Here is a 114,781-nt window from a genome sequence, read left to right as displayed (position 1 = left end):
CCGCGTACACCGGCGCGGCGGCCACCGGGGGCATGTTCTTCCTGGGCGGCGACCGCTATCTGCTGGGCGCGTTCCTGCTGATCGTGGCGAACGCCTCGCTGGCCGTCTCGATGGTGCTCTACAACGCCTATCTGCCGCAGATAGCCGAGCCGGACGAGCGGGACGCGGTCTCCTCACGCGGCTGGGCGTTCGGCTACACCTCGGGGGCCCTGGTCCTCGTGTTCAATCTCGTCCTGTACTCGGGCCACGAGTCCTTCGGGCTCACCGAGGGGACGGCGGTGCGGATCTGCCTGGCGTCGGCCGGCCTGTGGTGGGGCGCCTTCACGCTCGTACCGCTGCGGCGGCTGCGCGACCGGCACGTCGAACCGCGGGGCGAGGGGACGGTCGGCGGCGGCTGGCGGCAGCTGGTGGCGACGCTCAAGGACATGCGCCGCTATCCGCTGACCCTGTCGTTCCTGCTGGCGTACCTCGTCTACAACGACGGTGTGCAGACCGTGATCTCCCAGGCGTCGATCTACGGCTCCAAGGAACTGGGACTCGACCAGACGACGCTGATCACCGCGGTGCTCCTGGTCCAGGTGCTGGCGATCGCGGGCGCCCTCGGCATGGGACGGCTGGCACGTTCGTACGGCGCCAAGCGCACGATCCTGGGATCGCTGGCGATCTGGACGCTGATCCTGGGCGCGGGGTACTTCCTGCCGGCCGGCGCGCCGGTGGCGTTCTACTGTCTCGCGGCGGCGATCGGGCTCGTCCTCGGCGGGAGCCAGGCGCTGTCGCGCTCGCTCTTCTCCCATCTGGTGCCGCGCGGCAAGGAGGCGGAGTACTTCTCGGCCTACGAGATGAGCGACCGGGGTCTGAGCTGGCTGGGCCCGCTGGTCTTCGGGCTCGCGTACCAGGTGACCGGAAGCTATCGGGATGCCATCATCTCCCTGGTGATCTTCTTCGCGGCCGGTTTTCTGCTCCTCGCGCGGGTACCGGTACGGCGTGCCGTAGCCGCCGCGGGGAACCCGGTTCCCGAACGGATTTAGACGCGGCCGTCAAAGGCCGGTAGTGTACGCCTTTGGCCTGCCAGGCGGACCGTTACTGCGTGCTGCTTTGGTGAAGACGCTGGGTGACATCTGTTGTCAGATGTGACAAACCGGGCACTGGTGGGTAGAACAAGGGGCGGCACGACGGGCGACGCATGACCCGGAACGGGAATCTTTACCGCCGACCGGACGTTGACCGGATGACGACGACAGCGACACCTGTCCTGTGGGCGACAAGCCCGGGAGGCACGATTCATGAGTGAGCGAGCTCTTCGCGGCACGCGCCTCGTGGTGACCAGCTACGAGACCGACCGCGGCATCGATCTGGCCCCGCGCCAGGCCGTGGAGTACGCATGCGAGAAGGGCCATCGTTTTGAGATGCCCTTCTCGGTGGAAGCGGAAATTCCGCCGGAGTGGGAGTGCAAGGTCTGCGGAAGCCAGGCACTTCTGGTGGACGGGGACGGCCCCGAGGAGAAGAAGGGCAAGCCGGCGCGAACGCACTGGGACATGCTGATGGAACGACGGACGCGTGAGGAGCTGGAGGAGGTGCTGGCCGAGAGGCTGGCGGTCCTGCGGTCCGGCGCGATGAACATCGCCGTCCATCCGCGAGACAGCCGCAAGTCCGCCTGAGCGGGGACGGCACGGCCGAAGCAACGCCGCGGGGCCCGGTACACGAACTGTGTACCGGGCCCCGCGGCGTTGTGCCGTCTCCTGGTCCCCCACCATCGAGGACGGGTCGGGTCAGGGGGTCAGGGGCGGGCGGGGCGCCTGGGAGTCGCGCGGACCGGCCTGCGGCGCGTCGTCCCGGATGACCTCGCCCTGGACGACCTTGCCGTCCGGGCGGCGCATGCGCGCCTGCTGGAAGGCGTCCTGGAGGCTGCCTGCGGGCGCGGCGTTCATCCGGCGCTCCACGGCCGACTCGGCGTACCGCCCGAGCAGCGACCGGACCGGGGGGACGAGCAGCAGAAGGCCGGCCACGTCGGAGATCAGGCCCGGCAGCATCAGCAGCAGGCCGCCCAGCATCAGGAAGCCGTTGCGGTCCTCCGCGCCCACGCGGTCCTGCTCGGTGGGCGCCGCACCGGACCGCGCCGCCGCCTGCGCCCGCTCGAAGGTCTCCGTCAGGTTCTTGAAGGCGCGCCGGCCCGCCCTCTTGATGACCACGGCGCCGAGGACGGCGCCACCGACCAGCAGGGCGAGGACGGTCAGCCCGCCGGCCGCGCCGGCCACCACCGTGAGCAGCCAGATCTCCAGGGCCAGCCAGGCGGCGAGGGCCAGCGGGAGGAACGTACGCGCGCGTGAGCGCTTGGGGGCGAGAGGGGGCTGTGCGCCTGTCGTCATGGTCCCCAGTGTGCCTGGCGGGCCGCAGGAACGTCGTAAGGACGGATCAGTGCGCGGACTTGCGGCCGAGCAGTTTGCCGACCTTGTTCGCGCGGGCCGTCAGGCCCCAGCCGGTGACCCGCCACAACGCCTCGACCAGGATGTCCTTGCTCATCTTGGAGTCCCCGACCTCGCGCTCCACGAAGGTGATCGGCACCTCGACGACGTGGTAGCCGGCGGCGACGGCACGGCGGGCCAGGTCGACCTGGAAGCAGTAACCGGCCGAGGCTACGTCCTCGAGGCCCAGACCCTCCAGGGTCTCCTTGCGGAAGGCGCGGTAGCCGCCGGTGACGTCGCGGATCGGGACGTCGAGCATGACGCGGGAGTAGAGGCTGCCGCCGCGCGAGATGAACTCGCGGGACTTCGGCCAGTTCACGATCCGGCCGCCGGGCACCCAGCGGGAGCCGAGGACCAGGTCGGCGCCCTTCAGCGCGGTCAGCAGCCGGGGCAGCTCCTCGGGCTGGTGGGAGCCGTCGGCGTCCATCTCGACGAGGACGTCGAAGCCGTTCTCGATGCCCCAGCGGAAGCCGGCGAGATAGGCCGCGCCGAGCCCCTCCTTGCCCTTGCGGTGCAGGACATGGACGTGCTCGTCCTCCGCCGCGATCTCGTCGGCGAACTTGCCGGTGCCGTCGGGGCTGTTGTCGTCGGCGACGAGGACGTGCGCCTCGGGCACGGCCTCCCGCACCCGCGCAACGATGGGCTTGACGTTCTCCGCCTCGTTGTACGTCGGGATGATCACCAAGGCTCTGCCGAGCGGGCCGTAACGCCTCTGGCCACCGTCGTTCACTGCTGCCCCTTCGGATACATACGCGAACCCCCACCTTAGCGAGCCGCGGGCGCGGCTCCGCGCCGGCGGGGCTGCGAGGAGGGAAGCATCACGCGGCGGACCCCGGAAAGCGCCGGGGGCGCGGGCCGCGGTGAGCGCCGCGGCGGGCCTCCCCACCGGCACGGACGGACGTCCGGGCGCGCCGCGCGGGGTGCTGCGGATCGGGGCCCGGCGTCCTTCGGGCCGACCTGGTCCCCGCTGGCTGCGGGTCGACCGAAAGCCGTTGTCTACTGAACGTCCGGGCCCCACCCGGGTCCCACCCTCCGCCGGAAAAAACCTTCCCTCGCCCCCGAGGCGCGGGCGCTGAACCTGGTTCGCGGTGCTGGTGCGCCGGTGCGGCACACCATCCCCTCTGACCCAGCGGCGTTCGACGACTGCGTGGAGGTTCGAAACCGGTCGGACGTCCTGTGGTGGACTTGCCGAACCTACCGGCCGGTGGCGGCTCGCTGTCAACACTCGTGCGACCTGCGGAGATGACGGATACCTCCTGGTCAGTGGGGAGGGCCCGCAGGTCGTGCGGGAAGCCCGCGAACATCGATCGGCGGTACGAAATGTCCCGAAGTCACTCGTTCGGGCGCTCGTAGACCGTTTGCCCGGAGACCACCGTGCGCAGGCACACGGGGAGGTCGCCGCCGGGGGTGAGATCGGGCAGTCCGGGGGTGCCGGAGCGGGGGTCGGTGGACCAGCGGGCCACCCGGTCGTCGGGGGCCTGCACCACGAGTGCGCCGGTGCGCCAGACCGCGTAGTCGGCGGGTGCGCCGGGGACGAGCGTGCCGGCGTCGTCGCGGCCGACGGCCCGCCAGCCGCCACGGGTGTGGGCGGCGAAGGCGGCCCGGACGGAGATCCGGTGCTCCGGGGTGCGGTGGAAGGCGGCGGCGCGGACCGTGCCCCAGGGGTCGAGCGGGGTGACCGGACTGTCCGAGCCGAAAGCGAGCGGCACCCCGGCGCGCAGAAGGGCGGCGTACGGGTTGAGGGTGCGGGCCCGCTCGGCGCCGAGGCGTTCGGCGTACATGCCCTCCTCGCCGCCCCAGGCCGCGTCGAAGGCGGGCTGTACGGAGGCGGTGAGGCCGAGTTCGGCGAAGGCGGCGATCGTCTCCGGGGTGAGCATCTCGGCGTGCTCGACGCGGTGCCGCGCGGCGCGGAGGCGGGCGAGGCCGAGCTTCTCCGAGGCGGCGCGCACACCGTCGACCACGGCGGTCAGGGCGGCGTCGCCGATGGCGTGGAAGCCGGCCTGGAGGCCCGCCTCGGTGCAGGCCACGACATGGGTGGCGACGGTGGCGGCGTCCAGGTGGGCGGCCCCGGTGTGCGCGTCGGCGGTGTCGGCGTACGGCTCGTGGAGGCAGGCGGTGTGGGAGCCGAGGGAGCCGTCGGCGAAGAGGTCGCCGGCCGCGCCGACGGCGCCGAGGGCGCGGGCCCGCTCGATGTCGAGGTCGGCCCAGTAGCCGACGACCCGCGGGCCGGGTTCCTCGCGTGCGAGGTCGAGCAGCCCGGTGAAGTCGTCCTCGGAGGAGATCCGGGGGCCGCCGCACTCGTGGAGGGTGCCGATGCCGAGCGAGGCGGCGTGGGCGCGGGCGGCGCGCTGGGCCTCGGTGCGCTGCCGCGGGGCGAGCGCGGCGTAGGCGGCGGCGCGGACGGCGTGGTGGGCGTCGCCGGTGAGCGGTTCGCCGTCGCGGTAGCCGTCGTGGGCGCGGATGCCCGGCACGAGGTCGAGCAGCGCGGTGGTGACGACGGCCGAGTGGACGTCGACGCGGGTGAGGTAGAGCGGGCGGCCACCGGTCAGTTCGTCCAGTTCGTCGCGGCGCGGCGCCCGGCGCTCGGGCCAGCGGGAGGCGTCCCAGCCGTGCCCGATCAGGATCCGGTCGCCGGGGCGGGCAGCGGCGTGGGCGCGGATGCGTTCCGCCGCCTCGGCCAGCGAGGCGGCGGAGGAGAGGTCGAGGCCGGTCAGCGCGAGACCGGTGGCGGTGGTGTGCACATGGGCGTCGACGAACGCGGGCGTGACCAGGGCGCCTTCGAGGTCGACCACCTCGTCCACGCCGGACGCGAAGGCGTCGGCGGCGCCCTCCGAACCCACCCAGGCGACGTGCCCGCGCTCCACCACCATGGCGGTGGCGAAGGGGTCGGCGGGGCTGTGCACCTCGCCGCCGCGCAGCAGCACGGTGGGGTGGTCGGTCTTCGTCAGGCTGTCGCTCATGTGACCAGGTTAGATACGCGGCGGCCTGGCTTCGTACGGGGTGGACAGGACGACGGTGGTGCGGCTGGAGACGCCGGCCTGGGAGCGGATGCGGCTGAGCAGGTGCTCCAGCTCCAACGGCGTGGCGACGCGCACCTTGAGGATGTAGTTCTCCTCGCCGGCGACGCTGTGACAGGCCTCGATCTCGGGGATGTCGGCGAGCCGGTCGGGGGTGTCGTCGGGGGCGCTGGGATCGAAGGGTTTGACCGAGATGAACGCGGTCAGGGGCAGCCCGACGGCCTCCGGGTCCACGACGGCGGCATAGCCGCGGATGACCCCGCGCTGCTCCAGACGGCGGACGCGCTGATGTACGGCCGAGGTGGACAGGCCCGTGGCCTTGCCCAGGTCGGTGTAGCTCATGCGCCCGTCCTTGACGAGCAACTCGACGATCTGACGATCCAGCTCCTCCATGCGGTCAACCTATTGCCCCGGGGGGTGATCGGCACAGTCGGCCGTGGCCGGAATGCACGGCTATGGCCATCCGCGCGGCACCTGCGACGGGCATGTGACGAACGCCACAGGTTGAACGGCGGGTCGACGGCCGTCCTCACGATTATGCGGTGGACCGTATGGGAATTGCTTGATGTGGTCGAGGCCACACGTCTTTGGTCGACCCACCCAAGGGGGAGATTCTCCATGCAGGAGCCTGTTGATTCGATCGAGCCGGCCGACGAGCTCGATGCGTACGACACCTTCGAGATGTACCGGGTCGTCTGCCCGGACTGCGTGCAGCCGATCGCGCTGCTCGCGGACGAGGACGTGCTGCCGGAGCACGCGCTCTGCCCGACGCCGTGGAACCCGTTCGTGCTGACGGTCTGCCCCGGCACCGGCCGCGCCGCGTCCGAGGCCCGTCCCGCCGACGAGACCCTCGAGGTCCTGGAGCAGGACACCGCGCTCCTGCTGACGCTGCCTCAGGGGCTCGACTGGCGGACGCAGCCCTTCTCGCACGTCGGCGGTCCGGGCTCGCGTCCCCTCAAGGTGCCGCAGATGCGACGGGCGGCCTGACGCCGCGCCGGCGCTCTCGACCCCGTGTCCTCCGTGGCCGTGCGCGCGCCGGTGCGCGCGCCCGCGCCCGTGAGACCGGGCGTTCACCAGTAGCTTCCGCGCACCATCGCCGCGAGGGTGGCGTGGTGCAGGATCAAGGTGTCCGGGTTCTCCGGCACCCGCGTCTCACCGAAGCGCACCTGGCGGTACGCGACCCTGAGCATCACGATCGCGTGCCGCAGCGCCGCGTAGAGCGTGTGGAACTCCATGTCCCGCGGCGTGTGCCCGGTCAGCCCCGCGTAGCGCCGCTCGACCGCGTCGCGGCGGAGGAACCGGGGCAGGCCGGGCTGGCCGAAACTCACTGTCAAGTCCTGGAAGAAACGGTGCAGATAGACCGTCCAGCCGAGGTCGACCTCGCGCGGCGCGCAGGCCGCCATCTCCCAGTCGAGGACGGCGGCGGGGACGAAGCCGTCGTAGACGATGTTGCCGATCCGCGCGTCGCCCCAGGTGAGCACCGCCGGCCCCTCGTCCGCCGGCCAGAGCGCCTCCAGCCGGTCGAAGGCGGACTCGATCAGGGGTGAGGGCGCCAGGCCCTCCACCACCCAGGCGTAGTAGGCGCGCTGGGCGTCGACGTGTCGCCGCAGGGGGCTGCCCGTCCCGTCCGGGAGCAGGAACTCCGCCTCCTTCGCCGGGAACTGGTCGTGCAGCCGGGCGAGGATCGCGACCGATTCGGCCTCCAGACGGGCGCGTTCGGCGTCGGTGGCGGCGTGCAGCCAGTTCCCCTCGTAGGTGTACGGCATGACGTCCGGCGGGACGCGGCCCTCGGCGCGGGCCATGACGAAGAAGGGCGCCCCGAGCGGGCGAGGATCGGTTTCCAGCCAGAGCACGCGCGGTACGGGGAGGTCCGTGTACTCGCCGACCAGACGCATCACCCGGTGCTGCCGCTCCATGTCGTAGACGGGGAAGATCGTGTACGCGGCGGGGTCGGCGGCCAGCCGCAGGGCGCAGCCCCGGACCGGCGCGTCGGGGTGGTCGAGGTCGAAGAGCAGGGTCTCGCTGGACATCCCGTTGGACGCGGGGACGGTGAGCCCGCTGACGCGGGCGCCCGGCAGGCGGGCGTCGAGCCAGCCGGCGAGGCGACGGCCCAGCTCCTCGGGGTCGCGGGTGGAGGTGCGGGGTCTCGGTGCCGTGGCCATGTACTGCCCCTTTCCGGGTGGGTCCTGCCGGTTCCCATGCGGCGCGGACGCCGTCCGGGCCCGTGGGGGCCGCCGGGCGCTCGGCGGTCGGCCCGGCGCCGGGCGGCGGCGGTGCGTAGGGCCGTGCGGGTGTCTACGGAGCGACGGAGGTGTGGTCGGCGAAGCCGCTGGGGTCGTGCCGGCCGAAGGAGCCGTGCTCGAAGATGCCGTAGCCGGTGCGCCCTTCCAGGGTGAAGCGGGCCGCGTGGTCGGTGACGCCGTAGGCCGCCAGGGGGTGCGCGGCCGGGTCGGAGAGGTCGTAGACCCGGCGGTCGGTCCAGCCCCGGCCCTGCCAGGTGCCGTGCTGCCAGTCGGCGGCCGGCGGGTAGCCCGCGCCGACGGCGAGCGGTGAGGAGGCGAGGATCTCGACGCCGACCTCGAGCGGCTTCCCGGCCGGGTCGGCGAGGTGCACGACGGCGCGCTCGGGGTGACGGGTGCCGGGGCGGTACGTGATGTCGGTGCGGGGCCAGCCGAGTTGGATGTCGCGCCGCCCTTCGCGCACGAGCAGGGCCTCGTTGAGGGTGCGGTAGCCGTCGGCGTCCTCCTGGGTGACGACCATCAGGAACCGGTCGTCGAAGCGCATCGGCATCCAGAGCCAGTGGAAGCCCTCCGGGCGGAACTCCTCGGCGCGCCCCGGGTCTTCGCCGGGCAGGGGACGCACGCCCCAGCTGCGGTCGCGGGTGCCGGTCCACTCCCCCGCGGTGACCGTGAACTCCTCGCCGCCGGCCCGGATCGTGCCGGTGCAGCGGCCGGCCTGGACGAACCGGCGCCCTTCGAGGGTGAGGCGGTCGCCCCGGCGCTGGGTGTGGTGCGGTTCCCAGACGGCGGGGAAGTCGCCGGTCCAGGTGAGGTCGAAGGAGAGCCCGTCGGGGTCGTCCGGGTCGGGGTCGCCGTGCAGCCGGAGGGTCTTCAGCGGCTCGTCGACGGTGATGCGCAGCGGGCCGACGGCGAGGTCGGTCCGGTCCTCGCCCAGCGCGTCCGAGGCGCGCACGGCGTGGAGCCGGTCGCCGGTGCGGAGGGTGGCGTAGGCGTCGATGATCCCGGCGTTGGGGTAGACACCGAGCCCGGCGATGAGCAGGGCGCGCCCGTGGTGGTCGAAGACGTGGAAGATGCACCGGTCGTAGACGTTCCGGTCGCCGCTGACGTGGTGCTTCATCGAGAGCGGCGCCTGGTGCACGGGGTACTCGTCGAGCGCGACGGGCCGGTCGTCGGCGTGCCGGTCCGTGGCGTGCGGGTCGGTGGCGTGCCGGTCCTCGGGCATGACTGGCCTCCTGACGGCGAAGAGGAATTGACGGTACGTCAGAAACAGCGCCCGGGGCCAGAGCCGTGCGCGCCCGGACCGGTGCCCGGACCGGCGGGTAGCCCTCGAACTGTCGCGCGCATGGGTCCGGCGGTGTCCCCGGCCCGGCGGGGCGCGTTGGGCCGGTCATGACCACGCTGTACACCGCTCCGAGCGGCTACGGACGACGGCGGCTCGTGGAGCCGCACGTTGAAGAATCGGTTCCCCATCCGGCTCCGCAGTTCACCGATCCGCCCATCTACAAGGCGCTGCTCCACCAGTGGGCCAGCCACGGCCGGACCCTGCCGGGCCGTAGCGACCAGGAGTGGAACCGGCTGGCCGCGGCGCCCGTCTGGGTGGACCGCACCGTGCGCACGAGCGGGTTCAGCGGGACTCTGGTCCGACGAGGTGACGGGCGATGACCATGCGCTGGATCTGATTGGTCCCTTCGACGATCTGCAGCATCTTCGCCTCGCGCATGTAGCGCTCCACCGGGAAGTCCGCGGTGTAGCCATAGCCGCCGAGGACCTGGACGGCGTCGGTGGTGACCTCCATCGCCGCGTCCGTGCAGAACAGTTTGGCCATCGCGGCCTGCCGCCCGAAGGGCCGGCCCTCGTCGCGCAGCCGTGCCGCCTCCAGGTACAGCGCCCGGCCCGCCTCGACGCGGGTCGCCATGTCCGCGAGCAGAAAGCGCAGGCCCTGGAAGTCGGCGATCGGCCTGCCGAACTGCCGGCGTTCGCGGGCGTAGGCGACGGCCTCGTCGAGCGCCGCCTGCGCGAGACCCACCGCACAGGCCGCGATCCCGAGACGGCCGGAGTCCAGGGCCGCCAGGGCGATGGCGAAGCCCTGACCCTCCTCGCCGATCCGGCGCGCGTCGGAGACCCGTACACCGTCGAAGTGCAGCTGGGCGGTGGGCGAGCCCTTCATGCCCATCTTCCGCTCGGGCGCGGCCGCGCTCAGCCCCTCGGCGTCGCCCGGCACCAGGAACGCCGTGATCCCCTTGGGCCCCTCGCCGCCGGTACGGGCCATGACCGTGCAGAAGTCGGCGATCCCGCCATGGGTGATCCACGCCTTCGTACCGGTGAGCACCCAGTCGCCGCCGTCCCGGACCGCCTTCGTCCGCAACGAGGCCGCGTCGGAACCGGAGGCCGGTTCCGAGAGGCAGTACGCGCCGAGGAGTCCGCCTCCGAGCATCGCGGGCAGATGGGCGGCGCGCTGCTCCTTGCCGCCGAAGCCGGCGAGGGCGTGGCAGGAGAGCGTGTGGACGCTGACGCCGAGTCCGACGGTGAGCCGGGCGGCGGCGAGCTCTTCGAGAACCTGGAGATAGACGGCGTAGGGCTGGTCCCCGCCGCCGTCCTCGGAGGCGTACGGGAGTCCGAGGAGCCCGGACGTGGAGAGCAGCGAGAAGAGCTCGCGGGGGAAGCGGCCGGCCGCCTCCTCCTCGGCGGCGCGGGGCGCGATCTCCCGGTCGGCGATGTCGCGGACCAGGGTGAGCAGCTCCCGGGCCTCCTCGGTGGGCAGCCGGCGTTCCACGGTCTGCGGGGCGCGGTCGGGCATGGCGGCGCACTCCTCCCTGTCGGGGGCTGCGGCGGCGCGCGCGAGGGTCGGGCGGCACGCTGCCGTGGGGCGATCTGCGCCGATGCTCCCCCGTGCGGGTCACGCGACGGGGCGCCCGGCGCCCGTGGCGGAGGGAGTATGCCCATTCGGCGGGCGCCGGTCACACGACCGGGCCGCGTCCGCGCGCCGCGACACCCCGCACCGGGTCAGGTGCCGAGAAGGCACGTGCCCGGGCCAGCCGGCCGCGCCGCGAGCGAACGGGCGCCGCGAGCCGGCCGGCGGTGCGCGCTCAGCTCACATCAGACCGAGCTGGGTGACGAACATGGCGACGACGACGACGAGGGTCCAGCCGAGTACGTGCTCGAGGATCTTCGGGCCGTCGTCCTTGGGGCCGCCGGTGCGGACCCGGGCGGCGGAGTGGGTGGTGGCGGTCATGGCCACCACAGTGCCAGCGAAGGGAGGCCGTGTGTAGAGACGTACCTCACGCCCCCGGGACCGCGGCCCGCCGCCGCCGGACACCGGCGGCGGCCAAGGCCTTGCGCCACGCGGGCACCGGCGTCCCGGGAGGAGGGGCGGCAGACCTCTCCTGTGCCGCAGACCACGTTCCCGGCCGCACCGGGTCGCCGTGGCCTCAAGCCTGTACCTGGTGAGCGCGTCGCCACGAGCGCGCGGGCGCACGTCCGGCGTGGGGGGTGGGGCGGGGCGGTACGGAGGCGGTGCGCACTCACCCCAGGCCGAGCGACCGCAGTGCGCGGTGCTGGGCTCCTGTCGGCCGGGCGGGCCAGTAGACGTAACAGACGCCGCCGGTGGCACTTCTGACCTTGCCGTTCGCGTCGTGGCGCTTGGTGCGGAGCCAGATGTTCTCCCACTCGCGTCGGCGGTAGACGCGGCGCACGGCGGGGTTGTCCGGTGACGCCGGGTCGTTGGCGATCACGTCGCCCTCCGCGGTGAAGCCGACGACGGTCATGAGGTGGCCGGCGGTGCCGTAGCCGGCGCCGGTCAGTTCCTCCTCGCGGAAGGACTGGGAGGTGATCACGGGAATGCCCGCGCGGATCAGGGTCTCCAGGTCGGTGAGCGAGCCCAGCCGGGTCACCACGGCGCTCAGGTCCGGGTAGGTGGCGGCGTAGGCGGCGTTGAAGGGCCAGTTGCCGCAGCCCTCGTACTGGTGGTCGAAGGTGAAGCGAGCGGCGTGGCAGACCTGCGGGTCCGTGTAGGCCGGGTCCACCCAGGCCAGGTCATCGGCCGTCGGCCGCCTGCCCCAGTACTCGACGATCATCTGCGAGGAGGTCGGGCTGCACCAGGCCTCGCCGCCGTTGTCGTACTCCGGGTACCGGCCGGCGTGGATGTTCTGGGAGTAGCGGGGGACGACCAGCTCGCAGGCGAGACCGGGCACGGAGGCGGGGACGGTGAACCGGTCCGGGACGTCGGACGCCATCGCGCCGACCCGCCACACCGTGGGCGTGAGGTCGGTACCGGGCCTCCGGTGGAGGGTGAGCCTGAGGGCGTACGCGACCACCCGCAGCCCGCTCGCGGCGTCGTCGAGGGAGAAGGTGTCCGTCCAGACGGAGCCCTTGCCATCGGTCTGGTCGTCGACCGAGGTGCGCTTGATGTCGCCGTCCCCGGCGGCCCAGCGGCCCATCACGAACCAGGGCGTGGTTGTCGCGTCGCCGTAGGTGGCCCGCAGTTCGATCTGGATCCAGGTGCCGGGCGGGGTGTCGGCGTTCCAGGAGGCGATCACCTCCGTGGCGGGAACGGCGGAGACGTGCACCGGGGAGGTCCAGCTCGCGTACTCCCAGGTCGAGGTGGATCCGGTGTGCGGATCGGTGTAGTCGGTCTGTCCGGCGGGGGTGGCGATCACCAGGCCCGGGCGGCGGCCGGCGACCGCCCGGGTGCCCGCGGCGGTGCCGCCGCGCCAGTCGGCGTACGAGGCCCAGAAGCGGTTGTCCACCAGGGCGGGCGCGGCGGCGCGGTCCGCGCCCCGGCTCTCCCGGACGAGCGCCCCCGCCGGAGCGGCGGAGGCCACGGCCGTGCCCGCGGCGGCGGCGAGGGCCGCGGCGAGGACGGTTCTGCGCGGGGTGGCGTCGGTCATGGGCGGTGACCCCCAGTCGAGGACGGCGGTGGCGGACGGACGGGCCCACCCGCCCGAGCGGTGCGGGGACCACTATCGCGGCTCGCGGAACGCTTCTGCCAGAGATTCGCCCCGCGTCGGCCGACCAACATGGGTCGAGACCGGTGGCGGTGCTCCGACCAGCGGCTGGAGGCCTGCCTTACCGCCGCCGGACGGGCCGGCACCCGGGCCCGCGAGAGCCCGGCAAGATCGGCAAGACACCCCCTAGGCTGGTCCCATGGACTCCCTCGACCGCGCGGCCGCCGCGCTGCGCCGGCTGCCGCCGTCCTGCGGGCCGGTCCGGCTGGTCGCGGTCGACGGGCACGCGGGCTCCGGGAAGTCGACGTTCGCCGGTCGCCTCGCCGCCCGGCTTGCGGCGCCCGTCCTGCGCCTGGACGACCTCGCCACCCATGAGGAGCTGTTCGCCTGGACGGACCGGATCCGCGAGCAGGTGCTCCTCCCCCTCTCCCGGGGCGAGGTCGCGCGGTACCACCCGTACGACTGGAACTTGCGGGCCTTCGGCCCCCCGCGCGAGCTGCCGCCGGCGCCGGTCGTCCTCGTCGAAGGCGTCGGGGCCGGCCGGCGGGCCCTCCGCCCCGTCCTCGCCGCGCTGCTGTGGATGGACCGGGGCGCCGAGGAGTCCTGGTCCCGGGGACGGCGCCGGGACGGAGCGGCCCAGTCCACGTTCTGGGACGGATGGATCGTGGCGGAGACTCGCCATTTCGCCGAGGACCCCTCCCGCCCCTTCGCCGACACCCTGATACGCGAGTGTCAGGAGGGATACGAGTGCCTTCCCGGGCCGTCAGTGACAGCAAACCCGAACCAGATCATCACGCAACGTGAGCAGGCCGAGTCGGCGAACTGAGCAATCGTTCGGCCACGTACTCAAGGGCCTCAACTCGGCTTGACCGAGCGGGCGTACAGGTCTTACGTTTCCCATGTGCGGCTTTTCGGAGCCGCCGCGGACGCGAAGCCCCCGGTTGTTCCCCCGTGATCGGGGGCTTCGTTCTGCCCCGATCGTCCCATTCCCCGGCCCGCCGCCGACCCCCGCGATCACCGAGGGTCACCGCCGCCGGATCGTGTACTTCTCCTTCGTCGCGCACGCTCTGCGCAGGTACGATGCCCCTCGGTGCGGTCATATCCCGTCCGCGAGAAGGCGGTTCTGTACGGCTTCCGGCGGGCGACCGCCCGCCGGGACGGCAACGGGGGCACGTTTTGTGGGGGACCCGATGGACATCGGCACGCGGGGCGGACAGGCCCCTGCCGAGCTCGCCTGGCTGCGGGGAGTCGACGCCTACACGATGGGCGCCTACCCCCAGGCGGAGGAAGAGTTCCGGACAGCGGTACGCGTCGATCCGGGCATGGCGGACGGCTGGCTCGGGTTACACGCGCTGCGGGTGGACACCACCACCGCGCTGCTGCGGATGTACCGCAACCGCGACCGGTTCGGCGAACAGCGCGCCCGCCACCGCCGGACGCTGAACTCCTGGTACTGGCTGGGCTGGTGGGTCCAGCCCGTCCTGGAGACCCCGCGCGATCTGCTGCTCGCCCACGCCTCGCACTGGCTGGACGGACGCCATGTGCCGGAGCTGGACCGGGCGCTCGCGGGGCTGCCGCCCGTCGACACCGACCCGCAGGTCCGCTTCCTGCACGCCTGCCGCTCGTACCTCGTCAAGGACTGGGACCAGCTGGTCCGGCACACCGAGCCGCTGGTGGACGACCCCCTGCTCGGGATCGAGGCGGGGCTCTTCGGCGGGATGGCCCGCGTCCGGCTCGAGATGTTCGGCCAGGCGGAGCCGCTGCTCTCGGCGGCCCTCATGCGCTGCCGCAGCGAGCAGCCCCAGCGCAAGGAACTGCGCTACTGGCTGGCCAGGGCCCACGAGGGCACCGGCCGCAGCGCCGCCGCCCTCCCCCTCTACCGCGCCGTGCACCGCATCGACCCGGCCTTCATGGACACGGCCGCCCGGCTGGCCGCGATCGCGGAGTACGACGGCTTCGACGGGACCGAGGACCCCTCCGGGCTCGCCTCGGTCGCCCTCGGCGGGCTCGGCCAGGACGCGGCGGACGCCGCGCAGACCACCGACCCCGACGGGCCGGCCGCCGACGGCCTCCGGCTGGGGACGGAGCCCCCGGCCCCCTCCGCCCCGGCCCCGCCCGCCGGACCCGCCGGACCGCCGGAACCCGCGCACGGCAGGCGGCAGAAGACGTCCCTCCCGCCGCAGCCGATGCCCCCACGCTTCCCCGCCAGCCCCACCGACCCCGCCCTGCTCGCCGAAGCGCTCGCGGAGCTGGAGCGCATGGTCGGCATGGAGCCGGTGAAACGCCAGGTCAAAGCGTTGTCGGCGCAGCTGGAGATGGCCCGGCTGCGCGCCGGGCAGGGCCTGCCCGTCCAGCCGCCGAAACGTCACTTTGTCTTCTCGGGCCCCTCGGGCACCGGGAAGACGACGGTCGCCCGGATCCTGGGACGGGTCTTCTACGCACTGGGGCTGCTGGGCGGCGACCATCTGGTGGAGGCCCAGCGGGCGGACCTCGTGGGCGAGTTCCTGGGCCAGACGGCGGTCAAGGCGAACGAACTCATCGACTCGGCGGTGGGCGGCGTCCTCTTCGTCGACGAGGCGTACTCCCTCTCCAACACCGGCTACAGCAAGGGCGACGCGTACGGCGACGAGGCCCTGCAAGTCCTGCTCAAGCGGGCGGAGGACAACCGCGACCACCTGGTGGTGATCCTGGCCGGCTACCCCGAGGGCATGGACCGGCTGCTCGCCACCAACCCCGGACTCTCCTCGCGCTTCACCACCCGGGTCGACTTCCCCTCGTACCGGCCGCTGGAACTCACCGCGATCGGCGAGGTCCTGGCGGCGTCGAACGGCGACGGCTGGGACGAGGAGGCGCTGGACGAGCTGCGGTCGATCAGCGGGCACGTCGTCGACCAGGGCTGGATCGACGAACTCGGCAACGGCCGGTTCCTGCGCACGCTGTACGAGAAGTCCTGCGCCTACCGCGACCTCCGCCTCGCGGGCTATCCGGGAAACCCGACCCGCGCGGACCTGGCCACGCTCCGGCTGGCCGACCTGATGCAGGCCTACGGCGAGGTCCTGTCGGGCCGCGGCCCGTCGGCCCGGGGCTCCCAGGAGCCGCCGGGCTTCTGACGGCGACGGGGGCGCCGCCGGCCGGGAACCTCGCCAGGCGCCCGGCCGGACGGCCCCGCCCCCGTCGGCTCGTCACCCGGTCAGAACCCCCGCCGGGCGCTCCGGACGGCTCTCCGGGCGGGGCTCGGTCAGGCGGGGAGCCGTCGGCGCGGGAGTGCGGTGGGCCGGGTCGCGGACCTCGCCGACCAGCATCTCCAGGACGTCCTCCAGGGCCACCAGGCCCAGGATCCGGCCCGAGCCGTCGGAGACCTGGGCGAGATGGGTGGCCGCCCGGCGCATCACGGTCAGCGCGTCGTCCAGCGGCAGCTCGGCGCGGACCGTCGCCATCGGGCGCCAGACGTGCTGCGGCACCGCCCGCTCGCGCTCCTCCAGGTCGAGGACGTCCTTGACGTGCACGAAGCCCATGTACGTCCCGCGGCCCTCCGCGCACACCGGGAAACGGGAGAAGCCGGTGCGGACGGTCAGCTCCTCGATCTCGCGCGGGGTGACCGCGGGGGTGACCGTCACCAGCCCCGCCGGGGCGATGAGGACGTCCGTCACCGGGCGGCTGCCCAGTTCGAGGGCGTCCTCCAGGCGCTCCTGCTCGGCCGGTTCGAGGAGTCCGGCCAGACCGGCGTCCTCCACCAGGCGTCCGAGCTGGGCGCTGGTGAAGACGGCCTCCACCTCGTCCTTCGGCTCCACCTTGAAGGCGCGCAGCACCAGCCGGGAGCAGGCGCCCAGCGCGCGGGTCACCGGACGGCAGAGCCGGGCGAAGCCGACCAGGGCGGGCGCGAGCCAGAGCGCCGTCCGTTCGGGGGCCGCCATCGCGAGGTTCTTGGGCACCATCTCGCCGATGACGAGGTGGAGGAAGACGACCGCGGCCAGCGCCAGGACGTACCCCAGCGGATGGATCAGGCCCTCCGGCACCCGCAGGAGGTGGAAGACGGGTTCGAGCAGCCGGGCCACGGTCGGTTCGGCGACCGCGCCGAGCGTCAACGAGCAGACGGTGATGCCGAACTGGGCCGCCGCCATCATCTGGGGCAGGTTCTCCAGGCCGTACAGCACCTGACGGGCCCGCTTGCCGCCGAGCGGCTCGATCTGGCTGCGGCGTACGGAGACGAGCGCGAACTCGGCGCCGACGAAGAAGCCGTTGGCCACCACGAGGAGGACGGCGAACAGCAGGGGGAGCAGGCTCATCGGACCGCCTCCGCGGCGAGGGGCAGCTCCGCGGTGCGCACGATCCGTACGCGCTCGGCCCGATAGCGGTCGACCTGCCGTACGGAGAGCCGCCAGCCGGGCAGCTCCGCACGGTCGCCGGGGGCCGGGATCCGGCCGAGGAGATCGGCGACGAGCCCGGCGACCGTCTCGTACGGTCCGTCGGGCACGTCGAGGCCTATCCGGTGCAGGGTGTGGACCCGGCAGGAGCCGTCGGCGTCCCAGGCGGGCCGGCCGTCCTCGGCGGGGGCGGTGGCCAGCTCGGGCCGCTCGTCGGCGGCGAGGTCGTGCTCGTCGCGGACCTCGCCGACCAGCTCTTCCACGATGTCCTCCAGGGTGACGACGCCGGCGGTGCCGCCGTACTCGTCGACGACGACGGCGATCGGCTGCTCGCGCCGCAGCCGCTCCAGGAGCGTCTGGGCCTGGAGGGTCTCGGGGACGAGCAGCGGCGGGACCGCGATCCGGGCGACGGGGGTGCGCGGCCGGTCGTCCGGGGGGACGCCGAGCGCGTCCTTGAGGTGGACCATGCCGACGATCTCGTCGATCCGTTCGCGGTAGACCGGGAAGCGGGAGAGACCGGTGGCGCGGGTGAGGTTGAGGACGTCCGCCGCGGTGGCGTCGGTCCGGAGGGCGCTCATCTTCACCCGGGGGGTCATGACGTGCTGCGCGGTGAGCCCGCCCAGGGTCAGGGTCCGGACGAAGAGGTCGGCCGTGTCCTGTTCCAGCGCGCCCGCGCGGGCGGAGTGCCGGGCCAGCGAGACCAGCTCGCCGGGGGTGCGCGCGGAGTCCAGCTCGTCGGTGGGCTCGACGCCCAGGAGCCGTACCAGCCGGTTGGCGACCCTGTTGAGCAGGGAGATCACCGGGCGGAAGACGGTCGAGAAGAGGTGCTGCGGGCCGGCCACGAACCGGGCCACCTGGAGCGGCCGCGAGACCGCCCAGTTCTTGGGCACCAGCTCGCCGAGCACCATCTGGACGGCGGAGGCGAGCAGCATGCCGATGCCGACGGCGATGCCGGGGACGGCGCCCTCGGGCAGGCCGGTCCAGGTCAGGGGCGCGTCGAGGAGCCGGGCGAGCGCGGGCTCGGCGAGCATGCCGACGACGAGCGAGGTGAGGGTGATGCCGAGCTGGGTGCCGGAGAGCTGGAAGGACAGCTCGCGCAGGGCCTTGACGACCGTGCGGGCGCGTCGGTCACCGGCGGCCGCGGCCCGTTCGGCGTCGGGGCGTTCGACGGTGACGAGGCCGAACTCGGCCGCCACGAAGAAGCCGTTGGCGAGGATCAGAAGGAATGCCGCGGTGAGCAGCAGAAGCGGGATGATCATGCCGCCGCCTCCGTGGAGGTGGCGGCGCGGGTACTACCGGACGATCCGTCCATTGCTGGAGGGAGTCACTCCTCGGGTCGCAGGGAGGCCTCGCGGCCGCCGATGGCGGCCGTGCACGTGCGAGGCGGCGGTGCCGCTCGGCACCACCGCCTCCAGAGTAATCACGCCGGCCGGGCGCGGGGCAGGGGGTCTGCCCCCGTTTGGGCGACTCAGGCCGTCTCCGGGCCGGCGCCGCGGGCGTCCGCCAGGGCCCGCAGCGCGCGGGCGTCGCGGATGGCCTGCTGCTTGGCGATGCCGGGCTGGATGCCGAGCGCCGGCATGCTCGTGCCGTCGCTCAGGTCCAGGAAGACCCAGGGGTCGCCGGGCCGCAGATTGACCCGCAGGATCTCGGCCCACGCCAGTCGGCGCGTCCGGGTGATGTTGACGACGGTGACGCCGTTCTTGTCGGCGACGACCTTGGGCCGGCTGAGCAGCATGAGGACGCCGAGGAAGAGCGCCGCCGTGAAGACGAAGCTGATCCGCTCCCCCGGGCCGAGCTTCTCCAGCATCAGCGCGACGGCGGTGATCACGGCGAACATCACCGTGCCCACGGTCAGCAGCACCGCGCGGGTGCGGCCCGGCCGGAAGGTGACCGGGAGGGAGGGCGTCGCCGGCTCGGACATCACGCTGTTCCTTCGTACCTGGGTGCGGTGGGGTGCGGTGCCGGGCCGTCAGAGGCGGCAGGCGTGGATGGCCGTCGTCAGGATGGCGCGGGCACCCAGTTCGTACAGGTCGTCCATGATCCGCTGCGCCTCCTTGGCCGGGACCATCGCCCGGACGGCGACCCAGCCCTCGTTGTGCAGCGGGGAGATCGTCGGCGACTCCAGGCCGGGGGTGAGGGCGACGGCCTGCTCCAGGTGCTCGGCGCGGCAGTCGTAGTCCATCATCACGTACGAGCGGGCGACCAGGACGCCCTGGAGACGGCGCAGGAACTGCTGCACCTGCGCGTGGTCCGCGTCGGCGCCGTTGCGCCGGATGACGACGGCCTCGGACTTCAGGATGGGCTCGCCGATGACCTCGAGGCCGGCGTTGCGCAGGCTGGTGCCGGTCTCCACGACGTCCGCGATGATCTGGGCGACGCCCAGCTGGATCGCGGTCTCGACGGCGCCGTCGAGGTGGACGACGGAGGCGTCGATGCCCTGGTCGGCGAGGTGCTTGGCGACGATGCCCTCGTACGAGGTCGCGATGGTCATGCCGCCGAAGTCCTCGGGGCCCTTCGCGGTGCCCGGACGGGTGGCGTAACGGAACGTCGAGCGGCCGAAGTTCAGCGGGAGGATCTCCTCCGCGTTGGCTCCGGAGTCCAGCAGCAGGTCGCGGCCGGTGATGCCGATGTCCAGCTTGCCGGAGGCGACGTAGATCGCGATGTCCTTCGGCCGCAGGTAGAAGAACTCGACCTCGTTGTCGGGGTCGATGACGACGAGTTCCTTGGACTCCTTGCGCTGGCGGTAGCCGGCCTCATGGAGCATCTCCGACGCAGGTCCGGAGAGGGAACCCTTGTTGGGAACGGCGATGCGCAGCATGGGAGTGGCTTCCTTTGCCTGGGAGTGTGCCTGGGACTTCGCGGGCGGTGCGGTGTGGTGCGCTCGGGTCCGGTACGGCCGAGGGCCGGCGGATCAGAGGTGGGCGTAGACGTCGTCGAGCGAGATCCCGCGGGCGACCATCATCACCTGGACGTGGTACAGCAGCTGCGAGATCTCCTCGGCGGCGGCTTCCTTGCCCTCGTACTCGGCGGCCATCCAGACCTCGGCGGCCTCCTCGACGACCTTCTTGCCGATGGCATGGACACCCTTGTCCACCAGTTCCGCGGTGCGGGAAGTGGCCGGGTCGCCGTTCTCGGCCTTGAGCTTGAGCTCGGCGAAGAGCTCTTCGAAGGTTTTGTTCGCCATGATGGTCCTAAGAGTACGGGGTGAGGGTCACGCACTCAGCGCCAGGGTTCGCTGACCGTGCGCAGCGTGGTCGCGGTGGCGACGGCGGCGGTGACGGCCTCGTGGCCCTTGTCCTCGTTCGAGCCTTCGAGGCCGGCCCGGTCGAGGGCCTGCTCCTCGTTGTCCACGGTCAGGACGCCGAAGCCGACGGGTACGCCGGTGTCGATCGAGACCTGGGTGAGGCCGTGGGTGACGCCCTGGCACACGTACTCGAAGTGCGGCGTTCCGCCGCGGATGACGACGCCGAGGGCGACGATGGCATCGTAGCCGCGTCCGGCGAGGACCTTCGCCACCACGGGCAGCTCGAAGCTGCCGGGCACGCGGAGCAGGGTCGGCTCGTCGATGCCCAGCTCGTGCAGGGCGCGGAGCGCGCCGTCGACGAGTCCGTCCATGATCTTCTCGTGCCACTGCGCCGCGATGACCGCGACCCGAAGGTCGCCGCAGTTCTTCACGCTGAGGACGGGTGCGCCCTTGCCGCTCATGTCTCTCCTTGCTCGGTACGGGTGACGTGCTGGTGGTTACTGGTTGGCGCAGGTGGAGGCGGGGACGCCGTCCAGCCACGGGAGGTCGTGTCCCATCCGGTCCCGCTTGGTGCGGAGGTAGCGGAGGTTGTGCTCGCCCGCCTGGACCGGCATCGGCTCGCGGCCCTCGACCGTGAGGCCGTAGCGGGTGAGGGCGGAGATCTTCTCGGGGTTGTTGGTCATCAGCCGCAGGCTGTGGACCCCGAGGTCGACGAGGATCTGCGCCCCGGCCGCGTAGTCGCGGGCGTCGGCGGGCAGGCCCAGCTCCAGATTGGCGTCCAGGGTGTCGCGGCCGCGCTCCTGGAGCTCGTACGCGCGCAGCTTGGACAGCAGGCCGATGCCCCGGCCCTCGTGGCCGCGGAGGTAGACGACGACGCCGCGGCCGGCCTCGGTGATCCGGTCCATGGAGGCCTGCAGCTGGGGGCCGCAGTCGCAGCGCAGCGAGTGGAAGATGTCGCCGGTGAGGCATTCGGAGTGGACCCGGACGAGGACGTCCTCGCCCTCGCCGATCTCGCCGTGGACGAGGGCGACGTGCTCGACGCCGTCGACGGTCGAGCGGTAGCCGTACGCGGTGAAGTCGCCGTGCGCGGTGGGGAGCCGGACCTCGGCCTCGCGGCGGACGGTCGGCTCGGCGGAGCGGCGGTAGGCGACGAGGTCCTCGATCGAGATGATCGTGAGGCCGTGCTTGCGGGCGAACGGGACGAGCTCGGGCAGGCGCAGCATCACGCCGTCCTCGCCGGCGATCTCGACGATGGCTCCGGCCGGGCGCAGGCCCGCGAGCCGGGCGAGGTCGACCGCTGCCTCGGTGTGGCCGTTGCGGACGAGGACGCCGCCGTCCCGGGCGCGCAGCGGGAAGATGTGGCCGGGGCGGACGAAGTCGGACGGCTCGTACGTCCCGGTGGCCAGCATGCGCAGGGTGGTGGCGCGGTCGGCGGCGGAGATGCCGGTGGTGACGCCGTGGGCGGGGGACGCGTCGACGGAGACGGTGAAGGCCGTGCGCATCGACTCGGTGTTGTGCTCGACCATCTGCGGGAGCTGGAGGCGCTCCAGTTCGTCGTCCTCCATGGGGGCGCAGATGAGGCCGCGGCACTCGCTCATCATGAAGGCGACGATCTCGGGGGTGGCCTTCTCGGCGGCGATGACGAGGTCGCCCTCGTTCTCGCGGTCCTCGTCGTCGACGACGACGACGGGCCGGCCGGCGGCGATGTCGCGGATGGCCTGCTCGACGGGGTCGAGGGAGAGGTCGGTGGCGTCCCAGGGCGGAAGGGCGCTGACGGGGTGGCTCATGCGTGTGCTCCTTCCAGAGCCGAGGGAGCGGTGCGCGTCCGGAGCCACCAGTCGCGCATGCCCCAGATGACGAGGGCGAAGTAGATCACGTAGACCAGGCCGGAGAAGGCGAGGCCGCTGTTGAAGGCGAGGGGGACGCCGACCAGGTCGACGAGGAGCCAGGCGAACCAGAACTCGACCAGGCCGCGGGCCTGGGCGACCATCGCGACGAGCGTGCCGACGAAGATGTACGCGTCGGCCCAGGGGCTCCAGGAGAGCGACGGGTAGAGGGTGAAGAGGCCGCCGACCGCGAGGGTGCCGGCCACGGCGCCGCCGAGGAGCAGGCCGCGCTCCTTCCAGGTGGCGAAGCGGACGGCGATGGAGCCGTCCTGGGCCTGCTGCCGGCCGCGGTTCCACTGCCACCAGCCCCAGGCGGCGACGCCGATGACGAGGAGCTGCTTGCCGACGCCGCCGCTGAGGTGGGCGGAGGCGTAGGCGCCGACCAGGATGACGCCGGAGAGGAGCTGCGCGGGCCAGGTGAGGATGGAGCGTCGCCAGCCGAGCGCGAGGGCGATCAGGCCGATCGTGTTGCCGATCATGTCGGACCACATGATGTGCTGACCGAAGGCGGTGAAGGCCTCGGAGTTGAGCCAGCTCACGTCAGGTTCTCCTTGGCTTCGGTGCCGAGCAGCCGCTCGACGTACTTGGCGATGACGTCGACCTCGAGGTTCACGGGGGCGCCGCTCTGCTTGATGCCGAGCGTGGTGAGGGCGAGGGTGGTGGGGATGAGGCTGATGGTGAACCAGTCGTCCCCGACCTCGACGACGGTGAGGCTGACGCCGTCGACCGTGATGGAGCCCTTCTCGACGACGTAGCGGGCGAGGTGGGCGGGCAGGCCGACCTTGACGATCTCCCAGTGCTCGGACGGGGTGCGCTCGAGCACCGTGCCGGTGCCGTCGACGTGGCCCTGGACGATGTGTCCGCCGAGGCGGTCGCCGACGGCCATGGGGCGCTCCAGGTTGACCCGGGAGCCCACGTCGAGGGCTCCGAGCGAGGAGCGCTTGAGCGTCTCCGCCATCACGTCGGCGGTGAACTCCCCGTCGCCGAACTCGACGACCGTGAGACAGACACCGTTGACGGCGATGGAGTCGCCGTGCTTGGCGCCTTCCGTGACCAGGGGGCCGCGCAGTCGGAAGCGGGAGGCGTCCTCCAGCTGCTCGACGGCGGTGACCTCGCCCAGTTCTTCGACGATTCCGGTGAACACGGTCAGGCTCCCTTGAGGGTGGCGGTGATACGGAGGTCGGGGCCGATGCGGACGGTCTCGGTGACATCGAGCCGCAACGCGTCGGAGATGGTGGTGATTCCGGCGTCGGCGAGGGCCTGGGGCCCGGCGCCGAGGAGGACCGGGGCGAGGTAGCCGACGACCTGGTCGACGGCTCCCGCGGCGACGAAGGCGCCCGCGAGGGTGGGGCCGCCTTCGAGGAGGACGGAGCGGACGCCCTGCTGGTGGAGCATGGCGAGGAGTTCCGGGATGACGAGGCCGCCGCCGGGGGCGCGGGGCAGCCACCAGGTCTCGGGGAAGTGGAGGGTCTCCTCCGGAAGGAGGTCCTCGGCCACGGCGATCACGGTGCGGGCCGCGTCGTTGAGGACCCGGGCGCCGGGCTTCACGGCGTCGGCGTGGGTGTCGACGACGAGGCGCAGCGGCTGGACGGCGCCCTCGATGCCGCGTACGGCCAGATGGGGGTCGTCGGCGCGGGCGGTGCCGGAACCGACGACGACGGCGTCGGACTCGGCGCGCAGACGGTGGACGTCGGCGCGGGACTCGGCGGAGGTGATCCAGCGGGAGCTGCCGTCGGCGGCGGCGATCCGGCCGTCGAGGGTGGCGGCGTACTTCCACCGGACGAAGGGGCGGCCGCGGCGTACGGAGGTGAGCCAGGCGAGGTTGCCCGCCTCGGCCTCGTCCGCGAGGAGGCCTTCGACGACCTCGACGCCGGCCGCTCGGAGGGTGTCCGCACCACCCATGGCCTGCGGGTTCGGGTCGCCGACGGCGTACACGACCCGGCTGATCCCGGCCTCGACGAGGGCCTGGGCGCAGGGGCCGGTGCGGCCGGTGTGGTTGCAGGGTTCGAGGGTGACGTAGGCGGTGCCGCCGCGGGCGAGGACGCCGGCGTGGAGCAGGGCGTGGATCTCGGCGTGCGGGCCGCCGGCGTGCTGATGGAAGCCCTCGCCCACCTGGTGGCCGGAGGCGTCGAGGATGACGCAGCCGACGACCGGGTTGGGGCTGGTGGAGCCGAGTCCGCGGGCGGCGAGCTCGACGGCTCGGCGCATGGCGTTCACATCGGCTGGCGTGGCCACCGGGTCCTCCTGCCTCTTCGGGCACGGACTCCGGGGCCTGTCGATGTCGACAGAGAGCGGGGACAACGCCTCACGGGGGGACACCGAGGCCGAATACACCGGTCGCCCGGCACGCCGGCGGACCGGCTGCGGCGACCAGCGGAAAACGGCCGGCGCGCCCGTGAAGGGGTCGCCCGCCGCGCACTGCCTCCCATCCGGACTTTCACCGTCGGTCCAGGAATCTCACCTGGTCAACCGGCCGCTGGCTGCGGACGGGTCGCGGACTATACCGCCGGTTCGGAATTACACCGACCCCGGAGTGCGCTGCTGCTGATACAGGGCCAGTGTGCCACGGCCGCTCGTCGGCCATGCGGGTGATGCCCTGTGGGCTGGCTCACAAGGCGCGCGTTCTCCCCACTTCGGCACCACTTTGGTCCAGACCTATTGACGCACTGGTCTAGTCCTCTTAATCTCCGTGTCACCTCCGAGGTACCGCCCGCCGGTGTGCGCACTCCACGGGCCCAACACGACCCACCCCTTTGTTCGTTGTGTTCTCCCACCTCCCAGGAGGAACCGATCGTGCTGTCCCCCGCGAAGACGAGAGCCTCGCTGCTCGCATCCGGCGCGGCCGTCGCCGGACTGCTGATCAGCTCGCTCTCCGGCGGCGTCTCGTACGCCGCCGACAACGAGTCCTGTCGGCCGGACGGGCTGTACAAGACGCCCGGCGTCGACGTCCCGTACTGCTCGGTCTACGACACCGAGGGTCGCGAGAAGATGGGCGCGGACCACCAGCGCCGGGTCATCGGCTACTTCACCGGCTGGCGCACCGGCAAGAACGGCGAGCCCGCCTATCTCGCCGACGACATCCCGTGGGACAAGATCACCCACATCAACTACGCCTTCGGGCACATCGGTTCCGACAACAAGCTGTCGGTGGGCACGGACGGGCCGGAGAACGCGGCCACCGGGATGACCTGGCCCGGTGTCGCCGGCGCCGAGATGGACCCGGGCTTCGCCTACAAGGGCCACTTCAACCTGCTGAACAAGTTCAAGAAGCAGCACCCGGACGTCAAGACGCTGATCTCGGTCGGCGGCTGGGCCGAGACCGGCGGCTACTTCGCCGACAACGGAAGCCGGGTGAACTCCGGCGGCTTCTACTCGATGGCCACCAACGCCGACGGTTCGGTCAACCAGGCCGGGATCGACACGTTCGCGGACTCGGCCGTCGCCTTCATCAAGAAGTACGGCTTCAACGGCGTCGACATCGACTACGAGTACCCGACGACGATGAAGGACGCGGGCAACCCGCTCGACTGGCAGATCTCCAACGCCCGCCGGGCGGGTCTGGTCAAGGGCTACGACGCGCTGATGAAGTCGCTGCGCGAGAGGCTCGACCGGGCCGGCGCCGCCGACGGCAAGCACTACCTGCTCACCGTCGCCGCGCCGTCCTCGGGCTACCTGCTGCGCGGCATGGAGACGTACCAGAGCCAGAAGTACCTGGACTACGTCAACATCATGTCCTACGACCTGCACGGCGCCTGGAACGAGTACGTCGGCCCCAACGCCTCGCTCTTCGACGACGGCAAGGACGCCGAGCTGGCCGCCGCCAACGTCTACGGCTCCTCGCAGTACGGCGGCATCGGCTACCTCAACACCGACTGGGCGTACCACTACTTCCGCGGCTCCATGCCGGCCGGCCGGATCAACATCGGCCTGCCCTACTACACCCGCGGCCACAAGAACGTGCAGGGCGGCACGGACGGCCTGTGGGGCAAGGCGGCGGCCACCACCTGCCCGGCCGGGTCGGGCCTGACCAAGTGCGGCGACGGCGCCTCCGGCATCGACAACCTCTGGCACGACAAGGACACCAACGGTGTCGAGTCGCCCGCCGGCTCCAACCCGATGTGGCACGCCAAGAACCTCGAGAAGGGGATCGTCGGCGACTACGTCACCCGGTACGGCTTCCCGGCGAACACCACCCTGACCGGCACCTACGCCCGCAAGTACGACGCGACCCTGGTCGCGCCGTGGCTGTGGAACGCGCAGAAGAAGGTCTTCCTCTCCACCGAGGACGAGCAGTCGGTGGCGGCCAAGGCCGACTACGTCGTCGACCGGGGCATCGGCGGCACGATGATCTGGGAGATGGCGGGCGACTACGACTGGAACGCCGCCAAGGGCCAGTACGAGATGGGTGACACCCTCACCTCGCTGATGTACGACAAGTTCAAGGCAGCCACCCCGTACGGCGCCAAGAAGTCGAACGCCGCGCTGCCGACGAAGGCCGTGAACGTGGGCGTGGAGTTCACCGAGTTCAAGCTGGGCGACTCCAACTACCCGATCACCCCGAAGATCAAGATCACCAACAACACGGCCACCGCGCTGCCGGGCGGCACGGAGTTCCGGTTCGACTACGCGACGGCCGCGCCGGGCAACGCCTCGGACCAGTCGGGCTTCGGTACGAAGGTGATCAGCAGCGACCACACCGGCGGCAATGTCGGCGGCCTGAAGGGCGACTTCCACCGGGTGTCTCTGAAGCTCCCGGCCTGGCAGTCGCTGGCACCGGGCGCGACCGTGGACCTGGCGTTCAACTACTACCTGCCGGTTTCCACGCCCTCGAACTGGACGGTGAACATCAGCGGCACGACGTACGCGCTCGCCGGTGACCTGGCGCGCGGGACGACGGTGGTGGAGCCCGGGACGACCACCCCGCCCACGACCCCGCCCACCACCCCGCCGACGACTCCCCCGACCACGCCGCCGACCACGCCGCCGGGTGGCAGCTGCACGGCTCCGGCGTACGTGGCCGGCACGATCTACAACTCCGGCAACGAGGTCGCGCACAAGGGCCGCACGTGGAAGGCCCAGTGGTGGACCCAGAACGAGGAGCCGGGCACGACCGGCCAGTGGGGCGTCTGGAAGGACCTCGGCGCCTGCTGAACCCGCTGACGGCCCCCGGACGGCCGGACAGCAGGACGGTCTGAAGGCCGTCCGGCAGGACGGGGACGACCTCCCCCCCTCGAAACGCCCGGCGGCGGAATTCACGGCCCTTGCCGTCGCCGGGTCCTCCCCGGCCTTCGCCGCGGCCCGCGTGTGCGGGTCGCGGCGAAGGCGTTCACGCTGGAGGCATGACCACGATCCTGGTGACGGGCGGCACGGGCACCCTCGGCCGCCCGGTGTGCGACCGGCTGCGCGCCGACGGCCACGAGGTCCGCGTCCTGAGCCGCCACTCCCCTCCCTTCGCCGTCGACCTGCGCAGGGGCGGCCCGCTGCTGGACCGGGCGGTCCGGGGCGTGGACGCGATCGTCCACTGCACGAACATCACCCGGGGCGACGAGGAGGCGGCCGACCACCTGATCGAGGCAGCGCAGCGGGCGGGCGTCCCGCACGTGCTCTACATCTCGATCGTCGGCGTCGACCGGGTCCCGCTGGGCTACTACCGCACCAAGTACGCCGTGGAGCGGCGGCTCCAGCAGTCCGGGGTCGGCTGGACGATCCTGCGGACGACACAGTTCCACGACCTGATCCTGCGCCTCCTCCAAGGCCTGGCCAAACCGCCGGTCATGGTGCTCCCGAAGGGCGTACGGGACCAGCCCCTGGAGGTCACCGAGGCCGCGGCCCGTCTCGCGGAACTCGCGACGGGCGACCCTGCCGGGCGCGTGGCGGACATGGGCGGGCCCGAGGTGCTCACCTTCCCCGAGCTGGCCGAGGCGTACCTGCGGGCGAGCGGGCGCCGGCGGCGGATCGTCGAGGTGCCCCTGCCGGGGCGGACGTACCGGGGACTGCGGCTCGGAGGACACCTGGCCCCGGAGTCGGCGGTGGGGCGGGTGACGTTCGAGGAGTTCCTGGCGGCTCGGTTCGACGACGGGAGCGGCGCTCCCGGCCGTCCTTCGACCTAGTCCGCTCTGCACCACTTGGGCACGTCTCGCGCACTTTGCGGAGTGTTCGGGCGAATCAGCCGTGTCCTTCCCGCCATAGTGCGGGCATGACACGCACCCCCGCCTCCACCCGCACGCGCCCGCGCCCGCGTGCGCGTGCACGGGCCCGCCGCGCTCTGCTCTGCGCCGCTCTCCTCGCCGCCACCGTCCAGGCCCCGGCCACCACGACCGCGTTCGCGGAGGGACCCGGCCATCACGGCGACCGCGACTGCGTACGGACCGAGCGTCCCCTCGACGCGCAGGCCCGCAAGGTCCTGGACATCACCCGCAAGGCCAAGAAGGACCTCAAGCTGAACTCGGTGGAGCTGAAGGTCACCATCGACGGGCGCGAGGTCCTCACCGACGCGCTCGGCGAGTCCATGACCGGGGTCCCGGCCCAGCCGGACATGCACTTCCGCGCCGGCTCCGTGGTCTTCGCCCACATCGCCACGGCCCTCCTCCAGCTGGTCGAGGAGGGGAAGGTCTCGCTCGACGACACCGTGGAGCGCTGGCTGCCCGACGTGCCCAAGGCCGAGCGGATCACCCTGCGGATGCTGGCCTCCAACACCACGGGCCTCCACGACTACGTGACGGACCCGGCGTTCGGGGCCGAGCTGACCGCCCACCCCTTCCGCCAGTGGACCCCGGACGAGCTGCTGGCGTTCCCGTACAGCCACTCGTTCTGGTACGAGCCCGGCACCAACTGGAGCTACTCCCACGCCAACTACCTGCTCCTGACCCAGGCGCTGGAGAAGATCACCGGCACCCGGATCGACGAGTTCCTGCAGGAACGGATCTGGGGCCCTCTCGGGCTCCGCGACACGCAGAACAACTTCACGCCGGACATCCCGAGCCCGGTCCTGCACGCCTTCACCTCCGATCGCGGGCTCTACGAGGAGTCCACCTTCTGGAACCCGTCGTGGACCACCGCGCCCGGCGCGGTCATCACCACCGACATCTGTGACCTGGCCCGTTCCGCGCGGGCCATCGGCAGCGGCGAACTCCTCTCGCCCCGCTCGTACCGCACCTTCCTCGACCCGGGCACGGTCGGCCTGGGCGGCGCGACCGCCACCTGTCCCGCCACGATCTGTCTGAAGCAGACCGAGGCCGCGCACTTCGGCCTGGGCATCATCGTGGTCGACAGCTGGCTGGTGCAGAACCCGTCGTTCTCCGGCTATGCGGCGATCCAGGCCTATCTCCCCTCCGACCGCCTCGCCATCGCGGTGTCCACGACCAAGACCGCGAACACGCCCGAGGGCAACACGGCCGAGGAGGTCGCCGAGCGCATCGCCGCCGAACTCGCCCCGGACCAGCCACTGACGATCAGCTGAACCCCTAGCCGTGCCGCCCGTGGTCGCCGTGGTCCGGCGGGCCGAAGAGCTCGTCCTGCGCGGCGTCGCGGGCGGCCAGGAGGGCGCCCCGGAGGACCGCCGCGTCGCCGAGTTCGGTGGCACGGACCTCGGTGCGCAGGGGCGAGAGGGCGGCGAGCCGGGCCTCGACGCGGGCGGCGAGCTCCCGGCCGCCGCGGTGGCCGGTCTCGCCGCCGAGGACGAGGCAGCCGGGGTCCAGGACCGAGACGACGGCGGCCGCGCCCACGGCGAGGCGGTCGGCGAGCGCGTCGAGGAAGGGGCCGTCCCCCGAGGCGAGGGCGGTGCGGGGGTCGAGGCCGTGCCGGACGGCCAGGGCGTCGATAGCCGCCACGCAGGCCAGCTCGTGGAAGCCGCCCGCGCAGTCGTGCGCCGAGGGCAGCCCGCCGGTGCCGGGGACCGGCAGGAACCCGATCTCCCCGGCGCCGCCGGAGGCGCCCCGGCGCAGCCGCCCGTCCAGAACGACGGCCGCGCCGACGCCCTGGCCCAGCCACAGCAGCACGAAGGTGTCGCAGTCCTGGGCGGCCCCCACCCGCTGCTCGGCGACGGCCGCCAGATTGGTCTCGTTCTCGACCAGCACGGTCGCCGGCAGGCGCTGCTGCAGGGCCGGCACGAGCCGCCGGTGCCAGGCGGGCAGCCCTGAGGAGTCGTTCAGCTCGCCCGTGGCCGGGTCGATGAGGCCGGGCGCGCCGATGCCGACGCTGTGCAGGGCCGCCACCCCCGCCTCCTTCGCCGTGCGTTCGAGGAGGGCGACCGCCTGCTCGACGGCGGGTTCGGTGGCCGTGCCGTCCCCGACGGGCAGGGTCGCCTCGGCAAGCGTGGTGCCCAGGAGGTCGGCGACCACCACGGAGACGGAGCGGGTGCGCACGTCGAGGGCGGCGAGGTGGGCGCGGTCGGCGACGATCCCGTACAGCTTGGCGTTGGGGCCGCGCCGCTCGGCGCCGGACTCCCCCACGATCCGGACGAGCCCGGAGCCCTGGAGCCGCTCGACGAGGTCGGCGACGGTGGGCCGGGACAGCCCGGTCAGCGTCTTGAGCTGACTCGCCGTCAGCGGCCCCTCGTCCTGGAGCAGTCGCAGGGCGAGCCGGTCGTTGATGGCCCGGGCGGTGCTCGGAGATGCGGGCATGCTCGGGATCCTCTCAGACTTCCGGCGGTCATACTATTTATCAGGCAGGGTTCCTGATAGTTTACGGCGGCATCATGGCCAAGGACAGCGACAGCTTCGGGGAGGGCCCCATGGCGGGCGAGACCGTCTTCAGTACCCAGCGGCTCCGGCGGGCCCGGTTCGCCGTCGCCGCCGTCTTCTGCGTCCACGGCGCGGTCACCGGCAGTTTCGCCACCCGCATCCCCTGGATCCAGGACCACGCCGACGTGAGCGCGGGGCAGCTCGGCCTCGCCCTCGCCTTCCCCGCCATCGGCGCCTCCCTCGCGATGCCGCTGGCGGGCGCGATCAGCCACCGCTTCGGCGCCCGCACGGCGCTGCGCGGCCTGCTCACGCTGTGGACGCTCGCCCTGATCCTGCCGTCCCTCGCCCCGAGCATCTACGGCCTCTGCGCGGCCCTCTTCGTCTACGGCGCCACGGCCGGAATGTCCGACGTGGCGATGAACGCCCTCGGGGTCGAGGTGGAGAACCGCCTCGGCAAGTCGATCATGTCCAGCCTGCACGGGATGTGGAGCGTGGGCGCGCTCATCGGCTCCGCCGCCGGCACCGTCGCCGCCCATCTGGGCGCGGACGCCCGGCTGCACCATCTGATCGCCGCCCTGGTCCTGACGGCCCTGGGCATCGTCTTCTGCCAGGGCGTGCTCGACCTGCAGAGCGCTCCGGACGAGGAGCCCCCGCCGCGCTTCTCGCTGCCGCCGAAGTCGGCCCTGGTCATCGGCGCGATCGGCTTCTGCGGAGTCTTCGCCGAGGGCGCCAGCCTCGACTGGTCGGCGGTCTACCTGAAGGACGAGCTGGGCTCCTCCGCCGGGGTCGCGGCCGCCTCCACCACCGCCTTCGCCCTCACCATGGCCATCGCCCGGCTGGTCGGCGACCGGGTGGTGGACCGCTTCGGGGCGGTACGGACGGTCCGGGTCGGGGGCGTCGCCGCCACCCTCGGCGGGGTGCTCGTCGTCCTCGCCCCGCACGCCGCCCTCGCCATGGCCGGCTTCGGTCTGATCGGCCTCGGTGTGGCGGTCGTCGTGCCGCTCGCCTTCGCCGCGGCCGGCCGCAGCGGGCCCAACCCGAGCCAGGCCATCGCAGGCGTCGCCACCATCACGTACACCTCGGGACTGATCGCCCCCTCGGCGATCGGCGGCATCGCCGACGCGACCTCGCTCACCTTCTCCTTCGGCCTGGTCACGCTGCTGGCCTTCGGTCTGGTGCTCGGCGCCGGGGTGCTGCGTCCGGGGGCCCGGACGTCGGCGCCGGCCGCGAGCGGCAGCGCCCGGGAGAGCTCGGGCAAGGCCTCCTGAGAGCGGCTCCCGCCCCCTTGTGACCTGCGGCGCACCAGGGGGCGGGCCCGCCGGGGCCGGCCGGGCACCACCTACGATGTGGCTGATCTTCGGCGGCCGCGACTTGGCCGCCCCCACCGGAGAACGGGAGCGGCCTCATGAACCTCGGCGTGCGCTGGAGCCTGCACGGCGACGGACGGACACCCGCTCCCGGAGCCGTGGTCCGGCCGGACGAGCGGCTCTCGTGGCCCCGTACGGTCGGACTCGGCGCCCAGCACGTGGTGGCCATGTTCGGCGCGTCCTTCGTCGCCCCGGTGCTGATGGGTCTCGACCCCAACCTCGCGATCATGATGTCGGGTGTCGCGACGGTCATCTTCCTGCTCGCGACCCGGGGGACGGTGCCCAGCTATCTGGGCTGCTCGCTCTCCTTCGTCGGGGTCGCCGCCGCCATCCGGGCCTCCGGGGGCACCAGCGCCACCGTCACCGGCGCGGTGTTCGTCGTCGGCGTGGTCCTCTTTTTGGCGGGCCTGGCGGTACGGAAGTTCGGCGCGCGGATCATTCACGCGGCGATGCCCCCGATCGTCACCGGCGCCGTCGTCATGCTGATCGGCTTCAACCTCGCCCCGGTCACCGCGGCCACCTACTGGCCGCAGGACCAGTGGACGGCGCTCCTGGTGATGCTCTTCACCGGTCTGGCCGTGGTCTGCCTGCGCGGCTTCTGGTCGCGCATCGCGATCTTCCTCGGTCTGATCTTCGGCTACGGCATCTCGTGGATCTTCGACCTGGTCTTCGGGAAGATCCACTCGATGTCCCCGGGCGGCCAGGTCACCGACCACTGGCGACTCGACCTCTCCGGCGTCTCGCAGGCCGACTGGATCGGCCTGCCGTCCTTCCACGGCCCCTCCTTCGAGTGGTCCGCGATCCTGGTCGCGCTGCCCGTGGTGATCGCACTGATCGCCGAGAACGCCGGACACGTCAAGGCCGTCGGCGAGATGACCGGGGACTCGCTCGACGACAAGCTGGGCACGGCGATCGCCGCGGACGGCGCCGCCTCGATGCTGTCCACCGCCGTGGGCGGCCCGCCGAACACCACGTACTCCGAGAACATCGGCGTCATGGCCGCCACCCGCGTCTACTCCACCGCCGCCTACTGGGCCGCCGCCGGCTTCGCGCTGCTCTTCGGCCTCTGCCCGAAGTTCGGCGCGGTCGTCGCCGCGATCCCCGGCGGAGTGCTCGGCGGCATCACGGTGATCCTGTACGGCATGATCGGCCTGCTCGGCGCCCAGATCTGGATCAACGCCAAGGTCGACCTGCGCAACCCGCTCAACCTGGTCCCGGCCGCGGCGGGCATCATCATCGGCGTCGGCGGGGTGAAGCTGACCTTCACCGACACCTTCGAGCTGGGCGGCATCGCGCTCGGCACGCTCGTCGTGATCACCGGCTACCACGTCCTGCGGGCCTTCGCCCCCGAACACCTCAAGCGGCAGGAGCCCCTGCTGGACTCGGGCACCAGCTCGTACGAGGGAGAGGGGCCCGGGAACGGCGGCCGTCCCCGCGACGGGCGCCGGCCCGGGGAGGGCGGCACGGGCGGGGAGCCCGCCGACAAGCCGTAGCCGGATTCGCCCGTTCTGGGTAAGCCCGGCCGGGAGAGTTCCCTCGCGGCCGGGCTGCTGGAAGTCTGCCCCCATGGCGCAGACCCAGCAGATCGACACCGGGCAGCTCGACGACGAGCGGATCGACACCGAGGGCATCGGCCTCCCCGGCGTGGACGCCCCTGGCGTGGGCACCGACGGGGTGGATGCCGCCGGCGTGATCGCCCGCGGCGCGGGAGCCGCGGCGGGGGCCGGCATCGAGATCGCGGAGATCGGGCCCTTCACGGCGATCGACCCGGTGGTGGACCGGATGCGGACCATCCGGTCGGCCTGGCACCCCACCGACGGGGTCGCGGTCTTCAACCGGGTCTATCTGACCGTGACGGAGGAGATCGGCCACGCCATCGACGCCGGCACCTTCGCCGACCGCAGGGCGGCCGCCGCCCTCGACGTCCGCTTCGCGGAGCGCTACCTCTCCGTGGTCGACGCCGTCGCCACCGGCGGCCCCGCCCCGGCCTGCTGGCGGCCGCTCTTCACCTACCGCCGCCACCCCGGCGTGAGCCCGCTGCAGTTCGCGCTCGCCGGGATCAACGCGCACATCGGCCACGACCTGGCCCTCGCGGTGGTCGACACCTGCCGGGCGCTGGAATGCGAGCCCGCGGAGCTGGAGGACGACTTCGACCGGGTCGGCGACGTCCTGGTCCTCCTGGAGGAGCGCATCCGCGAGGAGCTGATGCCGGGTCCGGACCTCCTGGAGATCGCGGACCCGCTGACGCACCTGCTGGGCTGCTGGAGCCTGGACCGGGCCCGCGACGGGGCGTGGCTCGCCGCGCGCTCACTGTGGCAGCTGCGGGAACTGCCCGACCTGGCCGAGGAGTTCGCCGAACGCCTCGACCGGTCGGTGGGTCTGGTGGGGCGGATGCTGCTGACGCCGCTCGCACAGCGCGGCTGACCACTCTCGCGGCCGCTCGCGCGCCGATGCTGTCCGCCCCACTCCCCCAACGGCGTCAGTCCTCCGGAAGTTCCACCGGCGCGATGTCGTCGTAGACGTCGCCCGGGCCGGGGTTGGTGGCGTCGGTGGCACCGCCGAAGTGGTGCATCACGCCCCACACCGCGTTCAGCGCGGTCTGCACGGCGCCCTCGGCCCAGCCGGCCGTCCAGGAGATGTCGTCGCCCGCGAGGAAGATGCCCCGCTTGTCCTCGGGCAGCCGGTCCTGCATGAAGTGCGTGAACAGGCGGCGCTGGTAGCGGTAGTGGCCCGGCAGGTTCGCCTTGAAGGCGCCCATGAAGTAGGGCTCGTTCTCCCAGGAGACGGTCACCGGGTTGCCGATGATGTGCTTCCGGATGTCGACGTTCGGGTAGATCTCGCCGAGCGACTTCAGCATGACCTCCATCCGCTCGTTGGCGGACAGCGGCAGCCACTTCAGGCTGTCGTCGCACCAGGTGTACGAGAGGCAGATCACGGCCGGCTTGTCCGGACCGTCGTCCAGGAGGTAGGTGCCACGGGTCATCCGGTCGGTCAGCGTCATCGACATGACGTCCCGGCCGGTCGGGTTCCCCTGGGCGTCGACGGCCTTGTCCAGCCAGAACGGCCGGTCCACGGGCACGAAGAGCTTGGAGCTCTCCATGTAGTGGGTGCGCTCGATCGCCGTCCAGTGGTCGATCGGGAAGAGCGAGTCGTCGCAGGCGATCTTGGAGAGCAGCATCCAGGACTGGGCGGTGAAGATCGCCGCCTGGTACGTGCGGATGTCGCCGGAGGCGTCCGTGACGGTGATGCGGTTGCCGGCGGTCCGGTTCAGCCGGGTCACGGCCGGCTTCGGGTCGCCGTCGTGCAGCGAGGAGAGCGACGTCCCCTGCGCCCAGTGCACGATCTTCTGCGGCTCGCGCTCCCACAGGCGCAGCGGCAGCTGCTGGGAGCCGCCCACGATGCCGCGGTGGTGGTCGTCGGCCTCCGTGTAGACGACCCGCAGGATCTCCAGGATGGAGTTCGGGAAGTCGGTGTCCCAGCCGCCGGTGCCGAAGCCGACCTGGCCGAAGATCTCGCGGTGACGGAAGGACTTGAACGACTCCGAGTCGCACAGGAAGCCGTAGAAGGTCTGGTTGTCGAGCTTCTCGACGAGCTTGGCCCAGATCTCGCGGATGCGCGGGACGTCGCGCTCGCGCATGGCCTGGTTCATGTCGGAGAAGTCGGCGCCCTCCTCCAGACAGGCGTTCCACGCGGCGGCGACGTCGCGATAGACCTGCGGCAGGTCGTCCACGGTCTCGGCGTAGTGCGACTCGCCCTTGAGGTCGACGACGGTCGACGGGGTCGACTCGGCGAGCGGGTTCGGGAAGGGCTCCGTCTCCAGGCCCACCAGGTCGATGTAGTGCTGGAAGGCCGTCGAGGAGGGCGGGAAGCGCATGGCGCCCATCTCGGCGGTCAGGCCCTCGGTGCCGGTGCCCTCGAAGCCGACGGTGCGCAGCCGGCCGCCGATTCGGTCGGCCTCGTAGACGACGGGCTTGAGGCCCATCTTCATCAGCTCGTAGGCGGCGATGATGCCGGAGAGACCGCCGCCGATGACGGCGACCTCGGTGCCGTGCTCGGTCGCCGGTATCTGGCCGAGTCCGGCCGGGTGGGCCAGGAAGTCGTCGTAGGCGTACGGGAAGTCCGGACCGAACATGGTGATCGGCGGCTGCGCGTCGGTGTGCTGGACGGCGGTGGGCACCGTGGACGTCATGGGGTTCGGACTCCTTGCACGGAAAGACTGGGGAGGGGGGCAGGCGGGAGGGCGGGAGGGCCGGCGGGCGGGGGGCTCAGACCAGTGAGCCGTACAGACCGGGGCGGCGGTCCCGCAGATACGGGTTGTCCGCCCGGGAGGCCGCCAGGACCTCGGGGTCGACGTCGCCGAGGATCAGCTCCTCGCCCCGGCCGGCGCGGGCCCGGGCGGTGCCGTCGGGGCCGGCGAGCGCGGAGAGGCCGACGAACTCGTACTCCCCCTCCTGCCCGGCCCGGTTGGCGTACGCCACGTACATCTGGTTCTCGAAGGCGCGCACCGGGACGACGGACTCGGCGACGACCTCGGCGGGGTGCATGAGGGCGGTCGGCACGAGCAGCAGGTCCGTGCCGGCCAGGGCCTGCGCCCGCACGTTCTCCGGGAACTCGACGTCGTAGCAGATCATCAGGCCGACCGTGAGGCCGCCGATCCGCGTCTGGACGACGGTGTCGTCGCCGGGCGTGAACCACTGCTGCTCGAAGCCGCCGTAGAGGTGCGTCTTGCGGTAGCGCGCCAACACGGCGCCGTCGGCGCCGAAGAGCTGGGCGGCGTTGTAGAGCACCCCGTGCCGGTCGGTGTCCCGCTCCGGGTACCCGTACCCGACGGCCACTCCGTGGCGGACGGCGACGGCGGCGACGGCCCGGGCGGAGGGGCCGTCCGCCGGCTCGGCGAGGCGCGCCATGTCGGCGCCGATCGCGTAGCCGGTCAGGAACAGCTCCGGAGCGAGCAGCAGCCCGGCGCCGGCGGCCGCCGCGCGGGCGGCGGCCTCGTCGAGGACCTTCAGATTGGCGGCCACGTCACCGAGCTCACCGGAGCTCTGGAGCAGGGCGATGCGCAGCGCGGGCATGGTGATCCTCTGAAGGTCCGGAGTGCGGGGGAGACGTCAGAAACGGTACGGTTTCGCGCTCGTCCGGGACAAGGCGCGACCGTTGCGGACCGACCGTCGAAGCGTTGCGCGATCCTCCGGCCCGACGGCGATTCGTTGCGCCCCCCCGTCCGCCGCGGCCTTCATGCCGACGGCGTGGGCTGCTGATCACCGCCGGGGCGGGGGCTCTGCCGTCGGCCGGGCGCGGTGCGGGAGCCACGGCCCCGCACCCCCTGGCCCTACGCCGGCGAGCCGGAGGAGAAGCGCCGCAGCAGCGGCGAGAGCACCAGGACCGACTTGGTGCGCTCCACGAAGGGCTCGCCTGCGATCCGCTCCAGGACCCGCTCGAAGTGGCGCATGTCGGAGGCGAAGACCTGCACGACGGCGTCCGCGTCACCGGTGACGGTCGACGCGGACACCACTTCGGGATACCGCTCCAGGCCTCGCCGGATGTCGTTCGGCGAGGTGTTGTGGCGGCAGTAGATCTCGACGAAACCCTCGGTCTCCCAGCCGAGCGCCGCCGGGTCCACCCGTACGGTGAAGCCGGTGATGGCGCCCTCGGCCCGCAGCCGGTCCACGCGCCGCTTCACGGCGGGCGCGGAGAGACCGACGAGCGAGCCGATGTCGGCGTAGGAGCGACGGGCGTCCTCCGCGAGGGCGTGGACGATGCGTTCGTCGAGGTCGTTGAGTCGCACTACGGGTGGATCACTTCTCTGCGTCGGAGGCCACGACGTCGGTGGCCAGGCGGGAGCGGCGCATGCCGTACAGGAAGTAGACCACGAGGCCGACCGCCATCCACACACCGAAATACGCCCAGGTGATCAGGTCGAGGCTGTACATGCTGTACGCGCAGAAGGCGAAGCCGAGCACCGGGAAGACGGGGCCGAAGGGCACCTTGAAGGAGCGCTCCATGTCGCGCCGGGTGTAGCGGAGCACCACGACGGCGATGTTGACCAGGGCGAAGGCGAAGAGCGTGCCGATGCTGGTGGCGTTGACCAGCTCGCCGAGGGGGACGGCGGCGGCGAGGATGCCGCAGAAGAGCGAGACGATCACGGTGTTGGCGCGGGGCGTCCCGGTCTTGGGGTTCACCTTGCGGAAGACCTTGGGCACGAGCCCGTCGCGGGACATCGCGAAGAGGATCCGGGTCTGGCCGTAGAGCACGGTCAGGACGACGCTGGCGATGGAGATCACGGCGCCGGCGGCGAGCAGGGTGCCCCAGAAGCTCTGGCCGGTGACATCGTTCATGATCGCGGCGAGGGTGGCATCGGTGCCGGCGAACTTCTTCCAGTCCCAGGCGCCGACGGCGACGGCCGCGACGAGGACGTACAGCGCGGTGACGATCACCAGCGAGAGCATGATCGCCCTCGGCAGGTCGCGCTTGGGGTTCTTGGCCTCCTCACCGGCGGTGGAGGCGGCGTCGAAGCCGATGTACGAGAAGAACAGGATGGCCGCGGCGGCTCCGATGCTCTCCCGGCCGAGCGGCATGAAGTCCGAGTAGTTGCCGGAGTCGAAGCCGATGAAACCGACCGTGCAGAACAGCACCAGCGAGGCGATCTTGACGAACACCATGATCGTGTTCGCGCGGGCGGACTCCTTGGCGCCGCCGAGCAGGAACATCATGGCGAGCACGACGACGATCAGGGCCGGCAGGTTGAACACGCCGCCGTCGCCGGGGGGCGCGGAGAGCGCCGCCGGGAGGGTGACCCCGATGGTCCCGTCGAGCAGCTCGTTGAGGTAGTCGCCCCAGCCGACGGCCACGGCCGCGACGGAGACGCCGTACTCCAGGAGCAGGCACCAGCCGCAGATCCACGCGACGACTTCACCCATCGTTGCGTACGCATACGAATAGGAGGAGCCGGCGACGGGGATGGTGCCGGCCAGTTCGGCGTACGAGAGGGCCGAGAACAGGGCAGTGAGGCCGGCCAGCACGAAGGCGACGGTGACGGCCGGCCCCGCCTCGGGCACCGCCTCGCCGAGCACGACGAAGATGCCCGTGCCCAGCGTCGCGCCGATGCTGATCATCGTCAGCTGCCACATCGAGAGCGAGCGGCGGAGCGAGCCGCCCTCACCCTGACCACCCTCGGCGACCAGCAGTTCTACCGGCTTGCGCCGGATCAGGGCGGAGAGCCCGGAAGACTTGGGGACGGTCGGCTCGGTGGCCGGCGGGGCTGTGCCTTGATCCAGCACTGCGGGGGCTCCTTGATCGCTGCCTGTCGGGACGCGACGACCGCGGCGGCACGCGAGCAGGGGGAAGGAGCCCGCGAGGGATGGGGGACCGCCGAGCAGACGGTCGCCGCCACTCCTGGTACGAGGCACGAGCCTAAGGGGTGAAGCTTCGCGGTTGTAATGCAGGGTTGTTGCGCACCTGTGGATGATCATTGCGCTCTGGCGGCGGGGACGGGGAAACATTGCGCCCCGTCGCATGAATCGACACATCGAGGTGTGAAGCGCCCCTTCCCGGTGCAGGGACTCCTCATGCCGGATGACCCGCTCTGCGACCCCCTGTCGTCCCCCCGACCGCCGGGGACGGCGGCGACGGCCTGGCTGGAACCGGAGCCTTTCCTGCGCGGTACGGCATGGCTCGACCGGGGGCGGGCGGTGCGCGCCGACCCCTCCGACCTCGACCGGCTGCCGTGGGACACCGCCGAGCGGGCGGCGCTGCCGATCGGGGTCCGGGTCGAGTTCACGGCGACGCCGGGGACCCGCGGGGTCGAGCTGCGCTATCGGACGTCCGCGCCCGGGGCGCTGCCGCACTGCTTCGCCCTGTGGCAGGGCGGGCGGTGCGTGCGCGAGGTCCTGACGGACCCGGCCGGGGAGGCGACGGTCCGGCTTCCGCTGCCCCCGGAGGGGGGCACCTTCACCGTCCACCCGCCCGAAAGCCGCGGGCCGGCCGTCCTCGGCCTGCGGGCCGTCGGCGGCTCCCTCTCGCCCGCTCCGCGGCGTCCGCGCTGGCTGGTGCACGGCGACTCGATCACCGAGGGCTGGTGGTCGACCCGGCCCGCCCACTCCTGGCCCTCGACGGCGGGGCGGATGCTGGGCCTGGACACGGTCAACCTCGGCTACGCCGGCGGGGCACGCGGCGAGCTGCCCCTCGCCGAGCAGCTGGCGAGCCTGCCGGGCGAGGTGGTGACCCTCGCCTTCGGCACGAACTGCTGGTCGCGGGCGCCCGCTTCGGCGAGCCTGCTCCACGAGACGGTCCGGGCGTACGTCGGGCTCATCCGGCGGGGCCACCCGGACGTCCCGCTGCTGATCCTCTCCCCCGTGCTGCGCCCGGAGGCCGAGACCACCCGGAACGCCCTGGGCGCCACCCTGGGCGACCTGCGGACGGCGATGGAGGACGCGGGCCGAAACCTGGCGGCGGAGGGCGACAGACGGCTCCTGGTGCTCTCCGGCAAGCCGCTGCTCGGCCCGGAGGACCTGGCGGACGGTCTGCACCCGAACGACCGGGGACACGCCCGGATGGCGGCGGCGGTGACGGAGGCGTTGCGGCCGCACGTACCGGCCTGACGGGCCCAGCGCCGCCGGGGGTACGGCGAAGGCCCCCGCGAGTCGCCTCACGGGGGCCTTCGGCGTACAGGGGCCGGGGCCGGGTGGATCAGCTCCAGCTGGCGTGCAGCGGCTTGCCCTCGGCGTAGCCGGCGGCGCTCTGGATGCCGACGACGGCCTTCTCCTCGAACTCGGCCAGCGAGGCGGCGCCCGCGTAGGTGCAGGAGGAGCGGACGCCCGCGATGATCGAGTCGATCAGGTCCTCGACGCCGGGGCGGGCCGGGTCGATGAACATCCGCGAGGTCGAGATGCCCTCCTCGAAGAGCGCCTTGCGGGCCCGGTCGTAGGCCGACTCCTCGCTCGTGCGGTTGCGCACCGCGCGGGCGGAGGCCATGCCGAAGGACTCCTTGTAGTACCGGCCCTCGGCGTCCTGGTGGAGGTCGCCCGGGGACTCGTAGGTGCCGGCGAACCAGGAGCCGATCATCACGTTGGAGGCACCGGCGGCGAGCGCCATGGCGACGTCGCGGGGGTGTCGGACACCGCCGTCGGCCCAGACGTGCTTGCCGTACTTCTTCGCCTCGGCGGCGCACTCCATGACGGCGGAGAACTGCGGCCGGCCGACGCCGGTCATCATGCGGGTGGTGCACATGGCGCCGGGGCCGACACCGACCTTGATGATGTCCGCGCCGGCCTCGATGAGGTCGCGGACGCCCTCGGCGGCGACGATGTTGCCGGCGACGATCGGGACGTGCGGGTCGAGGCCGCGGACCGCCTGGATCGCGGCGATCATCGACTCCTGGTGGCCGTGCGCGGTGTCCACGACGAGGGTGTCCACACCGGCGTCGAGGAGCTGCTTGGCCTTGCCCGCCACGTCGCCGTTGATGCCGACGGCGGCGGCGATGCGCAGCCTGCCCCGGTCGTCGGTGGCGGGGGTGTACAGGGTCGCGCGCAGGGCGCCCTTGCGGGTGAGGATGCCGGCCAGACGCCCGTCCTTGTCGACGGCCGGGGCGTAGCGGCGGTTGGCGTGGTCCAGCTTGTTGAACGCCTCGCGGGGCTCGATGTCGGCGTCGAGGAGCAGCAGGTCCTTGGACATGACCTCGGAGAGCTGGGTGAAGCGGTCCACGCCGGAGAGGTCCGCGTCGGTGACGACACCGACCGGGCGGCCGTCCTCGTCGACGACGACACCGGCGTCGTGCGCCCGCTTGGGGAGCAGCGACAGGGCGTCCGCGACGGTCTGGTGCGGGGCCAGGACGATGGGGGTGTCGAGGACGTGGTGCCGGCTCTTGACCCAGGAGATGACGTCGGTGACGACCTCGATCGGGATGTCCTGGGGGATGACGACGATGCCGCCGCGGCGGGCGACGGTCTCGGCCATGCGGCGGCCGGCGATCGCGGTCATGTTGGCGACGACCAGCGGGATCGTCGTACCGGTGCCGTCGGGCGAGGAGAGGTCGACGGCCTGTCGGGAGCCGACCGCCGAGCGGCTCGGCACCATGAACACATCGTCGTACGTGAGGTCGTACGGCGGCTTGACGTCATTGAGGAAACGCACGTGCTGAACATCCCAGTCGTTCGGAGTGGCCCCTAGGCATTTCAGCCAGGGGAAAAAGCACGTAGTTCATTGTCCCACGCCCGTCCGTATACCAGTCCCGGGCGTTTCATCCGAGGCTTGCGGCACCCTCTTCGTCGGATCCTCCAGGAGGGTCGCCCCCGGAGGAGCCGGTGGGCGGGCGTACGGGGAAACCGCGCCCGGCACCCGGCAGGTACGGGGAGTCCTGTCGGCACCCGGTGAGACGCCAGGGGCGCAGGGCAACGGCGCCCGTCACCTCCGGGGCCGCGGGTCGGGACCGTGGGTGGTGGGGCGCCGGACGCCTCGGCGGGCCGGGTGTGGGGTCAGACGCCGTCCGGGTCCGCGCGCTCCAGGGCGGGGCGGGGGCCCGGGGCCGCCTCGGCGAGGAGGTAGTCCGCGGCGGCGCGGTCGGTGACGAGGCTGGTGACGAGCCCCGAACGCAGCACCGCCCCGATGGCGGCGGCCTTGCGCTGGCCGCCCGCGATGGCGACGACCTCGGGGATGCGGCGCAGCCGGTCCGCCTCGACCGTGATGCAGCGCTCGCCCAGGTCGCGTCCGACGCGGCGGCCCTCGGCGTCGAAGAGGTGCGCGGACATCTCGGCGGCGACGCCGAGGGAGGCGTAGTGGGCCCGCTCCTCGTCGGTGAGCATGTCGTGCACGGTGGAGATGCCCGGCTCCCAGGAGCCGATGGAGACGCAGGCGACGGTGACCTTGTCGAAGTACTCGAAGGCGCGGGCGATGCCGGTCTGGTTGCGCAGCGCGGCCGCCGTGGCGGGGTCGGGCAGCAGCATGGGGGCGTAGATGGGGTGGGCCTCGCCGCCCGAGACCTGGGCGGCTCTGCGTACCGCCTCGACGGAGCCGCGCTCGGCGGTGCCGGCGTCGTACACGCCGGTGAGCTGGACGACCGTGCACGGGGGCAGCCGGTCGAGCGCCGCCGCCATGTGGATCGTGGAGCGGCCCCAGGCCAGGCCCAGAACGTCTCCCTCGGCGACCAGCTCGCCGAGCAGGTCGGCCGCGACCTCGCCGAGGTTCTCCGGGTCGGGCGACTCGTCCTCGCCCTCCGCCGGGGACTCGACGACGACCGCGTGGCGGAGCCCGAAGCGGGCGCGGAGCGCGTCCGAGCGCTCGGCGTCCAGCTCGGCGGGTACGCGGATCTCGATGCGCACGAGGTCGCGTTCGAGGGCGGTCTCCAGGACCCGGGCCACCTTGAAGCGGCTCACGCCGAACTCCTCGGCGATCTGGATCTTGGACTTGCCCTCGAGGTAGAAGCGGCGGGCCATGGCCGCCGCCTGCACCAGCTCCGCGGGTCCCATCCGCAGGGCTGACCGTCCCGCCGAGATACCCGCCACCGCGATCTCCTCACTCCTGCTGTTCACGTACCGCTGCTCGCGTCTGCTCGCGTCACCGCTGGTCACACGTCACTGCTGTTCACACTCTGGCTCGACGTTCATCCTGTCAGATGCGACGGGCCCTGATCAGTCCTGTCGGCCCTCCGACGGGCCGCGTTCATCTCCCGGAGGCTCAGTGGCCACACGCCCACGCCGCCGAGGCGGTCGCGGCCTCGGCCTTCGCGCGGAGGGCGCGGACGGCCTCGGCGGGGTCCTGCGCGCCGTAGACGGCGGACCCGGCGACGAAGACGTCGGCCCCGGCCTCGGCGCAGCGCTCGATCGTGGACTCCGAGACGCCGCCGTCGATCTGCAGCCACAGCTCCAGGCCGTGCTTGGAGATCAGCTCACGGGTACGGCGGATCTTGGGCAGCATGATGTCGAGGAAGGCCTGGCCGCCGAAGCCGGGCTCGACCGTCATGATCAGCAGCATGTCGAGCTCGGGGAGGAGGTCCTCGTAGGGCTCGATGGGCGTGGCGGGCTTCAGCGCCATCGACGCCCGCGCCCCCTTGGCGCGGATCTCCCGCGCCAGCCGTACGGGAGCGGCCGCCGCCTCCACGTGGAAGGTGACGGAGCCGGCCCCGGCCTCGACGTACTGCGGGGCCCAGCGGTCGGGGTCCTCGATCATGAGGTGGCAGTCCAGCGGGATGTCCGTCGCCCGGCTGAGGGACTCGACGATCGGCACGCCCAGGGTCAGGTTGGGCACGAAGTGGTTGTCCATGACGTCGACGTGCAGCCAGTCGGCGCCGTCGACGGCCCTGGCCTCCTCGGCGAGGCGGGCGAAGTCTGCGGACAGGATGCTGGGATTGATCTGCGCCATGTGCCAAGCCTGCCATGTTCTTGGGCACTTCTTTGCCGCGGTGCGGTTTCGGTTCGCACGAGCTGCGGCCGGACCGGGTCGAAGGGCGTCACAGGGCGGGCATACGGGGCTTTTCGCCTGCCCCGCCGGCCGGACCGGCTCCGTCCGGCCGGCGTCGCCCGGCCGGTTTCGCGTCATCGCGGGGGTCGGGCCGGGGTTGCCCCGGCCTCTCCCCCTCCCTGCCGCCGGCGTCAGGCCGTGCGGCGCAGCAGGGCCAGGTACATCGCGTCGGTCCCGTGGAGGTGGGGCCAGAGCTGGACGTCGGGGCCGTCGCCGAGGGCGGGGACGTCCGGCATGAGGGGGCGCGCGTCGATCCACTCGGCCTCGACGGCGGGGCCGCCCCGGCCCTTGAGGACGTCCTCGACGACCACCCGGGTCTCGGCGAGGTGCGGCGAGCAGGTCGCGTACCCGACGATTCCGCCGACGCGGACCGCCGACAGCGCCTCGCGCAGCAGCCCGCGCTGGAGGGTGGCGAAGCCGTCGAGGTCCTCCGGCCGGCGGCGCCAGCGGGCCTCGGGGCGGCGGCGCAGTGCGCCAAGACCCGAGCAGGGCACGTCCATCAGGACCCGGTCGAAGGAGCCGGGGCGCCACGGCGGGCGGGTGCCGTCGGCGGCGATGACCTGGTACGGGCCGGGGTTGCCGGCCAGCGCTCGCTCCACGAGCCGGGCGCGGTGCGGCTGCTTCTCGGAGGCGAGCAGCGCGGCGCCGCGTTCCGCCGCGAGGGCGCCGAGCAGCGCGGCCTTGCCGCCGGGGCCGGCGCATCCGTCGAGCCAGCGCTCGTCGCGGCCCTCCAGGGGCGCGTGGGCGAGCGCGATCGCAACCAGCTGGCTGCCCTCGTCCTGGACGCCCGCCCGCCCCTCGCGGACCGCCTCGATGGCTCCGGGCTCGCCGCCCTCGGCCAGCCGGACGGCGTAGGGCGACCAGCGCCCGGGCAGCACCGATTCCTCGCCGAGGACCTCGTGCAGCTCCTGGGTGGTGGAGCGGCCGGGCCGGGCCACCAGCGTGACCTCGGGCCGTTCGTTGTCGGCCTCCAGCAGGTCCTCGATGCCGGCCCGTCCGCCGCCGAGGGCGTCCCAGAGCGCGGAGACCACCCAGCGGGGGTGGGAGTGGACGACCGACAGGTGGTCCTCGGCGTCCTTCTCGTACGGCGGGGCGACCCGGGCGACCCACGTGTCGAAGTCGTCCTGCGAGATCTTGCGCAGCACGGCGTTCACGAACTTGGCGCGGCCATCGCCGAGGACGACCCGGGCCAGCTCCACGGTCGCCGAGACGGCCGCGTGGGTGGGGATGCGGGTGCCGAGCAACTGGTGCGCGCCGAGGGAGAGGACATCGAGCACGGGCGGGTCGACCTCCCGCAGCGGGCGGTCGATGCAGGCGGCGACGATCGCGTCGTACGTCCCCTGGCGGCGCAGCGTCCCGTACACCAGCTCCGTCGCGAGGGCCGCGTCACGCGCCTCGAACTTCTCCGGCCCTTCCTTCTCGCGGGCCTTCTTCAGCAGCGGGGGCAGCACCAGGTTGGCGTAGGCGTCCCGCTCGTCGACGGCCCTGAGCACCTCGAAGGCGAGGATCCGGACGGGATCCTTCTGGGGGCGACGGTAGGGCTTGGGGGGACGGCGACGTGCCTGCTCGCTCAAAAGGTGCTCCGCTGACGAAGTGAGAGGTTGATCCCTCTCAGCCTACGTCCGCCCGCCACAGAGCCCCGCCCGGCCCGGTCGACCGGGCCGGACCCTGCCGCTCGGAAGCTCCTAGGCGCCGACGCGCTCCCCGGGGGCGATCCGCACGCCCCGCGCCCAGTCGGCGGCCTTCATCGGCTTCTTGCCCTGGGGCTGGACCCAGAGCAGCTCGACGGCGTACGAGCCGGTGCCGACGAAGACGTTGTTCTTGCCGGCCGCGAGCTGGCCGGGCGCCAGGTCCGTGCGGTCCGGTACGGGCAGGGCCTGGATCAGCTTGAGCCGCTCGCCGCGGAAGACGGTCCAGGCGCCGGGGGCCGGGGTGCAGCCGCGCACCACCCGGTCCACGCGGAGCGCCGGGGCGGAGAAGTCGACGTGCGCGTCCTCGACCTGGATCTTGGGGGCGAGCGTGACGCCCTCGGCGGGCTGCGGGACGGCCTTCAGGGTGCCGTCCTCGATGCCGTCCATGGTGGCGGCCAGCAGTCCGGCGCCGGCGAAGGCGAGCCGGGTGAGCAGATCGCCGCTGGTGTCGGTGGGCCGGACGTCCTCGGTGATCACGCCGTAGACGGGGCCGGAGTCGAGCCCTTCCTCGATGAGGAACGTCGACGCGCCCGTCACCTCGTCCCCGGCCATGACGGCGTGCTGCACGGGTGCGGCGCCGCGCCAGGCCGGCAGCAGCGAGAAGTGCAGGTTGACCCAGCCCTGGGCGGGGATGTCGAGGGCGACGCGGGGCAGCAGGGCGCCGTAGGCGACGACCGGGCAGCAGTCGGGGGCGATCTCGCGCAGCCGGGCGAGGAAGGCCTCGTCCCGTGGCTTGGCGGGCTTGAGCACCTCGATCCCGGCCTCCTCCGCGCGCTGGGCGACCGGACTGGCGACCAGGTGCCGGCCGCGGCCCGCGGGGGCGTCCGGGCGGGTGACGACGGCGGCCACCTCGTGCCGCCCGGAGGCGAGCAGGGCGTCCAGGGCGGGTACGGCGACCTCGGGGGTGCCTGCGAAGACCAGCTTCACTCGGGAAAACCTCGCATCTTCAGTGTCGACCCCGCCCACGGGTGCCGGCCGGCGGTCCGGGGGCCGCCCCCCGGGAAAGCGCGGCGTCGGGACTGACTGACTGTCCGTCGGGGCGGTCGGCGGGCAGCGCACCAGTCTAGGGCGCGGGGCCCGAGGGGGCGTACGTGAGCCTGAGCGCCCTGTGCATATGCGTGTACGCCCCCGCAGCGTGACCCAAGCTCGGGTGGCGCGTTGGTCAAGAGAGATTGACCTTAAGCGGGCCGCCCCTTCGTCGTGGCCCGACCCTATTCCACGCCGGTTCGAGAGGCTTTCACATGGCCGACCACGCAACCCACGACGCCCAAGCCCGGGCAAGTCTGCACCTGTTGGTGCGGGACATCGAGCGGGTCCGGCGGCAGGTGGACGCACTGCGCACGCTCACGGCCCAGTTGGGCAATGTCTACCGCCCGCGTCGCTCCGGCCCGTCCACGGGCTTCGTCGTCTACGGCCGGGCCCCCGCCCCGACCGTCCGCCTCGCGCAGGAGCTGCGGGACAGCGTCGAGACGCTGGTGACGGCGGCGGTCGACTTCGACCGCTCGCTCGGGTTCTCGTGGGACGCGGTGGGCTCGGCGCTCGGAGTCACGAAGCAGGCCGTCCACCGCCGGTACGGCGCCCGCCGCGCGCCCCAGCAGGCGGGCGGCGTCGTGGAGCAGGAGCGCGCGCCGGAGCCGGTCGTCCCGCCGCGCCCGCTGCCGGTGGTCCCCTCGGCCCGCCCGATGCCCCCGCAGCCCTCCCCCGCCGCCGTCCCCCAGTCCCTCCGCGAGGACCACCGCCCCCCGGCCTTCCCGACCCCCCGCAACGGCTGACCCCTCCCCCACGGCCGCCCGCCCACCCGTGGGCCGGGCGGCCGCCCCGCGCCCGGAGCGGGCCCGAGGCCTCGGCGGTCCGGGCGGCCCGACGAACGCCGCGCCGCCGTCTCTGCGGTCCCGCGGGCGCAGGCCCCCCGCCCGGAGCGGGCAGGAGGGCTCAGCGGCCCAGCGGCTCGCGCGCCCCGAGGCGCGGCGCCCCGCCACGTCGGCGACCGGACGGTCCAGGCCCCCCGCGGGGCCTCAGCCGATGTCCGGCGGGTCCACGCGGATGCGGACCGGGTCGCCGCCGCCGCGGGCCAGACGAGAGGCCTGGGCCTTTTTCAGGGCGGCCGCGAGGGCCGCGCCGTTGCCCGGGGGAACGCGGATCAGGGCCCGTTCCCACTGCTCTCCCGGTGGGGTGTCGCCGGGGCGGCGGGGCCCTCCCGGACGGGAGACCGGGAGCTCCACCGGCCCCAGGAGCTCCGCGCCGGCGGGGAGTTCGGCGGCGGCCAGGAACGTCGCCACCGCCTCCGGCGGTCCCGAGACCGCCGCCATCCGCGAGACCGGCGGAAAGCCCAGCTCCGCCCGCTCCGCCAGCTCCCGCTGGGCGTGCCCGACGGGGTCCCACCGGACGAGCGCCTGCACCGGCCGGAGCGTCGGCTCCGCGACCACCACGACCGTGCCGCCCTCGCCCTGCCCCCGCACCAGCGAGGCCGCGTCGATCCAGCGGCGCAGGGCCTCCTCGCCCGCGCGCAGGTCCGGGCGGCCCAGCATCGCCCAGCCGTCCAGGAGCAGGGCGGCGGCGTACCCGCCCTCCGCGACGGGCTCGGCCCCGGGGGTCGAGACGACCAGGGCCGGGCGGCCGGGCACCCAGTCCAGGACGTGGTCGCGCCCCGACGTCCGCACCGGCACCGCCGGGAAGGCGCGCCCCAGTTCCTCCGCCGTCCGCCGCGCCCCCACCACCTGGGCGCGCAGTCGCGTCGAGCCGCACTCCACGCAGTGCCAGTCGGCCGCGCCGCGCGCGCACCAGCCGCACCGCAGCTCGCGCTGCTCCGGCGCCTCCAGCGGCCCGGCGCAGTGCCGGCACCGGGCGGGGGTCCGGCACCGCTCGCAGGCAAGCCGGGGGACGTAGCCCCTGCGCGGGACCTGGACGAGCACGGGGCCGGTCTTCAGGCCCTCCCGTACCGCCTGCCAGGCCAGCGAGGGCAGCCGGGCGGCCCGCGCGGCCTCGTCGCGGGCGAGGTCGGTGTCGCCGACGGTCCGCACGAGCGGTGCGGCGGCCCGGACCTGGTCGCGGCCGGCGATCAGCGGCCGGGCCCAGCCGGACTCCACGAGCTGCGCGGCCTCGACCGTGCAGCTCGTACCGCCCAGGAGGAAGCCGCAGCCGTCGTGTGCCGCGCGCAGCAGCAGGACGTCACGCGCGTGCGGCTGCGGGGCGTGCGGCTCGCTGTGGCTCCCGTCGCCGTCGTCCCAGATGACGACCAGGCCCAGGTCCCGCACCGGGGCGAACATGGCGGCCCGGGTGCCGACGACGGCCCGCACCGAGCCCCGCCGCACCGCGAGCCACTGGGCGTACCGCTTCTCGGGGCCGGTCTCGGCCGTCAGCACGGCGTGCCGTCCCTCGCCGAGGACCCGGCCGAACGCCTCGTCGACCCGGCTCGCCGCCCGTCCGTCGGGGACCACGACGAGGGCCCCGCGCCCGGAGGCGAGTGTGGCGGCGACGGCGCGGGCCAGCTCCTCCGCCCAGTGCGGGCCCGGCAGCGCGTTCCAGACCGCGCGCGGCGCCCCGCCCCGCGCCAGGGACTCCAGGAACGCCGGGCCCTGGTCGTACCGCCCCCAGGTACCCGGCTCGGGCGCCGCGGGCGGTGGCAGCGGCTCCGGGGAGGGCTTGCCCTCCGCCCGTGCGCTGCGCGGCGGGACGGCCAGCTGCAGGACGTCGGCCAGGCTTCCCGCGTACCGGTCGGCGACGGACCGCGCCAGCCCGAGCAGCTCGGTGCTCAGGACGGGCTCGGGCGAGACGACGTCGGCCAGCGCGGCCAGCGCCCCCGGATAGTCGGACTCGGCGCGGCGCTCGACCAGGAAGCCGTCGATCAGCCGCCCGCCCTCGCGCCGCCCGTCCCGGACCTGATGCGCTCCGGCCCCGAACCGGACCCGCACCCGGACTCCCGGGCGGGCGACGGCGTCCAGCTCCTCCGGCACGGCGTAGTCGAAGAACTGGTCGAGGTGGAGCACGCCCTTGTTGACCACCACCCGGGCCACCGGCAGCTCGGCGGCCAGTTTGGCGCCGCGCCAGGTCCGCGGCTTGGCCCGCGGGACCTTGGCCTTGCGGACCGTCTCCCGGATGAGCGCGAGCTGCTCGGGCGGCTCACCGGCCGCCCCCTCGGGGTTCTCGTTCGCGCTGCTCACAGCCTCATACCTACCAGACCCCACCGACAGCCCGGGCCGGCGCCCGGCGGCCCCGCCTCCCCCCCCGGGCGGCCCCTGGGAAGGCGGAAGCCCGGCTCCCCCACGAGGGAGCCGGGCTTCCGGAGCCTGCCGTACGGAGCCGACGGCCGTCGCTTACAGGCCGGCGGCCGTGCGCAGCGCGTCGACGCGGTCGGTGCGCTCCCAGGTGAAGTCCGGCAGCTCGCGGCCGAAGTGGCCGTAGGCGGCGGTCTGGGAGTAGATCGGGCGGAGCAGGTCGAGGTCGCGGATGATCGCGGCCGGGCGGAGGTCGAAGACCTCGGAGATGGCCTGCTCGATCTTGTCGGTCTCGATCGTGTTGGTGCCGAAGGTCTCGACGAAGAGACCGACCGGCTCGGCCTTGCCGATGGCGTACGCGACCTGGACCTCGCAGCGCGAGGCGAGGCCGGCGGCCACGACGTTCTTGGCGACCCAGCGCATGGCGTAGGCGGCCGAGCGGTCGACCTTGGACGGGTCCTTGCCGGAGAAGGCGCCACCGCCGTGGCGGGCCATGCCGCCGTACGTGTCGATGATGATCTTCCGGCCGGTCAGACCCGCGTCGCCCATCGGGCCGCCGATCTCGAAGCGGCCGGTCGGGTTCACCAGGAGGCGGTAGCCCTCGGTGTCCAGCTTGATGCCGTCCTCCAGGAGCTGCTTGAGGACGTGCTCCACGACGAACTCGCGGATGTCGGGCGCGAGCAGCGACTCGAGGTCGATGTCCGAGGCGTGCTGCGAGGAGACCACGACGGTGTCGAGACGGACGGCCTTGTCGCCGTCGTACTCGATGGTGACCTGGGTCTTGCCGTCGGGGCGGAGGTACGGGATGGTCCCGTTCTTCCGGACCTCGGTCAGCCGCTTGGAGAGGCGGTGTGCGACGTGGATCGGCAGCGGCATCAGCTCGGGGGTCTCGTCCGAGGCGTACCCGAACATCAGGCCCTGGTCGCCGGCGCCCTGCTTGTCCAGCTCGTCCTCGTCGCCCTCGACGCGCTTCTCGTACGCCGTGTCGACACCCTGCGCGATGTCCGGGGACTGCGACCCGATGGAGACCGAGACGCCGCAGGAGGCGCCGTCGAAGCCCTTCTTCGAGGAGTCGTACCCGATCTCGAGGATCTTGTTCCGCACGAGGGTGGGGATGTCGGCCCACGCCTTGGTGGTCACCTCACCGGCGACGTGGACGAGACCGGTGGTGATCAGCGTCTCGACGGCCACGCGGGAGGTGGGGTCCTCGCGGAGAAGCGCGTCGAGAATGGTGTCGCTGATCTGGTCAGCGATCTTGTCGGGGTGACCCTCGGTCACGGACTCCGAGGTGAACAGACGACGGGACACAACGCTCCCTGGGGTTGCAGCGGCTGCTGGCTCAATGCATGGTGCGGACCGGCAGGGGGCTGCGCCCCTCGACGTTCCGCGGCCAGTCTATCGGTCATGGTCGCGTATGGGACCGGGTGTCTCGCAAGGTGGCGGTCCGAACGTGGGTGAATCGGCCCGGTCGGAGGACGAGGAGGCCCTGTCCGACCGTCCCAAAGGGCCGGTTTCGTCGGATTCTACGCGGAGAGCGGCCGCAGGCGCGGCGTCACGAGGTCCCAGACCGTCTCCGCGAGCGCCTCCTTCGGCCCGTACGGTACGGGCGTCTCGGCGCCGTCCGCGGCGAGGACCACGGCCTCGTTCTCCTCCGACCCGAAGGTCTTGCGCTCGCCCACCTCGTTGACGACCAGCAGGTCGCACCCCTTGCGGCGGAGCTTCTCGCGGCCGTGGGCGAGGACGTCGTCGGTCTCGGCGGCGAAGCCGACGACGACCTGGCCGGGCAGGGCCCGGTCGGCGGAGATCTCGGCGAGGATGTCGGGGTTACGGACCAGCTCGACGACGGGCGCCTCGACGTCGTCGGTCTTCTTGATCTTCCCGGGGGCGTAAACGGCCGGGCGGAAGTCGGCGACGGCGGCGGCCATCACCACGGCGTCGGCGTCGGCGGCCGCCTTGAGGACGGCCTCGCGCAGCTGGACGGCGGTGCCGACGTGCACGACGTCGACGCCGGCCGGGTCGGGGATGCCGGTGTTGGCCTCGACGAGGGTGACCCGCGCGCCCCGGGCGGCGGCGGCCTTGGCGAGGGCGTACCCCTGCTTCCCGGAGGAACGGTTGCCCAGGTAGCGGACCGGGTCGAGGGGCTCGCGGGTGCCGCCCGCGCTGACCACGACGTGGCGGCCGGCGAGGTCGGGGGCTGCGGCGCCGCGCGCCAGGACCCTTCGGCAGACCTCGAAGATCTCGGCGGGCTCGGGCAGTCGCCCCTTGCCGGTGTCGACGCCGGTCAGACGGCCGACGGCGGGCTCGATGACGACGGCGCCGCGGCGGCGCAGGGTGGCGACGTTTTCCTGGGTGGCGGGGTGCTCCCACATCTCGGTGTGCATCGCCGGGGCGAAGACGACGGGACACCGGGCGGTGAGGAGGGTGTTCGTCAGCAGGTCGTCGGCGAGGCCGTGGGCGGCCTTGGCGAGCATGTCGGCGGTGGCGGGGGCGACCACGACGAGGTCGGCGGCCTGCCCGATGCGGACGTGCGGGACCTCGTGGACGGTCTCCCAGACCTCGGTCGAGACGGGGTTGCCGGAGAGCGCGGACCAGGTGGCGGCGCCGACGAAGTGGAGGGCGGCGTCGGTCGGGACGACGCGGACGTCGTGGCCGGACTCGGTCAGCCGCCGGAGCAGCTCGCACGCCTTGTAGGCGGCGATGCCGCCGCTCACCCCCAGGACGACCTTCGGCTGTGCCACCACTGCTGCTCCCCGCACTCGGATGCGTACGACTCCATGAGACACCACAGGCCCGGCGGATGGTCCGCCGGGCCTGGGTTGACGAGCGTCACGCGCTCGTGGACGTGCTTACTGCGCCGGGCCCTCGATGGCCTCGGAGGTCAGCAGACCCGCGTTGATCTCCCGCAGGGCGATCGAGAGCGGCTTCTCGTGGACGTGGGTGTCCACCAGCGGACCGACGTACTCGAGCAGGCCCTCGCCGAGCTGCGAGTAGTACGCGTTGATCTGACGCGCGCGCTTGGCCGCGTAGATCACGAGGCTGTACTTCGAGTCGGTGGCCTCGAGCAGCTCGTCGATCGGCGGGTTGATGATGCCCTCGGGCGCGGTGATGGAAGAGGACACGCTCTAGCCTTCCGAAGAAACTTCTGGGTGAGCTGATCGGGACGATCAGATCCAGGTGATCAGTGATAGATCAGACAACGTTCATCAAGGCTAGCAGCTCACGCGCCACGTCCTCGACGGAGGTGTTGACCAGGGTGGTGTCGAACTCGGTCTCGGCGGCCAGCTCGATCTTCGCCGCCTGGAGCCGGCGCTCGATCACCTCGGGCGACTCGGTGCCGCGGCCGGTGAGGCGGCGGACCAGCTCGTCCCAGCTCGGCGGGGCCAGGAAGACCAGCTGGGAGTCGGTCATCGACTCCTTGACCTGGCGGGCGCCCTGGAGGTCGATCTCCAGGAGGACGGGCTCGCCCGCCTCCAGTCGCTCCAGGACCGCCTGCCGGGGCGTGCCGTAGCGGTTGCCCGCGAACTCGGCCCATTCGAGGAGCTCACCGTTGGCGACCAGCTTGTCGAACTCGTCGTCCGAGACGAAGAAGTACTGGACGCCGTGCTTCTCGCCCGGCCGGGGCTTCCGTGTCGTGGCCGACACCGAGAGCCAGACCTCGGGGTGGACCTTGCGCATATGAGCGACGACCGTGCTCTTGCCGACCCCTGAGGGGCCGGAGAGCACGGTCAGTCGCGGACGAACCTCTGCTGCCATGCAGCGATTATTCCAGTGGTTCACCCCCGCTTGCGCAGGGGAGAGGCTGCATGCCGGATATGTCCCGAAAGATCAGGCTCCGGTGCTGCCGAACTCGCGCTCCAGGGAGGCGATCTGGTTGGAGCCGAGACCGCGCACGCGGCGGCTTTCGGAGATGCCGAGTCGCTCCATGATCTGCTTGGCGCGGACCTTGCCCACGCCCGGCAGGGACTCCAGCAGCGCGGAGACCTTCATCTTGCCGATGACGTCGTTCTCCTGGCCACTCTTGATGACCTCGTGGAGCGAGGCACCGGAGTGCTTGAGTCGATTCTTGACCTCGGCCCGCTCCCGGCGAGCCGCGGCGGCCTTTTCGAGCGCGGCTGCGCGCTGTTCAGGGGTAAGGGGCGGAAGAGCCACGCCTACGTCACCTCGGATGTCGAACTGTCGGATACGGACCGGTGAGGAACCTAGTCGCCCCACACCAGTGGAGCAACGATCAACGCAGTCTCCGTTGAACGCTGACTCTGCCCCGGAGACTAGCGGCCTATGCCTCTCCAGTCAGCGAGAACAGCGGAAAAGTCCTGGTCAGCATCGACCGACCAGGACTTTCCCGGCATATCGACCGGCTTTTCGGCCAAGTTTTTGTCAAAGGGTGAGACGGCTCCGACCTGCGGATTGGTCAGATGTGCGGTTTCGCGGCCACGGCCTCGCGGATTTCGTCGGCGTAACGCTCAGCCGAGGCGCGCAGGGCGGCGGCGTCCGGGCCCTCCTTCAGGACGCCCCTGCTGACGTTCGGGACGACGTCGCGGACCGCCGCGCCGAAGACGGCCGGGAGGTCGGCGGGGGTCGCGCCCTGGGCGCCGATGCCGGGGGCCAGGAGGGGGCCGTTGATGGCGAGGTCGAAGGAGGAGAGGTCGCCGAGGGTGGCGCCGACGACCGCGCCGAAGGAGCCCATCGGGGTCTCCCCCGCGTTCTCCTCCGCGAGGTGGGCCAGCATGGTCGCGGCGACGGTCCGGCCGTCCTCGCGCACGGCTCGCTGGACCTCGGCGCCCTCCGGGTTGGAGGTGAGGGCCAGCACGAAGAGTCCGGCGCCGTTCTCGCGGGCGAGGTCGACGGCGGGGCGCAGGGAGCCGTAGCCGAGGTACGGGGAGACGGTCAGGGCGTCGGAGAAGAGCGGGGAGTCCTTGTGCAGGAAGGTCTCCGCGTAGGCGGCCATCGTGGAGCCGATGTCGCCGCGCTTGGCGTCCATGACGACCAGGGCGCCGGCCGCGCGCAGCTCGGTGACGGCCCGCTCCAGGACCGCGATGCCGCGCGAGCCGAAGCGCTCGAAGAAGGCGGCCTGGGGCTTGAAGACCGCCACCTGGCCGGCGAGCGCCTCGACGACGGTGCGGGTGAAGGTCTCCAGGCCCGTGACGTCGTCGTTCAGGCCCCAAGAGGCCAGCAGGGAGGCGTGCGGGTCGACGCCGACGCAGAGCGGGCCGCGCTCGTCCATGGCGGTCCGCAGGCGGGCGCCGAAGGAGGTGGGCCGGCCGACGGGCGTCGTCGAGGGTCGGGGGTCGGGCGACGGGAGTGCGGTCACTGGACGGCGGCCTTTCGGTTGTCGGCGCCGACGGCCTCGGCGAGGGTGGCGTACGGGGAGGTGGCGAGGCGGGCGGCGAGGCCCTTGTGGATCGCGCGGGCGTAGAAGGGGCCTTCGTAGATGAAGGCGCTGTAGCCCTGGATCAGGGTGGCTCCGGCGAGGATCCGCTGCCAGGCGTCCTCGGCGTTCTCGATGCCGCCGACGCCGACCAGGACGATCCGGTCGCCCACGCGCGCGTGGAGGCGGCGGAGGACCGCCAGGGAGCGCTCCTTGACGGGCGCTCCGGAGAGGCCGCCGGTCTCCTTCACCAGGGCGGGGTCGGACGTCAGGCCGAGGCCCTCGCGGGCGATGGTGGTGTTGGTGGCGATGATGCCGTCGAGGCCCAGCTCCAGGGCGAGGTCGGCGACGGCGTCGACGTCCTCGTCGGCGAGGTCGGGGGCGATCTTGACCAGGAGGGGGACCCGGCGGTCGGTGACCGTGCGGTCGGCCGCCTCCCGTACGGCGGTGAGCAGCGGGCGCAGCGACTCGGTGGCCTGGAGGTTGCGCAGGCCGGGGGTGTTGGGCGAGGAGACGTTCACGACGAGGTAGTCGGCGTGGGCGGCGAGACGCTCGGTGGACTTCACGTAGTCGGCGGCGGCCTCGGCCTCGGGGACGACCTTGGTCTTGCCGATGTTGACGCCGACGACGGTCCTGAAGACCGGCACGCGCGCGTGGAGGCGGGCGGCGACGGCGGCGGAGCCTTCGTTGTTGAAGCCCATGCGGTTGATCAGCGCGCGGTCGGGGACCAGCCGGAAGAGCCGCTTCTTGGGGTTGCCGGGCTGGGCCTCGCCGGTGACGGTGCCGATCTCGACGTGGTCGAAGCCGAGCATGGCCATGCCGTCGATGGCGACGGCGTTCTTGTCGAAGCCGGCGGCGAGGCCGAAGGGGCCGTGCATGCGCAGGCCGAGCGCCTCGGTGCGCAGCTCCTTGTAGCGGGGCGCGAGGGCGGCGGCGACGAAGGTGCGCAGGACGGGGACGCGGGCTGCCAGGCGGATCCAGCGGAAGGCCAGGTGGTGCGCCTCCTCCGGGTCCATGCGCTTGAAGACGAGGTGGAAGAAGAACTTGTACATGGAGGTGTCCTCACCAAGAGGGGGACACCGTTTCCGGTGTCCCCCTTGTGGGCTGCTAGTCGCGGGCCGCGGTCAGATGCGCCGCGTGTTCCTGGAGCGAGCGGACGCCCACGTCGCCGTGGCCGAGCGCCTCGATGCCCTGCACGGCCGCGGCGAGCGCCTGGACCGTGGTGAGGCACGGGACGCCACGCGCGACCGCCGCCGTACGGATCTCGTAGCCGTCGAGGCGGCCGCCGGTGCCGTAGGGGGTGTTGACGATGAGGTCGACCTGGCCGTCGTGGATCAGCTGGACGATCGTCTTCTCGCCGGCGGGGCCCTCGCCCTCGCTGAGCTTGCGCACGACGGTGGCGTTGATGCCGTTGCGCTTGAGGACCTCGGCGGTGCCGGAGGTGGCGAGCAGTTCGAAGCCGTGGGCGACGAGCTCGCGGGCCGGGAAGATCATCGAGCGCTTGTCGCGGTTGGCGACCGAGATGAACGCGCGGCCCTTGGTGGGCAGCGGGCCGTAGGCGCCGGCCTGCGACTTGGCGTAGGCCGTACCGAAGACGGAGTCGATGCCCATGACCTCGCCGGTCGAGCGCATCTCCGGGCCGAGGATGGTGTCCACGCCCCGGCCCTGGATGTCGCGGAAGCGCGACCACGGCATCACGGCCTCCTTGACGGAGATCGGCGCGTCGAGCGGCAGGGTGCCGCCGTCGCCGCTCTTCGGCAGCAGGCCCTCCGCGCGCAGCTCGGCGATGGTGGCGCCGAGCGAGATGCGGGCGGCGGCCTTCGCCAGCGGCACGGCGGTCGCCTTGGAGGTGAAGGGCACGGTCCGCGAGGCGCGCGGGTTGGCCTCCAGGACGTAGAGGATGTCGCCGGCCATGGCGAACTGGATGTTGATCAGTCCGCGGACGCCGACGCCCTTGGCGATCGCCTCGGTGGAGGCGCGCAGGCGCTTGACGTCGAAGCCGCCGAGCGTGATGGGCGGCAGGGCGCAGGCCGAGTCGCCGGAGTGGATGCCGGCCTCCTCGATGTGCTCCATGACGCCGCCGAGGTAGAGCTCGTGACCGTCGTAGAGCGCGTCGACGTCGATCTCGATGGCGTCGTCGAGGAAGCGGTCGACCAGGACCGGCCGGGTGGGGCTGATCTCGGTGGACTCGGCGATGTACGACTCCAGGCGGGCCTCGTCGTAGACGATCTCCATGCCGCGGCCGCCGAGGACGTACGACGGGCGTACCAGGACCGGGTAGCCGATCTCATCGGCGATGGCCTTGGCGCCGGCGAAGGTGGTCGCGGTGCCGTGCTTGGGGGCGGGGAGGCCCGCCTCGGCGAGGACCCGGCCGAAGGCGCCGCGGTCCTCGGCGGCGTGGATGGCCTCCGGGGAGGTGCCGACGACCGGCACGCCGTTGTCCTTGAGCGCCTGGGAGAGGCCGAGCGGGGTCTGGCCGCCGAGCTGGACGACGACGCCGGCGACGGGGCCGGCGAGCGTCTCGGCGTGGACGATCTCCAGGACGTCCTCCAGGGTGAGCGGCTCGAAGTAGAGCCGGTCGGAGGTGTCGTAGTCGGTGGAGACGGTCTCGGGGTTGCAGTTGACCATCACGGTCTCGTAGCCGGCGTCGCTGAGGGCGAAGGAGGCGTGGACGCAGGAGTAGTCGAACTCGATGCCCTGGCCGATGCGGTTCGGGCCGGAGCCCAGGATGATCACGGCGGGCTTGGTGCGCGGGGCGACCTCGCTCTCCTCGTCGTACGAGGAGTAGAAGTACGGGGTCTTCGCGGCGAACTCGGCGGCGCAGGTGTCGACCGTCTTGTAGACCGGGCGGACGCCGAGGGCGTGGCGGACCTCGCGGACGACGTCCTCGCGCAGGCCGCGGATCTCGGCGATCTGGGCGTCGGAGAAGCCGTGGCGCTTGGCCTCGGCGAGCAGCTCCGGGTGGAGCTTCTCGGCGGCGGTCAGCTCGTCCGCGATCTCCTTGATCAGGAAGAGCTGGTCGACGAACCAGGGGTCGATCCTGGTGGCGTCGAAGACCTCCTCGGGGGTGGCCCCCGCGCGGATGGCCTGCATGACGGTGTTGATCCGGCCGTCGGTGGGGCGGACCGCGTCGCGCAGCAGCTCGGCCTTGTCGCCGGGCTCGCCGACGAAGGTGAACTGCGAGCCCTTCTTCTCCAGGGAGCGCAGGGCCTTCTGGAGCGCCTCGGTGAAGTTACGGCCGATGGCCATGGCCTCGCCGACGGACTTCATGGTCGTGGTGAGGGTGGAGTCGGCCTGCGGGAACTTCTCGAAGGCGAAGCGCGGGGCCTTGACGACGACGTAGTCGAGCGTGGGCTCGAAGGAAGCCGGGGTCTTCTCCGTGATGTCGTTGGGGATCTCGTCCAGCGTGTAGCCGACGGCGAGACGGGCCGCGATCTTCGCGATCGGGAATCCGGTGGCCTTGGAGGCGAGCGCGGACGAGCGCGAGACGCGGGGGTTCATCTCGATGACGATGATCCGGCCGTCGTCCGGGTCGACCGCGAACTGGATGTTGCAGCCGCCGGTGTCGACGCCGACCTCGCGGATGATCGCGATGCCGATGTCCCGCAGCCGCTGGTACTCGCGGTCGGTGAGGGTCATCGCCGGGGCGACGGTGATCGAGTCGCCGGTGTGGACGCCCATCGGGTCGAAGTTCTCGATGGAGCAGACGACCACGACGTTGTCGTTCTTGTCGCGCATCAGCTCCAGCTCGTACTCCTTCCAGCCGAGGATGGACTCCTCGAGGAGCACCTCGGTGGTCGGGGAGAGCGTGAGGCCCTGGCCGGCGATGCGGCGCAGCTCGTCCTCGTCGTGGGCGAAGCCGGAGCCGGCGCCGCCCATGGTGAAGGAGGGGCGGACGACGACGGGGTAGCCGCCGAGCGTCTCGACGCCCTGGAGGACGTCGTCCATGGAGTGGCAGATGACCGAGCGGGCGGACTCGCCGTAGCCGATCTTGGCCTTGACGGCCTCGACGACGCCCTTGAAGAGGTCGCGGTCCTCGCCCTTGTGGATGGCCTCGACGTTGGCGCCGATGAGCTCGACGCCGTACTTCTCCAGGACGCCCTGCTCGTGCATGGAGATCGCGGTGTTGAGCGCGGTCTGGCCGCCGAGGGTGGGCAGGAGGGCGTCGGGGCGCTCCTTGGCGATGATCTTCTCGACGAACTCCGGGGTGATCGGCTCGACGTAGGTGGCGTCGGCGATCTCCGGGTCGGTCATGATCGTGGCCGGGTTGGAGTTGACCAGGATGACCCGCAGGCCCTCGGCCTTGAGGATGCGGCAGGCCTGGGTGCCGGAGTAGTCGAACTCGGCGGCCTGGCCGATGACGATCGGGCCGGAGCCGATGACCAGGACGGACTGGATATCGGTGCGCTTAGGCACGCTCGGCCTCCATCAGGGATACGAAACGGTCGAAGAGGTACGCGGCGTCGTGCGGGCCCGCGGCCGCTTCGGGGTGGTACTGGACGCTGAAGGCCGGCTGGTCGAGCAGCTGGAGGCCCTCGACGACCTGGTCGTTCAGGCAGACGTGGGAGACCTCGGCGCGTCCGTAGGGGGTGTCCGAGACCTTGTCGAGGGGCGCGTCGACGGCGAAGCCGTGGTTGTGCGCGGTGACCTCGACCTTGCCGGTGGTGCGGTCCTGGACCGGCTGGTTGATACCGCGGTGGCCGTACTTCAGCTTGTAGGTGCCGAAGCCGAGCGCGCGGCCCAGGATCTGGTTGCCGAAGCAGATGCCGAAGAGCGGGATCCTGCGCTCCAGGACGCCCTGCATGACGGCGACGGGGCCGTCGGCGGTGGCCGGGTCGCCGGGGCCGTTGGAGAAGAACACGCCGTCCGGGCGGACCGCGAAGACGTCCTCGACGGTGGCGGTGGCGGGCAGCACGTGGACCTCGATGCCGCGCTCGGCCATCCGGTGCGGGGTCATGCCCTTGATGCCCAGGTCGACGGCGGCGACGGTGAACTTCTTCTCACCGAGGGCGGGGACGACGTACGTCTCCTTGGTGGCGACCTCGGCGGAGAGGTTCGCGCCCTTCATCTGCGGGGCTTCCTTCACGCGGGCCAGCAGGGCCTCGTCGCGGACGCCCACCCAGGCGTCGCCGGAGAAGATGCCGACGCGCATGGCGCCGCGCTCGCGCAGGTGGCGGGTGAGGGCGCGGGTGTCGATACCGGAGATGCCGACGACGCCCTGGGCGGCCAGCTCCTCGTCGAGGGAGCGCCGGGAGCGCCAGTTGGAGGAGACGCGGGCGGGGTCGCGGACGACGTAACCGGCGACCCAGATCTTCGCGGACTCGGGGTCCTCGTCGTTGACGCCGGTGTTGCCGACGTGCGGCGCGGTCATCACGACGACCTGACGGTGGTACGACGGGTCGGTGAGCGTCTCCTGGTAGCCGGTCATACCGGTGGAGAACACGGCCTCGCCGAAGGTCTCCCCCACGGCCCCGTAGGCGCGGCCGCGGAAGATGCGGCCGTCCTCCAGGACGAGTACGGCGGGAAGCGCCCCCTTCCTCTGCGAGGCCGTCCCCGGATTGGAGGTTGTCATCGTGCGGTGCCTTCCGTCGGAGTGGTGCTGTTCAGCGCGATCATGGAGTTGACGGCCTCGACCCAGGCGGTGTGCTCCACCGCGCGGTCGGACCGGAAGCCGGAGTCGAGGAGCTGGTCACCGTGCTCCCAGGTGACGATCAGCAGGCCTCCCTCGGCGAGGACCTTGCCGGCGATGCCCTTGTCGAGCCGGGCCTCGCGCAGCCGGTCGGCGGGGACGAAGAAGTCGTTCGCCCCGGGACGTACGACCTCCAGGCCCGCGTCCGTCAGGGTGAGCTCGACCCGGCTGCGGGCGCCCAGGCCGTGGGCGACGATCCGGTCGAGCCACTGCCCGGCGGTGGTGGAGCCGTGGTAGCGGCCGGTCATGCTCAGTCTCGCCTCGCCCGGCGCCTCCGGCATTCCCGGCAGCTCGGGCAGGTCCGACTGGAGGCTGCCGCGCCACTTCCATCCCTGGCGCATCAGCCAGTAGACGAACGCGACGAACAGCGCCAGGCCGACCAGCCAGCCGATGCGTCCGGCCCAATTGGTGACCTCCGCCGATTTCTCCCCGGCGGCCAGGATGATCAGAGATGTCACGCCAGCTTCCCGTCCACGAGCGTCGCCCGGCCCCGCAGAAAGGTGTGGGTGACGCGTCCCGGCAGCTCGCGGCCCTCGTAGGGGGTGTTGCGGCTGCGGGAGGCGAAGCCCGCGGGGTCCACGGCTCCACGGTATGCCGGATCGACCAGGGTCAGGTTGGCGGGCTCACCTGCCGAGACGGGGCGTCCGTGGCCGGCGGCCCGTCCGATCCGGGCGGGGGCGAGGGACATGCGGTCGGCGACGCCGGCCCAGTCGAGCAGTCCGGTCTCGACCATCGTCTGCTGGACGACGGAGAGCGCGGTCTCCAGGCCGACCATGCCCATGGCGGCCGCGGCCCACTCGCAGTCCTTGTCCTCGTGCGGGTGCGGGGCGTGGTCGGTGGCGACGATGTCGATCGTGCCGTCGGCGAGGGCCTCGCGCAGCGCCATCACGTCACGCTCGGTGCGCAGCGGCGGGTTGACCTTGTACACGGGGTTGTAGGTGCGGACCAGCTCGTCGGTCAGCAGCAGGTGGTGCGGGGTGACCTCGGCGGTGACGTCGATGCCGCGGGACTTGGCCCAGCGGACGATCTCGACGGAGCCGGCGGTGGAGAGGTGGCAGATGTGGACGCGGGAGCCGACGTGCTCGGCGAGGAGGACGTCGCGGGCGATGATCGACTCCTCGGCGACGGCCGGCCAGCCGCCGAGGCCCAGCTCGGCGGAGACGACGCCCTCGTTCATCTGGGCGCCCTCGGTGAGGCGGGGCTCCTGGGCGTGCTGGGCGACGACGCCGCCGAAGGCCTTCACGTACTCCAGGGCGCGGCGCATGATCACGGCGTCGTCGACGCACTTGCCGTCGTCGGAGAAGACGGTGACGCCGGCGGCGGAGTCGTGCATGGCGCCCAGCTCGGCGAGCTTCTTGCCTTCGAGGCCGACGGTGACGGCGCCGATCGGCTGCACGTCGCAGTAGCCGGACTCCTTGCCCAGGCGGTAGACCTGCTCGACGACGCCGGCGGTGTCGGCGACGGGGAAGGTGTTGGCCATGGCGAAGACGGCGGTGAAGCCGCCGGTGGCGGCGGCGCGGGTGCCGGTGAGGACGGTCTCGGAGTCCTCGCGGCCGGGCTCGCGCAGATGGGTGTGCAGGTCGACCAGGCCGGGCAGCAGGACGCGGCCCTCGGCCTCGATGACGGTGGCGCCCTCGGCGGAGAGGCCGGTGCCGACCTCGGCGATGGTCTCCCCGTTGACGAGGACGTCCTGCGCCTCGCCGCCCAGCACCTGCGCACCGCGGATAAGGATCTTGCTCATGGTTACTTGCTCTCCTCGGTACGGTGGTGGGTCACGGCGGGCTCGTTGCCGCCCAGCAGCAGGTAGAGGACGGCCATCCGGATGGAGACGCCGTTGGCGACCTGCTCGATGACCGTGCAGCGGTCGGAGTCGGCGACCTCCGCGGTGATCTCCATGCCCCGGACCATGGGGCCGGGGTGCATGACGACGGCGTGCTCGGGCATCCGCGCCATCCGGTCGCCGTCGAGTCCGTAGCGGCGCGAGTACTCCCGCTCGGTCGGGAAGAAGGCGGCGTTCATCCGCTCGCGCTGCACCCGCAGCATCATCACGGCGTCGGACTTCGGCAGCACGCTGTCGAGGTCGTAACTGATCTCGCAGGGCCAGGCCTCGACGCCGACGGGCACGAGGGTGGGCGGAGCGACCAGGGTGACCTCGGCGCCGAGGGTGTGCAGCAGGTCGACGTTGGAGCGGGCGACCCGGCTGTGCAGGATGTCGCCGACGAGGGTGACCCGCTTGCCCGCGAGGTCCCGGCCGAGGCCGGCGTCGTGGCCGACGAGCCGGCGGCGGAGGGTGAAGGCGTCCAGCAGGGCCTGGGTGGGGTGCTGGTGGGTGCCGTCCCCGGCGTTGATGACGGGGGCGTCGATCCAGCCGGAGGTGGCGAGGCGGTAGGGGGCGCCGGAGGCGCTGTGCCGGATGACGACCGCGTCGACGCCCATGGCCTCCAGGGTCTGCGCGGTGTCCTTGAGGGACTCCCCCTTGGAGACGCTGGAGCCCTTGGCGGCGAAGTTGATGACGTCGGCGGAGAGGCGCTTCTCGGCCGCCTCGAAGGAGATCCGGGTGCGGGTGGAGTCCTCGAAGAAGAGGTTGCAGATCGTGCGGCCGCGCAGCGCGGGCAGCTTCTTGATCGGCCGGTCGGCCACCCGGGCCATCTCCTCGGCGGTGTCGAGGATGAGGACGGCGTCGTCGCGGGTGAGGTCGGCGGCCGAGATGAGGTGACGCATCATCGGGGTTTCGCTCCGTGTGGTGGCGAGTATGAGGGCGTGCGGGCGCGCAGGGGCGCGCCCTGGACCCGTCGGGATGCCGGTACGGCTAGGAGGCGGGCTTGCCGCCGAGCAGCACGGTGTCGCGACCGTCCTCCTCGGCGAGCTGCACCTTGACCGTCTCCCGCAGCGACGTGGGGAGGTTCTTGCCGACGTAGTCGGCGCGGATCGGGAGTTCGCGGTGGCCTCGGTCGACGAGGACCGCGAGCTGGACGGCGCGGGGGCGGCCGAGGTCGCCGAGCGCGTCGAGGGCGGCGCGGATGGTGCGGCCGGAGAAGAGCACGTCGTCGACGAGGACGACCAGCCGGTCGTCGATGCCGTCGGCGGGGATCTCGGTGCGCCCGATGGCCCGGGCGGGCTTCATCCGCAGGTCGTCGCGGTACATGGTGATGTCGAGGGAGCCGACCGGGATCTTCCGTCCGGTGATCTCCGCGAGCTTGTCGGCCAGCCGGCGGGCGAGGAAGACGCCACGCGTGGGGATGCCGAGGAGCACCACGTCGTCGGCGCCCTTGGCGCGCTCGACGATCTCGTGGGCGATGCGGGTCAGGACCCGCGCGATGTCGGGGCCCTCGAGAACCGGGCGTGCCGCATCGGTGTGCTGCTGTGCGTCCATATGAAACGGACCTCCTTCTCCGCCTCACGGGACGGCTCTTAAAGGACGTCGAAATTGCGCCTTCGACTGTAGCAGGGGCGGGCGGCCGTCCTGCTCACACCCCCGCCGACGTCCCGAGCGCCGTCCCTCGGGAGGGGTCGGTATGGACCATTCGGCTTGACGGAGACAAGTAACGCTGCGTAACCTCACAGTGAGTTACCAGCCACGCGGCGGAGCCGCACGTTGTCACAGCGTCCGGGGAGCTATATGTCCAGCGAATACGCAAAGCAGCTCGGGGCCAAGCTCCGTGCCATCCGCACCCAGCAGGGCCTTTCCCTCCACGGTGTGGAAGAGAAGTCCCAGGGCCGCTGGAAGGCCGTCGTGGTCGGCTCGTACGAGCGCGGCGACCGCGCGGTGACCGTTCAGCGTCTCGCCGAGCTGGCGGACTTCTACGGCGTCCCGGTGCAGGAGCTCCTGCCCGGCACGACCCCCGGCGGGGCCGCCGAGCCGCCGCCGAAGCTGGTCCTGGACCTGGAGCGCCTGGCCCACGTCCCGCAGGAGAAGGCCGGCCCGCTGCAGCGCTATGCGGCCACGATCCAGTCCCAGCGCGGGGACTACAACGGCAAGGTGCTGTCGATCCGCCAGGACGACCTGCGCACCCTCGCGGTGATCTACGACCAGTCCCCCTCGGTGCTCACCGAGCAGCTGATCAGCTGGGGCGTCCTGGACGCGGACGCGCGCCGCGCGGTCGCCCACGAGGACAGCTGATCCTCACCCGCTGACCGACCCAGCAGAAACGTTGCCGCCGGGGTGGCGGAAGGCTTCCAGACCTTCCGTCACCCCGGCGGTTCTTTTGTGCCCCCGGCGTGACCGTACGCACCCGCACGCGTCGGCCCCGGGCCGCGTACGGGCCTGAGAACGGCCCTCAGGCGCCCCACAAGCCTCACGGGCCCCACGCGGCTCAGAGGACCTGGGGCGCGGGCCCGCGGGCGGTGGAGGGGCCGGTGGGCGCCCGTGGGACGGGGGTACGCCGAAGGGGCCCGCGGCAGCGCGTGCCACGGACCCCTTCGACTGCCGGGAGGCGCCTGAGTCAGGCGTCCCGGCGCAGGCGCGGCTTCAGGTCCTTGAAGCGGCCCAGCAGGCCGTTCACGAACGACGGCGACTCGTCGGTGGAGAACTCCTTGGCGAGCTGCACCGCCTCGTCGATCGCCACCGCGTCGGGCGTCTCGTCCAGCCAGATCAGCTCGTACGCGCCGAGGCGCACGATGTTCCGGTCGGCGACCGGCATCCGGTCCAGGTCCCAGTCCACCGCGTAGGTCGCGATCAGCTCGTCGATCCGGTTCGCGTGGTCCGCGTACCCCTCGACCAGCTGCATCGTGAACTCGCTGACCGCCGGCTGGCGGTCGTCGGACCGGGCGTGCCGGACCCAGTCCGCGAGGACCTGCTGCACGGACGCACCGCGCTGGTCGGACTCGAAGAGGATCTGGAAGGCGCGCTTACGGGCGTTGCTGCGGGCAGCCACGGTTAGCTGTTCACCCGGCCGAGGTAGTCGCTCGAGCGGGTGTCGACCTTGATCTTCTCACCGGTGGTGATGAAGAGCGGGACCTGGATCTCGTGGCCGGTCTCCAGCGTCGCCGGCTTGGTGCCGCCGGTGGAGCGGTCGCCCTGGACACCCGGGTCGGTGTGCTGGATGGTCAGCTCGACGGCGGCGGGCAGCTCGACGTAGAGCACCGAGCCCTCGTGCTGCGCGACCGAGGCGGTGAAGCCCTCGATCAGGAAGTTGGCGGCGTCGCCGACGGCCTTGCGCTCGACCATCAGCTGGTCGTACGTCTGCATGTCCATGAAGACGAAGTAGTCGCCGTCCATGTACGAGAACTGCATGTCACGGCGGTCGATGGTGGCCGTCTCGACCTTCACACCGGCGTTGAAGGTCTTGTCGACGACCTTGCCGGAGAGCACGTTCTTGAGCTTGGTGCGCACGAAGGCCGGGCCCTTGCCGGGCTTGACGTGCTGGAACTCGACGACGGACCAGAGCTGGTCTCCGTCGAGCTTGAGCACCATGCCGTTCTTGAGGTCGTTCGTGGAAGCCACGGTTGCGGAATCTCCTGGACTGACGTGGACCACGGAGGCGTACGCGCCCTACAGCGCGAGCAGCTCCTTGGTCGTGATGGTGAGTAGCTCGGGTCCGCCGTCCGCCTCCTGGCGCACGACGAGCGTGTCATCGATCCGGACCCCGCCCCGGCCCGGGAGGTGGACCCCCGGTTCGACGGTGACCGGCACACAAGCGTCCAGTTTACCCATGGCCGAGGGTGCGAGCTGCGGGTCCTCGTCGATTTCCAGGCCGACCCCGTGCCCGGTGAGCGCGGGAACGGCTTCCGCGAGGCCCGCTCCGTCCAGGATCTGGCGGGCCGCGCGATCCACGTCGCGGTACTCGGCGCCGGGGGCGAGCGACTCCCGCCCGGCCCGCTGAGCGGCGAAGACGAGGTCGTAGAGCTCGATCTGCCAGTCCGCGGGCGTCGTCCCGATGACGAAGGTGCGGCCGATCTCGCAGCGGTAGCCGCGGTAGTTGGCGCCGAGGCAGACCGAGAGGAAATCGCCTTCCTCGACCCGGCGGTCGGTGGGCCGGTGGCCGCTGCGTCCGGAGTGCGGGCCGGTCGCCACGGACGTGGGGAAGGCCGCGCCGTCCGCCCCGTGGTCGACCAGGCGCCGCTCCAGCTCCAGGGCGAGATGACGCTCGGTACGGCCGACCAGGATGGACTCCAGGAGCTCCCCGAGGGCCTGGTCGGCGATCTCCGCGGCGATCCGCAGGCAGGTGATCTCGTCCTCGTCCTTGACGATCCGCAGCTGCTCCACGGCCCCGCGGAGGTCCGCGAGCCGGAGCCGGGGTGCGACCGAGCCCATGGCGCGGTGCCGGGCCACGGTCAGATGGTGCTCCTCGACGGCGAGGGCGTCCGCGCCCGCCCTGTCGGCGAGGCCGACGGCCTTGACGGCCGGATCGCCGCCGCCGATGGGCAGTACGGTCTGGCGGAGCGACTCGTCCAGCCGCCCGTCGGCCGGATCGCCGCCGGGCTGGAGCGGGCAGAGCAGCACGTCCTCGTCCGGGCCGACCAGCAGGACGGCTCCGGGAGGCGAACCACCCGCGAGATAGCGGACGTTCGCGGGGCGGGAGACCAGGGCCGCCGGGCTGCCCGCTGCCGCGCACCGGTCGCGCAGCCGCACACGGCGGTCCGCATACACCTCTGACATGTTCCGAGCCTACGAGGGCCGGGCCGCCCCGGCCTGCTCAGCGCCGCCGACCGGGCCATCGCCGGACGCTTCGGGCCACCGCCGCCCGCCGGCTACCAGGCGGGCGGGCTGGCTATGGAGCGGGCGAGCACCTCGTCGAGCACCCGGGCGGTGGTCTCGACGTCGTACTTGGAGTTGTCGATGATCGGCAGGCCCGAGCCGTACCACCCCGCCATCCGGCCGTGGATGGAGGCGACCTCCTCGTCCGAGAGGCGCCGGTTGCCGCTGCGCTCGGCGTTGCGCTCCAGGACGATCTCCAGGCCGGGCAGGAGCACGACGGGGAGCAGCCCGGGGCCGACGTGGCGCTTCCAGCCGCCGAGGCCAACGACGGGACGGTCGGGGAAGACGGCGTCGTCGAGGATGCAGGAGATGCCGTTGGCGAGGAAGTTGCGGGCGGCGAAGCCGCAGGTGCGGCGGGCGAGGCGGTACTGCGCCTCGGAGTGTTCGTTCCAGCCCGACTGGGGGTCGGCGAAGCCGGAGCAGACCCATTCGCGGACGTCGTCGAGGCTGATGTGCGCGGTGGGCACGCGCCGGCGCTGGGCCCAGTGGCGCGCCACGGTCGTCTTGCCGGCGCCGGCCGGGCCGATCAGCAGGACGGCGAGGGTGGCGGAGCCGGTGCCGGGCTCGGCGGGCACCCCGGAGGGCAGGGCGACCGGGGGCAGCTGGACGTGCGCGAAGGTGTCCCGGGGCGGGCCGGCGGGAGCGGAGGCCGGGTGGGGCGCGCCGGAGCGCGGCGAGCCGGCCTGCGGCGGGGCGGGGTGCTGGGGCGCGGAGCGGGCGGGGCCGGGAGGCTGGACGCCGGGGTGCGGCGGCATCCCGCCGCCCCATCCTTGCGCGGGCGGTCCCGGAGGCGGTCCCTGCGGCGCGGGGTGCGGGGGCGCCTGGCGCCCGCCCTGAGGCGCTCCCTGGTGTCCGCCCTGGGCCCCCGCCCACCCCGACTGCTCGTGCGGTGGCAACGGAGCCCCCACTGCGTGCTGCATCCGGTGCCACTCCGTCTCGTACGGCCGATACTTCCGGGAACGTTACCGCCCCCGGCCCCCGCAGGGGGAACGGCCGGGGGCGGTCGTGGGTGCCCGGTCAGCCGGTCGATTCCTCGGCGAGTGCCCGCAGCGCGAGCAGGTAGGAGCCGATGCCGAACCCGGCGATGGTGCCGCTCGCCACCGCGGCGACGACCGAGGTGTGCCGGAATTCCTCCCTGGTGTACGGGTTCGAGATGTGCACCTCGATGAGCGGGGCGGTCCGCTGGGCGGCCGCGTCGCGCATTCCGTACGAGTAGTGCGTGAACGCACCGGGGTTGAGAACGACCGGAATCGAACCGTCGGCCGCCTCGTGCAGCCAGCGGATCATCTCGCCCTCGTCGTTGGTCTCCCGGACCTCGACGTCGAAGCCCAGCTCGACGCCGAGGGCCCGGCAGGAGTCCGTGAGGCCCTTGTACGACGTGGCGCCGTAGATGTCGGGCTCGCGGGAGCCGAGCCGGCCGAGGTTGGGGCCGTTGAGCACCAGGACGGGACGGAGCTCGCTCACGCGGACACCTCGCCGTAGGCCGCGACGAGCACCGCCGGGTCGGGGCCCTCCAGGACGGTCGGCTTGCCGAGTCCGTCGAGGACGATGAAGCGCAGCAGGTCGCCGCGGGACTTCTTGTCGACCTTCATGGTGTCGAGCAGCTTGGGCCACTGGTCGCCGCGGTAGGTCAGCGGGAGTCCGACGGACTCCAGGACCGCGCGGTGCCGGTCGGCGGTGGCGTCGTCGAGCCGTCCGGCGAGCCGGCCCAGTTCGGCGGCGAAGACCATGCCGACGGAGACGGCGGCGCCGTGCCGCCACTTGTAGCGCTCGTTCTTCTCGATCGCGTGGGCGAGCGTGTGGCCGTAGTTGAGGATCTCGCGCCGACCGGACTCCTTGAGGTCACCGGAGACGACCTCCGCCTTGACCCGGATCGACCGGACGATCAGCTCGGCGGTGTGCGGTCCGGCGGGCGTGCGGGCCGCCTGCGGGTCCGCCTCGATCAGGTCGAGGATCGCCGGGTCGGCGATGAACCCGGCCTTGATGATCTCCGCCAGGCCGCTGACGTAGTCGTTGACCGGCAGCGAGTCCAGCGCGGCCAGGTCGCAGAGGACGCCGGCGGGCGGGTGGAACGCGCCGACCAGGTTCTTGCCCTCGGCGGTGTTGATGCCGGTCTTGCCGCCGACGGCCGCGTCGACCATGGCGAGGACGGTGGTGGGCACCGCGATCCAGCGCACGCCCCGCAGCCAGCTCGCGGCGACGAAACCGGCCAGGTCCGTGGTGGCGCCGCCGCCGACGCCGACGATGACGTCGGTGCGGGTGAAGCCGGTCTGGCCGAGCGCCTTCCAGCAGTAGGCCGCGACCTCGACGGTCTTGGCCTCCTCGGCGTTCGGCACCTGGATGGCGACGGCCTCGAAGCCCTGGGCGGCGAGGTCGGCGCGCAGCGCCTCGCCCGTCTCGGCGAGGGCCTCGGGGTGGATCACGGCGACGCGCTTGGCCTTGTCACCGATGAGGGCGGGAAGCTCGGCGAGCAGCTGCCGCCCGACCAGCACCTCGTACGGATCCGTGCCCGCCGAGCCGCCGACGTGGATACGGGTCACTTCCTGGTCCGTCATACGTCCTTCTTCAGCTCCAGTGCGTCGAGGACCGCGCTCGCGACCTCTTCGGGGGTGCGGTCGTCGGTGGCGACGACGACCCGTGCGACTTCGGTGTAGAGGTGGCGGCGGGCCTCCATCAGCTCGCGCCACTGGCGGCGCGGGTTGACGGCGAGCAGCGGCCGCGCGGTGTTGAGGCCGACGCGGCGGACCGCTTCCTCGACGTCCATCGAGAGATAGGCGACCGGGAGCCCGGTGAGGAGGGCACGGGTGCCGGCGTCGAGGACGGCGCCGCCGCCGAGCGCGAGGACGCCCTCGTGCTCGGCGACCGCGGTCCGTACGGCTTCCCGTTCCAGGGCGCGGAAGTGGTCCTCGCCGTCCTCGATGAAGATGTCCGCGATCGCGCGGCCCTGGGCGGCGACGATGTCGGCGTCGGTGTCGCGGTAGGGCGCGTCCAGCAGTTCGGCGAGGAGCGCGCCCACGGTGGACTTGCCGGAGCCCATCGGTCCGACCAGGACGACCAGCGGTGCGGTCACCGGATCTGGAGGTTGTCGAGGTAGGAACGGACGTTGCGGCGGGTCTCCGGGACGCTGTCGCCGCCGAACTTCTCGACCACGGCGTCGGCCAGGACGAGCGCGACCATCGCCTCGGCCACGATCCCGGCGGCCGGGACCGCACACACGTCGGAACGCTGGTGGTGGGCCTGGGTCGCCTCGCCGGTGACGACGTCGACGGTCGCCAGGGCGCGCGGGACGGTGGCGATCGGCTTCATCGCCGCCCGCACCCGCAGCAGCTCACCGGTGGTCAGACCACCCTCCGTACCGCCCGAGCGGCCCGACGTGCGCCGCAGACCCTCGTCGGTCCTCACGATCTCGTCGTGCGCCTGCGAACCGGGCACCCGGGCCAGCGCGAAGCCGTCCCCGACCTCCACACCCTTGATCGCCTGGATACCCATCAGCGCCGCCGCCAGCCGGGCATCCAGCCGCCGGTCCCAGTGCACATGCGAGCCCAGACCCACCGGCACCCCGTACGCCAGGACCTCCACCACCCCGCCGAGGGTGTCACCGTCCTTGTGCGCCTGATCGATCTCCGCGACCATCGCCTTCGACGCATCCGCGTCCAGACACCGCACCGGATCCGCGTCCAGCCGCTCGACATCCCCCGGCTTGGGGTAGACCCCGTACGGCGCCTTCGCCGCCGCCAGTTCGACCACGTGCGACACGATCTCGATCCCGGCGGCCTCCTTCAGGAAGGAACGGGCCACCGCACCGAGCGCCACACGAGCCGCCGTCTCCCGGGCGCTGGCACGCTCCAGGATCGGCCGGGCCTCCTCGAAGCCGTACTTCTGCATACCCGCCAGATCCGCGTGACCCGGCCGCGGCCGGGTCAGCGGCGCGTTACGGCCCGTCTCCTTCAGCTCCGCCGGATCGACCGGATCGGCCGACATGACCTTCTCCCACTTCGGCCACTCGGTGTTCCCCACCATCACCGCGACCGGAGAGCCCAGAGAAAGCCCGTGACGCACACCGCCGAGGAAAGTGATCTCGTCCCGCTCGAACTTCATCCGCGCACCACGCCCATAGCCGAGACGCCGCCGCGCAAGGTGGTCCGCCACCAGCTCCGTGGTGACAGGGACGCCGGCGGGAAGACCCTCCAACGTCGCGACCAGCGCGGGTCCGTGGGACTCCCCAGCGGTCAGCCAACGCAACCTGCTCAACGATGCTCCTCATGCTCGCGCCTGGCACTGCGACGGCGCGACCGGGTGCGCGGCCTGGCCCGCCGTACCCGATCCTTTCACGTCCGCGCGGCTCCCCAGGCCTCAGGTCCAGCTATCGGACGCTCGTCTCACCCCTGAAGACGCCTTTCGGTCGGGCGATGCCGGTCGGACCCGACCTAGCGTGCGGCCAGGGCCCGCTCGCCCGCCGCCCGCATCGCGGTCAGCGGCGCCGAGGGGACGCCCGTCATCTGCTCGACCTGGAGCACGGCCTGGTGGACGAGGAGGTCGAGACCGCCGACCACCTTGCCGCCGCGCTCCGACCAGGAGGCGGCGAGCGCGGTGGGCCACGGGTCGTAGAGGACGTCGAAGAGCGTGCCGACCGTGGTGGGGACGGCTCCGGCCAGGGCGTCGGTGGTGCCGGCCGGTGTGGTCGCGACGACGAGCGGCGCGGAGAACGCCTGGTCGGCGTCGTCCCAGGCGGCGGTGCGGACGTCGACGCCGAGCCGCTCGCCCCAGCCGCGCATCTCCCGGGCGCGCGCCTCGCTGCGGACGTACGCCGTGACGGGGCCGCCGCAGATCCGGGCGAGGGCGGCCAGGGCCGAGGAGGCGGTGGCGCCCGCGCCGAGGATCGCGGCGGACTCCACCTTCTCGACGCCCCGCTCCCGCAGGGCCGCGATCATGCCGGGGATGTCCGTGTTGTCGCCGAGGCGGCGGCCGTCCTCGGTGAGGACGACCGTGTTCACGGCCTCGACCGAGGCCGCCGTGTCACTGATCCCGTCGAGCAGCGGGATGATCGCCCGCTTCAGCGGCATGGTCAGCGACAGACCCGCCCAGGAGCCGTCCAGGCCGGCGACGAAGCCGGGGAGCCCGGCCTCGTCCACCTCGAAGCGGTCGTACGACCAGTCGTCGAGCCCCAGCGCGGTGTACGCCGCCCGGTGCAGCACCGGGGAGAGCGAGTGGGCGATGGGCGAGCCGAGGACGGCCGCCCGCCGCATTGCGGACATCATTCGCTCCCGGAGGCGTTGAACTTCTCGACGAGCTTGTCGTGCTCGGCGAGGGTCTTGGCGAACTCGGTCTTGCTCATGCCGTCGGTGGCGACGAAGTACATCCAGCCGTCCTTCGTCGGATTGAGGGCGGCCACCAGCGCCTCGGCTCCCGGGTTGCTGATGGGTCCGGGTGTCAGACCCTTCTGCTTGTACGTGTTGTACGGGTCCGGGTTGCTGTTGATCTCGTCGCGGCCGATCTTGATCTTGCTCTGGCCCATGAGGTAGTTGTACGACGAGTCGAACTGCAGGAGCTGGTTGGTCTCGGTGTTCTCGGGGCTCAGCCGGTTGTAGATGACCTCGGCCATCTTGGTGAAGTCGTCGTGCGTCTTGCCCTCGACCTGGACGAGGCTCGCGACCGTGACGAGCTCCCACGGCCCCTTGAGCCCGAGCGCCCGGGACTTGGTCTCCAGGTCGAGCTTGCCGTACTCCTGGCTCGCGCGGGCCACCATCTTGCGCAGGACGTCCTCGGGCTTGTTGCCCTTGGCGACGGGGTAGCTCGCGGGGAAGAGGAAGCCTTCCAGCGGGTCCTTGACGTCCTGGTGGTTCTTGGCCCAGTCCGGCAGGCCGAGGTCGTCCGCCTTCGCCCGGGCGATCTCCTTGGTGGTGCCCGCCGCGAGGTCGAGGCGCTTGTCGATCTGGTCGTAGACCCAGGTGTTCCGCTGTCCCTCGGGGATGACGAAGTTGGCCTGGCTCGCCGGGCTGAGCAGCAGGGCCACGGCGCTCTCCGCCGACATCTCCTTCTTGAGGGTGTAGACGCCGGCCTGGATGCTCAGACCCTTGGGGTTCTTCTGCTGCGCCGAGACGAAGGCGTCGACGCTCTTGACGACCCCGGCCTTCTTGAGGAGGTTGCCGATGTCGTAGCCGCCGGAGCCCGCGGGGATCTCGACCTGGACGGAGCCGCTGCCCTCGCCCGCGTAGTCGGGTGCCGCGCCGAACTGGCCCTGCCAGAACTGGTAGCCGAAGTAGCCGACGCCGCCGACACCGCCCGCGAGGACCAGGGCGACGACGAGGCAGGCCACGCCGTTCTTGCCCTTGCGGCCCTTGTCGCTCTTGCCGCCCTTGCCGCGCCGGTCACGGCCGCCCCGGGAGGAACGGCCGCCGGCCGGCTCCTTCTCGTCGTCCGGGTCGTCGTCGCCGGTGAAGAAGGGGTGCTTCTCCTCCTCCTGGGCCTCCGCCTCCCAGTCGGTCACCGGCTCCGGCGGCGCCTGCCGCCGGCCCGGGGGCTGCGGCGGCGGGTACGCCTCGGGGGTGCCGTAGAGGTCGGGGTCCTGGCCGCCGTACGGATCGGCCGGGGTGGCGCCGTACGGCATGGCCGCCTGGCCCGTCTCCCAGTTGGTGTCGTACTGCTGTGCGGGATACCCGGGCGTGTCGTACCCCTGCGCCTGGCCGCCGTAGGTCTGATCGGCATACCGCTGATCGTCGTACTGCTGGGGCGCCTGCGGGTGCTGGGGGTGCTGCGGCTGCTCGGGGTGGTACGCCTGCTGCTGGTACCGGGGGTCGTAGCCCTGGTCGGCGTGCCCGCCGTGACCGGCCTGGCCACCGCCCTGCACACCGTGCCCCTGTCCGTACAGGTCCTGGTGGCCGTACTGCGCCTGCTGCGGGTACTGCTGCTGGCCTTCCCACCCCTGGTCCCCGTACAGGGGATCCGTGGGGTGCCACGGTTCGGAGCCGGGGCTCCGGCCATACTCAGTCATCGATCCCCAAAACAGCCGCGAGGCGCCCGGACGGTCCGCCCCTCGTAGTGCGGCAGCTGTTCGAACACCGCCGCATCGCGCGGAACGTTACCGTATCGCGATCAGATGACCACTTCGACGCCCTCGCCGGGCGGATTACCTGATACCCGTTCGGACTCAAGAGCGTTCTGGAGGATGATCACAGCGGCGGCCTGATCGATGACGGAACGCCCCTTCTTGGCGTTCACTCCGGAGGCCCGCAGCCCCTGGGTCGCGCTCACGGTCGTCATCCGCTCGTCCACGAGCCGGACCGGCACCGGCGCGATCCCGCGGGCCAGCTCCTGCGCGAACCGACGGACCTTGGCCGCGGCCGGCCCCTCGCCCCCGGAGAGGGAGCGGGGCAGGCCGACCACGATCTCGAGGGGTTCGTACTCCTCGACGAGCAGGCGCAGCCGCCGGTGGGCGGCCGGGACATCGCGTCCGGGCACGGTCTCCACCGGCGTGGCGAGGACCCCGTCGGGGTCGCACGAGGCGACCCCGATCCGGGCGTCCCCGACATCGATCGCGAGACGACGGCCGCGTCGCATCAGGCGTTGTCCCCGACCATGCGCTCGACGGCGTCGATGGCGTCGCCGATGGCGGCGGGGTTCTGGCCGCCGCCCTGGGCGACGTCCGGCTTGCCGCCGCCGCCGCCACCGAGGGTCTTGGCGGCCGTACGGACCAGCTCGCCGGCCTTGAGACCGCGCTCGCGGGCGGCCTCGTTGGTGGCGATGACCGTCAGCGGGCGTCCGTTGGCCGTGGTGAACAGGGCCACGACGGCCGGGCGGTCGCCGGGGATGCGGCCGCGGACGTCGAGGACCAGCCGGCGCAGGTCGTCGGCGGAGGTGCCGTCGGGGACCTGGCCGGTGACCAGGGCGACACCCCGGACGTCCTTGGCGCCGGAGACCAGACCGGCGGCGGCCTGCAGGACCTTCTCCGCGCGGAACTTCTCGATCTCCTTCTCGGCGTCCTTCAGCTTGCCGAGCATGGCGGAGATCTTCTCCGGCAGCTCCTCGGAGCGGCCCTTGACCAGCTCCTGGAGCTGGGCGACGACCGTGTGCTCCTTGGCCAGGAAGTTGTACGCGTCGACGCCGACGAGGGCCTCGACACGGCGCACGCCACTGCCGATCGACGACTCGCCGAGCAGCTTCACCAGGCCCAGCTGGGCGGTGTTGTGGACGTGCGTACCGCCGCACAGCTCCTTGGAGAAGTCGCCGATCGTCACCACGCGGACCCGCTCGCCGTACTTCTCGCCGAACTCGGCAATGGCGCCCTGCCGCTTGGCCTCGTCGATGGACATGACCTCGGCGTGGACGTCGAGTTCCCGGGCGAGGACCTCGTTGATCTTCTGCTCGACGTCGGTGAGGACGGTGCCGGGGACGGCGTTCGGGGAGCCGAAGTCGAAGCGGAAGCGGCCCGGGGAGTTCTCCGAACCGGCCTGGGCGGCCGTCGGGCCGAGGGCGTCGCGGAGCGCCTGGTGCGTGAGGTGAGTGGCGCTGTGGGCGCGGGCGATGGCCCGGCGGCGGCGGATGTCGATCGTGGCGTAGGCCGTGGAGCCGACCGTCACCTCGCCGACCTGCACCGAACCCTTGTGCACGGAGACGCCCGGGACCGGCTGCTGGACGTCGCGGATCTCGACGACGGCGCCGCTGTGCAGCCGGATCCGGCCCTGGTCGGCGAGCTGGCCGCCGCCCTCGGCGTAGAACGGGGTGCGGTCGAGGACGATCTCGACCTCGTCGCCCTCGGTCGCGGCGGGCGACGGCACGCCGTTGACCAGCAGACCGACGACGGTGGTCTCGCCCTCGGTGTTGGTGTAGCCGGTGAACTCGGTGGCGCCGTTGCTGTCGGCGATCTCGCGGTAGGCGGTGACGTCGGCGTGGCCGGTCTTCTTGGCCTTGGCGTCGGCCTTGGCGCGCTCGCGCTGCTCCTGCATCAGGCGGCGGAAGCCGGTCTCGTCCACGGAGAGGCCCTGCTCGGCGGCCATCTCCAGGGTGAGGTCGATCGGGAAGCCCCAGGTGTCGTGGAGCAGGAACGCCTTGTCGCCGGCGAGGACGGTGCCGCCGGCGGCCTTGGTCTCCGTCACGGCGGTGTCGAGGATGTTGGTGCCGCCCTTGAGGGCCTTGAGGAACGCGGCCTCCTCGGCGAGGGCGACGGTCTCGATGCGCTTGCGGTCGGTGACCAGCTCCGGGTACTGCTCGCCCATCGTGTCGATCACGACGTCGACGAGCTCCTGGACGACCGGTCCGGTGGCGCCCAGCAGGCGCATGTTGCGGACGGCGCGGCGCATGATGCGGCGCAGGACGTAGCCGCGGCCCTCGTTGCCGGGGGTGACACCGTCACCGATGAGCATCACGGAGGTCCGCATGTGGTCGGCCACCACGCGCAGCGAGACGTCGCTGTCGTGGGCCTTGCCGTAGGCGACACCGGTGAGTTCGGTGGCCTTGTCGATGACGACCTTGAGGGTGTCGGTCTCGTACATGTTCTGCACGCCCTGGAGGATCATCGCCAGGCGCTCGAGACCGAGGCCGGTGTCGATGTTCTTCGAGGGGAGGTCGCCGAGGATCTCGAAGTCCTCCTTGGAGGTGCCCTCGCCGCGCTCGTACTGCATGAAGACCAGGTTCCAGATCTCCACGTACCGCTCATCGTTGACGGCCGGGCCGCCCTCGGCGCCGAACTCGGGGCCGCGGTCGTAGTTGATCTCCGAGCACGGGCCACAGGGGCCGGGAACGCCCATCGACCAGTAGTTGTCCTTCTTGCCGAGGCGCTGGATGCGCTCGGCCGGGACGCCGACGACGTCGCGCCAGATCTGCTCGGCCTCGTCGTCCTCCTGGTAGACGGTGATCCAGAGCTTCTCCGGCTCCAGCCCGTAGCCGCCGTGCTCCACCCCGCTGGTCAGCAGCTCCCAGGCGAGCTTGATGGCGCCTTCCTTGAAGTAGTCGCCGAAGGAGAAGTTGCCGCACATCTGGAAGAACGTGCCGTGGCGGGTGGTCTTGCCGACCTCTTCGATGTCCGGCGTGCGCACGCACTTCTGCACGCTGGAGGCGCGCGGGAACGGCGGCTTGACCTCGCCCAGGAAGTAGGGCTTGAAGGGCACCATGCCGGCGGGGACGAGCAGCAGAGTCGGGTCGTCCGCGATGAGCGACGCCGAAGGGACGACGGTGTGACCGCGCTCCTCGAAGAAGCTCAGCCAGCGGCGGCGGATTTCAGCCGACTCCATCAGTGGTCCTCATTCCGGTTGTACGGGATCGTGGGATGCGCGTGCGTGTGCTTGGTCGGGTGCGCCGTCGGCGCGGTCGGGTCGAGCGCCGCCCTGCGGCGCGGCCCGGGGAGTTCGCGGTCGTGGTCCACCGGCGCCTCGATGCCGAGCGCCTCGCCCAGTTCGGCTTCCCGCTGGACCATGCCGGCCCTGACGTCGAGGGCGAAGTCCTTGAGCTTGTGGCCGGTCTCGATCGCCTTGTTCGCGGCCTGCGCGGCGAGGCTCTCGGGGGTCAGCTGCTTGAGCTTCCGGTTGACCTTGGTGGTGGCCCAGACGCCGGCTGCGGCGCCGGCGGTGAACCAGAACGTACGGCGGAACATCTCGGGTCAGCCCTTCTGCTTCCGGCGCCTGGCGGACGGGACGGCGCGGCCGATGATCACGGTGCGGCGGGAGCGCGGCTCGGGTGCCGGGGGCGCGTCCTCGCGGCCGCGGCCGAGGGCCTTGCGGACGCCGTAGCCGAAGGCCGCGACCTTGACGAGCGGACCGCCGAAGGTGGAGGCGACGGTGGAGGAGAGCGCCGAGGCGTTGGAGGTGACCTCCTGGACGTCCGATGCGATCGCGTCGACCCGGTCGAGCTGGGTCTGCGCGGACCGGACGGTCGCCGAGGCGTCGGCGAGCAACGGCACGGCCTGCTCGGTCACGTCCGCCACGAGCTTGGTGGTCGCCTTGAGCGTCTGCGCCAGTCTCACCAGCACCACGGCGAGGAAGGAGACGAGGATCGCCCAGAACACGGCCACCAGGATCCCGGCAACCTCTCCACCGGTCACTCCGCACCGCTCCCTGCTGTCGTCGGGGCCTTGTATGTCGTCGGGGCCTTGCGAAAAGTCGTTCTCCGACCCTATCGCGCCCGCGGTCTTTCCCCGTACCGGATTCGGCGCCGCGGGACGCGGACCCGCCCGATCCGATTGTACGGAGTGCTGCCGGGTGAGTACGCTCCGTGTCCCATGCGAAGGAGCAATCTCCCGGCGGAGTTGAACCGGTTCGTCGGACGGGCCGGCGAGCGGGACGAACTGGCCCGGCTCCTGGCGGAGTTCCGACTGGTCACGGTCGTCGGGGTGGGGGGTGTCGGCAAGACCCGGCTGGCGCTGCGGGCCGCGTCGGCCGAGCAGAAACGCTACGCCGACGGGGCGTGGCTCGTCGAGCTGGCGGCGCTGCGCGACCCGGAGCTGGTGGACCACGCCGTCGTGGAGGCGCTGGGCCTGACCGATCACACCGTGCGGGCCCCGCGGGAGGTGCTGGTCGAGCACCTGGCGGAGCGCCGGCTGCTGCTCGTCCTGGACGGCTTCGAGCACCTCGTCGAGGAATGCGCGCTGCTGGTACGGGAGTTGCTGCTGTGTTCCCCCGGCCTGACCGTCCTCGCGGCGGGCCGGCGTCCGCTGCGGGTGGAGGGCGAGGCCGTCCTGAGCCTGGCGCCGATGGGTGTCGCGGACGCGGTGGCCCTCTTCGGGGAGCGGGCGGCGGCCGGTGGCGGGGGGCCGGCCCCGGGGGCGCCCGGCGACCGGGGCGCCGTCCGGGAGGTGTGCCGGCGGCTCGACGGGATTCCGCTGGCGCTGGAGCTGGCGGCGGCCAGGATGCCGCTGCTCACGGTGGAGCAGGTGCTGCACCGGCTGGACGACCGCTTCCGGCTGCTGTCGGTGGGGGCGCGCGGCGCGCTGCCGCGTCATCAGACGCTGCGTACGGCGATCGGCTGGAGCCATGAGCTGTGCACGCCCGAGGAGCGGCTGCTGTGGGCGCGGCTGTCGGTCTTCGCCGGGCCGTTCGACCTGGAGGCGGTGGAGTACGTCTGCGGCGGGCCCGAGCTGGCGCCGGAGCGGGTCCTCGACGTGTTGGGCGGTCTGCTGGCCCAGTCCCTCCTGACCCGCGAGGACGGCCCGGCGGGCCCGCGCTACCGCATGCTGGACACGGTCGCCGCGTACGGGGCGGAGTGGCTGGGGGCGCTGGGGGACACCGAGCGGATGCGCCGGCGGCACCGGGACTGGTACATGGGGCTCGCCACCTGGTGCGAGCTGGAGTGGTTCAGTCCGCGCCAGGCCGAGGTGGCGGCGAGCACGGAGGCGTCGCTGCCCAATCTGCGGGCGGCCCTCGAGCTGTGTCTGGAGCTGCCGGGCGAGGCGCATCTGGCGCGGCACCTGGCGGGGACGCTCTGGTTCTACTGGGTGGGGTGCGGGCGCCTGTCGGAGGGGCGGCACTGGCTGGACCGGGCGCTGGCGCTGGATCCGGAGCACTCCGAGCCGCCGGGTGCCCGGCTGAAGGCGCTGTGGGTGCTCGGCTATGTGGCGATCCTGCAGGGGGACGCCACGGCGGCGGTGGCGGCGCTGCACGAGTGCGGCGAGCGGGCCCGGCGTACGGGCGACGCGCTGGCGGAGGCGTACGCGACGCACCGGATGGGCTGTCTGGCGCTGCTCACGGACGACATGGTCCGGGCGGAGGAGCTGATCGGCCGGGCCCTGCGGGCGTACCGGCGGCTCGGCGAGCTGAACAGCAGCGTGCTGATGGCGCAGGTCGAGCTGGCGATGGCGCGGATCTTCCAGGGCGATCTGGAGGGGGCGGTCGCGCTCTGCGTGGAGGTCCGGGAGATCTGCGAGGAGCGCGGGGAGCGCTGGACGCGGGCGTACGCCCTCTATGTGCTGGCGTACGCGGCCTGGACGCGGGGCGCCCACGGGGAGGCGCGGACGCTGCTCGGCGAGTGCATCACCATCGACCACGCGTTCCACGATCTGGTGGGGCTGGTCCTCGCGATCGAGCTGCTGGCGCTGGTGACGGCGAGCGAGGGCGATCCGGAGGAGGCGGCGGTGCTGCAGGGGGCGACCCTGCCTGTGTGGGACGCGGTGGGGCTGCGGACCTTCGGTTCGGGGGCGTTCGGCACGCCGCGCGCGCTGTGCGAGCGGCAGGCCGGCGAACTGCTGGGCGCGGAGCGGTACGGGGCGTCGGTACGGGAGGGCCGGGGGCTCTCGCTGGAGGCGGCGGTGGCCCGGGCGCTCGCGGAGCGCCGGAATCCGGCGGCCGGTCCCGCGAGGACGGGGAAGGCTCCCCGGGCGCAGCGCCGGTGTCTGCCGGGAATGCGGAAGCCCGCCGGCTCCCCCACCCGGAAGGGCGGGGAGACGGCGGGCTGAGAACCGCGGGGTGCGCGGTACTACGGCCGCTGGATCAGCGGGCGTAGTACTCGACGACCAGCTGCTCGTCGCAGATGACCGGGATTTCCTTGCGGTTCGGGTCGCGGTCGAGGCGGAAGGCCAGGGCCTTCAGGTTGACCTGCAGGTAACGCGGGGTCTCACCGTCGGCGGCGAAGCCACCCTCGCGGGCCACCTGGAACAGGGGCTTCTCGCGGGAGCGCTCGCGGACCATCACGACGTCGTCGGGACGGACACGGAACGACGGCTTGTCGACCTTGGTGCCGTTGACCTGGATGTGACCGTGCACGACCATCTGGCGGGCCTGGTAGATGGTGCGGGCGATGCCCGAACGCAGGACCAGGGCGTCGAGGCGACGCTCGAGCTCGACGACCAGCGCCTCACCCGTCTTGCCCTCGGCCTTCTTGGCGCGGTCGTAGGCGCGCGCCATCTGGCGCTCGCTGATGTCGTACTGGGCGCGCAGACGCTGCTTCTCGAGCAGACGGACCTTGTAGTCCGAGTTCTGCTTGCGGCCACGGCCGTGCTCGCCCGGCGGGTAGGGGCGGGCCTCGAAGTACTTGACGGCCTTCGGCGTCAGCGCGATACCGAGCGCACGCGACTTCTTGACCTTGGGACGGGACTGGTTCGGCATGAACCAACCTCTCTATCTGTACGAATACGGCTTCACCAGGGTTAGAGGAGGTCGCATCCGCAGCCGGGGAAACCCGTCCGGTCCCTGAGGACCTGTCGGGCAGCCGCTCCCTGGTCTGGGCACGTACGTGCAGCACGCGAACGGCCCATCGCCTTGTCCCGGGGGTCCGGGGAGGTGATGGGTTGCCCGCGACACCTTCGAAGGTGCGCGACGCTCCTGGAGATCCCGCCGGGGCGGGGCTCCGGCTGCATGTCCCGTTCTGGTGGCGCCGGCCGAAGCCGGACACGGGACGCAGCACTCCGCACGAGTGTACCGGGTCGGGCGGGGGCCCGTGCACGCGCCCGGGGCCGGAGGCGTGCTGCCGTCAGCCGTCGCCCCGGAGGCGGTCGCGGACCTTCTCCACCACGTCCGCGTACCGCGCCTCGGCGCCGTACCTCGTCGGTTCGTAGTAGCGCTTGCCGTGCACCGCGTCGGGGGCGTACTGCTGGGCCGCGATGCCGCCGGGGACGTCGTGCGGATAGACGTATCCCTGGGCGTGGCCGAGCTTGGCCGCGCCCTTGTAGTGCCCGTCGCGCAGGTGGGCCGGGACCGGGCCGGCCAGGCCGTTGCGCACGTCCGCCTGGGCGGCGGAGATCGCGAGCGTCGCCGCGTTCGACTTGGGGGCCAGGGCGAGGGCGATCGTCGCGTGGGACAGGGTCAGCGCGGCCTCGGGGAAACCGATCATGGCCACGGCCTGGGCGGCCGCCACGGCCGTCGGCAGGGCGGTCGGATCGGCGAGGCCGATGTCCTCGCTGGCCGAGATCATCAGACGCCGGGCGATGAACCGGGGGTCCTCCCCCGCCTCGATCATGCGCGCCAGATAGTGCAGGGCCGCGTCCACGTCCGAGCCCCGGATCGACTTGATCAGCGCGCTCGCGACGTCGTAGTGCTGGTCGCCGTCCCGGTCGTACGTCACCGCCGCGCGGTCGACGGTCTCCTCGACCGTCCGCAGGGTGATCTCCTGCTCGCCCTTGGCGAGGGCCGCGCCCGCGGCCGCCTCCAGCGCGGTCAGCGCCCGGCGCGCGTCCCCTCCGGCGATCCGCAGCAGGTGCGCCTCGGCGTCCTCGGGCAGGGTGACCGCTCCGCCGAGTCCCCGCTCCTCGGTCAGGGCGCGGGCGAGGAGGTCGCGCAGGTCCTCGTCGGTGAGCGGTTCGAGCGTGAGCAGCAGCGACCGGGAGAGCAGCGGGGAGATGATCGAGAAGTACGGATTCTCCGTCGTCGCGGCGATCAGCGTCACCCAGCGGTTCTCCACCGCGGGGAGCAGCGAGTCCTGCTGGGCCTTGGAGAAGCGGTGGATCTCGTCGAGGAAGAGGACGGTCTCCTTGCCGTAGCCGCCGACCGCGCGGCGGGCCCCCTCGATGACCGCCCGGACCTCCTTGACGCCCGCGGTGATCGCGGACAGCTCCACGAAGCGCTTGTTGGTCGCCTTGGAGACGACGTACGCGAGGGTGGTCTTGCCGATGCCGGGCGGGCCCCAGAGGATGACCGACGAGGCGCCGGCGGGCCCTCCGTCGCCCTCGCCCACCAGGCGGCGCAGCGGGGCCCCCGGCTTGAGCAGGTGGCGCTGGCCGAGGACCTCGTCGAGGACGCGCGGGCGCATCCGGACGGCCAGGGGGCTGCTGGACGGGTCCTTCTCCTGGCGTTCTTCGGCTGCTGCGGTAAAGAGGTCGGGCTCCACGTCATGAAGCCTAGGTCACGCCACTGACAACGCCGTCGGGGCGGCCCGCGACGGGGCGGGAACCGCCCGTCGGCGCCTCCCGCGGCGGGGCGGTCAGCTGGTCCAGAAGTCCCACCAGCGCGTCAGGATCAGCATGCCGATGATCCCGATGTGCAGGACGGGCAGCACCCAGGTGAACTCGGCGAAGAAGGTCCGCAGGCCGCCGGGGGCGGGGATGACGCCCTGGCGGACGTTGTGCGAGGTCACGTACCAGAACATGACGATGGTGGCGACCCAGGCGAGGCAGCACCACAGGCACAGGGAGTTGATCTCGTACAGCGACTGGTACATCAGCCAGGTGCAGAACCCGACGCCGAAGAGGGTGCCGGCGTTCAGGCCGAGCCAGTACCAGCGGCGGTAGCGGGCACCCGCGAGGAGGGCGAGGCCGATCGCGACGACCATGGCGTAGGTGACGAGGCCCAGCATGGGGTTGGGGAAGCCGAAGACCGACGCCTGGTCGCTCTTCATGATGTTGCCGCAGGAGACGATCGGGTTGAGGCTGCAGCCCGGCGTGAAGTTCGGGTCCTCCAGCAGCTTGAACTTGTCGATCGTGATGACCCAGGCGGCGAGCACCCCGGCCGCGCCGGTGATCACCAGCATCCAGGCGAAGGCCCGGCTCGCGCCGATCGTGCCGCCGTCGCGCTCCACCTTGGCTGTCGTCATATCGCCGTTTCCGTCGTTTCGCTGGGCTGGGGCAAGGTCATTCTGCCGCACGAGGACCCGTACACGCCGTTCGGTGGACATAAGTGCGAGCAGGCCGTACGGGAGAGGGGCCTCGGCCGCTCCCCCGCGGTCCGGGCCCCTCTCCGTGTGCGTCCGCCTCCGGGTCAGGCCGACTTGGCGCGGAGCTCCTCGACCACCCTGTCCAGGGCGATGGGCTCCTGCTCGCCGGTCTCCATGTCCTTGAGCTGGACGAGGCCCTCGGCGAGGTCCCGCTCGCCGGCGACGAGGGCGTAACGGGCGCCGGACCGGTGGGCGTTCTTCATGTGGCTCTTCAGGCTCTTCGCGCCGTAGCCGAAGTCCGTCGCCACGCCCGCCTTGCGCAGCTCGGTGACGAGGCCGAACAGCACGCGGCGCGCCTCCTCGCCGAGCGGGACGGCGAAGACGCTGGTGGCCGGCGGGATGTCCAGCTCGATGCCCTCGGCCTCCAGGGCGAGGACCGTGCGGTCCACGCCGAGGGCCCAGCCGACGGAGGGGAGCGCGGGGCCGCCGATCATCTCGGAGAGGCCGTCGTAGCGTCCGCCGCCACCGACCGCGGACTGCGAGCCGAGGCCGTCGTGGACGAACTCGAAGGTGGTCCGGGTGTAGTAGTCGAGGCCGCGGACCAGCTTCTCGTCGTCCTCGAAGGCCACGCCGGCCGCCGTGAGCAGCGCGCGCACCTCGGAGTGGTAGGCCTTGCAGGCGTCGCAGAGGTGGTCGGCGAGCGAGGGCGCCCCGACGAGCTGCTTCTGGACCTCCGCCCGCTTGTCGTCGAGGACGCGCAGCGGGTTGATCTCGATGCGGCGGCGGGTCTCCTCGTCGAGGTCGAGGCCGCGCAGGAAGCCCTGGAGCACCTCGCGGTAGACGGGGCGGCACTCCTTGTCGCCCAGGGAGTTCAGCAGGATGCGGAAGTTCCGCAGGCCGAGCGAGCGGTACGCCTGGTCGGCCAGGATGATCAGCTCGGCGTCGAGCGCCGGGTCCTCGGCTCCGATGGCCTCGGCGCCGACCTGCGAGAAGTGGCGGTAGCGGCCCTTCTGCGGGCGCTCGTAGCGGTAGTACGAGCCGGAGTACCAGAGCTTGACGGGCAGGTTGCCCTGCTTGTGGAGGCTGGCCTCCAGGGCCGCGCGCAGTACGGAGGCGGTGCCCTCGGGGCGGAGCGCCAGCTCGGAGCCGCCCTTGGTGGTGAGGGTGTACATCTCCTTGGTGACGATGTCGGTCGACTCGCCGACACCGCGCGCGAAGAGGTTGACGTCCTCGAAGCCGGGCGTCTCGACGTAGCCGTAGCCGGACCGGCGCAGGGGGCCGGAGATGGCGTCGCGGACCGCCAGGTAGGTGGCGGAGTACGGCGGGATCAGGTCGAAGGTGCCCTTGGGGGCCTTGAAGGTGCTCACGTAGATCTCGTCACATTCCTCGTCGGGGAGCCTTCGTGCTCCCGAGGCCGGCGGCCACGTCCCGTAGGTACGGGTTGGTGGCGCGCTCCTGGCCGATGGTCGTCTGGGGACCGTGTCCCGACAGCACCACGGTCGAGTTGTCGAGGGGCAGGCACACGCGGGCCAGCGATTCGAGCATCTCGTCCATGTCACCACCGGGCAGGTCGGTGCGTCCGATGGAGCCGGCGAAGAGCAGATCGCCCGAGAAGAACACGGAGGGGATCTCCGTGGTCTGCGGCATCTGGAAGGTCACCGACCCCTTGGTATGGCCGGGCGCGTGGGCGACGGAGAACCGCATGCCGGCGAGGTCCAGCGCGGCGCCGTCGCTCAGCTCGTGCACGTCGTCCGGCTCGCCCACGGTCAGCTCGCCCATGAGGGGCATCCCGATGGAGCGGCCGAGGGCCTTCTCCGGGTCGCTCATCATGTAGCGGTCGGCGGGATGGATCCACGCGGGGACGTCATGGGCGCCGCAGACGGGGACGACGGAGGCGACGTGGTCGATGTGGCCGTGGGTGAGGACCACCGCGACCGGCTTCAGCCGGTGCTTCTTCAGCGTCTCCTCGACTCCCTGGGCGGCCTGGTGGCCGGGGTCGATGATCACGCACTCCTCGCCCGCTGCGGGGGCGACCAGATAGCAATTGGTCCCCCAGGCCCCGGCGGGGAACCCGGCAATCAGCACGATCGTCCTTAATTGTCGTCCGGCACAGGGTGCGACGGGGCGGAAGCGGCAGATCAGAGCCTACCGGCGCTGCGTATTCCACAGCCAACCCGTATACGGTACGGGCACATCCGGCCAGGACTGGAACAGACGACCTACAAGGAGCAGACCCGGTGGTCAGCAGCGATCAGCGGCGGCGGCAGCTCGCCCGGGAGAAGTACGTGCGCCAGCAGCAGCGGCGCCAGGAGCAGCAGAAGGCGCGGCGCCGCAACACCGTCATCGCGGCCGCCCTCGCCGTGGTGCTGGCCGCCGGCGGTGCGGTGTACGCCTCGGTCGCGCTGACGGACGGGGAGAAGAAGGGCGGGGACAGCGCGGCGCCCGGCGACACCACCCCGACGCCCTCGCAGAGCGAGTCGCAGGCGCCCGAGCCGGCCCTGGCCATCGAGAAGAAGGGCACGTACACGATGGCCCTGAACACGAATCAGGGCAACGTCTCGATCACGATGGACGCGGCGAAGACCCCGCGGACGGTGAACTCCTTCAAGCACCTCGCGGACAAGAAGTACTTCGACGGCTCGAAGTGCCACCGGCTCACCACGGACGGCATCTTCGTCCTGCAGTGCGGCGACCCGAAGGGCGACGGCACCGGCGGCCCGGGCTACAACATCCCGGACGAGAACCTGACCGCGCTGGGCAAGGCGGGCGCGGGCGGCACGGTGACGTTCCCCGCCGGGACCGTCGCCATGGCCAACACCGGTCAGCCGGGCACCGGCGGCAGCCAGTTCTTCCTGGTCTACAAGGACACCAAGCTGCCGCCCACCTACACCCCCTTCGGCACGATGGACGCGGCCGGTCTGAAGGTGGTCGAGGAGGTCGCGAAGGGCGGCGTCGAGGGCGGCGCCAAGGACGGCGCCCCGAAGAAGCCGGTCACCATCGCGAAGGCCACCGTCACCAAGGAGTGACGCGGGAGGGACAGTGGGCGCGAGCCTCGGCGTGACCATCCGATTTCGGTCGCGCGGAGTGCGGACAGCCGGGCGACCGGTCGCCTAGATTGGCGTTGTGCAGGGCGGGCGCTGCCCGCCCCCGGAAACTGTGGACGATGCCCAGGGGGCACAACCCCCTCGTCGGCATCATGTGGAGGAGGCGCTGTGAGCAGCGACCCGTGGGGCCGCGTCGACGAGACGGGCACCGTGTACGTGCGTACTGCCGAGGGCGAGAAGGTCGTCGGATCGTGGCAGGCCGGTACTCCCGAGGAGGCACTGGCCTACTTCGAGCGCAAGTACGAGGGCTTGGTGGTCGAGATCGGCCTCCTCGAGAAGCGGGTGAGGACGACCGACCTCTCCGCCAAGGACGCGACGACCGCGATCGATCACATCCGTCAGCAGGTGGACGAGCATCACGCCGTCGGCGACCTCGCCGCGCTGGGTGCCCGGCTGGACAAGCTGGTGGAGACGGTCGAGTCGCGCCGCGAGGAGCGCAAGGCCCAGAAGGCCAAGCAGACCGACGAGGCGCGCGGCGCCAAGGAGGCTCTGGTCAAGGAGGCCGAGGAGCTGGCGCAGAGCGAGCAGTGGCGCTCCGCCGGTGAGCGGCTGCGGGCCCTCGTCGACACCTGGAAGGGCCTGCCGCGGCTCGACCGGAAGTCCGACGACGAGCTGTGGCACCGCTTCTCGCACGCCCGCTCGGCGTTCTCCAAGCGCCGCAAGGCGCACTTCGCCTCGCTGGACGCGCAGCGCGAGGAGGCCCGCAAGGCCAAGGAGAAGCTGGTCGCGGAGGCCGAGTCGCTCTCGAACTCCAACGACTGGGGCGGCACGGCCGCCCGGTACCGCGAGCTGATGACGGAGTGGAAGGCGGCGGGCCGCGCCCAGCGCGAGCACGAGGACGACCTGTGGAACCGCTTCCGCGGTGCCCAGGACGTCTTCTTCGCGGCGCGCGGCGAGGTCTTCGCCGAGCGGGACGCGGAGCAGACCGAGAACCTCAAGCTCAAGGAGGAGCTCGCGACCGAGGCCGAGAAGCTGGTGCCGGTGACGGACCTGAAAGCGGCCCGTGCCGCCTTCCGCTCCCTCAACGAGCGCTGGGAGGCCATCGGCCATGTGCCGCGCGACGCCCGGCCCAAGGTCGAGGGCCGGATGCACGCGGTGGAGCGGGCGATCGGCGAGGCCGAGGAGACGGAGTGGCGCCGGACGAACCCGGAGGCACGCGCGCGTGCCGCGGGCCTGACCGGTCAGCTGCAGGACGCGGTCGACAAGCTGCAGAAGCAGATCGACGCGGCCCGCGCGGCGGGCAACGACGCCAAGGCCGACAAGCTGGGGCGTGAGCTGGAGGGCCGTCAGGCCCTGCTCGACCAGGCGCTGAAGGGCCTGCACGAGTTCGGCGGCTGAGACCACGGCCGCCCGCGTACGGCGAAGGGCCCCGACACCTGAAGAGGTGTCGGGGCCCTTCGCCGTACGGTACGGGCCCGGAGGGCGTGACCGGTGGTCTTACGGCCTGCGGGCCGAGGTGACGCGGTAGACGTCGTAGACGCCCTCCACGCCGCGGACGGCCTTCAGGACGTGCCCCAGGTGCTTGGGGTCGCCCATCTCGAAGGTGAAGCGCGAGGTGGCCACTCGGTCCCGGGAGGTCTGGACGGCCGCCGAGAGGATGTTGACGTGCTGGTCCGACAGGACCCGCGTGACGTCCGAGAGGAGCCGGGAGCGGTCCAGGGCCTCGACCTGGATGGCGACCAGGAAGACCGAGGACTGGGTGGGCGCCCACTCGACCTCGAGGATGCGCTCCGGCTCGCGGGAGAGCGATTCGACGTTGAGGCAGTCGCTGCGGTGGACCGATACGCCGCTGCCCCGGGTGACGAAGCCGATGATCGGGTCTCCGGGCACGGGGGTGCAGCAGCGGGCCAGCTTGACCCAGACGTCGTCGACGCCCTTGACGACGACACCGGGGTCGGCGCTCGAGCGGCGCTTGGCGCGGCCGCGCGAGGGCGGGGCGGTCTCGACCAGGTCCTCGTTGGCGGCCTCCTCGCCGCCGAGCGCCTGAACCAGCTTCTGCACGATCGACTGGGCGGTGACATGGCCCTCGCCGATGGCCGCGTACAGCGAGGAGATGTCGCTGTAGCGCATCTCGTGGGCGAGGGTGACGAGGGAGTCGCCGGTCAGGATGCGCTGGATCGGCAGGTTCTGCTTGCGCATGGCCCGCGCGATGGAGTCCTTGCCCTGCTCGATCGCCTCGTCGCGGCGCTCCTTGGAGAACCAGGCGCGGATCTTGTTGCGGGCCCGCGGGGACTTGACGAAGCCGAGCCAGTCGCGGGACGGGCCGGCGCCCGCGGCCTTGGAGGTGAAGACCTCGACCAGGTCGCCGTTGTCGAGGGTCGACTCGAGCGGGACGAGCCGCCCGTTGACCCGCGCGCCTATGGTGCGGTGGCCGACCTCGGTGTGGACGGCGTAGGAGAAGTCGACGGGGGTGGCCCCGGCCGGCAGCGCTATGACGTCGCCCTTGGGGGTGAAGACGAAGACCTCGTTGCGGGAGAGGTCGAAGCGGAGGGACTCCAGGAACTCGCTGGGGTCCTCGGTCTCCTTCTGCCAGTCCAGCAGCTGGCGCAGCCACGCCATGTCGTTGAGGTGGTCGTCCTTGCCGGTCTTCTTCGGCACGTCGGCGCGCACCTTGGAGGCGCCGGCGACGGCCTCCTGCTTGTACTTCCAGTGCGCGGCGATGCCGTACTCGGCCCTGCGGTGCATGTCGAACGTACGGATCTGCAGCTCGACGGGCTTGCCGTTGGGTCCGATGACCGTCGTGTGGAGCGACTGGTACATGTTGAACTTCGGCATCGCGATGTAGTCCTTGAACCGGCCGGGGACCGGGTTCCATCGCGCGTGGACGGTGCCGAGTGCGGCGTAGCAGTCGCGGACGGTGTCGACGAGGACACGGATGCCGACCAGGTCGTAGATCTCCGCGAAGTCACGGCCGCGGACGATCATCTTCTGGTAGACGCTGTAGTAGTGCTTGGGGCGGCCGGTGACGGTGGCCTTGATGCGGGCGGCGCGCAGGTCGGCCTGGACCTCGTCGGTCACTATCGCGAGGTATTCGTCGCGCTTGGGCGCGCGCTCGGCGACGAGCCGGACGATCTCGTCGTACATCTTGGGGTAGAGGATCGCGAAGGCGAGGTCCTCCAGCTCCCACTTGATGGTGTTCATGCCCAGGCGGTGGGCCAGGGGCGCGTAGATCTCGAGGGTCTCGCGGGCCTTCTTCTCCTGCTTCTCCCGCTTGAGATAGCGCATGGTGCGCATGTTGTGCAGCCGGTCGGCGAGCTTGATGACCAGGACGCGCGGGTCCTTGGCCATGGCGACGACCATCTTGCGCACGGTCTCGGCCTGCGCCGCCTCGCCGAACTTGACCTTGTCGAGCTTGGTGACGCCGTCGACGAGGAGGGCGACCTGGTCGCCGAAGTCGCGGCGCAGGGTGTCGAGGCCGTACTCGGTGTCCTCGACGGTGTCGTGCAGCAGTCCGGCCATCAGCGTCGCCGGGTCCATGCCCAGCTCGGCGAGGATGGTGGTGACGGCGAGCGGGTGCGTGATGTACGGGTCGCCGCTCTTGCGCTTCTGGCCGCGGTGCCAGCGCTCGGCGACCTGGTAGGCGCGCTCGACCTGGCGGAGCGTCGCCGTCTCGATCTTGGGGTCGTTGGAGCGGACGATCCGCAGCAGCGGTTCCAGGACCGGGTTGTACGGGGAGGAGCGCTGGACGCCCAGGCGGGCGAGGCGGGCGCGCACGCGGTTGGAGGAGCCGCCGGAGCGGGCCGGAGCGGGGGGCACGGGCCGCGCCGCGGACGGCTGGACCGGCGCCGGCGTGGGGGCCACGGGCGAGGGGCTGCTCTCCGCGGACGTGTTCTGGGGCGTGGCGGGGCCCGGCCCGGCCTTCTCGGCCTGCTGGTCGGGCTGCGCTGCGGAGAGTGGCTGGGCCTCGTCTGGCAAGAGCGCTCCTCGTGCGGTACCGGGTCCCCCGGACAGGCCCGGAAAGCCCATGGTATCGACCCGGGCGCCGGGGTGCGCACGCGTGGGGCCGGTGCGCGGGGCACCCTCCCCGCCGGGGGTCCCTTTCCGGGACATACCGGAGAACGGACGGGGCGCCCCGGGGATTCCCCCGAAGCGCCCCGCTCCGTACTCGTCCACGGCGTCAGACCGTGATCAGCGCCTCCAGGGGAGCGCCGCGCAGGGCGGGCTCCAGGCGGGCGCGCCCGGCGAGGAAGCCGAGCTCCATGAGGACCGCGACACCCGCGACCTCGGCCCCGGCCCGCCGGATGAGCTCCAGCGCGGCCTCGGCGGTGCCGCCGGTGGCGAGGACGTCGTCGATGACCAGGACCCGGTCACCGGGCAGCAGGTCCTCGGCGTGCACCTCGATCTCGGCGGTGCCGTACTCCAGCTCGTACGCCTGCTTCAGCGTGGCTCCGGGCAGCTTGCCCGCCTTGCGGACCGGGATGAAGCCCAGGCCCGCGCGGACCGCGACGGGCGCGGCGAGGATGAAGCCGCGCGCCTCCAGGCCGACGACCTTCGTCGCGCCGTGCGTGGCGCACAGCGTGGCGAGGGTGTCGGTCAGGGCGGTGAACGCCTCCGGGTCCGCGAGCAGCGGGGTGATGTCCTTGAACAGCACGCCCGGCTTCGGATAGTCGGGGACGTCCCTGATCCGGCTGAGGAGCAGAGCCGTGGTGTCCGGGGCCTCGGCTGTCATCCGCGGGGCTCCGACGCCTGCCCGCGACGGCCGCGCTGGCCGACGACGGCGGCTTCCGCCTCGTCCTGGAAGTGGTCCGCGTCCTCGGCGCCGTCGTCCGGGGACTCGCCCTTGGCGGCCGCGGCGGCCCGCTTGGCGACGACCCGCTTCCTCAGCGCCTTGATCGCGGGCTCGCGCTCCTTGAGGTCGGCGACGAGCGGGGTGGCGATGAAGATCGAGGAGTACGCACCGGCGGCGAGGCCGACGAAGAGCGACAGCGAGATGTCGTTCAGCATGCCGGCGCCGAGGAATCCGCCGCCGATGAAGAGCAGGCCGGCGACCGGCAGCAGCGCCACGACGGTGGTGTTGATCGACCGGATCAGCGTGCTGTTGATCGAGCGGTTCGCCAGGTCGCTGTAGGTGTAGCGGCTCTGCTTGGTGATGCTCTTCGTCCCCTCCTTGAGGGAGTCGAAGACCACGACCGTGTCGTACAGCGAATAACCGAGGATCGTCAGCAGACCGATGACCGTGCCGACCGTGACCTCGAAGCCCACCAGCGTGTAGATGCCCACGGTGATGGTGAGGTCATGGATCAGGGCGATGAGCGCCGCGACCGCCATTCTCCATTCGAAGGCGATGGCCAGATAGATCACCACGAGGATCATGAAGACGGCGAGACCGGTCCATGCCTTGTTGGCGATCTGCTCGCCCCAGCTGGGACCGACCAGCTCCGCCGCGATCTTGCTCTCGGGGATGTTGAGGTCCTTGGCGAGCTCGGCGCGGACCTGGTCGGACTTGGCGGTGTCGAGGCCGCCGACCTGGATGCGCAGCGCGCCGCTGCCGAGCTTCTGGACGACCGCCTCGTGGCCGGAGGCCTCCTCCGCGTGCTCCTGGGCCTGCGAGACGGAGATGTCCGACTTCGGGGTGGTGAAGACGGCGCCGCCCTGGAACTCGATGCCCATGTTCAGACCACGGACGGCAAGGGCCACGATCGCCGTGATCGTGATGAGGATCGACAGGCCGTACCAGAGCTTGCGGTTGCCGATGAAGTCGTAAACGATCTCACCGCGGTTGAGCCGGGCGCCGAGGCTGTTGGTCTTGGCCATGTCACGCCTCCTTCGGGTCGACAGAGCCGGCGGCGGGGGCGGCGGCACGGCGGGAGCGGCGCAGCGGCGGCTTCGCGCCGAGGCGCTTCGGGTCCAGTCCGGACCAGGCGTGGCCGTCGCCGTAGAACTTGGTGCGCGCGAGCAGCGTCATCAGCGGCTTGGTGAAGAAGAACACCACGACCACGTCGAGCAGGGTGGTCAGGCCGAGGGTGAACGCGAAGCCCTGGACCTTGCCGACCGTGACCACGAAGAGCACGGCGGCGGCGAGGAACGACACGAAGTCGGAGACCAGGATCGTACGACGGGCACGCGGCCAGGCTCGCTCGACGGCCGGGCGCAGCGTGCGGCCCTCGCGGACCTCGTCGCGGATGCGTTCGAAGTAGACGATGAACGAGTCCGCGGTGATACCGATGGCGACGATGGCACCGCAGACGGCCGGGAGGTTCAGCGCGAAGCCGATGGCCGGGCCGAGCAGCGACATGATCACGTAGGTGAGGAGGGCCGAGGCGCCGAGGCTGAGCAGGGCGATCAGCGACAGGCCGCGGTAGTACACGACCAGGTAGATCACCACGAGCGCCAGACCGATCGCACCGGCGATCAGACCCGCCTCGAGCTGCTCGCCACCGAGGGCCGCGGTGACGGTGTCGACGCTCTGGGTGTCGAAGGAGAGCGGCAGCGCGCCGTAGGACAGGATGTTGCCGAGGTCCTGGGCGGACTGCTGGGTGAAGCTGCCGGAGATCTCCGCGTTGGCGCTGAGCGCCGTGCGCACGGACGGGGCCGAGACGACCTCGCCGTCGAGGACGATCGCGAACTGGTTCTGCGGCTCCTGCTGCTGCGCCAGCTTGCTGGTGATCTTCGAGAACTTCTTGGCGCCCGCGTCCGTGAACTCCATGTTCACGATCCACATGCCGCGCTGCTGGTCGAAGGTGCCCTGGGCCTCGTCGACGTCCCTGCCGTCGACCTCGGCGGGGCCGAGGAGGTACTTGGCGTCGCCTTCGGCGCCGCACGCGACGGTCGGCTGCTCCGCGGGGACACTGCGGGCCGGGTTGGGCACGACCTTCTTGGCGCCGGCCTTCTCCGCCTTGGGAGTGCAGTCGAGCGCCGCGAACTGCTGCTGCAGCTTCGCGTCGGCCGAGTCGGCCGCGGGCGGGGTCGCCGCGGGCTCGGGGGACTTCGAGGCGTCCGGCGTGGCGCTCCCGGAGGCGCTGGGGCTGGGAGCCTTCTTCAGCGCTTCGCTGACGGCTCGTCCCTGCGTGGCGCCCGCGGACGGGGTGGCCGAGGTGCCGGCCTTCGGCGTGGCCGAGCCCGACGGTTCGGCGGACGGCTTCGCGGAGCCGGACGGCGTGGGGCTGCCGGACGGCGTCGGAGTCGTCGGTCCGCCCGGCGCCCAGGTCAGCACGGGTCGGAAGTGCAGCTGGGCGGTCGTACCGACCTGCTCACGCGCCTGCTTCTCGTTCACACCCCGGGGGATGTTGACGATGATGTTCTCGCGGCCCTGCGTCTGGACCTCGGCCTCGGAGACACCGAGACCGTTGACACGGCGGTCGATGATGCCGACCGCGGTGTTCATGTTGGTCTCGTTGACGGCCTCTTCCTTGCCCGGCTCCGCCTTCGCCTTCAGCGTGATCGACGTGCCACCGGCGAGGTCGATGCCCAGTCGCGGCGTGGTGTGACCCGACCAGAACATTCCGCCCGTGAGCGCGACCATCGCGATCAGGATCAGAGCCAGGGCACGCCCCGGCCTGCTCTGGCCCCCCGGGCCCCCCGCCGGCCTTCGGGCCTTCTTCGGTGCTGCCACCTTGTCGTTTCTCCCTGTCCAACCGTTCCGCGCCGGGTGTGCGCGTACGGCCACGAAGTGTGTGTGGGGACCTGCCCCCGCAGACGTGCAACCGTGCCGGGGACCGCGGACGCCGGGTGGGCGTCCTGGCGGTCCCCGGTCGCGACTACTTCCCGTCCGTCTCGCCGTCGGCCTTGACGTCCTTCTTGACCTCGCCGCCGGTCTCGGCCGCGTCCGCCTTCTTGGTCAGGTCGGTCTTGGCCTCCCCCGAGACCTCCACGGCGTCGTGCTCGGCATCCTCGGCGGACTCGGTCAGCGAGGAGGCGTCGTCGGGCACGACGGCGGCGTCGGCGTCGGGCTCGTCGCCGTGCACGATCCGGTTGTACTCCTCGTCGGCGAGAACCGCGCCGATGGAGTTCTTGGCGTAGACGGCGTGCACGCCGGGCGCGACCTCGAGGAGGACGGTCTCGTCACCGACCTCCTTGACGGTGGCGTACATCCCCCCAATGGTCCGTACGCCGGTGCCGGGCTGCATCTGGTTGCGCATCTCCGCCGCCGCCTGCTGCTTCTTCTTGGCAGAGCGGGTCATCAGGAACATGGCCCCGATGAGGACGATGAAGGGGAGGAGGGTCACGATACTCACGGGACGGGTTTCCTTCGCACGGACGCGGAGAAACCGCGGCCTGATCTTCGGGGGTGGGCGTGCCGACCAGAAAGGTCGGCATCGGCGGAGTCTAGGCGAGTCCGCATCGATGGAACAACGTCCAGCATCGCACCGCGGTTCCTCGTCCGACGAGTCTCCGCGCCGTCACCGTGCCGTCACGCCCCGAAGAGCCCCTGTTGTCCGCTTCCCCGCGCCCCCGGGGCCGCTGCCTGCGGCGGGACGAGCCCGAGATGGGTCCATGCGGCGGGAGTGGCGACCCGACCACGGGGCGTACGGGCCAGGAGTCCTTCTCGTACGAGGAAGGGCTCGGCGACCTCCTCGACGGTCTCCCGCTCCTCCCCCACGGCGACCGCGAGGGTCGACAGGCCGACCGGGCCGCCGCCGAAGAGCTTGAGCAGGGCCTGCAGGACGGCGCGGTCGAGCCGGTCGAGGCCCCGGCTGTCCACTTCGTACACCCCGAGGGCGGCGGCGGCGATCTCGCGGTCGATCACTCCGTCGGCCCTGACCTGGGCGTAGTCCCGGACGCGACGGAGGAGGCGGTTGGCGATGCGGGGGGTTCCCCGGGAGCGGCCGGCGATCTCGGCGGCTCCGGCGGTGTCGATCTCGACGGCGAGGAGGCCGGCGGAGCGGTGGATGACGCGCTCCAGCTCGGAGGGGTCGTAGAACTCCATGTGGCCGGTGAAGCCGAAACGGTCCCGGAGCGGGGGCGGCAGGAGTCCGGCGCGGGTGGTGGCGCCGACCAGGGTGAAGGGCGGGAGCTCCAGGGGGATGGCGGTGGCGCCGGGGCCCTTGCCGACGATGACGTCGACGCGGAAGTCCTCCATCGCCATGTAGAGCATCTCCTCGGCGGGGCGGGACATCCTGTGGATCTCGTCGAGGAAGAGGATCTCGCCCTCCTGGAGGGACGAGAGGATCGCGGCGAGGTCGCCGGCGTGCTGGATGGCCGGGCCGGAGGTGATCCGGATCGGGGCGTTCATCTCGGCCGCGATGATCATCGAGAGGGTGGTCTTGCCGAGGCCGGGGGCGCCGGAGAGCAGGACGTGGTCGGCGGTGGCGCCGCGCTGGCGGGCGGCCTTGAGGACGAGGTCGAGCTGCTGGCGGACCTTCTCCTGGCCGACGAACTCGCCGAGGTCCTTGGGGCGCAGGGCCGCCTCGACGGCCTGGTCGTCACCTTCGGCGGAGGCGTCGACGATCCGCTCCTCGGCGGCCGGTGCGGTGTCGTCGTCCCAGTTCACGTGTGTCTGCCTTCTCGGTCGTCTCGGTGCGGTACGGGTACGGGTACGGGTACGGGTACGGGCCGGGGTTACCGGGCGCGGTTGAGGGTCTGGAGCGCGGCGCGCAGCAGCTGCGGGACCGGGGCGGAGCCGGATTCGGCGATGGCGGCCTCGGCCTGCGGGGTGACGGCGGTGACGGCGTCCTCCGCCTCGCGGCTCGCGTAGCCGAGGCCGATGAGCGCGGCGGACAGCTGCTCCGTCCACGGGGCGGGGCCGGAGGCGGCGGCGCGCTGGGCGCCGACCAGGCCGCTGGTGCCGAGCGGCCGGCCCAGCTTGTCCTTCAGTTCGAGGAGCAGCTTCTGGGCGCCCTTCTTGCCGATGCCGGGGACGGCGGTGAGCGCTTTCTCGTCTCCGGTGGAGACGGCCAGGCGCAGGGCGTCGGGGCTGTGCACGCCGAGCATGGCCTGGGCGAGGCGCGGGCCGACGCCGCTGGCGGTCTGGAGGACTTCGAAGACCTGCCGCTCGTCGTCGTCGGCGAAGCCGTAGAGCGTGAGGGAGTCCTCGCGCACCACCAACGACGTGGCCAGCCGGGCTTCCTGACCGATCCTCAGGTCGGCGAGGGTGGTCGGGGTGCACTGGACGGCCATGCCCACACCGCCGACCTCGATCACGGCCGTGGTGGGGGCGAGTGCGGCGACGGGGCCACTGACGAAGGCGATCATCGGGTACGGCCTTTCGCGGTGCGCGGAGCGGAGGTCGGGGCGGACGGCACGGAAGCGGCACCGGAGGCGGTCCGGGCCGCGGCGGTGTGCTGGGCGACCGCCTGCTGGAGGCGGTTCTGGGCGGGGGCCCGCCAGATGTGGCAGATGGCCAGCGCGAGGGCGTCCGCCGCGTCGGCCGGCTTCGGCGGTTCCGCGAGGCGCAGCAGCCGGGTCACCATGGCGCCGACCTGCGCCTTGTCGGCCCGTCCGCTGCCGGTGACGGCTGCCTTGACCTCGCTCGGGGTGTGCAGGGCGACGGGGATGCCGCGCCGGGACGCGCACAGCATGGCGACCGCGCTCGCCTGGGCGGTGCCCATGACCGTACGGACGTTGTGCTGGCTGAACACCCGCTCCACGGCGACCAGTTCGGGAGAGAAGCGGTCGAGCCACTCCTCGATGCCGCGCTCGATGCCCACCAGCCGTACGCCGATGTCCGCGTCCGCGGCCGTCCGCACCACGCCCACGCCGAGCATGGCCAGGGGCCGGCCGGCGACGCCCTCGACGACGCCGATCCCGCACCGGGTCAGCCCGGGGTCCACCCCCAGTACGCGCACGCCACCACCCCTGCCTCGACCATCGTTCATGTGTTTGTGCAGGCTATCGGCTCGCACTGACAACCCCCCACGAACGGCGACGGGCCGACGGGAGTGTGTCCCCGTCGGCCCGTCCGAGACGGCCCGCCGTCAGGCGTCGACCTTCTCCATGACCTCGTCGCTGACGTCGAAGTTGGCGAAGACGTTCTGCACGTCGTCGCTGTCCTCGAGCGCGTCGATCAGCTTGAAGATCTTGCGCGCGCCCTCTTCGTCGAGTTCGACCTGCATAGTCGGGAGGAAGTTGGAGTCGGCGGAGTCGTAGTCGATGCCGGCCTCCTGGAGGGCGGTGCGGACCGCGACCATGTCGGTGGCCTCGCTGATCACCTCGAAGCTGTCACCGAGGTCGTTGACCTCCTCGGCGCCCGCGTCGAGCACCGCGCCGAGGACGTCGTCCTCGGTCAGCTCACCCTTGGGGAGCACGATGACGCCCTTGCGGTTGAAGAGGTACGAGACCGAGCCGGGGTCGGCCATGGAGCCGCCGTTGCGGGTCATGGCGACGCGGACGTCGGAGGCGGCGCGGTTGCGGTTGTCGGTGAGGCACTCGATGAGCACCGCGACACCGTTCGGACCGTAGCCCTCGTACATGATCGTTTCGTAGTCGACGCCGCCCGCCTCGAGACCACCGCCGCGCTTGACCGCGGAGTCGATGTTCTTGTTCGGGACGGAGCTCTTCTTCGCCTTCTGGATGGCGTCGAAGAGGGTCGGGTTGCCGTCGATGTCGGCACCGCCGGTACGCGCGGCGACCTCGATGTTCTTGATCAGCTTCGCGAAGAGCTTGCCGCGCTTGGCGTCGATCACGGCCTTCTTGTGCTTCGTCGTAGCCCATTTAGAGTGGCCGGACATCTGCCTGTCTCCTTCGCGTAACCCATTACTGAACGAACCCCAGAGATCCTACCGGGATCGTGTCACCGCGCCGCGCGCACCATGTCGACGAACAGGGCGTGGAGGCGGTGGTCTCCGGTGAGCTCGGGGTGGAACGAGGTCGCGAGGGCGTGTCCCTGTCGTACGGCGACGATGTGCCCCTCGTGCTCGGCGAGGACCTCGACCCGCGCGCCCACCGACTCGACCCAGGGGGCGCGGATGAAGACGCCCTCGACGGGGCCGTCCTCGATGCCGCGCACCTCGACGCCGGCCTCGAAGGACTCGTTCTGCCGTCCGAACGCGTTGCGGCGGACGATCATGTCGATGCCGCCGAAGGTCTCCTGGCCCGAGCGCGGGTCGAGGATCTTGTCGGCGAGCATGATCAGGCCGGCGCAGGTGCCGTAGACCGGCAGGCCGGCGGCGATGCGCTCGCGCAGGGGGCCCATGAGGCCGAACAGCTCCGCCAGCTTGGAGATGGTGGTGGACTCGCCGCCGGGGATGACCAGGCCGTCGACCTCGGCGAGTTCTTCGGGGCGCCGGACCGGCCTGGCCACGGCGTCAGCCGCGGCCAGGGCGATCAGGTGCTCCCGTACGTCGCCCTGGAGAGCCAGGACACCGATCACAGGAGTGTTCATGGGGGTTTACCAGCCGCGGTTGGCGTAGCGCTCGGACTCGGGGAGGGTGTCGCAGTTGATGCCGACCATGGCCTCGCCCAGGTTGCGGGAGGCGTCCGCGATGATCTTCGGGTCGTCGTAGAAGGTGGTGGCCTTCACGATGGCGGCGGCGCGCTTGGCCGGGTCGCCGGACTTGAAGATGCCGGAGCCGACGAAGACGCCCTCGGCGCCGAGCTGGCGCATCAGCGCGGCGTCGGCGGGGGTGGCAACGCCACCGGCGGAGAACAGCACCACCGGCAGCTTGCCCAGCTCGGCGACCTCCTTGACCAGCTCGTACGGGGCGCGCAGGTCCTTGGCGGCGGCGAACAGCTCGTTGTTGTCGTAGCCGCGCAGGCGGGCGATCTCGTTCTTGATCTGGCGCAGGTGGCGGACGGCCTCGACGACGTTGCCGGTGCCGGCCTCGCCCTTGGAGCGGATCATGGCCGCGCCCTCGGCGATGCGGCGCAGGGCCTCGCCCAGGTTGGTGGCGCCACAGACGAAGGGGGTGGTGAAGGCCCACTTGTCGGAGTGGTTGACCTCGTCGGCCGGGGTGAGGACCTCGGACTCGTCGATGTAGTCGACGCCGAGGGACTGCAGGACCTGGGCCTCGACGAAGTGGCCGATGCGGGACTTGGCCATGACGGGGATGGAGACGGCGCCGATGATCTCTTCGATCATGTTCGGGTCGGACATCCGGGCCACGCCGCCGTCCTTGCGGATGTCCGCGGGGACCCGCTCCAGGGCCATGACGGCCACGGCGCCGGCGTCCTCGGCGATCTTCGCCTGCTCGGCGTTGACCACGTCCATGATCACACCGCCCTTGAGCTGCTCGGCCATGCCGCGCTTGACGCGGGAGGTGCCGATCGCGGACGACTCGGCGGACGGGTTGCTGTCGGGAAGCGTGGTGGACACAGGGACCTCACTCGGGAAAGCGGTGTGGAGACATAGAGAGGAAACAGGCCACCTGCGGTCCACAGCAAGGGCCAATACCCACCCCGTGGATCGTTTTCGTTGCTTTCCCAGGCGAGACGGGTCAGGTCGGGCGATCGGCAAGGGCCACCGGCGGCTCGTCGTCCATTTCGAAGGCCAGCGGGAAGGGGGCGTGGCCCGCGAGGCGGAACAGACGGACCGTACGGTGGCGGCGCAGCGCGCGGGCGGCGCGTACGGAGTCGTTGTGGAACCTGCGGGCCATGGGGACCCGGCGGACGGCCGCCGCCAGTTCGTCGGCGGCCTCGTCGCCGCCGGGGGCCTGGCGTACGACCTCGACCTGCTCGGGCTCGCCGAACACGGCGCGCAGGGCCTGGCTCAGCTCGCTCTCGGCGACCTCGCGGTGGTCCTCCTCGGCCTGGCGGGCGGCGTGGGCCGCTTCGTAGAGCACGATCGAGGCGGCCGGGTCGAGCACTCCGGCGGTGGCGAGCTCCTGCGTGACCGAGGCCCGGCGGAGCAGCTGGGCGTCGAGGGCGGCGCGGGCGGCGTCGAGCCGGGAGTGCAGCCGGTCGAGCCGCCCGGCGGTCCAGCTGAGGTACAGGCCGATCGCGATGAGCGCGACGACAATCCAGATCAGGGTTACGGTCACGGGCGCACAGGCTACCGGGGCCGCGGCGGCGGCCCTGCCCGCAGGTGGTGGCCGGGCCCGGGGCCCGGCCGGTCGGCCCGGCCGGAGGCACGGTCACCCACCGGTCGGGGCGCCCGTCCGCAAGGGCCCGCCTAGCCCCCTCCCGCCGGGGCCCGGCCTGGGGCGCCCGTGGCGCCGGGCCGGCGGCGTCCGGCGGTCCGTCAGTCGCGGGCCGCCAGGCCGAAGCGGGCGCGCAGGCCCGTGCGTTCGTCCGCGGCCACCGAGGCCGCGCCGTCCGTCACCGTCTCGTACACGGCCAGGATGTCCGCGCCCACCGTCGACCAGTCGAAGCGCCGTACGTGCGCGCTCCCCCGGGTCCGGAGCTCCTTGCGGCGCTTCTCGTCCCCGAGGAGCCGGATCGCGGCGTCCGCCAGCGCGTCGGCGTCCTCGTTGGCGAACAGCTCGCCCGCGCCGCCCTGGTTCAGGACCTGGGCGAAGGCGTCGAGGTCGGACGCGAGGACCGGCGCCCCCGCCGACATCGCCTCCACGAGGATGATCCCGAAGCTCTCGCCGCCGGTGTTGGGTGCCACGTACACGTCGACGCTGCGCAGCAGACGGGCCTTGTCCTCGTCGCTGACCATTCCGAGGAACTCGACCCGGGCGCGCATCTCGGCCGGCAGCGAGGCCACGGCCTCCTCCTCGTCGCCGCGCCCCGCGACGAGCAGACGCGTCCCGGGCCGCTCCGTGAGGATCTTCGGCAGGGCCCGCATCAGGACGGGCAGCCCCTTGCGGGGTTCGTCGATCCGCCCGATGAAGCCGAGGGTCTCCCCCTGCCACTCCGCCTTCGGCTCGGCCCGCGCGAAGAAGTCGACGTCGACGCCGTTGGGGATGACGACGGCGTCGCCGCCCAGGTGCTCGACCAGCGTCCGGCGCGCGTACTCGCTCACGGCGATGCGCGCGCTGATCTTCTCCAGGGCCGGCTGGAGGATCGGGTACGCGGCGATCATCGCCCGCGAGCGCGGGTTGGAGGTGTGGAAGGTGGCGACGATCGGCCCCTGCGCCGCCCAGCAGGTCAGCAGCCCCAGCGAGGGGGAGGCCGGTTCGTGGATGTGGATGACGTCGAAGGTGCCCTCGTGCAGCCAGCGCCGTACCCGCGCCGCCGAGAGGAAGCCGAAGTTCAGCCGGGCCACGGAGCCGTTGTACGGCACGGGCACGGCGCGGCCGGCCGAGACGACGTACGGCGGGAGCGGGGTCTCGTCGTCGGCGGGGGCGAGGACCGAGACCTCGTTCCCGAGCCGGATCAGATGCTCGGCGAGGTCGCGGATGTGGAACTGGACGCCGCCCGGCACGTCCCAGGAGTACGGGCAGACGATGCCGATCCTCACGCGGTCCGCTCCCCGTCCGCGCCGGCGGCGCGCCGCTCGCCCGCACCGTCGCCCTGCTTCCCGGCCTGGCCGGCGGCGCGCGTGGCCCCGGGCTCGCCGCTTCGCTCGTCGAGATCCGCGAGCCACAGTCGTTGCAGCATGTGCCAGTCCTCCGGGTGGTCGGCGATGCCGGTGGCGAAGGCGTCGGCGAGCGCCTGTGTCATCCGGGACGTCTTCTCGGCCCGCGTGCCCGTCTCGGGGACGTCGACCGGCGGGTACACCTGCCCCTTCATGACCGGGGAGTCGTCGTACCAGAGCGTCACCGGCAGCAGCAGGGCGCCGGTGTGCTGCGCCAGCATCGCCGGGCCGGCCGGCATCCGCGCGGTGTCGCCGAAGAAGGTGACCTCGGTGCCGGACGACGACAGATCGCGGTCGGCGACCAGGCAGACCAGTCCGCCGGCCCGCAGCCGTCGCGCCAGGGTGCCGAAGGCGGCGCCGCCGGTGTGCGGCAGGACCTCCATGCCCAGGGACTCGCGGTAGGCCACGAAGCGGTCGAACAGCGTCTCCGGCTTGAGCCGCTCGGCGACCGTCGTGAACGGCACGCCGAGGGCGCGGGTCACCCACACGCCCGCCAGGTCCCAGTTGGCCAGGTGCGGCAGGGCGAGGACCACACCGCGCCCGGACGCCAGCCCGTCCTTCAGATAGTGGATGTCCTTGATGTCGACACTGCCCGCGACGCGCTCCTGGCTCCAGGCCGGCAGCCGGAAGGACTCCATCCAGTACCGCATGTAGGAGCGCATGCCGGCCTTCGACAGCGCGGCGAGCCGCTCCGGGCCGGCATCGGGCGCCACGCGCGCGAGGTTGGCCTCCAGCCGGAGCACGCTCGCGCCGCGCCGCTTCCAGACGGTGTCGGCGATCCGCCGGCCGAGGCGGGCCGCCACCGGCTCGGGAAGTCTCTTGACCGTCGACCAGCCGAGCCCGTACAGCCCGTCGGTCAACCGGTCCCGCAGGTCACCGGCGCCGCTCATGACGTCGCCTCGCTCCCCCGGCCGGCGCCCGCGTCCCCCCGGGCGTCCGCCTCCGCGGACTCGCGCCGTACCGTCACGACCCGCTGCCCGAGCGTCACCGCCGAGCCGACGGCCACGATCCAGAGCGCGATCGGCAGCAGGACGTCGATGCCGGGCACGCCGAACGCGTGCAGTCCGGCCAGACCGGCGGCGACCAGCGAGATCACCAGGCGCTCGGCCCGCTCGACGAGACCGTTGACCGCGACCGGCAGGCCGATCGCCTCTCCACGGGCCTTGGTGTACGACACGACCTGGCCGCTGGCCAGGCAGAAGATGGCGACCGCGCACAGGACGTTGTCGTCACCGCCGCCCGCGTACCAGAGGGCGAAGCCGCCGAAGATGGCGCCGTCGGCGACCCGGTCGAGCGTGGAGTCGAGGAAGGCACCCCAGCGGCTGGAGATGCCGGCCTGCCGGGCCATGTTGCCGTCGACGAGGTCGGAGAAGACGAAGAGGGTGATGACGATCGTGCCCCAGAAGAACTCTCCCCGGGGGAAGAAGACCAGGGCGCCCGCCATCACTCCGGCCGTGCCGATGAGCGTGACCGCGTCGGGGCTCACGCCCCGGCGGAGCAGAAACGCGGCGAACGGTGTGAGGACACGCGTAAAAAATGCACGCGCGTACTTGTTCAGCATGGCCTTCCCGACGTTCGGTGGGCCGCGGCCCCTACGACCACCGGCTCGCCCATCGTAGCCAGGACCCGCACGCGCCACCGTCGGGCACCCGGTCCGCCGCGTCGGGTACGACGTATGGACGCATGGTGACGTCGGTGCAAAGCTCGAAGGACAACCGCGGGCGTCGCCGGAGCTGCACGCGAAGCACCGTCCGCCGCGCCCCCTCCCCTCGCCCGCGCCCACCTCGACGTGCGAGCGATCGGGAGGAACATCATGGGCGACAAGGCGAACGCACACACCGGGGCCGCCGGCAGGGCGCCGACGGCCGACCGGCCCTCGGCGGTACGGAACGTGGTGCTGGTCGGCCACAGCGGATCGGGAAAGACCACCCTCGTGGAAGCCCTCGCGCTGGCCACCGGAGCGGTCAACCGGGCGGGACGCGTCGAGGACGGCGGGACGATCTCCGACTACGACGAGATCGAGCACCGCCGGCAACGTTCCGTACAGCTCTCCCTCGTCCCGCTGGAATGGGACGGGTGCAAGATCAATCTCCTCGACACCCCCGGGTACGCCGACTTCGTCGGGGAGCTGAGGGCCGGTCTGCGCGCGGCGGACGCGGCCCTCTTCGTCGTCTCGGCGGCCCAGGAGGCCGACGCCGTCGCCGGATCCACCCGCGCGGTGTGGGAGGAGTGCGCGGCCGTCGGCATGCCCCGCGCCCTCGTCGTCACCCACCTGGACACGGCCCGCACCGGCTTCGCCGAGCTCACCGAGGTGTGCGCCCGGATCTTCGGGGGCGACGACCCGGACGCCGTGCTGCCGCTCTACCTCCCCGTCCACGGCGCCGAGGCGCCCGACGGTCATGCCCCCGCCACCGGCCTGGTCGGGCTGCTCTCGGAGAAGGTCTTCGACTACTCCGGCGGCGAGCGGCGCGAGAACCCGCCCGACGAGGAGCAGCGGCCGCTCATCGCCGAGGCCCGGTCCCGCCTCATCGAGGGGATCATCGCGGAGAGCGAGGACGAGTCCCTGATGGACCGCTATCTCGCCGGGGAGCGGATCGACCTCACGACCCTGATCGCCGACCTGGAGAAGGCCGTCGCCCGGGGCACCTTCCACCCGGTGCTCGCCGCCGCGCCCGCCGCCGACGGCGGGAAGCAGGGGCTGGGGACCGTCGAACTCCTGGAGCTGATCACCCGCGGGTTCCCCACCCCCCTGGAGCGCGAGGTGCCCCCGGTGACCACGCCCGCGGGCGAACCCCGCCCGCGGCTCGTGTGCGACCCGGACGGCCCGCTCGTCGCCGAGGTGGTCAAGACGGCCTCCGACCCCTATGTCGGCCGGATCTCGCTGGTCCGCGTCTTCTCCGGGACCCTGCGCCCCGACCAGACCGTCCACGTCTCCGGGCACGGCCTGACCGACCGGGGGCACGAGGACCACGACGTCGACGAACGGATCGGCGCGCTGACCACCCCCTTCGGGAAGCAGCAGCGGCCGCTCGACCGCTGTTTCGCGGGCGATCTGGCCTGTGTCGCCAGGCTCGGCCGCGCGGAGACCGGCGACACCCTCTCCGCCAAGGACGATCCGCTCCTGATGGAGCCGTGGACGATGCCCGACCCGCTCCTCCCGCTCGCCATCGAGGCGCACAGCAAGGCCGACGAGGACAAGCTGTCCCAGGGTCTCGCGCGGCTCGTCGCGGAGGACCCGACCATGCGCCTCGAACAGAACCAGGACACCCACCAGGTGGTGCTGTGGTGCCTCGGCGAGGCCCACCGCGACCTCGCGCTCGAGCGGCTGCGCGACCGCTACGGCGTCCAGGTCGACGCCGTCCCGCACAAGGTGGCGCTCCGCGAGACCTTCGGCGGTCCGTCGGCGGGGCGGGGTCGGCACGTCAAACAGTCCGGCGGGCACGGCCAGTTCGCCATCTGCGAGATCGACGTCGAGCCGCTGCCCCCGGGCAGCGGCATCGAGTTCGTCGACAAGGTGGTGGGCGGCGCCGTGCCGCGGCACTTCATCCCGTCCGTCGAGAAGGGCGTACGGGCCCAGGCCGCGCGCGGGGTCGCCGCCGGGTATCCGCTGGTCGACGTGCGGGTCACCCTGCGCGACGGCAAGGCGCACTCGGTCGACTCCTCGGACGCGGCCTTCCAGACGGCGGGGGCGCTGGCCCTGCGCGAGGCGGCCGCCGAGGCGAGCATCCAGCTCCTGGAGCCGGTCGCGGAGGTCCAGGTCCTCGTCCCCGACGAATACGTGGGCCCGGTGATGAGCGATCTGTCGGGGCGGCGCGGCCGGGTCGTCGGCACCGAGCAGGCGGGGCCGGGGCGGACCGTGGTGCGCGCCGAGGTCCCGGAGATCGAGATGGGGCGGTACGCCGTCGACCTGCGGTCCGTCTCGCACGGCACCGGGCGCTTCGACCGCTCGTACGCCCGTCATGAGGCGATGCCGCCGCCGGTCGCGCACAAGCTCCGCGAACAGGCGGCGGCCGGGGTGTAGTCGGCGCGCCGGAGGCGAGTCCGGCGCGCGGTCGGCCGGCACATGGTCCGCCGGCGCCGCCCGCCGGACACGCCTCCGGTGGGCGGCATCCGGCCGTCCGCTCCCCAATCCGTGACGCATCCGCCGGTACCCGGTTACGCTGTGGTGCCCAGCTCAGAAGGTGTGCGGGGCACGGTAGTTGGGAACAGGCCGCAGAGGAACACGCGGTGAACCACGCGGGCACGCGGCGATGGGGGCGGCAGTGACGATCGGCAGTTTCGGACCCGGGGCGCAGATCCCTCTCCAGGGCTCGGACGGACAGACGGCGGCGACGCATGCCCTCGCCTCCGCCGCGTACCGCGACGGTCCGCTCGAGGAGATCCTCAAGGCCAACAACGACGTCCACCAGTCGAAGGTGGTCGAGGGCAAGTGGCACAAGCTCTTCCGGCCGGACCTCGGCGAGGCGTTCGCGCGCGCGGTGCAGGTGCGAATGCTCGGCGGTGCCCGTAACGCCCTGATCCAGTCCTTCGGCACCGAGCCGCAGCCGGTGGTCGAGCACTGTCTGGCCGCCACCCGCATCCGCAAGCAGCGTGACACCAAGCTGACGCTGGTCACCTTCGTCTTCGGTGTGGTCTTCCTGCCCGGCCTGCTGCTCTGGCTCGGCGTGATCCAGCTGCGCCGCATGGTCTCCGGCACGGAGAACCGGCGGACCGGAGCCGTCGGGACCGCGCTGCTCCTCGGCGCGGGTCTGCTGGCCGCGCTGGTCCTGTTCAAGCTGCCGTTCGGCGGGCTGCCGGCGTTCTACCTCCGGGCCATGCTGGTGGCCCCGGTCATCGGCTGGTTCCTGGCCAAGCGGATCTGCGAGTCCACCGCCCGGGACTTGCGGGCCCGCTGGGACGGTCTGCTCAGCGGCGGCGGGATCGCCGCCAGGATCCCCGAGGCGGTCCCCGGGGACCCGACCGAGAAGGCCGCCGAGGACCTCCGCCAGAACCTGGAGAAGCTGACCGCCGAGCAGCACTCCAACGTCGTCTTCTACGCCGGCCCCAAGGGAATACTGGGCATGGGCACCCGCTGGGGCAGCTGGACCCTCGCCGAGGAGCTGGTGCCGCAGGAGGGGCGGGAGATCCACGACTTCCGCGCCTGGGACGTCGTGCGCAAGATCCACGACGAGCTGTCGCTCCTGGAGCGCGGCTCCCTCAAGACCGGCTTCCCGAAGCCGACCGTCAAGCACTGGATCGTCTCGCCCATCGGCGAGGGCGCCGACGAGGTGGCCCGTCCGGCAGGCGACAACGTCGTCCACTTCCAGGTCAAGCCGCACGAGATACAGCGCATCTGCAACGACCAGCAGTTCGGCAGCGGCAACCGGCACTACCTCGGCGTGCAGTTCACGCTCTGGGACGGCCAGCTCGTCCTCACGATGATGATCACGGTCACCTCGCTGCTGCACACCCTGCGCGTCGAGGTCACCGGCCACGCGCTGGGTCCGGTCCACTCGCTCTTCACCACCAAGCCCAAGGCGAAGACGAAGGCGGTCTCCAAGACGGTCCGGTTCTGGGAGACGAAGGAGATCCAGCTGCCGCTGATCGAGACCGACGAGGTGGTCCGTCTCGCGGTCCGGGCCCCGCTGACGTGGTTCCCGCCGGTGCTCGACTTCCTCGGCGGCAAGCTCGTCCTGCCGGAGCCGTTCGGTCTGCGGCACGCCTGGGCAGCCCAACCCTGGCGTCACCGCTTCATGGCCGACGACGCGATCCGGGCCGCTACCCCGGTGATGCGCGCGGTCCATTCCGCGACCATCAAGGTGCTCGACGATCACGGCGTGGACACGGAGCGCTTCACCAACCGTTCGCTGATCCTGAGCGGCCTGGTCCAGGAACCGGCGCCGCGGAGGGCCGACCTCTACGACGCCTGACGCCGGTCGGGCCCGACCGGTCCGCGGATCGGGCCCCGGGCAGCTCCGAGAGGGGCAGCCTAGGAAGCGGCCGGCCAGGCGTCGGCGAGCATCGCGCGGGTGTCGGCGAGGAGCTGCGGAAGCACCTTCGTGTGCCCGACGACCGGCATGAAGTTGGTGTCGCCGCCCCAGCGGGGCACCACGTGCTGGTGCAGGTGGGCGGCGATGCCGGCGCCCGCGACCGAGCCCTGGTTCATGCCGATGTTGAATCCGTGCGCCCCGGAGGCGGACCGCAGCGCGGCCATCGCGCGCTTGGTGAACTCGCCGAGTTCGGCGGTCTCCAGCGCGTTCAGCTCGGTGTAGTCCGCGACGTGCCGGTAGGGCACGACCATCAGGTGGCCGCCGTTGTACGGATAGAGGTTGAGCACGGCGTACACCTGCTCGCCCCGCGCGATCACGAGCCCGTCCTCGTCCGATTTCGACGGAATCGAGCAGAACGGACAGCCGTCCTCGGCCCCCGGCCCGGTCGGCTTGTTCTCGCCCTGGATGTACGCCATCCGGTGAGGCGTCCACAGGCGCTGGAACGCGTCCTGCGTCCCCACTCCGATCTGCTGCTCCGGCTCAATCGTCATGCTGTGCAGCATATTGCTTCGCCCGTTCGGAAGATGTCGGCGGGGCGAGGATCCCGCCGGGCCCGCGATGCCGTGGCGGTGGAGGAGAGGCCGCGGGAGCAGCGGCGCCGGGACCGCCGGGCAGGACGACGAGAGGCCTCCGGGGGATCCCCCGGAGGCCTCCTGGCAAGGAGAGCGTCAGACCTGGACGCGGTCCTCGACGATCTTGGCGATCTTGGCGATGGCCTCGTCGCGCGGGATGCCGTTCTCCTGCGAGCCGTCGCGGTAGCGGAAGGAGACGGTGCCCGCCGCCATGTCCTCGTCACCGACGATGATCATGAACGGGACCTTCTGCTTCTGCTGGTTCCTGATCTTCTTCTGCATCCGGTCCGAGGAGGCGTCCACCTCGACCCGCAGGCCCTTCTTCTTCGCCTCGGCGGCGAACTCCTGCAGGTAGTCGACGTGCGCGTCGCCGATCGGGATGCCGACCGCCTGCACCGGCGCCAGCCACGGCGGCATCGCGCCCGCGTAGTGCTCCAGGAGCACGGCGAAGAACCGCTCGATCGAGCCGAAGAGCGCGCGGTGGATCATGACCGGGCGCTGCTTGGTGCCGTCCGGCCCGGTGTACTCCAGGTCGAAGCGCTCGGGCAGGTTGAAGTCGAGCTGCACGGTCGACATCTGCCAGGTGCGGCCGATGGCGTCGCGGGCCTGGACGGAGATCTTCGGGCCGTAGAAGGCGGCGCCGCCCGGGTCGGGGGTCAGCGGGAGGCCCTGCTTCTCGGCGACCTGCTGGAGGACCGCGGTGGCCTCCTCCCAGACCTCGTCCGAGCCGACGAACTTCTCCGGGTCCTTGGTGGACAGCTCCAGATAGAAGTCGGTCAGGCCGTAGTCGCGCAGCAGGTTGAGCACGAAGGTGAGGGTGCGGTCGAGCTCCTCGGCCATCTGCTCACGGGTGCAGTAGATGTGCGCGTCGTCCTGGGTGAAGCCGCGGGCCCGGGTCAGGCCGTGCACCACGCCGGACTTCTCGTACCGGTACACGGTGCCGAACTCGAAGAGGCGCAGCGGCAGTTCGCGGTAGGACCGCCCGCGCGCGTCGAAGATCAGGTTGTGCATCGGGCAGTTCATGGGCTTGAGGTAGTAGTCGGTACCACCGTCGAGCTGCATGGGGGGGTACATGCCCTCCGCGTACCAGTCGAGGTGGCCGCTCTTCTCGAAGAGGGCGCCCTTGGTGGCGTGCGGGGAGTAGACGAACTCGTAGCCCTCCTCCTCGTGCCGGCGGCGGGAGTAGTCCTCCATGGTCCGGCGGATGATGCCGCCCTTGGGGTGGAAGACGGCGAGGCCGGAGCCGATCTCGTCCGGGACGGAGAAGAGGTCCAGCTCGTTGCCGAGCTTGCGGTGGTCGCGCTTCTCGGCCTCGGCGAGGAAGTCGAGGTGCGCCTTCAGCTCGTCCTTCGACGGCCACGCGGTGCCGTAGATGCGCTGGAGCATCGGGTTCTTCTCGCTGCCGCGCCAGTAGGCGGCGGCGTTGCGCATGAGCTTGAACGCCGGGATGTTCCGGGTGGTGGGCAGGTGGGGACCGCGGCAGAGGTCCTTCCAGCAGAGGTCGCCGGTCTTGGCGTCGAGGTTGTCGTAGATGGTCAGCTCGCCGCCGCCCACCTCGACGTTGGCGCCGTCGTCGGTGGAGGCGGAGCCCTTGATGCCGATGAGCTCCAGCTTGTACGGCTCGTTCGCGAGCTCCTCGCGGGCGGCCTCGTCGGTCACCACGCGGCGGGAGAAGCGCTGGCCCCGCTTCTGGATCTCCTGCATCTTCTTCTCGACGGCCTTGAGGTCCTCCGGGGTGAAGGGCCTCTCGACGTCGAAGTCGTAGTAGAAGCCGTCACGGACCGGCGGGCCGATGCCCAGCTTGGCCTCGGGGAAGAGTTCCTGCACGGCCTGCGCCATCACGTGCGCGGTGGAGTGGCGCAGGATGTCGAGACCGTCCGGGGAGGAGATCTCGACGGGCTCGACGACATCGCCGTCCCGGACCTCGTAGGAGAGGTCCTTCAGCTCGCCGGCGACGCGGGCGGCGATCACCGACCGGTCCTCGGCGAACAGGGCGCCGGCGGTGGTGCCCGCGCTCACCGCCCGATCCTCGGCTCCTGAGGCGGACTGGACGGTCACACGGACATCAGACACTGGTGCTCCATACATAGGGGCGCGGGCAGATACGAAGTGCCGGCGCCGGCGGCGCGCGACAGAGACGAGGTGCCGCGTCGTGAGGGATCGTACCGAGCCGGGGGGCCTGTCCGCGAAACAGTTCCCCGCCGGCGCCGGCGGCCCGCTCCCCCGGTCACTCCCCGCCGCAGGCCTCCTCGAAGAAGTCGAGGTTCTCGTGCAGCGACTTCATCAGCCGGTCCCGCTCCGACTCGTCCACCTGCACCGGCACGACCCCGGTGGCGTCGGTCAGCCGGCGGAAGCCGCCCCGGCGCTCCAGGCGCCCCACGACCCGGATCGGCAGCCCCACCAGGTGGGCGTGGCCGGCCGTCCGGTACGCCTCCTCGTCCAGCGTGACCCGCACGTGCGGCACCTCCGCGCCCGCCAGGACGCGCAGGCGTACGGTCCCCTCGCCGCGGGGGCCGGAGCGGCGCATGCGGACGACGGCGCCGGTGATCCGCACCGGTACGGACGGCTCGTCGGTGAGGTAGCGGACACCGGCCTCGCGCAGCGCCGGCAGATCGCCCGGGGAGAACTCGACCGGCTCGGGGCGGGCGGCGCAGCCGGCCGGGGTCCCGGCGGCCGGGGCCCACTCCAGGGCGATCCGGGCCCCTTCGGAGCCCCGGACCAGGGTGACCAGGGCCTCGGTCAGCTCGCGGCTGACGCCCGCCTCCACGGCGGTGTCGAAGGCCTCCATGCCGCCGGTGGCCCGCTGGTAGTCGACGGCCTCCCGGGCGGCGTAGAGCGCGTGGTAGAGGCGTACGGCGACGGCCCGGCCCGGGTCGACGGGAACGAAGGCGGTCAGGCCCCGGCCGCCCTGCGCGGCGCCGACGACCACCGCTTCCAGCGAGGCCTGGGCCTGGCGGCGGTGGCGGGCGCCGTAGTACCCGGCCCGCGCCCGGACGGCGAGGGCTCCGGCCAGCAGGAGCTGGCGGGCGGCGGAGCCGAGCTGCTCCTGGACGCTCCACGGCACGGTGCCGGCGGGCCCCGGGGGCACGTCCCGCCACCAGCGGATCTCGTCGCTGGGCACGCTCAGGCCGACCAGGACCTCCCGGGCGGAGGGCGCGGCGCTCCGGGAGAGGGCGGTGAGGGCGTCCTCCAGGAGGTCCTCGCAGTCCGGGAAGGCGCGGCTCTCCGGCACCAGGAGGCTCGTCGAGGCGGGGCCCGTGCCGCTCGCCGGCGGGGTCCAGCGGCTGTAGCGGCCGGTGGCACCGCCGCGCCGGCGCCAGCCGTGGCGGGCGAGGAGCGCGCCGAGGACCCGCGGGTCCACCTGCCCGGGATCCGGCGGACCCTCCGTGTCCCCCCAGGGGGCGCCGGGCAGTTCGCCGGGGGTGGGGTGGGGGCGGAAGGGCGGGGGGACGGGCCCGTGGCCGGCCCCGCCCTCCGGTTCGTCGATCGGCCGGTGCATCAAGGTCTCCCTCCCACGCCGACGCGGGCCATGATCTCGCACAGGGCCCGGTCGTCGAAGATCCGCGCCGTCGGTATGCGCACGGTGGTGCGGTGCCGTCCCGTGACCGGGTGTCCGGCCAGGTTGATCCAGTAACAGCAGTGCCGCAGGTCGAGCCCGTCGTGCCCGGCCCGCAGCCAGTCCTCCTGGGATCGCGGGACGAGCATCACGACCAGGATCTTGTGCACCGACACGGGCGTCCGGGCGAGCTTCGCCAGGTGGCCGTTGTCGAGGGTGAACGAGAACGTGGCCCCGGGCGGCCGTGGCGCTGTCTGATAGGTGCATTTGAGCTGCACCTTGATGGTCACTTCGTCGTCGACCGTGTGGCCGGGAGAGCCGTGGCTCACGTGCCAGTCGATGCCGTTGTCCGGAAACGGCTGCGACAGCGAACAGCCCGCCGCCGCCGCGACCGCGTGGAGATAGCCCACCTGCAGGGTCTCCATGCAGGCGGTGGTGGCGAGTGAGCCGCGCAGCGGTGCTGCCCGTTGGGGCGGCAGCCCTCCCGATTCGGGCTGGGCGAGCGCCATGTCAATTCCCTTCCCCGTCATCTGTGTTGTCACCGGCCCGCGTACGGCGCAAACAGCCCGGGTATCACCGATTCGGGCAGGGCGATCGCCATCTGCCGCACACGTGCGAGGAGTTCGGGGATGACGCACTGGTATGAGGGGCCCCTGGCCGCGTTCGACACGGAAACCACGGGAGTCGACGTCGAGGAGGACCGGATCGTCTCGGCCGCCCTCGTCGTCCAGGACATGGCGGGCGGGCGCCCCAGGGTCACCCGCTGGCTGGTCAATCCCGGGGTTCCGGTGCCCGAAGCGGCCACCGGGGTCCATGGACTGACGGACATTCACCTCCAGCGGAACGGACGCTGGCCCGCGCCGGTGATGGAGGAGCTGGGGCGGGCACTCGCCGAGCAGTGCGCGGCGGGCCGCCCACTGGTGGTGATGAACGCTCCCTTCGACCTGACGATCCTGGACCGCGAGCTGCGCCGCCACCGCGCCTCCTCGCTGGGCCGCTATCTGCAGAACACGCCGCTGTGCGTGCTCGATCCGCGGGTCCTCGACCGGCATCTGGACCGCTACCGCAAGGGCCGCCGCACGCTGACGGACCTCTGCGAGCTGTACGGCGTGGAGCTGGAGGGCGCGCACGACGCGGCCGCCGACGCGACGGCGGCGATGGATGTCGTACGGGCGGTGGCGCGGCGTTTCGCGTCCCGGCTCGAACGGCTGTCGCCGGCGGAGCTGCACACCCTGCAGGCGGTGTGGCACGCGGCGCAGGCGCGGGGGCTGCAGGCCTGGTTCGCGCGCAACGGGACGCCGGAGGTGGTGGATCCGACGTGGCCGCTGCGTCCGGAGCTGCGGACGGCGGCGTGAGGCCGGGCGGTC

The 114,781-nt window shown here is 72.1% G+C and carries 102 protein-coding genes and 1 riboswitch (1 of these 103 only partly in view); of the genes, 21 read left to right on the top strand and 81 right to left on the bottom strand.

The genetic code is table 11. The features are described from left to right. Both ACFZBD_RS29220 and ACFZBD_RS29215 read left to right on the top strand, forming a co-directional pair. On the top strand, positions 1-1,028 hold the 3' portion of the coding sequence (locus ACFZBD_RS29220; protein ID WP_391145217.1) for an MFS transporter. The gene continues 328 nt to the left of window position 1, outside the view; 1,028 of the gene's 1,356 nt are visible here — the last part of the coding sequence; its start codon lies beyond the left edge, outside the window; it ends in the stop codon at positions 1,026-1,028. Positions 1,029-1,283: 255 nt separating this feature from the next. Then, on the top strand, positions 1,284-1,658 hold the full coding sequence (locus ACFZBD_RS29215; protein WP_026278069.1) for an RNA polymerase-binding protein RbpA: 375 nt from the start codon (positions 1,284-1,286) through the stop codon (positions 1,656-1,658). Between the two features lie 111 nt (positions 1,659-1,769). Here ACFZBD_RS29215 and fxsA read toward each other — a convergent pair whose 3' ends face one another. The 4 genes from fxsA to ACFZBD_RS29195 form a co-directional block, all read right to left on the bottom strand. Next, positions 1,770-2,366 (bottom strand): FxsA family membrane protein, encoded by a 597-nt coding sequence (gene fxsA, locus ACFZBD_RS29210; protein ID WP_391145214.1) that lies wholly within the window; start codon positions 2,364-2,366, stop codon positions 1,770-1,772. 46 nt (positions 2,367-2,412) lie between these two features. Further along, positions 2,413-3,192, bottom strand: a complete 780-nt coding sequence (locus tag ACFZBD_RS29205) for a glycosyltransferase (protein ID WP_391145213.1) — start codon at positions 3,190-3,192, stop codon at positions 2,413-2,415. Between the two features lie 601 nt (positions 3,193-3,793). Next, positions 3,794-5,422: an amidohydrolase family protein gene (locus ACFZBD_RS29200; RefSeq protein ID WP_391145210.1), complete on the bottom strand. Its 1,629-nt coding sequence runs from the start codon at positions 5,420-5,422 to the stop codon at positions 3,794-3,796. A 9-nt stretch (positions 5,423-5,431) separates the two neighbouring features. Then, positions 5,432-5,872: an Lrp/AsnC family transcriptional regulator gene (locus ACFZBD_RS29195; protein ID WP_024760806.1), complete on the bottom strand. Its 441-nt coding sequence runs from the start codon at positions 5,870-5,872 to the stop codon at positions 5,432-5,434. 225 nt (positions 5,873-6,097) lie between these two features. Here ACFZBD_RS29195 and ACFZBD_RS29190 point away from each other — a divergent pair, with 225 nt between their 5' ends. Continuing rightward, positions 6,098-6,466 carry a hypothetical protein gene (locus tag ACFZBD_RS29190; RefSeq protein WP_391145207.1) on the top strand — a complete coding sequence of 123 codons (369 nt, stop codon included), beginning with the start codon at positions 6,098-6,100 and terminating at the stop codon, positions 6,464-6,466. A gap of 83 nt (positions 6,467-6,549) precedes the next feature. On the opposite strand, the gene ACFZBD_RS29185 is transcribed toward ACFZBD_RS29190, so the two are convergent. Together ACFZBD_RS29185 and ACFZBD_RS29180 are read right to left on the bottom strand one after the other, a co-directional pair. After that, positions 6,550-7,641 (bottom strand): phosphotransferase, encoded by a 1,092-nt coding sequence (locus ACFZBD_RS29185; RefSeq protein ID WP_391145204.1) that lies wholly within the window; start codon positions 7,639-7,641, stop codon positions 6,550-6,552. A gap of 133 nt (positions 7,642-7,774) precedes the next feature. Beyond that, positions 7,775-8,941: a hypothetical protein gene (locus ACFZBD_RS29180; protein ID WP_391145201.1), complete on the bottom strand. Its 1,167-nt coding sequence runs from the start codon at positions 8,939-8,941 to the stop codon at positions 7,775-7,777. Positions 8,942-9,108: 167 nt separating this feature from the next. Between ACFZBD_RS29180 and ACFZBD_RS29175 the strand changes: the two genes are divergently transcribed. Beyond that, positions 9,109-9,381, top strand: coding sequence for a hypothetical protein (locus tag ACFZBD_RS29175; RefSeq protein ID WP_391145198.1), 273 nt, complete (start codon positions 9,109-9,111; stop codon positions 9,379-9,381). On the opposite strand, the gene ACFZBD_RS29170 is transcribed toward ACFZBD_RS29175, so the two are convergent. The 3 genes from ACFZBD_RS29170 to ACFZBD_RS29160 form a co-directional block, all read right to left on the bottom strand. Beyond that, positions 9,344-10,516, bottom strand: a complete 1,173-nt coding sequence (locus ACFZBD_RS29170) for an acyl-CoA dehydrogenase family protein (protein ID WP_391145195.1) — start codon at positions 10,514-10,516, stop codon at positions 9,344-9,346. The two genes, ACFZBD_RS29175 and ACFZBD_RS29170, sit on opposite strands and share 38 nt — an antisense overlap. Before the next feature lie 294 nt (positions 10,517-10,810). Continuing rightward, positions 10,811-10,951, bottom strand: coding sequence for an SCO1431 family membrane protein (locus ACFZBD_RS29165; RefSeq protein ID WP_391145192.1), 141 nt, complete (start codon positions 10,949-10,951; stop codon positions 10,811-10,813). Positions 10,952-11,240: 289 nt separating this feature from the next. Continuing rightward, a complete protein-coding gene (locus ACFZBD_RS29160) occupies positions 11,241-12,605 on the bottom strand; it encodes a C39 family peptidase (protein ID WP_391145190.1) in 1,365 nt (454 codons plus the stop codon). A gap of 256 nt (positions 12,606-12,861) precedes the next feature. Here ACFZBD_RS29160 and ACFZBD_RS29155 point away from each other — a divergent pair, with 256 nt between their 5' ends. Further along, the gene (locus ACFZBD_RS29155) at positions 12,862-13,488 is read left to right on the top strand and encodes a uridine kinase (RefSeq protein WP_391145188.1); all 627 of its coding nucleotides are present in this window, start codon (positions 12,862-12,864) and stop codon (positions 13,486-13,488) included. Between the two features lie 364 nt (positions 13,489-13,852). Then, positions 13,853-15,772 carry an AAA family ATPase gene (locus tag ACFZBD_RS29150; RefSeq protein ID WP_391145185.1) on the top strand — a complete coding sequence of 640 codons (1,920 nt, stop codon included), beginning with the start codon at positions 13,853-13,855 and terminating at the stop codon, positions 15,770-15,772. A gap of 72 nt (positions 15,773-15,844) precedes the next feature. On the opposite strand, the gene ACFZBD_RS29145 is transcribed toward ACFZBD_RS29150, so the two are convergent. The 10 genes from ACFZBD_RS29145 to ribD form a co-directional block, all read right to left on the bottom strand. Next, entirely contained in the window at positions 15,845-16,948 is a 1,104-nt protein-coding gene (locus ACFZBD_RS29145) for a CNNM domain-containing protein (protein WP_391145182.1), read from the bottom strand. After that, on the bottom strand, positions 16,945-18,285 hold the full coding sequence (locus ACFZBD_RS29140; protein ID WP_391145181.1) for a CNNM domain-containing protein: 1,341 nt from the start codon (positions 18,283-18,285) through the stop codon (positions 16,945-16,947). Before ACFZBD_RS29140 ends, ACFZBD_RS29145 begins: the two co-directional genes overlap by 4 nt. A gap of 209 nt (positions 18,286-18,494) precedes the next feature. Further along, positions 18,495-18,947 (bottom strand): PH domain-containing protein, encoded by a 453-nt coding sequence (locus tag ACFZBD_RS29135; RefSeq protein WP_391145178.1) that lies wholly within the window; start codon positions 18,945-18,947, stop codon positions 18,495-18,497. A 48-nt stretch (positions 18,948-18,995) separates the two neighbouring features. After that, the gene (gene hisG / locus ACFZBD_RS29130; protein ID WP_391145175.1) at positions 18,996-19,844 is read right to left on the bottom strand and encodes an ATP phosphoribosyltransferase; all 849 of its coding nucleotides are present in this window, start codon (positions 19,842-19,844) and stop codon (positions 18,996-18,998) included. 93 nt (positions 19,845-19,937) lie between these two features. After that, complete coding sequence (locus ACFZBD_RS29125; protein ID WP_053643769.1) at positions 19,938-20,210, bottom strand: phosphoribosyl-ATP diphosphatase; 273 nt, start codon at positions 20,208-20,210, stop codon at positions 19,938-19,940. A gap of 35 nt (positions 20,211-20,245) precedes the next feature. Beyond that, the gene (gene ribH / locus ACFZBD_RS29120; protein ID WP_391145171.1) at positions 20,246-20,731 is read right to left on the bottom strand and encodes a 6,7-dimethyl-8-ribityllumazine synthase; all 486 of its coding nucleotides are present in this window, start codon (positions 20,729-20,731) and stop codon (positions 20,246-20,248) included. Positions 20,732-20,767: 36 nt separating this feature from the next. Continuing rightward, positions 20,768-22,057, bottom strand: a complete 1,290-nt coding sequence (locus ACFZBD_RS29115) for a bifunctional 3,4-dihydroxy-2-butanone-4-phosphate synthase/GTP cyclohydrolase II (protein ID WP_391145168.1) — start codon at positions 22,055-22,057, stop codon at positions 20,768-20,770. After that, positions 22,054-22,647, bottom strand: coding sequence for a nicotinamide mononucleotide transporter (locus ACFZBD_RS29110; RefSeq protein ID WP_391145360.1), 594 nt, complete (start codon positions 22,645-22,647; stop codon positions 22,054-22,056). The genes ACFZBD_RS29115 and ACFZBD_RS29110 overlap by 4 nt, the downstream gene beginning before the upstream one ends. A 44-nt stretch (positions 22,648-22,691) precedes the next feature. After that, positions 22,692-23,300 carry a riboflavin synthase gene (locus ACFZBD_RS29105; protein ID WP_391145166.1) on the bottom strand — a complete coding sequence of 203 codons (609 nt, stop codon included), beginning with the start codon at positions 23,298-23,300 and terminating at the stop codon, positions 22,692-22,694. 2 nt (positions 23,301-23,302) lie between these two features. After that, entirely contained in the window at positions 23,303-24,391 is a 1,089-nt protein-coding gene (ribD, locus tag ACFZBD_RS29100) for a bifunctional diaminohydroxyphosphoribosylaminopyrimidine deaminase/5-amino-6-(5-phosphoribosylamino)uracil reductase RibD (RefSeq protein WP_391145163.1), read from the bottom strand. A 176-nt stretch (positions 24,392-24,567) separates the two neighbouring features. Beyond that, positions 24,568-24,697, bottom strand: a riboswitch (FMN riboswitch). Between the two features lie 252 nt (positions 24,698-24,949). Here ribD and ACFZBD_RS29095 point away from each other — a divergent pair. From ACFZBD_RS29095 to ACFZBD_RS29085, 3 genes are all read left to right on the top strand, one after another. Further along, positions 24,950-27,307, top strand: a complete 2,358-nt coding sequence (locus tag ACFZBD_RS29095; RefSeq protein ID WP_391145161.1) for a chitinase C-terminal domain-containing protein — start codon at positions 24,950-24,952, stop codon at positions 27,305-27,307. 188 nt (positions 27,308-27,495) lie between these two features. Further along, complete coding sequence (locus ACFZBD_RS29090; RefSeq protein WP_391145159.1) at positions 27,496-28,266, top strand: NAD(P)H-binding protein; 771 nt, start codon at positions 27,496-27,498, stop codon at positions 28,264-28,266. 86 nt (positions 28,267-28,352) lie between these two features. Next, positions 28,353-29,615 (top strand): serine hydrolase, encoded by a 1,263-nt coding sequence (locus tag ACFZBD_RS29085; RefSeq protein ID WP_391145156.1) that lies wholly within the window; start codon positions 28,353-28,355, stop codon positions 29,613-29,615. Positions 29,616-29,619: 4 nt separating this feature from the next. On the opposite strand, the gene ACFZBD_RS29080 is transcribed toward ACFZBD_RS29085, so the two are convergent. Then, positions 29,620-30,777 (bottom strand): ROK family protein, encoded by a 1,158-nt coding sequence (locus ACFZBD_RS29080; protein WP_391145153.1) that lies wholly within the window; start codon positions 30,775-30,777, stop codon positions 29,620-29,622. A 110-nt stretch (positions 30,778-30,887) separates the two neighbouring features. Here ACFZBD_RS29080 and ACFZBD_RS29075 point away from each other — a divergent pair, with 110 nt between their 5' ends. The 3 genes from ACFZBD_RS29075 to ACFZBD_RS29065 all read left to right on the top strand — a co-directional run bounded on the left by ACFZBD_RS29075 (position 30,888) and on the right by ACFZBD_RS29065 (position 34,628). Beyond that, complete coding sequence (locus tag ACFZBD_RS29075; protein WP_391145358.1) at positions 30,888-32,105, top strand: MFS transporter; 1,218 nt, start codon at positions 30,888-30,890, stop codon at positions 32,103-32,105. Positions 32,106-32,242: 137 nt separating this feature from the next. Continuing rightward, positions 32,243-33,697, top strand: coding sequence for a solute carrier family 23 protein (locus ACFZBD_RS29070; RefSeq protein WP_391145151.1), 1,455 nt, complete (start codon positions 32,243-32,245; stop codon positions 33,695-33,697). A gap of 235 nt (positions 33,698-33,932) precedes the next feature. Beyond that, positions 33,933-34,628 carry a DUF5995 family protein gene (locus ACFZBD_RS29065; protein ID WP_391145355.1) on the top strand — a complete coding sequence of 232 codons (696 nt, stop codon included), beginning with the start codon at positions 33,933-33,935 and terminating at the stop codon, positions 34,626-34,628. A gap of 55 nt (positions 34,629-34,683) precedes the next feature. On the opposite strand, the gene ACFZBD_RS29060 is transcribed toward ACFZBD_RS29065, so the two are convergent. The 4 genes from ACFZBD_RS29060 to ACFZBD_RS29045 form a co-directional block, all read right to left on the bottom strand. Continuing rightward, complete coding sequence (locus ACFZBD_RS29060; RefSeq protein WP_391145149.1) at positions 34,684-36,393, bottom strand: FAD-dependent oxidoreductase; 1,710 nt, start codon at positions 36,391-36,393, stop codon at positions 34,684-34,686. A gap of 76 nt (positions 36,394-36,469) precedes the next feature. After that, positions 36,470-37,276 carry a nitrilase-related carbon-nitrogen hydrolase gene (locus tag ACFZBD_RS29055; RefSeq protein WP_391145146.1) on the bottom strand — a complete coding sequence of 269 codons (807 nt, stop codon included), beginning with the start codon at positions 37,274-37,276 and terminating at the stop codon, positions 36,470-36,472. 257 nt (positions 37,277-37,533) lie between these two features. Further along, a complete protein-coding gene (locus ACFZBD_RS29050) occupies positions 37,534-37,989 on the bottom strand; it encodes an Lrp/AsnC family transcriptional regulator (protein ID WP_030204433.1) in 456 nt (151 codons plus the stop codon). Between the two features lie 10 nt (positions 37,990-37,999). Further along, positions 38,000-39,481 carry an amino acid transporter gene (locus ACFZBD_RS29045; protein ID WP_391145144.1) on the bottom strand — a complete coding sequence of 494 codons (1,482 nt, stop codon included), beginning with the start codon at positions 39,479-39,481 and terminating at the stop codon, positions 38,000-38,002. Between the two features lie 288 nt (positions 39,482-39,769). Between ACFZBD_RS29045 and ACFZBD_RS29040 the strand changes: the two genes are divergently transcribed. Continuing rightward, a complete protein-coding gene (locus ACFZBD_RS29040) occupies positions 39,770-40,801 on the top strand; it encodes a GDSL-type esterase/lipase family protein (RefSeq protein ID WP_391145142.1) in 1,032 nt (343 codons plus the stop codon). 88 nt (positions 40,802-40,889) lie between these two features. On the opposite strand, the gene ACFZBD_RS29035 is transcribed toward ACFZBD_RS29040, so the two are convergent. From ACFZBD_RS29035 to fmt, 5 genes are all read right to left on the bottom strand, one after another. Next, a complete protein-coding gene (locus ACFZBD_RS29035; protein ID WP_391145140.1) occupies positions 40,890-42,332 on the bottom strand; it encodes a GuaB1 family IMP dehydrogenase-related protein in 1,443 nt (480 codons plus the stop codon). 341 nt (positions 42,333-42,673) lie between these two features. Beyond that, positions 42,674-43,663, bottom strand: coding sequence for a sugar-binding domain-containing protein (locus ACFZBD_RS29030; RefSeq protein ID WP_391145353.1), 990 nt, complete (start codon positions 43,661-43,663; stop codon positions 42,674-42,676). A 208-nt stretch (positions 43,664-43,871) separates the two neighbouring features. Next, on the bottom strand, positions 43,872-44,555 hold the full coding sequence (rpe, locus tag ACFZBD_RS29025; protein WP_391145137.1) for a ribulose-phosphate 3-epimerase: 684 nt from the start codon (positions 44,553-44,555) through the stop codon (positions 43,872-43,874). A gap of 230 nt (positions 44,556-44,785) precedes the next feature. Next, entirely contained in the window at positions 44,786-46,228 is a 1,443-nt protein-coding gene (locus tag ACFZBD_RS29020; protein WP_391145135.1) for a transcription antitermination factor NusB, read from the bottom strand. Positions 46,229-46,339: 111 nt separating this feature from the next. Then, positions 46,340-47,272 carry a methionyl-tRNA formyltransferase gene (fmt, locus tag ACFZBD_RS29015; protein ID WP_391145132.1) on the bottom strand — a complete coding sequence of 311 codons (933 nt, stop codon included), beginning with the start codon at positions 47,270-47,272 and terminating at the stop codon, positions 46,340-46,342. 314 nt (positions 47,273-47,586) lie between these two features. Here fmt and ACFZBD_RS29010 point away from each other — a divergent pair, with 314 nt between their 5' ends. After that, positions 47,587-48,117: a hypothetical protein gene (locus ACFZBD_RS29010; protein WP_391145130.1), complete on the top strand. Its 531-nt coding sequence runs from the start codon at positions 47,587-47,589 to the stop codon at positions 48,115-48,117. A 243-nt stretch (positions 48,118-48,360) separates the two neighbouring features. On the opposite strand, the gene ACFZBD_RS29005 is transcribed toward ACFZBD_RS29010, so the two are convergent. The 14 genes from ACFZBD_RS29005 to pyrR all read right to left on the bottom strand — a co-directional run bounded on the left by ACFZBD_RS29005 (position 48,361) and on the right by pyrR (position 64,989). Continuing rightward, a complete protein-coding gene (locus tag ACFZBD_RS29005; RefSeq protein ID WP_391145127.1) occupies positions 48,361-50,505 on the bottom strand; it encodes a primosomal protein N' in 2,145 nt (714 codons plus the stop codon). Between the two features lie 153 nt (positions 50,506-50,658). Beyond that, the gene (gene metK, locus ACFZBD_RS29000; RefSeq protein ID WP_391145124.1) at positions 50,659-51,867 is read right to left on the bottom strand and encodes a methionine adenosyltransferase; all 1,209 of its coding nucleotides are present in this window, start codon (positions 51,865-51,867) and stop codon (positions 50,659-50,661) included. Between the two features lie 215 nt (positions 51,868-52,082). Continuing rightward, entirely contained in the window at positions 52,083-53,297 is a 1,215-nt protein-coding gene (gene coaBC / locus ACFZBD_RS28995) for a bifunctional phosphopantothenoylcysteine decarboxylase/phosphopantothenate--cysteine ligase CoaBC (RefSeq protein ID WP_391145122.1), read from the bottom strand. 108 nt (positions 53,298-53,405) lie between these two features. Next, a complete protein-coding gene (rpoZ, locus tag ACFZBD_RS28990) occupies positions 53,406-53,678 on the bottom strand; it encodes a DNA-directed RNA polymerase subunit omega (RefSeq protein WP_005319902.1) in 273 nt (90 codons plus the stop codon). Between the two features lie 70 nt (positions 53,679-53,748). Next, on the bottom strand, positions 53,749-54,312 hold the full coding sequence (gmk, locus tag ACFZBD_RS28985) for a guanylate kinase (protein WP_391145118.1): 564 nt from the start codon (positions 54,310-54,312) through the stop codon (positions 53,749-53,751). 72 nt (positions 54,313-54,384) lie between these two features. After that, positions 54,385-54,708 carry an integration host factor gene (locus ACFZBD_RS28980; protein ID WP_030693098.1) on the bottom strand — a complete coding sequence of 108 codons (324 nt, stop codon included), beginning with the start codon at positions 54,706-54,708 and terminating at the stop codon, positions 54,385-54,387. A 262-nt stretch (positions 54,709-54,970) separates the two neighbouring features. Continuing rightward, positions 54,971-55,795, bottom strand: a complete 825-nt coding sequence (pyrF, locus tag ACFZBD_RS28975; protein WP_391145350.1) for an orotidine-5'-phosphate decarboxylase — start codon at positions 55,793-55,795, stop codon at positions 54,971-54,973. A gap of 71 nt (positions 55,796-55,866) precedes the next feature. Further along, positions 55,867-56,979 carry a quinone-dependent dihydroorotate dehydrogenase gene (locus tag ACFZBD_RS28970; RefSeq protein WP_391145115.1) on the bottom strand — a complete coding sequence of 371 codons (1,113 nt, stop codon included), beginning with the start codon at positions 56,977-56,979 and terminating at the stop codon, positions 55,867-55,869. A gap of 55 nt (positions 56,980-57,034) precedes the next feature. Further along, positions 57,035-60,343, bottom strand: a complete 3,309-nt coding sequence (carB, locus tag ACFZBD_RS28965) for a carbamoyl-phosphate synthase large subunit (RefSeq protein WP_391145111.1) — start codon at positions 60,341-60,343, stop codon at positions 57,035-57,037. Continuing rightward, positions 60,336-61,499 (bottom strand): glutamine-hydrolyzing carbamoyl-phosphate synthase small subunit, encoded by a 1,164-nt coding sequence (carA, locus tag ACFZBD_RS28960; protein WP_391145108.1) that lies wholly within the window; start codon positions 61,497-61,499, stop codon positions 60,336-60,338. Before carA ends, carB begins: the two co-directional genes overlap by 8 nt. Continuing rightward, positions 61,496-62,074 (bottom strand): hypothetical protein, encoded by a 579-nt coding sequence (locus tag ACFZBD_RS28955; protein ID WP_391145105.1) that lies wholly within the window; start codon positions 62,072-62,074, stop codon positions 61,496-61,498. The genes carA and ACFZBD_RS28955 overlap by 4 nt, the downstream gene beginning before the upstream one ends. Next, positions 62,071-63,357, bottom strand: coding sequence for a dihydroorotase (locus tag ACFZBD_RS28950; RefSeq protein WP_391145104.1), 1,287 nt, complete (start codon positions 63,355-63,357; stop codon positions 62,071-62,073). The genes ACFZBD_RS28955 and ACFZBD_RS28950 overlap by 4 nt, the downstream gene beginning before the upstream one ends. Before the next feature lie 2 nt (positions 63,358-63,359). Further along, entirely contained in the window at positions 63,360-64,340 is a 981-nt protein-coding gene (locus tag ACFZBD_RS28945) for an aspartate carbamoyltransferase catalytic subunit (protein ID WP_391145102.1), read from the bottom strand. Between the two features lie 85 nt (positions 64,341-64,425). After that, positions 64,426-64,989, bottom strand: coding sequence for a bifunctional pyr operon transcriptional regulator/uracil phosphoribosyltransferase PyrR (gene pyrR / locus ACFZBD_RS28940; protein ID WP_391145099.1), 564 nt, complete (start codon positions 64,987-64,989; stop codon positions 64,426-64,428). 246 nt (positions 64,990-65,235) lie between these two features. Between pyrR and bldD the strand changes: the two genes are divergently transcribed. Next, on the top strand, positions 65,236-65,736 hold the full coding sequence (gene bldD, locus ACFZBD_RS28935; RefSeq protein ID WP_030214967.1) for a transcriptional regulator BldD: 501 nt from the start codon (positions 65,236-65,238) through the stop codon (positions 65,734-65,736). A gap of 322 nt (positions 65,737-66,058) precedes the next feature. Here the strand turns inward: bldD and nusB are convergent, their stop codons facing one another. From nusB to ACFZBD_RS28865, 14 genes are all read right to left on the bottom strand, one after another. Next, positions 66,059-66,490: a transcription antitermination factor NusB gene (gene nusB / locus ACFZBD_RS28930; RefSeq protein WP_391145096.1), complete on the bottom strand. Its 432-nt coding sequence runs from the start codon at positions 66,488-66,490 to the stop codon at positions 66,059-66,061. Positions 66,491-66,492: 2 nt separating this feature from the next. Beyond that, positions 66,493-67,059, bottom strand: a complete 567-nt coding sequence (gene efp, locus ACFZBD_RS28925) for an elongation factor P (RefSeq protein ID WP_391145095.1) — start codon at positions 67,057-67,059, stop codon at positions 66,493-66,495. Positions 67,060-67,107: 48 nt separating this feature from the next. Then, a complete protein-coding gene (locus ACFZBD_RS28920; RefSeq protein WP_391145093.1) occupies positions 67,108-68,214 on the bottom strand; it encodes a M24 family metallopeptidase in 1,107 nt (368 codons plus the stop codon). A 92-nt stretch (positions 68,215-68,306) separates the two neighbouring features. Continuing rightward, the gene (locus ACFZBD_RS28915) at positions 68,307-69,233 is read right to left on the bottom strand and encodes an AAA family ATPase (RefSeq protein WP_391145090.1); all 927 of its coding nucleotides are present in this window, start codon (positions 69,231-69,233) and stop codon (positions 68,307-68,309) included. A 97-nt stretch (positions 69,234-69,330) separates the two neighbouring features. Next, the gene (locus ACFZBD_RS28910; RefSeq protein WP_391145087.1) at positions 69,331-69,777 is read right to left on the bottom strand and encodes a type II 3-dehydroquinate dehydratase; all 447 of its coding nucleotides are present in this window, start codon (positions 69,775-69,777) and stop codon (positions 69,331-69,333) included. Then, complete coding sequence (gene aroB / locus ACFZBD_RS28905; protein ID WP_391145084.1) at positions 69,774-70,868, bottom strand: 3-dehydroquinate synthase; 1,095 nt, start codon at positions 70,866-70,868, stop codon at positions 69,774-69,776. The genes ACFZBD_RS28910 and aroB overlap by 4 nt, the downstream gene beginning before the upstream one ends. Continuing rightward, entirely contained in the window at positions 70,865-71,383 is a 519-nt protein-coding gene (locus ACFZBD_RS28900; RefSeq protein WP_391145080.1) for a shikimate kinase, read from the bottom strand. Before ACFZBD_RS28900 ends, aroB begins: the two co-directional genes overlap by 4 nt. After that, positions 71,380-72,564 carry a chorismate synthase gene (aroC, locus tag ACFZBD_RS28895; RefSeq protein WP_391145077.1) on the bottom strand — a complete coding sequence of 395 codons (1,185 nt, stop codon included), beginning with the start codon at positions 72,562-72,564 and terminating at the stop codon, positions 71,380-71,382. Before aroC ends, ACFZBD_RS28900 begins: the two co-directional genes overlap by 4 nt. A 176-nt stretch (positions 72,565-72,740) precedes the next feature. After that, on the bottom strand, positions 72,741-73,568 hold the full coding sequence (locus ACFZBD_RS28890; RefSeq protein ID WP_391145074.1) for a shikimate dehydrogenase: 828 nt from the start codon (positions 73,566-73,568) through the stop codon (positions 72,741-72,743). Beyond that, on the bottom strand, positions 73,568-75,304 hold the full coding sequence (gene mltG / locus ACFZBD_RS28885; RefSeq protein WP_391145070.1) for an endolytic transglycosylase MltG: 1,737 nt from the start codon (positions 75,302-75,304) through the stop codon (positions 73,568-73,570). Before mltG ends, ACFZBD_RS28890 begins: the two co-directional genes overlap by 1 nt. 101 nt (positions 75,305-75,405) lie before the next feature. Continuing rightward, positions 75,406-75,870 carry a Holliday junction resolvase RuvX gene (ruvX, locus tag ACFZBD_RS28880; RefSeq protein ID WP_391145068.1) on the bottom strand — a complete coding sequence of 155 codons (465 nt, stop codon included), beginning with the start codon at positions 75,868-75,870 and terminating at the stop codon, positions 75,406-75,408. Further along, entirely contained in the window at positions 75,870-78,539 is a 2,670-nt protein-coding gene (gene alaS, locus ACFZBD_RS28875) for an alanine--tRNA ligase (RefSeq protein ID WP_391145067.1), read from the bottom strand. The genes ruvX and alaS overlap by 1 nt, the downstream gene beginning before the upstream one ends. Further along, positions 78,539-78,898, bottom strand: coding sequence for a DUF6167 family protein (locus ACFZBD_RS28870; protein ID WP_391145065.1), 360 nt, complete (start codon positions 78,896-78,898; stop codon positions 78,539-78,541). The genes alaS and ACFZBD_RS28870 overlap by 1 nt, the downstream gene beginning before the upstream one ends. A 6-nt stretch (positions 78,899-78,904) precedes the next feature. Next, entirely contained in the window at positions 78,905-79,345 is a 441-nt protein-coding gene (locus ACFZBD_RS28865; protein WP_391145062.1) for a DUF948 domain-containing protein, read from the bottom strand. Between the two features lie 177 nt (positions 79,346-79,522). Between ACFZBD_RS28865 and ACFZBD_RS28860 the strand changes: the two genes are divergently transcribed. Next, positions 79,523-81,691, top strand: coding sequence for an AAA family ATPase (locus ACFZBD_RS28860; protein ID WP_391145059.1), 2,169 nt, complete (start codon positions 79,523-79,525; stop codon positions 81,689-81,691). Between the two features lie 34 nt (positions 81,692-81,725). Here the strand turns inward: ACFZBD_RS28860 and rpsD are convergent, their stop codons facing one another. The 5 genes from rpsD to ACFZBD_RS28835 form a co-directional block, all read right to left on the bottom strand. Next, positions 81,726-82,340, bottom strand: a complete 615-nt coding sequence (rpsD, locus tag ACFZBD_RS28855) for a 30S ribosomal protein S4 (RefSeq protein WP_365721216.1) — start codon at positions 82,338-82,340, stop codon at positions 81,726-81,728. A 364-nt stretch (positions 82,341-82,704) separates the two neighbouring features. Further along, complete coding sequence (locus ACFZBD_RS28850) at positions 82,705-84,057, bottom strand: AAA family ATPase (protein WP_391145055.1); 1,353 nt, start codon at positions 84,055-84,057, stop codon at positions 82,705-82,707. A 93-nt stretch (positions 84,058-84,150) separates the two neighbouring features. Then, positions 84,151-84,759, bottom strand: coding sequence for a vitamin K epoxide reductase family protein (locus tag ACFZBD_RS28845; RefSeq protein WP_391145053.1), 609 nt, complete (start codon positions 84,757-84,759; stop codon positions 84,151-84,153). 164 nt (positions 84,760-84,923) lie between these two features. Beyond that, a complete protein-coding gene (hisS, locus tag ACFZBD_RS28840) occupies positions 84,924-86,186 on the bottom strand; it encodes a histidine--tRNA ligase (protein ID WP_391145051.1) in 1,263 nt (420 codons plus the stop codon). Between the two features lie 10 nt (positions 86,187-86,196). Then, entirely contained in the window at positions 86,197-86,904 is a 708-nt protein-coding gene (locus tag ACFZBD_RS28835) for an MBL fold metallo-hydrolase (RefSeq protein ID WP_391145047.1), read from the bottom strand. A 152-nt stretch (positions 86,905-87,056) separates the two neighbouring features. On the opposite strand from ACFZBD_RS28835, the gene ACFZBD_RS28830 reads away from it, so the two are divergent. Then, complete coding sequence (locus ACFZBD_RS28830) at positions 87,057-87,845, top strand: peptidylprolyl isomerase (protein WP_391145045.1); 789 nt, start codon at positions 87,057-87,059, stop codon at positions 87,843-87,845. A gap of 186 nt (positions 87,846-88,031) precedes the next feature. After that, positions 88,032-89,261: a DUF349 domain-containing protein gene (locus tag ACFZBD_RS28825; protein WP_391145043.1), complete on the top strand. Its 1,230-nt coding sequence runs from the start codon at positions 88,032-88,034 to the stop codon at positions 89,259-89,261. Between the two features lie 99 nt (positions 89,262-89,360). On the opposite strand, the gene ACFZBD_RS28820 is transcribed toward ACFZBD_RS28825, so the two are convergent. The 15 genes from ACFZBD_RS28820 to pgsA all read right to left on the bottom strand — a co-directional run bounded on the left by ACFZBD_RS28820 (position 89,361) and on the right by pgsA (position 104,818). After that, entirely contained in the window at positions 89,361-91,838 is a 2,478-nt protein-coding gene (locus ACFZBD_RS28820) for a RelA/SpoT family protein (RefSeq protein ID WP_391145042.1), read from the bottom strand. 202 nt (positions 91,839-92,040) lie between these two features. Beyond that, positions 92,041-92,592 (bottom strand): adenine phosphoribosyltransferase, encoded by a 552-nt coding sequence (locus tag ACFZBD_RS28815; protein WP_391145039.1) that lies wholly within the window; start codon positions 92,590-92,592, stop codon positions 92,041-92,043. Next, complete coding sequence (gene secF / locus ACFZBD_RS28810) at positions 92,589-93,677, bottom strand: protein translocase subunit SecF (RefSeq protein WP_391145036.1); 1,089 nt, start codon at positions 93,675-93,677, stop codon at positions 92,589-92,591. The genes ACFZBD_RS28815 and secF overlap by 4 nt, the downstream gene beginning before the upstream one ends. 1 nt (position 93,678) lies before the next feature. Continuing rightward, a complete protein-coding gene (gene secD, locus ACFZBD_RS28805) occupies positions 93,679-95,475 on the bottom strand; it encodes a protein translocase subunit SecD (protein WP_391145033.1) in 1,797 nt (598 codons plus the stop codon). A gap of 145 nt (positions 95,476-95,620) precedes the next feature. Then, the gene (yajC, locus tag ACFZBD_RS28800) at positions 95,621-96,097 is read right to left on the bottom strand and encodes a preprotein translocase subunit YajC (protein WP_391145030.1); all 477 of its coding nucleotides are present in this window, start codon (positions 96,095-96,097) and stop codon (positions 95,621-95,623) included. Between the two features lie 176 nt (positions 96,098-96,273). Next, positions 96,274-97,353 carry a Holliday junction branch migration DNA helicase RuvB gene (gene ruvB, locus ACFZBD_RS28795; protein WP_391145026.1) on the bottom strand — a complete coding sequence of 360 codons (1,080 nt, stop codon included), beginning with the start codon at positions 97,351-97,353 and terminating at the stop codon, positions 96,274-96,276. A gap of 68 nt (positions 97,354-97,421) precedes the next feature. Then, the gene (gene ruvA / locus ACFZBD_RS28790) at positions 97,422-98,054 is read right to left on the bottom strand and encodes a Holliday junction branch migration protein RuvA (RefSeq protein ID WP_391145023.1); all 633 of its coding nucleotides are present in this window, start codon (positions 98,052-98,054) and stop codon (positions 97,422-97,424) included. Continuing rightward, positions 98,051-98,647, bottom strand: a complete 597-nt coding sequence (gene ruvC / locus ACFZBD_RS28785; protein WP_391145020.1) for a crossover junction endodeoxyribonuclease RuvC — start codon at positions 98,645-98,647, stop codon at positions 98,051-98,053. The genes ruvA and ruvC overlap by 4 nt, the downstream gene beginning before the upstream one ends. A gap of 129 nt (positions 98,648-98,776) precedes the next feature. Continuing rightward, positions 98,777-99,529 carry a YebC/PmpR family DNA-binding transcriptional regulator gene (locus ACFZBD_RS28780; RefSeq protein WP_391145018.1) on the bottom strand — a complete coding sequence of 251 codons (753 nt, stop codon included), beginning with the start codon at positions 99,527-99,529 and terminating at the stop codon, positions 98,777-98,779. A 62-nt stretch (positions 99,530-99,591) separates the two neighbouring features. Continuing rightward, a complete protein-coding gene (gene pdxT, locus ACFZBD_RS28775; protein ID WP_391145015.1) occupies positions 99,592-100,182 on the bottom strand; it encodes a pyridoxal 5'-phosphate synthase glutaminase subunit PdxT in 591 nt (196 codons plus the stop codon). 6 nt (positions 100,183-100,188) lie between these two features. Continuing rightward, positions 100,189-101,112 carry a pyridoxal 5'-phosphate synthase lyase subunit PdxS gene (pdxS, locus tag ACFZBD_RS28770; protein ID WP_391145012.1) on the bottom strand — a complete coding sequence of 308 codons (924 nt, stop codon included), beginning with the start codon at positions 101,110-101,112 and terminating at the stop codon, positions 100,189-100,191. Positions 101,113-101,233: 121 nt separating this feature from the next. Next, entirely contained in the window at positions 101,234-101,776 is a 543-nt protein-coding gene (locus ACFZBD_RS28765; RefSeq protein ID WP_391145010.1) for a hypothetical protein, read from the bottom strand. 200 nt (positions 101,777-101,976) lie between these two features. Next, positions 101,977-103,140 carry a glycosyltransferase gene (locus tag ACFZBD_RS28760; protein ID WP_391145008.1) on the bottom strand — a complete coding sequence of 388 codons (1,164 nt, stop codon included), beginning with the start codon at positions 103,138-103,140 and terminating at the stop codon, positions 101,977-101,979. After that, positions 103,137-104,147, bottom strand: a complete 1,011-nt coding sequence (locus tag ACFZBD_RS28755) for a phosphatidylinositol mannoside acyltransferase (RefSeq protein WP_391145005.1) — start codon at positions 104,145-104,147, stop codon at positions 103,137-103,139. Before ACFZBD_RS28755 ends, ACFZBD_RS28760 begins: the two co-directional genes overlap by 4 nt. Continuing rightward, entirely contained in the window at positions 104,144-104,818 is a 675-nt protein-coding gene (pgsA, locus tag ACFZBD_RS28750) for a phosphatidylinositol phosphate synthase (protein ID WP_391145002.1), read from the bottom strand. Before pgsA ends, ACFZBD_RS28755 begins: the two co-directional genes overlap by 4 nt. A gap of 252 nt (positions 104,819-105,070) precedes the next feature. On the opposite strand from pgsA, the gene ACFZBD_RS28745 reads away from it, so the two are divergent. Together ACFZBD_RS28745 and ACFZBD_RS28740 are read left to right on the top strand one after the other, a co-directional pair. After that, positions 105,071-107,278, top strand: coding sequence for an elongation factor G-like protein EF-G2 (locus ACFZBD_RS28745; RefSeq protein WP_391144999.1), 2,208 nt, complete (start codon positions 105,071-105,073; stop codon positions 107,276-107,278). A gap of 229 nt (positions 107,279-107,507) precedes the next feature. Then, positions 107,508-109,166, top strand: a complete 1,659-nt coding sequence (locus tag ACFZBD_RS28740; protein ID WP_391144997.1) for a hypothetical protein — start codon at positions 107,508-107,510, stop codon at positions 109,164-109,166. 59 nt (positions 109,167-109,225) lie between these two features. Here ACFZBD_RS28740 and ACFZBD_RS28735 read toward each other — a convergent pair whose 3' ends face one another. The 4 genes from ACFZBD_RS28735 to ACFZBD_RS28720 all read right to left on the bottom strand — a co-directional run bounded on the left by ACFZBD_RS28735 (position 109,226) and on the right by ACFZBD_RS28720 (position 113,923). Then, entirely contained in the window at positions 109,226-109,789 is a 564-nt protein-coding gene (locus ACFZBD_RS28735) for an HIT domain-containing protein (RefSeq protein ID WP_391144995.1), read from the bottom strand. Between the two features lie 165 nt (positions 109,790-109,954). Continuing rightward, complete coding sequence (gene thrS, locus ACFZBD_RS28730; RefSeq protein WP_391144991.1) at positions 109,955-111,931, bottom strand: threonine--tRNA ligase; 1,977 nt, start codon at positions 111,929-111,931, stop codon at positions 109,955-109,957. 154 nt (positions 111,932-112,085) lie between these two features. Then, positions 112,086-113,357 carry a hypothetical protein gene (locus ACFZBD_RS28725; protein WP_391144988.1) on the bottom strand — a complete coding sequence of 424 codons (1,272 nt, stop codon included), beginning with the start codon at positions 113,355-113,357 and terminating at the stop codon, positions 112,086-112,088. Beyond that, a complete protein-coding gene (locus tag ACFZBD_RS28720) occupies positions 113,357-113,923 on the bottom strand; it encodes a DUF4365 domain-containing protein (RefSeq protein WP_391144985.1) in 567 nt (188 codons plus the stop codon). Before ACFZBD_RS28720 ends, ACFZBD_RS28725 begins: the two co-directional genes overlap by 1 nt. A 120-nt stretch (positions 113,924-114,043) precedes the next feature. Between ACFZBD_RS28720 and ACFZBD_RS28715 the strand changes: the two genes are divergently transcribed. After that, the gene (locus ACFZBD_RS28715) at positions 114,044-114,769 is read left to right on the top strand and encodes an exonuclease domain-containing protein (RefSeq protein ID WP_391144982.1); all 726 of its coding nucleotides are present in this window, start codon (positions 114,044-114,046) and stop codon (positions 114,767-114,769) included. The last annotated feature ends 12 nt before the right edge of the window (positions 114,770-114,781 follow it).

Origin of the sequence: Streptomyces sp. NPDC008121 (assembly GCF_042957155.1) — a bacterium.
Classification (GTDB): Bacteria; Actinomycetota; Actinomycetes; order Streptomycetales; family Streptomycetaceae; genus Streptomyces.
This window is presented reverse-complemented; position numbering and strand designations above follow the sequence as displayed.

Coding starts and splice junctions, on each gene's coding strand:
- ACFZBD_RS29135 (WP_391145178.1), bottom strand. CDS start 18,947: ATGTCCGAGCCGGCGACGCCCTCCCTCCCGGTCACCTTCCGGCCGGGC.
- ACFZBD_RS28745 (WP_391144999.1), top strand. CDS start 105,071: ATGGGCGACAAGGCGAACGCACACACCGGGGCCGCCGGCAGGGCGCCG.
- ACFZBD_RS28950 (WP_391145104.1), bottom strand. CDS start 63,357: ATGAGCAAGATCCTTATCCGCGGTGCGCAGGTGCTGGGCGGCGAGGCG.
- alaS (WP_391145067.1), bottom strand. CDS start 78,539: ATGGAGTCGGCTGAAATCCGCCGCCGCTGGCTGAGCTTCTTCGAGGAG.
- aroB (WP_391145084.1), bottom strand. CDS start 70,868: ATGACGGACCAGGAAGTGACCCGTATCCACGTCGGCGGCTCGGCGGGC.
- ACFZBD_RS29150 (WP_391145185.1), top strand. CDS start 13,853: ATGGACATCGGCACGCGGGGCGGACAGGCCCCTGCCGAGCTCGCCTGG.
- ACFZBD_RS29195 (WP_024760806.1), bottom strand. CDS start 5,872: ATGGAGGAGCTGGATCGTCAGATCGTCGAGTTGCTCGTCAAGGACGGG.
- ACFZBD_RS28915 (WP_391145090.1), bottom strand. CDS start 69,233: ATGCAGCACGCAGTGGGGGCTCCGTTGCCACCGCACGAGCAGTCGGGG.
- pdxT (WP_391145015.1), bottom strand. CDS start 100,182: ATGAACACTCCTGTGATCGGTGTCCTGGCTCTCCAGGGCGACGTACGG.
- secF (WP_391145036.1), bottom strand. CDS start 93,677: ATGGCCAAGACCAACAGCCTCGGCGCCCGGCTCAACCGCGGTGAGATC.
- pgsA (WP_391145002.1), bottom strand. CDS start 104,818: ATGCTGAACAAGTACGCGCGTGCATTTTTTACGCGTGTCCTCACACCG.
- ACFZBD_RS29070 (WP_391145151.1), top strand. CDS start 32,243: ATGAACCTCGGCGTGCGCTGGAGCCTGCACGGCGACGGACGGACACCC.
- ACFZBD_RS28740 (WP_391144997.1), top strand. CDS start 107,508: ATGGGGGCGGCAGTGACGATCGGCAGTTTCGGACCCGGGGCGCAGATC.
- hisG (WP_391145175.1), bottom strand. CDS start 19,844: ATGCTGCGCATCGCCGTTCCCAACAAGGGTTCCCTCTCCGGACCTGCG.
- rpe (WP_391145137.1), bottom strand. CDS start 44,555: ATGGCGCAGATCAATCCCAGCATCCTGTCCGCAGACTTCGCCCGCCTC.
- ACFZBD_RS29080 (WP_391145153.1), bottom strand. CDS start 30,777: ATGCCCGCATCTCCGAGCACCGCCCGGGCCATCAACGACCGGCTCGCC.
- ACFZBD_RS29085 (WP_391145156.1), top strand. CDS start 28,353: ATGACACGCACCCCCGCCTCCACCCGCACGCGCCCGCGCCCGCGTGCG.
- pyrR (WP_391145099.1), bottom strand. CDS start 64,989: ATGGACGCACAGCAGCACACCGATGCGGCACGCCCGGTTCTCGAGGGC.
- carA (WP_391145108.1), bottom strand. CDS start 61,499: ATGACAACCTCCAATCCGGGGACGGCCTCGCAGAGGAAGGGGGCGCTT.
- ACFZBD_RS29175 (WP_391145198.1), top strand. CDS start 9,109: ATGACCACGCTGTACACCGCTCCGAGCGGCTACGGACGACGGCGGCTC.
- ACFZBD_RS29185 (WP_391145204.1), bottom strand. CDS start 7,641: ATGGCCACGGCACCGAGACCCCGCACCTCCACCCGCGACCCCGAGGAG.
- ACFZBD_RS29200 (WP_391145210.1), bottom strand. CDS start 5,422: ATGAGCGACAGCCTGACGAAGACCGACCACCCCACCGTGCTGCTGCGC.
- ACFZBD_RS28780 (WP_391145018.1), bottom strand. CDS start 99,529: ATGTCCGGCCACTCTAAATGGGCTACGACGAAGCACAAGAAGGCCGTG.
- ACFZBD_RS29040 (WP_391145142.1), top strand. CDS start 39,770: ATGCCGGATGACCCGCTCTGCGACCCCCTGTCGTCCCCCCGACCGCCG.
- ACFZBD_RS28970 (WP_391145115.1), bottom strand. CDS start 56,979: ATGTACAAGTTCTTCTTCCACCTCGTCTTCAAGCGCATGGACCCGGAG.
- ACFZBD_RS29155 (WP_391145188.1), top strand. CDS start 12,862: ATGGACTCCCTCGACCGCGCGGCCGCCGCGCTGCGCCGGCTGCCGCCG.
- ACFZBD_RS28860 (WP_391145059.1), top strand. CDS start 79,523: ATGCGAAGGAGCAATCTCCCGGCGGAGTTGAACCGGTTCGTCGGACGG.
- mltG (WP_391145070.1), bottom strand. CDS start 75,304: ATGACTGAGTATGGCCGGAGCCCCGGCTCCGAACCGTGGCACCCCACG.
- ACFZBD_RS28945 (WP_391145102.1), bottom strand. CDS start 64,340: ATGATGCGTCACCTCATCTCGGCCGCCGACCTCACCCGCGACGACGCC.
- ACFZBD_RS29140 (WP_391145181.1), bottom strand. CDS start 18,285: ATGATCATCCCGCTTCTGCTGCTCACCGCGGCATTCCTTCTGATCCTC.
- ACFZBD_RS28720 (WP_391144985.1), bottom strand. CDS start 113,923: ATGGCGCTCGCCCAGCCCGAATCGGGAGGGCTGCCGCCCCAACGGGCA.
- ACFZBD_RS28845 (WP_391145053.1), bottom strand. CDS start 84,759: ATGACGACAGCCAAGGTGGAGCGCGACGGCGGCACGATCGGCGCGAGC.
- ACFZBD_RS28815 (WP_391145039.1), bottom strand. CDS start 92,592: ATGACAGCCGAGGCCCCGGACACCACGGCTCTGCTCCTCAGCCGGATC.
- ACFZBD_RS29030 (WP_391145353.1), bottom strand. CDS start 43,663: ATGGGACCCGCGGAGCTGGTGCAGGCGGCGGCCATGGCCCGCCGCTTC.
- ACFZBD_RS28755 (WP_391145005.1), bottom strand. CDS start 104,147: ATGAGCGGCGCCGGTGACCTGCGGGACCGGTTGACCGACGGGCTGTAC.
- ACFZBD_RS29215 (WP_026278069.1), top strand. CDS start 1,284: ATGAGTGAGCGAGCTCTTCGCGGCACGCGCCTCGTGGTGACCAGCTAC.
- ribH (WP_391145171.1), bottom strand. CDS start 20,731: ATGAGCGGCAAGGGCGCACCCGTCCTCAGCGTGAAGAACTGCGGCGAC.
- ACFZBD_RS28870 (WP_391145065.1), bottom strand. CDS start 78,898: ATGTTCCGCCGTACGTTCTGGTTCACCGCCGGCGCCGCAGCCGGCGTC.
- ACFZBD_RS29145 (WP_391145182.1), bottom strand. CDS start 16,948: ATGAGCCTGCTCCCCCTGCTGTTCGCCGTCCTCCTCGTGGTGGCCAAC.
- rpsD (WP_365721216.1), bottom strand. CDS start 82,340: ATGCCGAACCAGTCCCGTCCCAAGGTCAAGAAGTCGCGTGCGCTCGGT.
- ruvA (WP_391145023.1), bottom strand. CDS start 98,054: ATGATCGCCTTCGTCAGTGGCCCCGTCGCCGCACTCGCCCCCACCACG.
- ACFZBD_RS29110 (WP_391145360.1), bottom strand. CDS start 22,647: ATGTGGTCCGACATGATCGGCAACACGATCGGCCTGATCGCCCTCGCG.
- ACFZBD_RS29115 (WP_391145168.1), bottom strand. CDS start 22,057: ATGAGCCACCCCGTCAGCGCCCTTCCGCCCTGGGACGCCACCGACCTC.
- ACFZBD_RS29180 (WP_391145201.1), bottom strand. CDS start 8,941: ATGCCCGAGGACCGGCACGCCACCGACCCGCACGCCACGGACCGGCAC.
- ACFZBD_RS28890 (WP_391145074.1), bottom strand. CDS start 73,568: ATGTCCGCAATGCGGCGGGCGGCCGTCCTCGGCTCGCCCATCGCCCAC.
- bldD (WP_030214967.1), top strand. CDS start 65,236: ATGTCCAGCGAATACGCAAAGCAGCTCGGGGCCAAGCTCCGTGCCATC.
- fxsA (WP_391145214.1), bottom strand. CDS start 2,366: ATGACGACAGGCGCACAGCCCCCTCTCGCCCCCAAGCGCTCACGCGCG.
- ACFZBD_RS28715 (WP_391144982.1), top strand. CDS start 114,044: ATGACGCACTGGTATGAGGGGCCCCTGGCCGCGTTCGACACGGAAACC.
- ACFZBD_RS29160 (WP_391145190.1), bottom strand. CDS start 12,605: ATGACCGACGCCACCCCGCGCAGAACCGTCCTCGCCGCGGCCCTCGCC.
- ACFZBD_RS29090 (WP_391145159.1), top strand. CDS start 27,496: ATGACCACGATCCTGGTGACGGGCGGCACGGGCACCCTCGGCCGCCCG.
- ACFZBD_RS29075 (WP_391145358.1), top strand. CDS start 30,888: ATGGCGGGCGAGACCGTCTTCAGTACCCAGCGGCTCCGGCGGGCCCGG.
- ACFZBD_RS29010 (WP_391145130.1), top strand. CDS start 47,587: ATGGCCGACCACGCAACCCACGACGCCCAAGCCCGGGCAAGTCTGCAC.
- ACFZBD_RS29165 (WP_391145192.1), bottom strand. CDS start 10,951: ATGACCGCCACCACCCACTCCGCCGCCCGGGTCCGCACCGGCGGCCCC.
- ruvX (WP_391145068.1), bottom strand. CDS start 75,870: ATGCGACGCGGCCGTCGTCTCGCGATCGATGTCGGGGACGCCCGGATC.
- gmk (WP_391145118.1), bottom strand. CDS start 54,312: ATGGCAGCAGAGGTTCGTCCGCGACTGACCGTGCTCTCCGGCCCCTCA.
- ACFZBD_RS28920 (WP_391145093.1), bottom strand. CDS start 68,214: ATGTCAGAGGTGTATGCGGACCGCCGTGTGCGGCTGCGCGACCGGTGC.
- ACFZBD_RS28725 (WP_391144988.1), bottom strand. CDS start 113,357: ATGCACCGGCCGATCGACGAACCGGAGGGCGGGGCCGGCCACGGGCCC.
- ACFZBD_RS29190 (WP_391145207.1), top strand. CDS start 6,098: ATGCAGGAGCCTGTTGATTCGATCGAGCCGGCCGACGAGCTCGATGCG.
- ACFZBD_RS29170 (WP_391145195.1), bottom strand. CDS start 10,516: ATGCCCGACCGCGCCCCGCAGACCGTGGAACGCCGGCTGCCCACCGAG.
- ACFZBD_RS29060 (WP_391145149.1), bottom strand. CDS start 36,393: ATGACGTCCACGGTGCCCACCGCCGTCCAGCACACCGACGCGCAGCCG.
- ACFZBD_RS28735 (WP_391144995.1), bottom strand. CDS start 109,789: ATGCTGCACAGCATGACGATTGAGCCGGAGCAGCAGATCGGAGTGGGG.
- ACFZBD_RS29055 (WP_391145146.1), bottom strand. CDS start 37,276: ATGCCCGCGCTGCGCATCGCCCTGCTCCAGAGCTCCGGTGAGCTCGGT.
- ACFZBD_RS29125 (WP_053643769.1), bottom strand. CDS start 20,210: ATGGCGAACAAAACCTTCGAAGAGCTCTTCGCCGAGCTCAAGCTCAAG.